Origin of the sequence: Polaribacter batillariae (assembly GCF_017498485.1) — a bacterium.
Taxonomy (GTDB): Bacteria; Bacteroidota; Bacteroidia; order Flavobacteriales; family Flavobacteriaceae; genus Polaribacter; species Polaribacter batillariae.
This window is the reverse complement of the sequence record NZ_CP071795.1, coordinates 3,082,501-3,197,843: the sequence shown is the minus strand read 5'-3', so window position 1 is coordinate 3,197,843 and position 115,343 is coordinate 3,082,501. Positions and strand designations below refer to the sequence as shown.

Annotated in this window: 101 protein-coding genes, 5 tRNA genes, 2 rRNA genes and 2 pseudogenes (1 of these 110 running past the window's edge); 60 read left to right on the top strand and 50 right to left on the bottom strand. The window is 31.5% G+C overall.

The window, feature by feature from the left end:
* Nucleotides 1-102: 102 nt before the first annotated feature.
* The 23 genes from JL193_RS17570 to JL193_RS14085 form a co-directional block, all read right to left on the bottom strand.
* Nucleotides 103-1,977, bottom strand: coding sequence for a DNA-directed RNA polymerase subunit beta' (locus tag JL193_RS17570; RefSeq protein ID WP_437440079.1), 1,875 nt, complete (start codon nucleotides 1,975-1,977; stop codon nucleotides 103-105).
* 97 nt (nucleotides 1,978-2,074) lie between these two features.
* Nucleotides 2,075-5,884, bottom strand: a complete 3,810-nt coding sequence (gene rpoB, locus JL193_RS14190; protein ID WP_207971415.1) for a DNA-directed RNA polymerase subunit beta — start codon at nucleotides 5,882-5,884, stop codon at nucleotides 2,075-2,077.
* A gap of 134 nt (nucleotides 5,885-6,018) precedes the next feature.
* The gene (gene rplL, locus JL193_RS14185) at nucleotides 6,019-6,396 is read right to left on the bottom strand and encodes a 50S ribosomal protein L7/L12 (protein ID WP_207971414.1); all 378 of its coding nucleotides are present in this window, start codon (nucleotides 6,394-6,396) and stop codon (nucleotides 6,019-6,021) included.
* Between the two features lie 48 nt (nucleotides 6,397-6,444).
* Nucleotides 6,445-6,960: a 50S ribosomal protein L10 gene (gene rplJ, locus JL193_RS14180; protein ID WP_207971413.1), complete on the bottom strand. Its 516-nt coding sequence runs from the start codon at nucleotides 6,958-6,960 to the stop codon at nucleotides 6,445-6,447.
* Nucleotides 6,961-6,979: 19 nt separating this feature from the next.
* Nucleotides 6,980-7,669 carry a 50S ribosomal protein L1 gene (gene rplA / locus JL193_RS14175; protein ID WP_207971412.1) on the bottom strand — a complete coding sequence of 230 codons (690 nt, stop codon included), beginning with the start codon at nucleotides 7,667-7,669 and terminating at the stop codon, nucleotides 6,980-6,982.
* Nucleotides 7,670-7,689: 20 nt separating this feature from the next.
* Nucleotides 7,690-8,127: a 50S ribosomal protein L11 gene (gene rplK, locus JL193_RS14170; protein WP_207971411.1), complete on the bottom strand. Its 438-nt coding sequence runs from the start codon at nucleotides 8,125-8,127 to the stop codon at nucleotides 7,690-7,692.
* A gap of 74 nt (nucleotides 8,128-8,201) precedes the next feature.
* Nucleotides 8,202-8,750, bottom strand: a complete 549-nt coding sequence (nusG, locus tag JL193_RS14165; RefSeq protein WP_207971410.1) for a transcription termination/antitermination protein NusG — start codon at nucleotides 8,748-8,750, stop codon at nucleotides 8,202-8,204.
* A gap of 11 nt (nucleotides 8,751-8,761) precedes the next feature.
* Nucleotides 8,762-8,950 carry a preprotein translocase subunit SecE gene (secE, locus tag JL193_RS14160; RefSeq protein ID WP_207971409.1) on the bottom strand — a complete coding sequence of 63 codons (189 nt, stop codon included), beginning with the start codon at nucleotides 8,948-8,950 and terminating at the stop codon, nucleotides 8,762-8,764.
* An 81-nt stretch (nucleotides 8,951-9,031) separates the two neighbouring features.
* Nucleotides 9,032-9,103 (bottom strand) — tRNA-Trp (locus JL193_RS14155).
* Nucleotides 9,104-9,181: 78 nt separating this feature from the next.
* The gene (gene tuf, locus JL193_RS14150; protein ID WP_207971408.1) at nucleotides 9,182-10,369 is read right to left on the bottom strand and encodes an elongation factor Tu; all 1,188 of its coding nucleotides are present in this window, start codon (nucleotides 10,367-10,369) and stop codon (nucleotides 9,182-9,184) included.
* Nucleotides 10,370-10,428: 59 nt separating this feature from the next.
* Nucleotides 10,429-10,501: transfer RNA gene (locus tag JL193_RS14145), tRNA-Thr, on the bottom strand.
* A 122-nt stretch (nucleotides 10,502-10,623) separates the two neighbouring features.
* A tRNA-Gly gene (locus JL193_RS14140) sits at nucleotides 10,624-10,696 on the bottom strand.
* A gap of 13 nt (nucleotides 10,697-10,709) precedes the next feature.
* A tRNA-Tyr gene (locus tag JL193_RS14135) sits at nucleotides 10,710-10,791 on the bottom strand.
* A 39-nt stretch (nucleotides 10,792-10,830) separates the two neighbouring features.
* Nucleotides 10,831-10,904: transfer RNA gene (locus JL193_RS14130), tRNA-Thr, on the bottom strand.
* A 108-nt stretch (nucleotides 10,905-11,012) separates the two neighbouring features.
* The gene (gene hpf, locus JL193_RS14125; protein ID WP_207971407.1) at nucleotides 11,013-11,321 is read right to left on the bottom strand and encodes a ribosome hibernation-promoting factor, HPF/YfiA family; all 309 of its coding nucleotides are present in this window, start codon (nucleotides 11,319-11,321) and stop codon (nucleotides 11,013-11,015) included.
* A gap of 3 nt (nucleotides 11,322-11,324) precedes the next feature.
* On the bottom strand, nucleotides 11,325-12,221 hold the full coding sequence (locus JL193_RS14120) for a tyrosine-type recombinase/integrase (RefSeq protein WP_207971406.1): 897 nt from the start codon (nucleotides 12,219-12,221) through the stop codon (nucleotides 11,325-11,327).
* Nucleotides 12,222-12,413: 192 nt separating this feature from the next.
* Nucleotides 12,414-12,611: a 30S ribosomal protein S21 gene (gene rpsU, locus JL193_RS14115; RefSeq protein ID WP_088323159.1), complete on the bottom strand. Its 198-nt coding sequence runs from the start codon at nucleotides 12,609-12,611 to the stop codon at nucleotides 12,414-12,416.
* A gap of 331 nt (nucleotides 12,612-12,942) precedes the next feature.
* A complete protein-coding gene (locus tag JL193_RS14110) occupies nucleotides 12,943-14,109 on the bottom strand; it encodes an acyl-CoA dehydrogenase family protein (protein WP_207971405.1) in 1,167 nt (388 codons plus the stop codon).
* A gap of 20 nt (nucleotides 14,110-14,129) precedes the next feature.
* Nucleotides 14,130-15,029 (bottom strand): ComEA family DNA-binding protein, encoded by a 900-nt coding sequence (locus tag JL193_RS14105; RefSeq protein ID WP_207971404.1) that lies wholly within the window; start codon nucleotides 15,027-15,029, stop codon nucleotides 14,130-14,132.
* Nucleotides 15,030-15,047: 18 nt separating this feature from the next.
* A complete protein-coding gene (locus tag JL193_RS14100; RefSeq protein ID WP_207971403.1) occupies nucleotides 15,048-16,640 on the bottom strand; it encodes an alanine/glycine:cation symporter family protein in 1,593 nt (530 codons plus the stop codon).
* A 94-nt stretch (nucleotides 16,641-16,734) separates the two neighbouring features.
* Nucleotides 16,735-17,634 carry an SDR family oxidoreductase gene (locus JL193_RS14095; RefSeq protein WP_207971402.1) on the bottom strand — a complete coding sequence of 300 codons (900 nt, stop codon included), beginning with the start codon at nucleotides 17,632-17,634 and terminating at the stop codon, nucleotides 16,735-16,737.
* A gap of 30 nt (nucleotides 17,635-17,664) precedes the next feature.
* Nucleotides 17,665-18,663, bottom strand: coding sequence for a potassium channel family protein (locus JL193_RS14090; RefSeq protein ID WP_207971401.1), 999 nt, complete (start codon nucleotides 18,661-18,663; stop codon nucleotides 17,665-17,667).
* Nucleotides 18,664-18,665: 2 nt separating this feature from the next.
* Nucleotides 18,666-18,884: a PspC domain-containing protein gene (locus tag JL193_RS14085; RefSeq protein ID WP_088354350.1), complete on the bottom strand. Its 219-nt coding sequence runs from the start codon at nucleotides 18,882-18,884 to the stop codon at nucleotides 18,666-18,668.
* Between the two features lie 195 nt (nucleotides 18,885-19,079).
* On the opposite strand from JL193_RS14085, the gene uvrA reads away from it, so the two are divergent.
* The 5 genes from uvrA (at nucleotide 19,080) to JL193_RS14060 (ending at nucleotide 28,453) form a co-directional block, all read left to right on the top strand.
* Nucleotides 19,080-21,902, top strand: coding sequence for an excinuclease ABC subunit UvrA (gene uvrA, locus JL193_RS14080; protein ID WP_207971400.1), 2,823 nt, complete (start codon nucleotides 19,080-19,082; stop codon nucleotides 21,900-21,902).
* A gap of 39 nt (nucleotides 21,903-21,941) precedes the next feature.
* Nucleotides 21,942-22,649, top strand: a complete 708-nt coding sequence (locus JL193_RS14075) for an LOG family protein (protein ID WP_207971399.1) — start codon at nucleotides 21,942-21,944, stop codon at nucleotides 22,647-22,649.
* Nucleotides 22,650-22,731: 82 nt separating this feature from the next.
* Nucleotides 22,732-23,034, top strand: a complete 303-nt coding sequence (locus JL193_RS14070) for a hypothetical protein (protein ID WP_207971398.1) — start codon at nucleotides 22,732-22,734, stop codon at nucleotides 23,032-23,034.
* A 108-nt stretch (nucleotides 23,035-23,142) separates the two neighbouring features.
* On the top strand, nucleotides 23,143-25,845 hold the full coding sequence (locus tag JL193_RS14065) for a gluzincin family metallopeptidase (protein WP_243456762.1): 2,703 nt from the start codon (nucleotides 23,143-23,145) through the stop codon (nucleotides 25,843-25,845).
* A 154-nt stretch (nucleotides 25,846-25,999) separates the two neighbouring features.
* Complete coding sequence (locus JL193_RS14060; protein ID WP_207971396.1) at nucleotides 26,000-28,453, top strand: alpha-ketoacid dehydrogenase subunit alpha/beta; 2,454 nt, start codon at nucleotides 26,000-26,002, stop codon at nucleotides 28,451-28,453.
* A gap of 62 nt (nucleotides 28,454-28,515) precedes the next feature.
* Here the strand turns inward: JL193_RS14060 and JL193_RS14055 are convergent, their stop codons facing one another.
* The 3 genes from JL193_RS14055 to JL193_RS14045 form a co-directional block, all read right to left on the bottom strand.
* Nucleotides 28,516-29,271: a phosphoribosyltransferase family protein gene (locus JL193_RS14055; RefSeq protein WP_207971395.1), complete on the bottom strand. Its 756-nt coding sequence runs from the start codon at nucleotides 29,269-29,271 to the stop codon at nucleotides 28,516-28,518.
* 1 nt (nucleotide 29,272) lies between these two features.
* Nucleotides 29,273-30,727, bottom strand: a complete 1,455-nt coding sequence (locus JL193_RS14050) for a nicotinate phosphoribosyltransferase (protein WP_207971394.1) — start codon at nucleotides 30,725-30,727, stop codon at nucleotides 29,273-29,275.
* A 111-nt stretch (nucleotides 30,728-30,838) separates the two neighbouring features.
* On the bottom strand, nucleotides 30,839-31,516 hold the full coding sequence (locus JL193_RS14045; RefSeq protein ID WP_207971393.1) for an NUDIX hydrolase: 678 nt from the start codon (nucleotides 31,514-31,516) through the stop codon (nucleotides 30,839-30,841).
* 108 nt (nucleotides 31,517-31,624) lie between these two features.
* On the opposite strand from JL193_RS14045, the gene JL193_RS14040 reads away from it, so the two are divergent.
* Nucleotides 31,625-34,045, top strand: coding sequence for a zinc-dependent metalloprotease (locus JL193_RS14040; RefSeq protein WP_207971392.1), 2,421 nt, complete (start codon nucleotides 31,625-31,627; stop codon nucleotides 34,043-34,045).
* 4 nt (nucleotides 34,046-34,049) lie between these two features.
* Here the strand turns inward: JL193_RS14040 and JL193_RS14035 are convergent, their stop codons facing one another.
* Nucleotides 34,050-35,324, bottom strand: a complete 1,275-nt coding sequence (locus tag JL193_RS14035) for a DUF2851 family protein (RefSeq protein ID WP_367890016.1) — start codon at nucleotides 35,322-35,324, stop codon at nucleotides 34,050-34,052.
* Nucleotides 35,325-35,436: 112 nt separating this feature from the next.
* Between JL193_RS14035 and JL193_RS14030 the strand changes: the two genes are divergently transcribed.
* From JL193_RS14030 to JL193_RS13985, 10 genes are all read left to right on the top strand, one after another.
* Complete coding sequence (locus JL193_RS14030) at nucleotides 35,437-36,069, top strand: NAD(P)H-dependent oxidoreductase (protein ID WP_207971391.1); 633 nt, start codon at nucleotides 35,437-35,439, stop codon at nucleotides 36,067-36,069.
* A 27-nt stretch (nucleotides 36,070-36,096) separates the two neighbouring features.
* Complete coding sequence (locus JL193_RS14025; RefSeq protein WP_207971390.1) at nucleotides 36,097-37,557, top strand: aminoacyl-histidine dipeptidase; 1,461 nt, start codon at nucleotides 36,097-36,099, stop codon at nucleotides 37,555-37,557.
* A 194-nt stretch (nucleotides 37,558-37,751) separates the two neighbouring features.
* A complete protein-coding gene (locus JL193_RS14020) occupies nucleotides 37,752-38,516 on the top strand; it encodes a ParA family protein (protein WP_207971389.1) in 765 nt (254 codons plus the stop codon).
* On the top strand, nucleotides 38,517-39,401 hold the full coding sequence (locus tag JL193_RS14015) for a ParB/RepB/Spo0J family partition protein (protein WP_207971388.1): 885 nt from the start codon (nucleotides 38,517-38,519) through the stop codon (nucleotides 39,399-39,401).
* Complete coding sequence (locus tag JL193_RS14010) at nucleotides 39,402-39,992, top strand: DUF5683 domain-containing protein (protein ID WP_207971387.1); 591 nt, start codon at nucleotides 39,402-39,404, stop codon at nucleotides 39,990-39,992. It abuts the gene before it with no gap.
* Nucleotide 39,993: 1 nt separating this feature from the next.
* Complete coding sequence (gene dapB, locus JL193_RS14005) at nucleotides 39,994-40,695, top strand: 4-hydroxy-tetrahydrodipicolinate reductase (protein ID WP_207971386.1); 702 nt, start codon at nucleotides 39,994-39,996, stop codon at nucleotides 40,693-40,695.
* Nucleotides 40,696-40,888: 193 nt separating this feature from the next.
* Entirely contained in the window at nucleotides 40,889-42,586 is a 1,698-nt protein-coding gene (gene lepB, locus JL193_RS14000) for a signal peptidase I (RefSeq protein ID WP_207971385.1), read from the top strand.
* A gap of 88 nt (nucleotides 42,587-42,674) precedes the next feature.
* The gene (locus JL193_RS13995; RefSeq protein WP_207971384.1) at nucleotides 42,675-43,271 is read left to right on the top strand and encodes a WbqC family protein; all 597 of its coding nucleotides are present in this window, start codon (nucleotides 42,675-42,677) and stop codon (nucleotides 43,269-43,271) included.
* A gap of 68 nt (nucleotides 43,272-43,339) precedes the next feature.
* Nucleotides 43,340-43,915 carry a Crp/Fnr family transcriptional regulator gene (locus tag JL193_RS13990; protein WP_207971383.1) on the top strand — a complete coding sequence of 192 codons (576 nt, stop codon included), beginning with the start codon at nucleotides 43,340-43,342 and terminating at the stop codon, nucleotides 43,913-43,915.
* Between the two features lie 319 nt (nucleotides 43,916-44,234).
* Entirely contained in the window at nucleotides 44,235-44,543 is a 309-nt protein-coding gene (locus tag JL193_RS13985) for a DUF6122 family protein (protein ID WP_207971382.1), read from the top strand.
* On the opposite strand, the gene JL193_RS13980 is transcribed toward JL193_RS13985, so the two are convergent.
* Genes JL193_RS13980 through JL193_RS13955 form a run of 6 tightly spaced genes read right to left on the bottom strand, consistent with a single transcriptional unit; the run spans nucleotide 44,522 to nucleotide 51,730 of the window.
* Complete coding sequence (locus tag JL193_RS13980; RefSeq protein WP_207971381.1) at nucleotides 44,522-46,021, bottom strand: lipopolysaccharide biosynthesis protein; 1,500 nt, start codon at nucleotides 46,019-46,021, stop codon at nucleotides 44,522-44,524. The genes JL193_RS13985 and JL193_RS13980 overlap by 22 nt on opposite strands.
* Nucleotides 46,022-47,287, bottom strand: a complete 1,266-nt coding sequence (locus tag JL193_RS13975) for a glycosyltransferase family 4 protein (protein WP_207971380.1) — start codon at nucleotides 47,285-47,287, stop codon at nucleotides 46,022-46,024.
* Nucleotides 47,284-48,474 (bottom strand): glycosyltransferase family 4 protein, encoded by a 1,191-nt coding sequence (locus JL193_RS13970; protein ID WP_207971379.1) that lies wholly within the window; start codon nucleotides 48,472-48,474, stop codon nucleotides 47,284-47,286. Before JL193_RS13970 ends, JL193_RS13975 begins: the two co-directional genes overlap by 4 nt.
* The gene (locus JL193_RS13965; RefSeq protein WP_207971378.1) at nucleotides 48,475-48,996 is read right to left on the bottom strand and encodes a class I SAM-dependent methyltransferase; all 522 of its coding nucleotides are present in this window, start codon (nucleotides 48,994-48,996) and stop codon (nucleotides 48,475-48,477) included.
* Between the two features lie 57 nt (nucleotides 48,997-49,053).
* A complete protein-coding gene (locus JL193_RS13960) occupies nucleotides 49,054-51,474 on the bottom strand; it encodes a YfhO family protein (RefSeq protein WP_207971377.1) in 2,421 nt (806 codons plus the stop codon).
* 1 nt (nucleotide 51,475) lies between these two features.
* A complete protein-coding gene (locus JL193_RS13955) occupies nucleotides 51,476-51,730 on the bottom strand; it encodes a DUF4834 family protein (protein WP_207971376.1) in 255 nt (84 codons plus the stop codon).
* Nucleotides 51,731-51,871: 141 nt separating this feature from the next.
* Between JL193_RS13955 and JL193_RS13950 the strand changes: the two genes are divergently transcribed.
* From JL193_RS13950 to JL193_RS13930, 5 genes are all read left to right on the top strand, one after another.
* Complete coding sequence (locus JL193_RS13950; RefSeq protein ID WP_207971375.1) at nucleotides 51,872-53,083, top strand: transporter; 1,212 nt, start codon at nucleotides 51,872-51,874, stop codon at nucleotides 53,081-53,083.
* 13 nt (nucleotides 53,084-53,096) lie between these two features.
* Nucleotides 53,097-54,215: a GTP cyclohydrolase gene (locus tag JL193_RS13945; RefSeq protein WP_207971374.1), complete on the top strand. Its 1,119-nt coding sequence runs from the start codon at nucleotides 53,097-53,099 to the stop codon at nucleotides 54,213-54,215.
* A 328-nt stretch (nucleotides 54,216-54,543) separates the two neighbouring features.
* Nucleotides 54,544-55,251, top strand: a complete 708-nt coding sequence (locus JL193_RS13940; protein ID WP_207971373.1) for a 16S rRNA (uracil(1498)-N(3))-methyltransferase — start codon at nucleotides 54,544-54,546, stop codon at nucleotides 55,249-55,251.
* A gap of 474 nt (nucleotides 55,252-55,725) precedes the next feature.
* Complete coding sequence (locus JL193_RS13935) at nucleotides 55,726-56,271, top strand: sigma-70 family RNA polymerase sigma factor (RefSeq protein WP_207971372.1); 546 nt, start codon at nucleotides 55,726-55,728, stop codon at nucleotides 56,269-56,271.
* An 81-nt stretch (nucleotides 56,272-56,352) separates the two neighbouring features.
* On the top strand, nucleotides 56,353-56,925 hold the full coding sequence (locus JL193_RS13930; RefSeq protein WP_207971371.1) for a PAS domain-containing protein: 573 nt from the start codon (nucleotides 56,353-56,355) through the stop codon (nucleotides 56,923-56,925).
* Nucleotides 56,926-56,993: 68 nt separating this feature from the next.
* On the opposite strand, the gene JL193_RS13925 is transcribed toward JL193_RS13930, so the two are convergent.
* Nucleotides 56,994-58,952 (bottom strand): YgiQ family radical SAM protein, encoded by a 1,959-nt coding sequence (locus JL193_RS13925; RefSeq protein ID WP_207971370.1) that lies wholly within the window; start codon nucleotides 58,950-58,952, stop codon nucleotides 56,994-56,996.
* 150 nt (nucleotides 58,953-59,102) lie between these two features.
* Nucleotides 59,103-59,594 (bottom strand): hypothetical protein, encoded by a 492-nt coding sequence (locus JL193_RS13920; protein WP_207971369.1) that lies wholly within the window; start codon nucleotides 59,592-59,594, stop codon nucleotides 59,103-59,105.
* A 587-nt stretch (nucleotides 59,595-60,181) separates the two neighbouring features.
* Here JL193_RS13920 and JL193_RS13915 point away from each other — a divergent pair.
* Genes JL193_RS13915 through JL193_RS13895 form a run of 5 tightly spaced genes read left to right on the top strand, consistent with a single transcriptional unit; the run spans nucleotide 60,182 to nucleotide 65,950 of the window.
* Nucleotides 60,182-62,104: a CocE/NonD family hydrolase gene (locus tag JL193_RS13915; protein ID WP_207971368.1), complete on the top strand. Its 1,923-nt coding sequence runs from the start codon at nucleotides 60,182-60,184 to the stop codon at nucleotides 62,102-62,104.
* A 14-nt stretch (nucleotides 62,105-62,118) separates the two neighbouring features.
* The gene (locus JL193_RS13910; RefSeq protein WP_207971367.1) at nucleotides 62,119-63,936 is read left to right on the top strand and encodes a Xaa-Pro dipeptidyl-peptidase; all 1,818 of its coding nucleotides are present in this window, start codon (nucleotides 62,119-62,121) and stop codon (nucleotides 63,934-63,936) included.
* Nucleotides 63,937-63,989: 53 nt separating this feature from the next.
* Complete coding sequence (locus JL193_RS13905; protein WP_207971366.1) at nucleotides 63,990-64,406, top strand: DUF4174 domain-containing protein; 417 nt, start codon at nucleotides 63,990-63,992, stop codon at nucleotides 64,404-64,406.
* 11 nt (nucleotides 64,407-64,417) lie between these two features.
* On the top strand, nucleotides 64,418-65,485 hold the full coding sequence (locus JL193_RS13900; protein ID WP_207971365.1) for a VOC family protein: 1,068 nt from the start codon (nucleotides 64,418-64,420) through the stop codon (nucleotides 65,483-65,485).
* 3 nt (nucleotides 65,486-65,488) lie between these two features.
* The gene (locus tag JL193_RS13895; RefSeq protein ID WP_207971364.1) at nucleotides 65,489-65,950 is read left to right on the top strand and encodes a DMP19 family protein; all 462 of its coding nucleotides are present in this window, start codon (nucleotides 65,489-65,491) and stop codon (nucleotides 65,948-65,950) included.
* Here the strand turns inward: JL193_RS13895 and JL193_RS13890 are convergent.
* Nucleotides 65,938-67,155: an MFS transporter gene (locus JL193_RS13890; RefSeq protein WP_207971363.1), complete on the bottom strand. Its 1,218-nt coding sequence runs from the start codon at nucleotides 67,153-67,155 to the stop codon at nucleotides 65,938-65,940. The genes JL193_RS13895 and JL193_RS13890 overlap by 13 nt on opposite strands.
* 307 nt (nucleotides 67,156-67,462) lie before the next feature.
* On the opposite strand from JL193_RS13890, the gene JL193_RS13885 reads away from it, so the two are divergent.
* Both JL193_RS13885 and JL193_RS13880 read left to right on the top strand, forming a co-directional pair.
* Nucleotides 67,463-67,984 carry a DUF4252 domain-containing protein gene (locus JL193_RS13885; protein WP_207971362.1) on the top strand — a complete coding sequence of 174 codons (522 nt, stop codon included), beginning with the start codon at nucleotides 67,463-67,465 and terminating at the stop codon, nucleotides 67,982-67,984.
* A 12-nt stretch (nucleotides 67,985-67,996) separates the two neighbouring features.
* Nucleotides 67,997-68,620 carry a DUF1684 domain-containing protein gene (locus tag JL193_RS13880; RefSeq protein WP_207971361.1) on the top strand — a complete coding sequence of 208 codons (624 nt, stop codon included), beginning with the start codon at nucleotides 67,997-67,999 and terminating at the stop codon, nucleotides 68,618-68,620.
* Between the two features lie 676 nt (nucleotides 68,621-69,296).
* Here the strand turns inward: JL193_RS13880 and JL193_RS13875 are convergent.
* From JL193_RS13875 to JL193_RS13860, 4 genes are read right to left on the bottom strand one after another with little or no spacing between them, the layout of a single operon-like run.
* The gene (locus JL193_RS13875; protein WP_207971360.1) at nucleotides 69,297-69,998 is read right to left on the bottom strand and encodes a crotonase/enoyl-CoA hydratase family protein; all 702 of its coding nucleotides are present in this window, start codon (nucleotides 69,996-69,998) and stop codon (nucleotides 69,297-69,299) included.
* 55 nt (nucleotides 69,999-70,053) lie between these two features.
* Nucleotides 70,054-70,425, bottom strand: a complete 372-nt coding sequence (gene crcB / locus JL193_RS13870; protein ID WP_207971359.1) for a fluoride efflux transporter CrcB — start codon at nucleotides 70,423-70,425, stop codon at nucleotides 70,054-70,056.
* Nucleotides 70,422-71,387 carry a BT_3928 family protein gene (locus JL193_RS13865; RefSeq protein WP_207971358.1) on the bottom strand — a complete coding sequence of 322 codons (966 nt, stop codon included), beginning with the start codon at nucleotides 71,385-71,387 and terminating at the stop codon, nucleotides 70,422-70,424. The genes crcB and JL193_RS13865 overlap by 4 nt, the downstream gene beginning before the upstream one ends.
* A gap of 24 nt (nucleotides 71,388-71,411) precedes the next feature.
* On the bottom strand, nucleotides 71,412-71,948 hold the full coding sequence (locus JL193_RS13860) for a DUF1599 domain-containing protein (protein WP_207971357.1): 537 nt from the start codon (nucleotides 71,946-71,948) through the stop codon (nucleotides 71,412-71,414).
* Nucleotides 71,949-72,035: 87 nt separating this feature from the next.
* On the opposite strand from JL193_RS13860, the gene JL193_RS13855 reads away from it, so the two are divergent.
* From JL193_RS13855 to arsB, 8 genes are all read left to right on the top strand, one after another.
* Nucleotides 72,036-72,617, top strand: coding sequence for an LOG family protein (locus tag JL193_RS13855; RefSeq protein WP_207971356.1), 582 nt, complete (start codon nucleotides 72,036-72,038; stop codon nucleotides 72,615-72,617).
* Entirely contained in the window at nucleotides 72,617-73,441 is an 825-nt protein-coding gene (folP, locus tag JL193_RS13850) for a dihydropteroate synthase (protein ID WP_207971355.1), read from the top strand. The genes JL193_RS13855 and folP overlap by 1 nt, the downstream gene beginning before the upstream one ends.
* 245 nt (nucleotides 73,442-73,686) lie before the next feature.
* Nucleotides 73,687-74,292 carry an ExbD/TolR family protein gene (locus JL193_RS13845; protein ID WP_207971354.1) on the top strand — a complete coding sequence of 202 codons (606 nt, stop codon included), beginning with the start codon at nucleotides 73,687-73,689 and terminating at the stop codon, nucleotides 74,290-74,292.
* 52 nt (nucleotides 74,293-74,344) lie between these two features.
* Complete coding sequence (gene cdaA / locus JL193_RS13840; protein WP_207971353.1) at nucleotides 74,345-75,121, top strand: diadenylate cyclase CdaA; 777 nt, start codon at nucleotides 74,345-74,347, stop codon at nucleotides 75,119-75,121.
* A gap of 102 nt (nucleotides 75,122-75,223) precedes the next feature.
* Nucleotides 75,224-75,556 (top strand): ArsR/SmtB family transcription factor, encoded by a 333-nt coding sequence (locus JL193_RS13835; RefSeq protein ID WP_207971352.1) that lies wholly within the window; start codon nucleotides 75,224-75,226, stop codon nucleotides 75,554-75,556.
* A 48-nt stretch (nucleotides 75,557-75,604) separates the two neighbouring features.
* The gene (locus JL193_RS13830; protein ID WP_207971351.1) at nucleotides 75,605-76,075 is read left to right on the top strand and encodes a DUF6428 family protein; all 471 of its coding nucleotides are present in this window, start codon (nucleotides 75,605-75,607) and stop codon (nucleotides 76,073-76,075) included.
* A 21-nt stretch (nucleotides 76,076-76,096) separates the two neighbouring features.
* Nucleotides 76,097-76,729 carry an arsenate-mycothiol transferase ArsC gene (locus tag JL193_RS13825; RefSeq protein ID WP_207971350.1) on the top strand — a complete coding sequence of 211 codons (633 nt, stop codon included), beginning with the start codon at nucleotides 76,097-76,099 and terminating at the stop codon, nucleotides 76,727-76,729.
* Nucleotides 76,730-76,732: 3 nt separating this feature from the next.
* Nucleotides 76,733-77,791 (top strand): ACR3 family arsenite efflux transporter, encoded by a 1,059-nt coding sequence (arsB, locus tag JL193_RS13820; RefSeq protein ID WP_207971349.1) that lies wholly within the window; start codon nucleotides 76,733-76,735, stop codon nucleotides 77,789-77,791.
* A gap of 80 nt (nucleotides 77,792-77,871) precedes the next feature.
* Here arsB and JL193_RS13815 read toward each other — a convergent pair whose 3' ends face one another.
* Nucleotides 77,872-78,909, bottom strand: coding sequence for an RluA family pseudouridine synthase (locus tag JL193_RS13815; RefSeq protein WP_207971348.1), 1,038 nt, complete (start codon nucleotides 78,907-78,909; stop codon nucleotides 77,872-77,874).
* A 55-nt stretch (nucleotides 78,910-78,964) separates the two neighbouring features.
* Nucleotides 78,965-79,522: a PASTA domain-containing protein gene (locus JL193_RS13810; protein WP_207971347.1), complete on the bottom strand. Its 558-nt coding sequence runs from the start codon at nucleotides 79,520-79,522 to the stop codon at nucleotides 78,965-78,967.
* 93 nt (nucleotides 79,523-79,615) lie between these two features.
* On the opposite strand from JL193_RS13810, the pseudogene JL193_RS13805 reads away from it, so the two are divergent.
* The 8 genes and pseudogenes from JL193_RS13805 (at nucleotide 79,616) to JL193_RS13770 (ending at nucleotide 88,448) form a co-directional block, all read left to right on the top strand.
* Nucleotides 79,616-80,592, top strand: a pseudogene (locus tag JL193_RS13805) (D-alanine--D-alanine ligase).
* A gap of 67 nt (nucleotides 80,593-80,659) precedes the next feature.
* A complete protein-coding gene (coaD, locus tag JL193_RS13800; protein ID WP_207971346.1) occupies nucleotides 80,660-81,115 on the top strand; it encodes a pantetheine-phosphate adenylyltransferase in 456 nt (151 codons plus the stop codon).
* Between the two features lie 6 nt (nucleotides 81,116-81,121).
* Nucleotides 81,122-82,866 (top strand): annotated as a pseudogene (locus JL193_RS13795) (M14 family metallopeptidase).
* Nucleotides 82,867-82,868: 2 nt separating this feature from the next.
* Complete coding sequence (locus tag JL193_RS13790) at nucleotides 82,869-83,987, top strand: lactonase family protein (RefSeq protein ID WP_207971345.1); 1,119 nt, start codon at nucleotides 82,869-82,871, stop codon at nucleotides 83,985-83,987.
* Nucleotides 83,988-84,133: 146 nt separating this feature from the next.
* Nucleotides 84,134-84,598, top strand: coding sequence for a (2Fe-2S)-binding protein (locus JL193_RS13785; protein WP_207971344.1), 465 nt, complete (start codon nucleotides 84,134-84,136; stop codon nucleotides 84,596-84,598).
* The gene (locus JL193_RS13780; RefSeq protein WP_207971343.1) at nucleotides 84,595-86,811 is read left to right on the top strand and encodes a xanthine dehydrogenase family protein molybdopterin-binding subunit; all 2,217 of its coding nucleotides are present in this window, start codon (nucleotides 84,595-84,597) and stop codon (nucleotides 86,809-86,811) included. The genes JL193_RS13785 and JL193_RS13780 overlap by 4 nt, the downstream gene beginning before the upstream one ends.
* A gap of 62 nt (nucleotides 86,812-86,873) precedes the next feature.
* Nucleotides 86,874-87,176, top strand: a complete 303-nt coding sequence (locus JL193_RS13775; protein WP_243456761.1) for an Eco47II family restriction endonuclease — start codon at nucleotides 86,874-86,876, stop codon at nucleotides 87,174-87,176.
* A gap of 147 nt (nucleotides 87,177-87,323) precedes the next feature.
* Entirely contained in the window at nucleotides 87,324-88,448 is a 1,125-nt protein-coding gene (locus JL193_RS13770; RefSeq protein ID WP_207971342.1) for a Fic family protein, read from the top strand.
* Nucleotides 88,449-88,515: 67 nt separating this feature from the next.
* Here JL193_RS13770 and JL193_RS13765 read toward each other — a convergent pair whose 3' ends face one another.
* Nucleotides 88,516-90,408 (bottom strand): SulP family inorganic anion transporter, encoded by a 1,893-nt coding sequence (locus tag JL193_RS13765; protein WP_207971341.1) that lies wholly within the window; start codon nucleotides 90,406-90,408, stop codon nucleotides 88,516-88,518.
* 55 nt (nucleotides 90,409-90,463) lie between these two features.
* Nucleotides 90,464-91,060 carry an NUDIX hydrolase gene (locus JL193_RS13760; protein WP_207971340.1) on the bottom strand — a complete coding sequence of 199 codons (597 nt, stop codon included), beginning with the start codon at nucleotides 91,058-91,060 and terminating at the stop codon, nucleotides 90,464-90,466.
* A 7-nt stretch (nucleotides 91,061-91,067) separates the two neighbouring features.
* Between JL193_RS13760 and pyrE the strand changes: the two genes are divergently transcribed.
* Together pyrE and JL193_RS13750 are read left to right on the top strand one after the other, a co-directional pair.
* The gene (gene pyrE, locus JL193_RS13755) at nucleotides 91,068-91,715 is read left to right on the top strand and encodes an orotate phosphoribosyltransferase (RefSeq protein ID WP_207971339.1); all 648 of its coding nucleotides are present in this window, start codon (nucleotides 91,068-91,070) and stop codon (nucleotides 91,713-91,715) included.
* 13 nt (nucleotides 91,716-91,728) lie between these two features.
* Entirely contained in the window at nucleotides 91,729-92,118 is a 390-nt protein-coding gene (locus JL193_RS13750) for an SRPBCC family protein (RefSeq protein WP_207971338.1), read from the top strand.
* On the opposite strand, the gene JL193_RS13745 is transcribed toward JL193_RS13750, so the two are convergent.
* The gene (locus JL193_RS13745) at nucleotides 92,115-92,846 is read right to left on the bottom strand and encodes a biotin--[acetyl-CoA-carboxylase] ligase (protein ID WP_207971337.1); all 732 of its coding nucleotides are present in this window, start codon (nucleotides 92,844-92,846) and stop codon (nucleotides 92,115-92,117) included. The genes JL193_RS13750 and JL193_RS13745 overlap by 4 nt on opposite strands.
* 87 nt (nucleotides 92,847-92,933) lie before the next feature.
* On the opposite strand from JL193_RS13745, the gene rsfS reads away from it, so the two are divergent.
* The 9 genes from rsfS to JL193_RS13700 all read left to right on the top strand — a co-directional run bounded on the left by rsfS (nucleotide 92,934) and on the right by JL193_RS13700 (nucleotide 102,307).
* The gene (gene rsfS, locus JL193_RS13740) at nucleotides 92,934-93,302 is read left to right on the top strand and encodes a ribosome silencing factor (protein ID WP_207971336.1); all 369 of its coding nucleotides are present in this window, start codon (nucleotides 92,934-92,936) and stop codon (nucleotides 93,300-93,302) included.
* A gap of 32 nt (nucleotides 93,303-93,334) precedes the next feature.
* Entirely contained in the window at nucleotides 93,335-95,275 is a 1,941-nt protein-coding gene (ftsH, locus tag JL193_RS13735; protein ID WP_207971335.1) for an ATP-dependent zinc metalloprotease FtsH, read from the top strand.
* Between the two features lie 64 nt (nucleotides 95,276-95,339).
* Nucleotides 95,340-95,924 carry an LUD domain-containing protein gene (locus tag JL193_RS13730; protein WP_207971334.1) on the top strand — a complete coding sequence of 195 codons (585 nt, stop codon included), beginning with the start codon at nucleotides 95,340-95,342 and terminating at the stop codon, nucleotides 95,922-95,924.
* Between the two features lies 1 nt (nucleotide 95,925).
* Nucleotides 95,926-96,720, top strand: a complete 795-nt coding sequence (locus JL193_RS13725) for a phosphatidate cytidylyltransferase (protein ID WP_207971333.1) — start codon at nucleotides 95,926-95,928, stop codon at nucleotides 96,718-96,720.
* Nucleotides 96,721-96,723: 3 nt separating this feature from the next.
* Nucleotides 96,724-97,380 carry a phosphatidylserine decarboxylase family protein gene (locus tag JL193_RS13720; protein WP_207971332.1) on the top strand — a complete coding sequence of 219 codons (657 nt, stop codon included), beginning with the start codon at nucleotides 96,724-96,726 and terminating at the stop codon, nucleotides 97,378-97,380.
* Nucleotides 97,381-97,647 (top strand): acyl-CoA-binding protein, encoded by a 267-nt coding sequence (locus JL193_RS13715; RefSeq protein ID WP_207971331.1) that lies wholly within the window; start codon nucleotides 97,381-97,383, stop codon nucleotides 97,645-97,647. It abuts the gene before it with no gap.
* A 5-nt stretch (nucleotides 97,648-97,652) separates the two neighbouring features.
* On the top strand, nucleotides 97,653-98,276 hold the full coding sequence (locus tag JL193_RS13710; RefSeq protein WP_207971330.1) for a YceI family protein: 624 nt from the start codon (nucleotides 97,653-97,655) through the stop codon (nucleotides 98,274-98,276).
* A 247-nt stretch (nucleotides 98,277-98,523) separates the two neighbouring features.
* A complete protein-coding gene (locus tag JL193_RS13705) occupies nucleotides 98,524-102,126 on the top strand; it encodes a DUF8693 domain-containing protein (RefSeq protein WP_207971329.1) in 3,603 nt (1,200 codons plus the stop codon).
* 16 nt (nucleotides 102,127-102,142) lie between these two features.
* Nucleotides 102,143-102,307, top strand: coding sequence for a hypothetical protein (locus JL193_RS13700; protein WP_207971328.1), 165 nt, complete (start codon nucleotides 102,143-102,145; stop codon nucleotides 102,305-102,307).
* Nucleotides 102,308-102,583: 276 nt separating this feature from the next.
* On the opposite strand, the gene JL193_RS13695 is transcribed toward JL193_RS13700, so the two are convergent.
* Complete coding sequence (locus tag JL193_RS13695) at nucleotides 102,584-103,459, bottom strand: TIGR01777 family oxidoreductase (protein ID WP_207971327.1); 876 nt, start codon at nucleotides 103,457-103,459, stop codon at nucleotides 102,584-102,586.
* 63 nt (nucleotides 103,460-103,522) lie between these two features.
* Entirely contained in the window at nucleotides 103,523-106,150 is a 2,628-nt protein-coding gene (locus JL193_RS13690; RefSeq protein ID WP_207971326.1) for a zinc-dependent metalloprotease, read from the bottom strand.
* A 222-nt stretch (nucleotides 106,151-106,372) separates the two neighbouring features.
* On the opposite strand from JL193_RS13690, the gene JL193_RS13685 reads away from it, so the two are divergent.
* Nucleotides 106,373-107,473 (top strand): vWA domain-containing protein, encoded by a 1,101-nt coding sequence (locus JL193_RS13685; protein WP_207971325.1) that lies wholly within the window; start codon nucleotides 106,373-106,375, stop codon nucleotides 107,471-107,473.
* Here JL193_RS13685 and JL193_RS13680 read toward each other — a convergent pair.
* Nucleotides 107,447-108,745 (bottom strand): IS1380 family transposase, encoded by a 1,299-nt coding sequence (locus JL193_RS13680; RefSeq protein WP_207971324.1) that lies wholly within the window; start codon nucleotides 108,743-108,745, stop codon nucleotides 107,447-107,449. The two genes, JL193_RS13685 and JL193_RS13680, sit on opposite strands and share 27 nt — an antisense overlap.
* Before the next feature lie 226 nt (nucleotides 108,746-108,971).
* Between JL193_RS13680 and JL193_RS13675 the strand changes: the two genes are divergently transcribed.
* From JL193_RS13675 to JL193_RS13660, 4 genes are all read left to right on the top strand, one after another.
* On the top strand, nucleotides 108,972-110,438 hold the full coding sequence (locus tag JL193_RS13675; protein ID WP_207971323.1) for a MoxR family ATPase: 1,467 nt from the start codon (nucleotides 108,972-108,974) through the stop codon (nucleotides 110,436-110,438).
* A gap of 227 nt (nucleotides 110,439-110,665) precedes the next feature.
* Nucleotides 110,666-111,862 (top strand): IS256 family transposase, encoded by a 1,197-nt coding sequence (locus JL193_RS13670; protein WP_207970621.1) that lies wholly within the window; start codon nucleotides 110,666-110,668, stop codon nucleotides 111,860-111,862.
* A gap of 94 nt (nucleotides 111,863-111,956) precedes the next feature.
* Nucleotides 111,957-113,069 carry a helix-turn-helix domain-containing protein gene (locus JL193_RS13665; protein ID WP_207971322.1) on the top strand — a complete coding sequence of 371 codons (1,113 nt, stop codon included), beginning with the start codon at nucleotides 111,957-111,959 and terminating at the stop codon, nucleotides 113,067-113,069.
* Nucleotides 113,070-113,172: 103 nt separating this feature from the next.
* Nucleotides 113,173-113,850, top strand: coding sequence for a CPBP family intramembrane glutamic endopeptidase (locus tag JL193_RS13660; protein WP_207971321.1), 678 nt, complete (start codon nucleotides 113,173-113,175; stop codon nucleotides 113,848-113,850).
* Nucleotides 113,851-114,559: 709 nt separating this feature from the next.
* Here the strand turns inward: JL193_RS13660 and rrf are convergent.
* A 5S ribosomal RNA gene (rrf, locus tag JL193_RS13655) occupies nucleotides 114,560-114,669 on the bottom strand.
* A gap of 108 nt (nucleotides 114,670-114,777) precedes the next feature.
* A 23S ribosomal RNA gene (locus JL193_RS13650) occupies nucleotides 114,778-115,343 on the bottom strand (it continues 2,303 nt past the right edge of the window).

Sequence of the window (115,343 nt, the reverse complement as noted above, 5' to 3'; positions counted from 1 at the left end):
TATCTCCTAATGAGAATGATAAACCACCTTGGAAAGCGAATTTATATCCCATATTTTTTATTTGGTCTAAGAATTCTCCTGTTGTAGGAATATCTGTAGCTTTTAAAATGCCCCGATAATACCACGTAAGTTTTTCTTAGTTAGTACTTCATTAATATATCCTGCTGCAGGAGGTACAACTTCATTAAATAAAACTCTACCTACAGTAGTTTTTATAATTTTAGTTACTTGTTCTCCGTTTTCGTTAATATCTTGAGTTCTTACTTTAATTCCAGCATTTAAGTCAACTTTTTCTTCGTTAAAAGCAATGGTTACTTCTTCTGGTGAGTAGAAAGTTAATCCTTCTCCTTTAATTGGAACTTCTGGAGTAGAAACTCTTTCTTTGGTCATGTAGTATAAACCAAGTACCATGTCTTGAGAAGGCACCGTTACTGGTGCACCATTTGCAGGGTTTAAGATATTGTGAGAAGCCAACATTAGTATTTGCGCTTCTAAAATAGCTTCTGGTCCTAGTGGTAAATGCACTGCCATTTGATCTCCATCAAAATCGGCATTAAAGGCTGTACAAACTAATGGGTGTAATTGAATTGCTTTTCCTTCGATTAATTTTGGTTGAAATGCTTGAATACCCAATCTATGTAAAGTAGGAGCTCTGTTTAATAAAACTGGATGCCCTTTAATTACATTTTCTAAAATATCCCAAACAACTGGTTCTTTTCTATCGATTATTTTCTTCGCAGATTTAACTGTTTTTACAATTCCTCTTTCAATTAATTTACGAATTACAAAAGGCTTGTAAAGCTCAGCTGCCATATCTTTTGGGATACCACATTCTGATAATTTTAATTCTGGTCCAACAACAATTACAGAACGTGCTGAATAATCTACACGTTTTCCTAATAAATTCTGACGGAAACGTCCTTGTTTACCTTTTAACGAATCTGATAAAGATTTTAAAGGTCTGTTAGATTCTGTTTTTACTGCTGATGATTTACGTGTGTTGTCGAATAACGAATCTACAGATTCTTGCAACATACGTTTTTCGTTACGTAAAATTACTTCAGGAGCTTTTATCTCTACCAATCTTTTTAAACGATTGTTTCTAATAATTACTCTACGATATAAATCATTTAAATCTGAAGTTGCAAAACGACCTCCATCTAAAGGCACTAATGGGCGTAATTCTGGTGGAATTACTGGTATTGCCTTCATAATCATCCATTCAGGGTTGTTTTCTCTATTTTTTTGAGAATCTCTGAATGCTTCAACAACATTTAAACGTTTTAATGCTTCTGTTTTACGTTGTTTAGATGTTTCTGTATTTGCTTTGTGTCTTAATTCAAAAGACAACGCATCTAAATCGATACGTGCTAATAAATCTATTAAACATTCTGCACCCATTTTAGCGATAAACTTATCTGGGTCTGCATCGTCTTTATATTGATTTTCTTGTGGCAACTCATCAACAATATCTAAATATTCTTCTTCTGTTAAGAAGTCCATTTTTTGTAATGGTTCGCCTTCAGGTCCTTTTGCGATACCTGGTTGAATTACTACGTAACGTTCGTAGTAAATAATCATGTCTAACTTTTTAGATGGCAATCCTAAAAGGTATCCCATTTTGTTAGGTAATGATCTAAAGTACCAAATATGAGCAACAGGAACCACTAGGTTAATGTGTCCTACTCGATCTCTACGTACTTTCTTTTCTGTTACTTCTACCCCACATCGATCACAAACGATTCCTTTGTAACGAATTCTTTTGTATTTTCCACAAGCACACTCATAATCCTTTACAGGACCAAAGATACGCTCACAAAATAAACCATCTCTTTCTGGTTTGTGTGTTCGGTAGTTTATAGTTTCTGGTTTTAACACCTCTCCTCTCGAAGCTTCTAAAATTGCTTCTGGAGATGATAAACCAATCGAGATTTTATTAAACTTTTTTACAGTGTACTTCTCTTGTTTTCTTGCCATGTTTTTATAGTCTTCAGTCTTCAGTTAGCAGTCTTCAGTTTACATCACTAAAAGTGGACTGCAAGCTGCAGACTGTTATACTGCTTACTATTAAAAATTATTCTTCTAATCTAACGTCTAAACCTAAACCTTTCAATTCGTGCATTAATACGTTAAATGATTCTGGTAAACCTGGTTCTGGCATAGCTTCGCCTTTTACAATACTTTCGTATGTTTTGGCTCTTCCCATAACATCATCCGATTTTACAGTTAAAATTTCTCTTAAGATACTTGATGCACCATAGGCTTCAAGTGCCCAAACTTCCATTTCTCCAAAACGTTGACCACCAAATTGTGCTTTACCTCCTAGTGGTTGTTGTGTAATTAATGAATAAGGTCCTATAGAACGCGCATGCATTTTATCTTCAATCATGTGCCCTAACTTAATCATATAAATAATACCAACAGTTGCTGGTTGATCGAAACGTTTTCCTGTGCCTCCATCGTATAAATAAGTGTGTCCGAATCTTGGTACACCAGCTTCGTCTGTATAAGCATTAATTTGATCTAAAGATGCTCCATCGAAAATTGGTGTTGCATACTTCTTATTTAATTTTTGACCTGCCCAACCAAGAACAGTTTCATAAATTTGACCAATATTCATACGAGAAGGTACCCCTAATGGATTTAATACAATATCTACTGGAGTTCCGTCTTCTAAGAAAGGCATATCTTCTGCTCTTACAATACGAGCTACAATACCTTTGTTTCCATGACGTCCTGCCATTTTATCACCTACTTTTAACTTACGTTTTTTAGCGATGTAAACTTTGGCTAGTTTTAAAATTCCTGCTGGTAATTCGTCTCCTACAGAGATTGTAAATTTTTGACGACGTAAAGAACCTTGTAAATCGTTTACTTTAATTTTGTAATTGTGAACTAGTTCACCTACTAAATCGTTTAATTCTTTATCTGTTGTCCAAGAACCTGTTAAGTGCACGTAATCGTCAACAGAGTTTAACATTTTAAGTGTATATTTTTTACCTTTTGGCAATACTTCTTCACCTAAATCATTAAATACTCCTTGCGATGTTTTTCCACTAACTAAATTGAATAATTTCTCTATTAATTGGTCTTTTAAGCCTTCGAATTTAGACACAAAAGAAGCTTCTAAAGCAGCAACTGCTTCTTTATCTCTTAATCTTTTGTTTTTATCTTTTACAGCTCTTTTAAATAATTTTTTATCAATTACTACCCCTCTTAATGATGGTGAAGCTTTTAATGATGCATCTTTTACATCACCTGCTTTGTCTCCAAAAATAGCGCGTAATAATTTTTCTTCTGGTGTTGGGTCAGATTCTCCTTTTGGTGTTATTTTACCTATTAAGATATCACCAGGATTTACTTCTGCTCCAATTCTTATCATTCCATTTTCATCTAAATTACTGGTAGCTTCTTCAGAAACGTTAGGAATATCGTTAGTTAACTCTTCGGTTCCTAATTTTGTATCTCTAACATCTAAAGAATACTCATCGATATGAATGGATGTAAAGATATCTTCACGAACTACTTTTTCGGAAATTACAATGGCATCCTCAAAATTATATCCTTTCCAAGGCATAAAGGCCACTTTCATATTTCTTCCTAAAGCTAATTCTCCTTGTTGTGTTGCATAACCTTCACAAAGAACTTGCCCTTCTTCTACTCGATCTCCTTTTTGAACAATAGGTTTTAGGTTGATGGAGGTGCCTTGGTTGGTTTTTCTAAATTTAATTAAATCGTAAGAGACTTCATCAGAATCGAAACTAACCATTCTTTCTTCTTCTGTTCTATCGTATTTAATTGTTATTTTGTTTGCATCTACATATTCTACAACTCCATTTCCTTCGGCATTAATTAAAATACGAGAGTCTTTTGCTACTCTACGTTCTAATCCTGTACCAACGATTGGAGCTTCTGGTCTTAATAATGGAACTGCTTGACGCATCATGTTCGAACCCATTAATGCACGGTTGGCATCATCATGCTCTAAGAAAGGAATTAAGGAGGCTGATATTGATGCAATTTGATTAGGAGCGACATCCATATATTGAACTTCTTGTGGGGTTACCACAGGGAAATCACCACCTTCTCTAGAAATAATTCGATCTTCTTTAAAAGCACCTTTTTCATCTAACTCGATGTTAGATTGTGCAAAACGCATTCCTTCTTCTTCTTCTGCACTTAAATAGGTTGGTTCTTCATTTGCAACAACACCTTCGCTTACTTTTCTATAAGGTGTTTCGATAAAACCTAAATTGTTCACTTTTGCAAATACTGCTAGTGAAGAAATTAAACCAATATTCGGTCCTTCTGGAGTTTCAATTGGACATAAACGACCATAATGCGTGTAGTGAACGTCACGAACCTCAAACCCTGCTCTTTCTCTAGATAAACCTCCAGGTCCTAATGCAGATAAACGACGTTTATGGGTAATTTCTGCTAATGGATTCGTTTGATCCATAAATTGAGATAATTGATTCGTTCCAAAGAAAGAATTAATTACCGATGATAATGTTTTTGCATTAATTAAATCGATTGGTGTAAATACTTCGTTGTCACGCACATTCATACGTTCGCGAATGGTTCTAGCCATACGTGCTAAACCAACACCAAACTGACCTGCTAATTGCTCTCCAACAGTTCTTACACGTCTGTTAGATAAGTGATCGATATCATCTACTTCTGCTTTAGAATTAATTAACTCAATTAAATATTTAATAATGGTTATAATATCTAATTTCGATAATACTTTTTGATCCATTGGCTCATTTAACTGAAGTTTTGTGTTCATTCTAAAACGACCAACTTCACCTAAATTATAACGTTGTTCAGAAAAGAACAACTTGTCTATAATACCTCTTGCAGTTTCTTCGTCTGGCGGTTCTGCATTACGTAATTGTCTATAAATATGTTCTACAGCTTCTTTTTCTGAATTTGTAGGGTCTTTTTGTAATGTATTATGAATAATCGCATAGTCTGCCATATGGTTATCTTCTTTATGAAGTAAAACCGTTTTAGCACCTGCTTCTATTATTTCGTCTATATGTTCTTTTTCTAAGATTGTGTCACGATCGAAAATTATTTCATTTCTTTCGATAGATACAACTTCTCCAGTATCTTCATCTACGAAATCTTCGTGCCAAGTTTTTAAAACTCTAGCTGCTAATTTTCTGCCTAATACTTTTTTTAATCCAGCTTTAGAAACTTTTACTTCTTCTGCAAGGTCAAAAATTTCTAATATATCTTTATCTCTTTCAAAACCAATGGCTCTGAATAATGTGGTTACTGGTAATTTTTTCTTTCTATCAATATAAGCATACATTACTTGATTGATATCGGTAGCAAACTCTATCCAAGATCCTTTAAAAGGAATTACTCTTGCAGAGTATAATTTTGTACCGTTTGCGTGGAATGATTGTCCGAAGAATACCCCCGGAGATCTATGTAATTGAGAAACCACCACACGTTCTGCACCATTGATTACAAAGGTACCAGAATTGGTCATGTAAGGTATGGTACCAAGATATACATCTTGTACGATTGTTTCAAAATCTTCGTGTTCTGGATCTGTACAATATAGTTTAAGACGTGCTTTTAAAGGTACACTATGTGTTAAACCTCTCTCGATACATTCTTGAATTGAGTATCTTGGAGGATCTACAAAGTAGTCTAAAAATTCTAATACAAATTGGTTTCTTGTATCTGTAATTGGAAAGTTATCCATAAAGGTTTTGTACAAACCTTCTTCACCTCTTTCTTCTGCTTTTGTTTGAAGTTGGAAAAAGTCTTGGAAAGACTTTACCTGAATATCCAAAAAGTCTGGATATTCTTTGATCATTTGAGAAGTAGCGAAGTTGATTCTTTCAGTAGTGTTTTTCGTTGCCAAAAGAGAATATTTTTTTGATTAAAATCTTGAATTAAAATAAAGAACGAATATATACACAAAATGGTTTAGGTCTAAAAACATTGTTTTTAGTACCTAAACCTAAATTTGTTTGCCCGAAACTTCGGGATAAAAGCTTATTTAAGCTCTACCTCTGCTCCTGCTTCTTCTAAAGACTTTTTAAGACCTTCTGCCTCGTCTTTAGATACTCCTTCTTTTACTGCTGCTGGAGCGCTATCTACGATACCTTTTGCTTCTTTTAATCCTAAACCAGTTAATTCTTTAACTAACTTTACTACTGCTAGTTTAGAACCACCTGCTGCTGTTAAGATTACATCGAATTCAGTTTGTTCGTCTGCGGCGTCATCTCCTCCACCTGCTGCTGGACCTGCTACTGCAACTGCTGCTGCAGCTGGCTCGATACCATACTCTTCTTTTAAAATAGTAGCTAATTCATTAACTTCTTTTACTGTTAAGTTAACTAATTGCTCTGCGAAATCTTTTAATTCTGCCATTTTAATTGTTTTAAAATTTGTTTATTTTAGTTTTATTTGTGCGCTTAATTATTTTTCAGATAATGTTTTAATAATACCTGAAAGTGTTTGACCACCAGATTGTAATGCCGAAATAACATTTTTGGCTGGCGATTGTAATAATCCAATGATTTCTCCAATTAATTCTTCTCTAGACTTAATATCTACTAAAGCATCTAATTGATCGTCTCCAATATATACAGATTCTTCTGCATAAGCTCCTTTTAATAAAGGTTTCTTAGATTTTTTTCTAAATTCTTTAATTAATTTAGCTGGAGCATTTGCTGCTTCAGAAACCATCATTGAAGTATTCCCTTTTAATGTTGCTGGAAGTTCACCAAAATCTTTATCTGATGCTTCCATTGCTTTTGCAAGTAATGTATTTTTAACAACGGATAACTGAACACCTGCTTTAAAACAAGCTCTACGTAAATTAGAGGTAGCTTGTGCGTTTAATCCAGAAATATCTGCTAAATAAATCGTGTTAGTGTCTGCTAATACTGCTGTTAAATCTTGTATTACTTGTGATTTTTCTTCTCTAGTCATAATTATAAGTTTTAACGTATTAAACAGTTTTTACTTCAACAGGAATACTAGGACTCATTGTACTAGACATAAAAACGCTTTTTACGTAGGTTCCTTTTGCTGTAGTAGGTTTCAATTTAATAATTGTTTGTATTAACTCGTTTGCATTCTCTGCAATCTTTTTAGCATCAAAAGATACTTTTCCGATTGCTGCATGTACAATTCCAGTTTTATCTACTTTAAAATCGATTTTACCCGCTTTTACATCTTGAACAGCTTTGGCAACGTCCATTGTTACTGTACCTGTTTTTGGGTTTGGCATTAAACCTCTAGGACCTAAAATTCTACCTAAAGGACCTAATTTACCCATTACACTAGGCATTGTAATAATAACATCTACATCTGTCCAACCTCCTTTAATTTTTTGAAGGTATTCGTCTAACCCTACATAATCTGCACCAGCTTCTTTAGCTTCTGCTTCTTTGTCTGGGGTTACCAATGCTAAAACTTTTACATCTTTACCTGTTCCGTGAGGTAATGTTACCACACCACGTACCATTTGATTTGCTTTACGAGGATCTACTCCTAAACGTATTGCTAAATCTACTGATGCATCAAACTTTACATTCGTAATGTCTTTGACTAACGCAGAAGCTGCTGCTAAATCGTAAGATATAGAGCTATCTACTTTTGCGTAAGCTACTTTTTGCTTTTTTGTTAATTTTGCCATTTTACTACTTTTTATAAAGTTTATGCTGGTGCATTACCTTTTACTGTTAATCCCATAGAACGTGCTGTACCTGCAATCATTCGCATTGCCGAAGAAATTTCAAAGGCATTTAAATCTACCATTTTGTCTTCTGCAATTACTTTAATTTGATCCCAAGTAATTGATGCTACTTTCTTTCTGTTTGGTTCTCCTGAACCTTTTTTAATTTTGGCCGCTTCTAGTAACTGGACTGCCGCAGGAGGAGTTTTTACGATAAAATCGAACGATTTATCTTTAAAAACAGTTATCACAACAGGTAACACTTTACCTTGTTTGTCTTGCGTTCTTGCATTAAACTGTTTACAAAACTCCATAATGTTAACACCAGCAGCACCTAAAGCGGGTCCAACCGGCGGCGATGGATTCGCTGCGCCTCCCCTTACTTGTAATTTAACTACTTTACTAACTTCTTTTGCCATTTTAAAATGTTTAATGATTTATTTTAATTTTGGAAGCATTAAAACAAACCGGTATTATATATACTGTGTAACAATTATATTTTTTCTACTTGCATATAACTTAGTTCTAATGGTGTTTTTCTTCCGAAAATTTTTACCATTACTTCTAGTTTACGCTTCTCTTCGTTTACTTTTTCAATAGTTCCATCAAATCCGTTGAAAGGACCATCTACAACTTTTACGGTTTCTCCAACATTGTAAGGAATTGCAACGTTTTCGTCTTGAACCGAAAGTTCATCAACTTTACCTAACATTCTATTTACTTCCGACTTACGCATTGGAACAGGCTCACCTCCTTTAGTTTCACCTAAAAAACCGATAACTCCTGTGATTGCTTTTATAACGTGAGGCACTTCTCCTGAGAGGTTTGCCTCAATCATAATATATCCTGGAAAATAAACTCTTTCTCTGTTTACTTTTTTACCATTTCTTATTTGAACAACTTTTTCTGTTGGTACGATAACTTGACTTACATAGTCAGATAAACCCACTCTAGAAATTTCTGTTTCTATATAAGCTTTTACTTTATTTTCTTGTCCTCCAATGGCTCTTACAACATACCATTTCATCACTGAATCAGCCATAATTTATTTTATTAAAATAATTTGAAATAATTGTCTAATCCTGTTTGAAAAACATAATCTATACCAGCAACTGCTAATGCAAACAAAATTGTAAACACAGCTACAGTTACAGTTGTTTTTTGAGCTTCTTCTTTAGAAATCCACGTCATGTGGTTATTTAATTCTTCAAAAGAATCTTTGATATATTGTATAAAGTTCATCTTACCTGTTTGTTTTTTACGAATGAAATAAGTTTGCTTTGACTTTGTTTAGTAAAACTTTTATTTTTCGTATTTTATTTGCACGGGCGGAGAGATTCGAACTCCCGACAGCTGGTTTTGGAGACCAGTGCTCTACCGCTGAACTACGCCCGTTTATTATTTCATTGATAAAGGTATTCCGTTAAAAACGGAATACCTTTTATATTTATCAATTAATAAACTAATAGAAAATTAGTCTAGTAATTCGGTTACTTGACCTGCACCAACTGTTCTACCACCTTCACGGATTGCAAAACGTAAACCTACGTTTAATGCGATTGGCTGAATCAAATCAACTGTAATTGTTAAGTTATCTCCTGGCATAACCATTTCAACTCCTGAAGGTAAGTTAATAGTACCTGTAACATCTGTAGTTCTTACATAGAACTGTGGACGATAGTTGTTATGGAATGGAGTGTGACGTCCACCTTCTTCTTTTTTAAGAACATATACCTCTGCTTTAAATTTAGCGTGTGGAGTTACAGAACCTGGTTTACAGATAACCATTCCTCTTTTGATATCTTCTTTTGCAATACCTCTTAATAAGATACCTGCGTTATCTCCTGCCTCACCTCTATCTAAGATTTGACGGAACATCTCGATACCTGTAATTGTAGAAGACATTTTTTCTGCCCCCATACCAATAATATCTACAGTATCTCCTGTGTTTGCGATACCAGTTTCGATACGTCCAGTTGCTACTGTACCACGACCTGTAATAGAAAATACATCTTCAACAGGCATTAAGAAATCTTTATCAACCTCTCTTAAAGGCTCTTCAATCCATGAGTCACAAGCTTCCATCAATTCTAAAACTGTGTCAACCCATTTTTGCTCACCATTTAAAGCTCCTAAAGCAGAACCTGAAACTACAGGACCATTATCTCCATCATATTCATAGAAAGACAATAATTCTCTAACTTCCATATCTACTAATTCTAAAAGCTCTTCATCATCAACCATATCAACTTTGTTTAAGAAAACAACGATACGTGGAATACCTACTTGACGACCTAATAAGATATGCTCTCTAGTTTGTGGCATAGGACCATCTGTAGCCGCAACCACTAAAATAGCTCCATCCATTTGCGCAGCACCAGTAACCATGTTTTTTACATAATCCGCGTGACCTGGACAGTCAACGTGTGCATAGTGACGATTAGCTGTCTGGTATTCTACGTGTGAAGTATTAATTGTAATACCTCTTTCTTTTTCTTCTGGAGCGTTATCAATCTGATCAAAAGATTTAGCCTCAGAGAAACCTGCATCAGCTAATACTTTAGTAATAGCCGCAGTTAAAGTTGTTTTACCGTGATCTACGTGTCCGATAGTACCAATGTTTAAGTGTGGTTTCGAACGGTCAAAAGTTCCTTTTGCCATAATTATTAATTTTAATTCTTAGTTTAAATATATTTAGTGTCTGATAATACGTATTAGTGAGCCAATGATGGGACTTGAACCCACGACCTCATCCCTACCAAGGATGCGCTCTACCAACTGAGCTACACCGGCTTGTTGATAATTTTGAGCAAAAGACCGGATTTACTTCGACTAGGCTCTGCACAAACTTCTTTTCCTACTTTTTTTGCTGTTTAAAAAAATCTATCTAAATTTCTTTACAACAAAAATCTTTGAGCGAAAGACCGGGTTCGAACCGGCGACATTCAGCTTGGAAGGCTGACGCTCTACCAACTGAGCTACTTTCGCAATATATAAATTGTGGGGAGAGCAGGATTCGAACCTGCGAAGACATAGTCAACGGAGTTACAGTCCGTCCTCGTTGGCCGCTTGAGTATCTCCCCGAAATTTACTATTTTAATGAACTTTATTTGTTTTCTTAGAGCCGATGGAGGGACTCGAACCCACGACCTGCTGATTACAAATCAGCTGCTCTAGCCAGCTGAGCTACATCGGCTTTTGTTGTAAAAAAACAACCCGCTATTTCTAACGGATTGCAAATGTATAAAGTTTTTTTATATTCTAAAACTTTTTATAATTATTTTTTTTACTTTTTTTAATCTTTTTATGAAATTAAAGAATCTCTATGTTTTTCTTTAGATCTTTTTAGCTGTCTTTTTAAGTTATCTACTGCCGAATTTACTCCTTCTTCGAAGGTTTTTGTTTCTCTTTTAACAATTAGCTCGCTTCCTGGGATGTTAATTTTTACTTCTGTGATTTTATTTTCTTTGTCACTTGTGTTCAGTACCTTTAAAAAAACCTCTGCATCTACTATTTTATCGTGAAACTTAACTAGAGACTCGACCTTTTTCTCTACAAATTTAATTAATTCGCTGTCTGCATTAAAATTAACGGATTGTGTGAATACTTTCATAAATCATTCTTTTTTTTTGCTCCTAGGGTGAGCTTGGTTATACACTTTTTTTATTGCATCAAGACTATTATGTATATAGACTTGTGTTGAAGCTAAGGATGAATGCCCTAGCAATTCCTTAACTGAGTTTAAATCTGCCCCTGCATTTAAAAGGTCTGTTGCAAAAGAATGCCTAAGTATATGAGGACTCTTTTTTACCTTTGAAGAGACTTGACTAAAATAAGTATTTATAATTCTGTAAACAAGTGTTTCATAAATTTTATTTCCTCTTTCAGTTATAAATAAAACGTTTTCTAAAGTAGGGTATTGTTTTTTTAGTTCTAAATATTTTCTTAAAGTTTCTAAAACCGAATCTAATATTGGTACGAAACGCTCTTTATTTCTTTTTCCTAAAATTTTAATGGTTTTGTTAGATAGGCTTATGTCGGATTCTTTTATACGAACTAGCTCTATTCTTCTTAATCCCATAGAGTAAAAAAACTCTACTATTAATTTATTTCTGATTGATATAAAATCGCTATCTAAATCGATTGCATCAATTACTTTATTAATTTCTTTTTTTGAAAATGGAACTTGTACTTTTTTCTCGACTTTTAAGGCTTTAAATTTTGCTAGTGGATTGGCTTCTATGTGACCTATTTTTTGAAGAAATTTATAAAAAGATTTTAGTGAAGTTGCTTTTCTATTAATACTTCTGTTTGAAATGTTTAAGTCAACTAAATAAACCACCCAACTTCTTACAATTGGATAATGTACTTCTAAAAGATTTTCTATGTCGTATTCTGTTTCGCAAAAGTCTTTAAAAGATAACAAATCTGTTTTATATGCCGTAACTGTATGCTTAGCGTATTGTTTTTCTAACGCAAGGTATTCCAAAAAAGAGGCTATTAAAACGTTCAAGGTTTTGAATTCTAGACTTATTTAAAGTCAAAGTTACTAAAATTAGACACAAAAAAACTCGTAACATACTTTAATATTACGAGTTTTTTATATTGATAACAGATATCTTAATAAGAAATCTTGCTTTTTACCGAGATTGGTTCAACTTACAATTTTGAGAAAATATTTTAGATTCATCAAAATTGAGTTGCACTACCCTACTTCTTCTTGTGTTCTTAATTTTTGAACGTAAGAAGCTTTTATTCTTTGAGCTCTTTTTGCTACTGAAGGTTTCGTGAAGTTCTTTCTATTACGCAAGTTCTTCATTGTTTTTGTACGGTCGAATTTTCGTTTGTAACGTTTTAAAGCTCTATCGATGTTTTCTCCTTCTTTAATAGGTATAATTAACATAAGTTGGCACCTCCCTTCATAAGTATCTTTTATATTTTTTAAATAGTATTTAAACTATTGGGTTTATTTTTTGGACTGCAAAGGTAATTACAAATTATGAATTGGCAATTCTAAAAACTAAATTATTTTTCTATACTTGAATTTACGTTAGAGATAAAACTTTTAAACTTCACTCAAAACAAGTGTTATTCTTTTTTTATAATGATAGAAAACCTGACTTTTTTCAACATGAATTCGACGTAATGCCATTGATCATTTGCAATTACCGTAAAATAAAATATCCTGTAAAATTTTGGGCTTTTACAGGATATTTATATTTTTTTAACCTTATTTAGGTCGCTGGTTTGTATTCTTTGTTATCAATTATCATTTTAGCGATGATTTCTTTTAAGATTTCTGAAGTACCTCCTCCAATGGGCCCTAACCTACTGTCGCGCAGTAAACGAGCCATTGGGTAATCTTCCATATACCCATAACCGCCTAACATTTGAAGTGCTTCGTAAACTACTTCGTCTGCCATTTTTGTTGATAATAATTTAGACATACTTGCCTCTTTAACAACATATTTACCATCGTTTAAACGTTTGGCAATCGAGTAATTGTATTCTCTACACATGTCGATTCTACTTGCCATTTCAGCAATTTTATGTCTTAATGCTTGAAACTTATCTAACGACTTACCAAAAGCAACTCTTTCTTTCATGTAGTTAATTGCATAATCTACAGCATATTCTGCTCTTGCGTGTGCATTTATTCCCATAACTAAGCGCTCTAGGGCAAAGTGTTGCATAATGTATGGAAAACCTTTTCCTTCTTCTCCCATTAAATTTTCTGCTGGAATTTCTACGTTATCGAACGCAATTTCTCCTGTATCTGAAGCTCTCCAACCTAATTTATCTAATTTAGTTGCAGAAACTCCTTTTGCATCTCTATCTACTACAAAAATACTAATTCCTTTGTATTTATCTGAAGGATCTGTTTTTGCGGCAACTATTAAATAATCGGAATAAATTCCGTTTGTGATAAATGTTTTAGAGCCATTTAAAATATATTTATCTCCTTTTTTTATCGCTGTAGAACGCATTCCTGCAACATCGGAACCTCCAAAAGGTTCTGTGATACACAAACAACCAATTTTATCTCCTGTTACACTTGGCACTAGGTATTTTTGTTTGGTTGCTTCGCTTGCTTCTTTGTTTAGGTGTGTCATCGCTAAATATTCGTGCGCCCACATTGCAGCAGCAAAACCTCCTGAGTTTATTTTTTGCAATTCTTCTAAAAAAATTACGGTATAAAAAAGATCCACATCCATACCTCCATATTCTTCTGGAGTAGATAAACCAAAATAGCCCATTTCGCCAAATTTTTTCCAAATAAAACGATCTATGGTTCCTGTTTTTTCCCATTTTTCGATATGAGGAACGACTTCTTTTTGCAAAAAATCTCTAAAACTTGTACGAAAAAATTCGTGTTCTTCAGTAAAATACATATTATTCATGCGGTACTAATTTGAGTTGTTTATTCAGCAACCAAATATAAGACTATTCTATCATATTTATCTAAAGGAAAGCCTTTGATATTTTTTAATTCTGATATATTTTGAATCTCTGCAACTTCGTCTCTATAATTAAATATTTTTTTGCACAATTCGTAATCGATATATGGATTTTTAAGTAACTGCTTGAAAGTAATTGTGTTTATATTTTGAGTTTTAATTTTTGGTTTGTCGAATATTTTAAATGTTTCTAATACGCTATCGGCGACTTGTTTTTCTAAGCCCCAAACTTCGTAGAGTTGGTTTTGAAATGAAAACCCTTGTAATTTAGAGCGGTACTTAATAATTCTTTTTGAAAATGCTGGTCCAATTCCGTTTATTGTTTGAAAATCTTGTGCGGTTGCTTTGTTAATATCGTTTGTAGTAAGTTTATATTTTGGTTTTCGAGATTCCTCGACTCCGCTCGAAATGACATTTTGATTGCTGTATTTATTTTGATTTTTTTGAACTACCCAGTCTGGAAACTTAAAATGCGGAGAAATTTTATCAAGTAAACTGTCTGAAACTTTTGTGATTTGTTGAAATTCTTTTTTTGAATTGATAAATTTACTCGTTTTTCTAAAAGCTAGTAACCTATCTATTTCTTCTAAAGACATTCCTAATTGCTCGCCCTTAAAATCTGTAATATAGTTTGGATTGAAAGGGGTTATTTTGGGTTTTCTGTTTTCAATTTCAACTTTTCGAAGACTGTCTATTTTATGTTGAAAAGCAAGAACTTTTGGAGTTTCTGTACTAACCATTACATCTGAAGAAAAGTCAACAAAAACAATAATACTTTGAAATACAATAATTAATAGTACTAAAAGAAAAATCCCATTTCTTTGGCTTTTATTATACCAGAAATGGGATTTGAATATACTCATGTTGTAACATTTTACATATTATGCTTTGGAAGCTTTTATTGCCCCCATATATCTTTTTAACTCTGCTTTTACTTTTGGTGCTAAGAAAATTAAACCAATCATATTGGGTACCATCATCGCAAAAACCATCGCATCTGAGAAACCAATTACAGAACCTAAACTCGCTGCTGCACCAATTACTACAAATACACAAAAGATTACTTTATATGTATATTCCATTTTTTTAGATCTTCCGAATAAATATGCCCAACCTTGAAAGCCGTAGTAAGACCAAGAAATCATAGAACTAAATGCAAATAAAACAACCGCAACTGTTAAAACATAAGGAAACCAAGAAATCGCAGATTCGAATGCTCCTGATGTTAATAAAATTGCTTGAGCATCATTTAGAGACGCATTTTCTGCTGTTACATTTCCTGTAATAATTAATACCAAAGCTGTCATTGTACAAACTACAACTGTGTCTATAAAAGGTTCTAATAAAGCAACCATACCTTCACTAGCTGCATATTTTGTTTTTACTGCTGAATGTGCAATAGATGCAGAACCAATACCTGCTTCGTTTGAAAAAGCAGCTCTTCTAAATCCTTGTACCAAAACACCTACTGCACCACCTGCGATTCCTTCTGGACTAAATGCTCCATGGAAAATTTGCAAAAATGCATCTCCAATCATATCATAATTAAAGAAAATTACATATAAAGATGCTAGAACATAAATTGCCACCATAAAAGGTACAATCTTGTCTGTTACTTTTGCTATCTTCTTAATACCTCCAATAATTACAATACCAACTAATATTGCCATTACTATACCAAAAGCCCAACCATATCCGTTTAAGAAAGATTGCTCTCCTCCAGTAATGTTTTCTACTAATTGAAATGCTTGATTTACTTGAAACATGTTTCCACCACCAAAAGATCCTCCAATTACAAAAATAGCAAATGCTCCAGCCAAAATTTTACCTAAAGTTTTATTTTTTAACCCTTTTGTTAAATAATACATTGGACCTCCATAAACAGTTCCGTCTGCTTCTATATCTCTATATTTAACACCCAATGTACACTCAACAAATTTAGAAGCCATTCCTAAAAAGCCAGCAACAATCATCCAAAAAGTAGCACCTGCACCACCAATAGAAACCGCGATTGCAACCCCTGCAATATTTCCTAGACCAACTGTTGCAGACAATGCTGCAGTAAGCGCCTGAAAGTGAGAAACCTCTCCATCATGACCTTCTACTCTGATCGTATCTGGATTATCTCCTTCACCTGTTGTTGAAACATTTTTAGCAACTTCAATTGCTTTATTTTCTCCTTTACCCTCTAAACCATCATATTTTCCTCTAACAATATTCACAGATGTAAAAAAACCTCTAAAGTTGATAAAATTGAAATAAAATGTAAAATATAAAGCTCCTAAAATTAACGGAAACAGCACCCAATAGATACTAACGTTTTCTGAAAATGGAATCTGATAAAAAATTATATCAACAAACCAACCTGTGGCATTTCCGAATGCTTCATCGATTTGTTCATCTAAACCTTTTTCTTGTGCAAACGCTAAAAACGGGGCTGCTAAGAATAACAGCGAAAGAAGTTTTTTCTTCATAATATTAAAATATGATTAGTGTATTTTTAATTAATAGCACGCAATATCATAAAAAATTGCCCTTTTAACAACTTTTATAAGTTAAATGTGATTTTTACATTAATTTTTCTTTAAACCTCTCTAAGTCTTCTTTAAAAGATTTTGGGTAAAAATCGAGCTCTTTATTTGTTTTTGACAAATCGAAACCTGTTTTGGCAGGTCTTGCTGCGGTTTGATTTAATGTTGATGTTGATGTTGGTTTGATAAAACTTTTATCTAATGCAAAAGCATCTGCTATTTGTTGGGCAATTTCATAAACGCTTAATAATTCGTTGGAAGCAATATGATAAATGCCTGTAGCTTTTTTATCTAAAGAAATTTTACAAGCCATTGCCAAATCTTCTACATATGTTGGGGTTCTAAATTGGTCGTTTACAATGGTAATTTCTTGTTTTTGTGCTAACATTTTCTTTACCCAAAGAACAATGTTATTTCTACTCATATCAAATACTTTTCCATAGACCAAAATGGTTCTTAAAATGGTGTAATTTATATTTGATTTTGTTAAAATTTCTTCTGATTTTAACTTAGATAATCCATAATAACTTAATGGATTTGGCGTATCTGTTTCTGTGTAGTTTCCTTTTTTTCCATCAAAAATAAAGTCTGTTGAAATATGAATTAGATGTGCGTTTATTACTTTAGAAATTTCTGTAAGCCATTTTACAACAGTTACATTTAACAAATCGCAAGCTTCTTTATTGTTCTCACAATCATCTACTTGCGTCATTGCAGCAGTGTTTATAATTACTGCTGGTTTTATTTCTTGTAGCTTTTCTTTCAGAATTAATTCTTCTGTAATATCTATAGAAATATATTTAAAATCGTCTCTTCCACTTCTATTTTTTCCTCTAGAAAAACCTATTACTTCGTATTTTTCTTTTTCTTGCAGTAATAAATTTAATAAAGACTGCCCTAACAACCCATTACTTCCTGTAATAACAATTTTCTTCATTTTTAAATTCTAATTATTAGCTTTCTTAGATTAAAATAATTCTCTTAGTTTTATAATTTGCTCTGGTCTTCCTAAAACAATTAAATGCGAATTTGGCACTAATTTAATGTTTGCTTCTGGGTTAATTATATAATCTCTATCTGGGTTTCTAAAACCAATAACTGTACAACCTGTTTGGCGTCTTAAATCTAAATCTAAAATTGTTTTATTTAAGTATTTTTTTGGCAAGTCGTTTACAGCAATTTCTTCTAAATTGGCTGTTGTTTCTCCTTCTATTGTTAGTCTATCTACAAATTCGATAACATCTGGCGTAGTTACTAAAGAAGCCATATGGTCTCCACCCAATTTATCTGGCATAATTACATTGTCTGCTCCTGCAATTTTTAATTTGTTATAAGAAGATTCGTTAGAGGCTCTACTAATTACTTTACAATTTGGGTTTAACTGACTGGCTGTTAATACTACAAATAAATTGTCTGCATCCGAAGGTAAAGCCGTTATTAAAAAAGAGGCTTGTTCGATGCCTGCTCTTATTAAAGTTTCATCTAAAGTTGCATCACCTTCGATATTTAACATTCCTTCGATATCTATGGCTTCAATCATTTCTTTATTTTTTTCGACAACTACAAATTTTTTATTGTAATTCCCCAATTTTAAGATGGCTTGTTTTCCATTTCTACCAAAACCACAAACAATTGTGTGTCCTTTTAATCGTGCTATTTCTTTTTCCACCTTTTTATGTTTAAAATGTTCGAATAATTTACCACTTACCAAATATTCCGAAAATGCAGAAACTGCATATCCAAAAACTGTTATACTCGTTAAAATTAAAAATATTGTAAAAATTTTTTCTTCGTGAGAAAAGGGTCGTAGTTCTCCAAAACCAACTGTAGTTACCGTAATTACAGTCATGTACAATGCATCTACTAAATTATAATTAGATAGCCCCATGTAACCAATGGTTCCTATTGCTAAAATGGAAACAACAAGTACTACAATTTTATTAATTTTAGATTGTAAAATAGGCATAATTATAAATCGAATACAGAGCTTCTTTTCGTGTAAATTTTATCTTTTAACTTTAACAAAAAAGCCATCGTTAAATACAAACCAAAAGATAGCCCAACTGTAAAAAACGTAACATAAATAAAAAACAATCGTACGTTTACAGCTCTCATTCCTAGCCTATCTGCCAATCTAGAGAAAACCCCAAAACCATTTCTTTCAAAATAATGCCGAATACTGTCCATTGTTTCTTTTTAAATCTATTGCAAGATACTATTTTATGATTTTATGGCAAGACTTTTGTTTGTTTTGTGCATAACACATTTATCATTTAAAATAGTATAACATTAAAAGTTAAACTTATAAAAGCGTTTTACATTTTCTTCTGCATTAAAATTGGTTTCTGTAACTTTGCTTTTTTTCTGAAAAAAACCACACATTTGAAAGACCAGGAATACATAGAAGTTTACGGAGCCAGAGTACATAATTTAAAGAATATTGATGTAAAAATTCCACGCGAAAAATTAGTGGTAATTACTGGTTTAAGCGGAAGCGGAAAATCTTCTTTAGCTTTTGATACCATTTATGCAGAAGGACAAAGACGTTATATTGAAACTTTTTCGGCATACGCAAGACAATTTTTGGGCGGCCTAGAAAGACCTGATGTAGATAAAATTGATGGGCTTTCGCCTGTAATTTCCATCGAACAAAAAACCACTAATAAAAGTCCACGTTCTACAGTTGGAACCATTACAGAAATTTACGATTTTTTACGATTGTTGTTTGCTAGAGCAGGTGACGCTTATTCTTACAACACGAACGAAAAAATGGTAAGTTATTCCGATGAGCAGATAAAAGAGCTTATTCTTACTGATTTTGCTGATAAAAAAATAGCTGTTTTAGCGCCATTAATTAAATCTAGAAAAGGGCATTATCGCGAGCTTTTCGAACAAATTTCGAAACAAGGTTTTTTACGTGTTCGTGTAGATGGAGAAATTCGAGAAATCGAAAAAGGTATGAAATTAGATCGTTACAAAACACATGATATTGAAGTTGTTATTGATAGGTTGATTGTAAACAAATCATCGGAAAAAAGATTAGACGAAACCATAAAAACAGCTTTGTATTCTGGAAATAATATTATGATGGTGATTGATATTAACGACAACAATCCTCGTTATTTTAGTCGAGAACTCATGTGCCCTACAACAGGAATTGCATACCCAAGTCCAGAACCAAATACGTTTTCTTTTAACTCGCCAAAAGGCGCTTGTAGCACTTGTAATGGCTTAGGAATTACCAATAAAATTAACCTAGATAAAGTAATACCAGACAACAATATTTCGATAAAAAATGGTGGAATTGTTCCTTTAGGAGAACAAAAAAATAGTTGGATTTTTAAACAAATTCAAAATATTGCAGAACGTTATCAATTTAAATTAACAGACCCTATAAAAAACATTCCTAAAGAAGCTTTAGAAATTATTTTACACGGAGGAAATGAAACTTTTAAAATTGAATCGAAAACGGTTGGAGTTACCAGAAATTATAAAATAGATTTCGAAGGAATTGTTGCCTTTATTACCAACCAATACAACAGTGCAGAAAGCACCTCAATTAAACGTTGGGCAAAAAACTTTATGGACGATGTTACTTGCACAACATGCAATGGCAATCGTCTAAAAAAAGAGGCGCTTCATTTTAAAATTACCGATAAAAACATTAGCGATTTGGCACAAATGGACGTGGCTGAATTGGCAAGATGGTTTAAAAATATCGAAAAGAAGTTATCAAACAAACAACTAACAATTGCATCAGAAATTTTAAAAGAAATACGCACTCGCATTCAGTTTTTGTTAGATGTTGGGTTAGATTATTTAACCTTAGACAGAACTTCAAAATCGCTTTCTGGTGGCGAAGCACAAAGAATTCGCTTGGCAACTCAAATTGGTTCGCAATTGGTGGGGGTTTTATATATTTTAGACGAACCTAGTATTGGTTTACATCAACGCGACAATCAAAAATTAATAGACTCTTTAATTAAATTACGCAACATTGGCAACTCTGTTTTGGTGGTTGAACACGACAAAGACATGATGGAACATGCCGATTTTGTGTTCGATATTGGACCTGGAGCAGGAAAACATGGAGGCGAAATTGTTTCTTCTGGAACTTTTAAAGAATTAAAAAAACAAAGAACGTTAACTTCGGATTATATTACAGGAAAAAGAGAAATTGCAGTTCCTAAAAAACGAAGAGAAGGAAATGGAAAAACCATCAAATTAAAGGGCGCAAGCGGAAATAATTTAAAAAATGTTTCTGTGGAGTTTCCTTTAGGAAAAATGATTTGTGTTACAGGTGTTTCTGGAAGCGGAAAATCGACCTTAATTAACGAAACTTTATATCCAATTTTAAACGCTCATATTTATAGAGGTGTTAAAGTTCCAATGCCTTATAAAAAAATTGAAGGCTTAGAACATGTAGATAAAGTGATTGATATCGACCAATCTCCAATTGGAAGAACCCCACGTTCTAACCCAGCAACCTACACGAAAACATTTGACGAAATTAGAAGTTTATTTGCCAAAACGCCTGAAGCTGCCATTCGTGGTTACAAACCAGGTCGTTTTTCTTTTAACGTAAAAGGCGGACGCTGTGAAACTTGCCAAGGTGGTGGAGTTCGTGTTATAGAAATGAACTTTTTACCAGACGTGCATGTAGAATGTGAAACTTGCCAAGGAAAACGTTTCAACAGAGAAACTTTAGAAATTCGTTATAAAGGGAAATCTATCTCCGATATTTTAAACATGACCATTGAAGATGCTACAGATTTCTTCGAAAACATTCCAAAAATTCATAGAAAACTAAAAACAATTAAAGATGTTGGTTTGGGTTATATTACTCTTGGGCAACAATCTACCACACTTTCTGGTGGTGAAGCACAACGTATTAAACTGGCTTCAGAACTGTCTAAAAGAGACACAGGTAATACATTTTATATTTTAGATGAACCCACAACTGGTTTACATTTTGAAGACATTCGAGTGCTTATGGAAGTTTTAAATAAATTAGCCAATAAAGGAAATACTGTACTAATTATTGAACATAATTTAGATGTTGTAAAGTTAGCAGATTATATAATTGATGTGGGTATGGAAGGTGGAAAAAAAGGTGGAAAAATTTTAGTCACTGGAACTCCAGAAGAAGTTGCCAAACATAAAACTAGTTATACTGCCAAATTCTTGAAAAAAGAGTTAATTTAGCAAGCTTTTCTTTTTAGAAAAAAAATAAAACAATATACAATGACGAACGACGATAGAAAAATACGTGAGAAATTAGAGCAAAAAACTTGGAATGAAATAAAAACCAACGACTCTTGGGCCATTTTTAAAATTATGGCAGAATTTGTAGATGGTTATGAAAAACTGAGTAAAATTGGCCCTTGTGTATCTATTTTTGGGTCTGCTAGAACAAAACCAGATCATCCTTATTATAAATTGGCAGAAGAAATTGCCTTTAAATTAACACAAAATGGTTACGGAGTTATTACTGGTGGTGGACCAGGAATTATGGAAGCTGGTAACAAAGGTGCCAATAGAGGAAAAGGAACTTCTGTTGGTTTAAATATAGAATTGCCTTTCGAACAACACGACAATCCGTGGATAGACCCAGGTAAAAGTTTAGATTTCGATTACTTTTTCGTTCGTAAAGTAATGTTTGTAAAATATTCTCAAGGTTTTATTTGTATGCCTGGGGGCTTTGGAACCATGGACGAGCTTTTTGAAGCAATTACCTTAATTCAAACCAAAAAAATTGGACGCTTTCCTATTATTTTAGTGGGTACAAAATTTTGGAGTGGCTTATTAGACTGGGTAAAAGACACTTTATTAACCGAGAAAAATATTGGTTTAGAAGATTTAAAATTATTTAGAGTGGTAGATACTGCAGACGAAGCAATTGAACATCTAAATAAATTCTATGCAAAATATCAATTAAAACCAAACTTCTAAAATAATGTTAAAGAGAATTTTAGTTCTTTTTATTGTACGGTTTTATCTCTGTTTTATAACTAGCCAAAACATTTTATAACCAATGTTTTACAATACATTCAACTACAATTCGAATATTAAAAGTAAAAATATACCTTCTATTGTAGAAGCAGAAATTCCAATTAGTTTTGTAACATCGAATATTCTTTCTAATTTTTTATCATTCAATATAAAAAAAATAGCATCTTTAAATAGAATTGTAATTTACAATCAATTAAAACAAATTATTATTGGAAAAAATATAGTGAATCATCTTAAAATTACAAGAAACATATTTTCCTTTTCTAAAGGAGCTTATTCTTTAAAAGCATACAATTACAAACCTTTAAAATTGTTAAAAATTTAATTGAAAAAGCACTTTTACATATCATTTTTATGCTGTTTTATTTCCTCTTTTTTGTTTTCGCAACAAAATGAAATAAAAATAAAAGCCAATTTAAATACTGCTAAAGACATGCTACAAATACAACAAGAAATTGTGTATTTTAACGATTCTAATACAGAACTAAACAGTATTTTTTTGCACAACTGGGCAAATAGTTTTAAAGGTAGAGAAACACCACTTTCTAAACGTTTTATAGAAGATTTTAGAAAAGATTTATACTTTTCTAAAGAAGAAGATTTAGGCTATTCTAAAATCAAAAATATTTCTATCGACTTTAATAACAGTATTTATAAAGAGCTAGAAAAACAACAAGATATTCTCGAAGTATATTTAGCACAACCTTTAAAACCTCAAAAAAGTGTTCGAATTAACATTACTTATATTGTAAAAATTCCGAATGCAAAATTTACAGGTTATGGAAAAAACGACAATGGATATCATTTAAGATACTGGTACATAACACCTGCAGTTTACAAAGAGGGTTGGCAAATAATGAGCAATCTTAACCTAGACGATTTATTTGAAAACAGTACCAGTTTCGATATATCTATAAAAACACCAAACGATCTTATTTTAGAAAGTAGTTTACAACAGCATAAAAGTAAAACGTCTAATACAACTGTTTACAACTTGTATGGTAAAAATAAAAAAGATGTTATTTTAAGTTTTCAGAAAACACCAACTTTTAAAAAGTTCTCTACAAATGCTCACAGCATTTATACAGATGTTTTAGTAGATGAATTAAATAGAAATTTAACAGAAGACGTTCTAAATAGAGAAATTCGATTTTTAAAGAGCTTCTTAGGTAAATTTCCTATTGAAAAAATCTTTATAGACAAAGCCACCCAAAGTAAAAACCCTGTTTACGGACTAACACAATTGCCCGATTTTATAAACCCATATTCCGATATTTTTAGATACGACATAAAAATGTTTAAAGCCATTTCTAAAAGATATTTAGAACAAACTCTCTTAATAAACGAAAGAAAAGAATATTGGCTATTAGATGGTTTGCAAAATTATTTAATGTTAGAATATGTAAACAAATTTTATCCAGACATTAAGTTATTAGGAAAAGCTTCAGACACCTGGTTTTTAAAGAGGTATAATATTTCTAAATTAAAATTTAACGAAAAATACCCATTTATTTACCAATTTACAGCAAGAAAATTTTTAGATCAATCTTTAACAACTTCTGCAGATTCTTTATCTAACTTTAACAGAAAAATAGTTAGTAAATATAAAGCTGGCTTAGGTTTTAGTTATTTAAAAGGCTATTTAGGAGGCAATGTTTTAGACAAAAGTATTTACAATTTTTACCAAGAGAATAAACTTAAAATAACTTGCGCAGCAGATTTTAAAGAGATGCTATCAAAAAACACCAACAAAGATATCAATTGGTTTTTTGAAGACTATTTGCGTACCAATAAAAAAATTGATTACACGATTGACGATGTAAAAGAAGAAAAAGACAGCTTAAAAGTTGTCATTAAAAATAAACGAAACATTACAACTCCTATTGCTTTTTATGGATTGAAAAATAAAAAAATAAAACTTAAAAAGTGGTTTACAAACATCGATTCTACAAAAACAATCACAGTTCCAAAAGGCGAATTTGATCAATTAGTGCTAAACTACGAAAACATTTACCCCGAATACAATACTTTAGACAATTGGTATAGTACAGAGAAAAAACTCTTTAACAAACCTTTTAAATTCACTTTAATAAAAGACGTTAAAGCACCAAATTACAATCAGTTATTTTATCAACCTAATGTAGGTTATAACTTTTACGACGGTCTAATTTTAGGGATGAAATTCCATAACAAACCACTTATAAAAAGAAATTTAGAGTTTAGAATAGCACCTGCTTATGCCTTAAAAAGTCAAATGATAAATGGCTCTTTTTCTATTTTATACAATCAGTTTTTCGAAGAAACCAGCATTTACAAAATAACCTACGGAATTGCAGGAAATACTTTGCAATATGCTCCAGATTTATCTTACAGTTCTTTAAATCCGTTTATAGACATTCAATTTAAAAGAAAATCGTTAAGAGATGCCAGTAGCGAATTTATTCGTGCGAAAGTGGTTCATATAGACAAGGAAGTTTCTCCATTAGAGGTAAAAACAGAACAAGATAATTACAGTGTTTTTAGTCTGAGCTACAACTACATTAACCCAGATATTATTAAAGAATTAAGATACAATTTTAGCACAGAGTTTTCAGAAAACTTTTCGAAAGCAGCTATAGACTTAAGATACCGCAAATTAACCTCAACAGATACCCAACTAGACTTTAGAGTTTTTGCAGGTGCTTTTTTACATAACAATTCTAAAGGAGATTATTTTAGTTTTGGTTTAGACAGAGCAAACGATTATTTATTTCAACTTAATTATTATGGTCGTTCTGAGGCATCAGGAATTTTTAGTCAGCAATTTATAATTACAGAAGGTGGTTTTAAATCGGTTTTACCCACCAGATTTGCCAACCAATACATGCTCTCTTTAAATTCTAGCATTGGCTTGTGGAGATGGGTAGAATTTTATAATGATGTTGCTTTCTTAAAAAACAGAAACGAACGTTTGTTTTTTGGTTACGAAAACGGAATTCGCCTAAATTTTATTCATAATATTTTCGAAATTTATTTTCCTCTTTATTCTAACAACGGTTGGGAAATTACCCAAGCAGCTTACCCTCAAAAAATACGCTTTACTTTTACTGGAGATTTAAAAAGGATTTACAACTTTTTTAGACGTGGTTTCTTCTAAAAAATTAGATAAACCAAAAATAAATATTCTTTATTATCATATTCGTAAATTATTTTGTTTAAAGCGAATATAATTACGATATTCTTAATATAAATTTATATTTTTAAATATCAACTAAAAAAACTACCTTTGCAAAAGACTAAATTCGATAAAAATGCTCCAGAAAACATTATCTAAAAATAAAACAGAACTCTCTTTTGAAGATTTTAAAGCAGAAGTTTTAAACGATTATAAGATTGCGAAAATTAGTAGAGAATGTAGTTTATTAGGTCGTAGAGAAGTTTTAACAGGAAAAGCAAAGTTTGGTATTTTTGGCGATGGCAAAGAAGTACCACAATTAGCAATGGCTAAAGCCTTTAAAAAAGGAGATTTTAGATCTGGATATTACAGAGATCAAACCTTTATGATGTCTCTTGGCGAGTTAACTGCACAAGAGTTTTTTGCCGGTTTGTATGCACATACAAATATCGATTTAGAACCAATGTCTGCAGGAAGACAAATGGGAGGGCATTTTGCAACACACAGTTTAAATGAAGATGGTAGCTGGAAAAACTTAACAGAACAGTACAATTCTAGTTCAGACATTTCTCCAACTGCAGGTCAAATGCCACGTCTGTTAGGTTTGGCACAAGCATCGAAAATATATAGAAACGAAAAAAGCGTACAACATAAAACCAACTTTTCGAAACAAGGAAATGAAGTTGCCTGGGGAACCATTGGAAACGCAAGTACGAGTGAAGGTTTGTTTTTCGAAACTATAAATGCAGCAGGGGTTTTACAAGTACCAATGGTAATGAGTGTTTGGGACGACGAATACGGAATTTCTGTGCACGCAAAACATCAAACCACTAAAGAAAGTATCTCCGAAATATTAAAAGGTTTTCAACGAGATCTCAAAAATAAAGGCTACGAAATTTTTGTAATTAATGGTTGGGATTATGTACAATTAGTAGATACTTACAATAAAGCGGCAAAAATTGCTCGCGAAGAACACGTACCTGTTTTAATTCACGTTAAAGAATTAACACAACCTCAAGGACATTCGACTTCTGGTTCTCACGAAAGATACAAAGGAAAAGAAAGATTGCAATGGGAAAAAGAGCACGATTGTATCGAAAAAATGCGAAAGTGGATTTTAGATTTCGAATTAGAAACTGAATCTGGAGAAACTTTGCGCTTTGTAGATTCGGAAGAAGAAATAATTATCTTAGAAAAAGAGGCTAAAAAAATAGTAACCACAGCCAAAAGAAACGCTTGGACAGCCTATACCAACGAAATTAAAGAAGAAGTAGCAATTGCTGCTAGGTTGTTAGAAAAAAATGCTGCCAAAAGTAAAAATGGTGCCTTTATTTTAAAATTAAAAAGCGATTTAGAGAAAATCGTAGAACCTATTCGTAAAGACATTTTAATTGCCACTAGAAAAACACTTCGTTATATAAGAGAAGAAGAGTTTGCCAAAAAAATAGAGCTTCAAGAATTTATAAAATCAAGTTTACAGAACGCTTCTTATAAATATTCTTCACACTTAATGAGTGAAACAAGTTTAAGCGCGCTACATATTAACGAGAAAAAACCAACGTTTCCCGAAAAGAAAAACATTGTAGATGCTCGAATTGTAATGAGAGATAATTTCGATGCCATCTTAAAAAAACATCCAGAGGTGGTTATTTTTGGAGAAGATGCTGGTTTTATTGGTGATGTAAATCAAGGTCTAGAAGGGCTTCAAGAAAAATATGGAAACATTCGTATTTCTGACACCGGAATTAGAGAGGCTACCATTGTTGGACAAGGAATTGGATTGGCAATGCGTGGTTTAAGACCCATTGCAGAAGTGCAATATTTAGATTATTTGTTATACGCACTTCAAATTATGAGTGACGATTTAGCAACACTTCATTACAGAAGTTTTGGTAAACAAAAAGCACCTTTAATTATTAGAACACGTGGTCATCGATTAGAAGGAATTTGGCACGCAGGTTCTCCAATGGGTGGAATTATAAATAATGTTCGTGGAATGCATGTTTTAGTGCCAAGAAACATGACAAAAGCCGCTGGTTTTTACAATACTTTATTAGAAGGTGATGAACCTGCATTGGTCATAGAGTGCTTAAATGGTTATCGTTTAAAAGAAGAATTACCTACTAATTTAGGCGAATTTAAAACGCCAATTGGCTTAGTAGAAACCATTAAAGAAGGAAAAGATATCACGATTGTTTCTTACGGTTCTACTTTAAGAATTGTCGAAGAAACCGCTAAAGAACTCCTGCAAGTTGGTATTGATGTAGAAGTAATTGATGCACAAAGTTTGTTGCCTTTCGATTTGAACCACGATGTTGTAAAAAGTTTGGCAAAAACAAATAAATTATTAATTGTAGATGAAGATGTTCCTGGAGGAGCTTCAGCATATATTTTACAAGAAGTTTTAGAAAAACAAAATGGTTACCAATTCTTAGATAGCAAACCAGCTACCTTAACCGCAAAAGCACACAGACCTGCTTATGGTACAGATGGAGATTATTTCTCGAAACCTTCTGCAGAAGATATTTTCGAAAAAGTATATGCAATTATGCACGAATTTAATCCGAATAAATTTAAAAGTTTGTATTAGCAACTTATTTTGAATAGATATTTAAAAAGCTTTAAAATTAATAATTTTAAGGCTTTTACTTTTTAAATAACTTTAAATTGAGTTACAAAATCATCAGATATATCTTTAAAACTATTGGTACAATAAATATGATTAATCGATTCCTTTAATTCATCAAAACCATAGTTAAATTGTGCGTGTGTAACATATAAGAAAACTTTAGTTGCTCCTTGCTTTTTTAATTCTTCTGCTAACAATTTAAAAGTTCTGCCTCCATCTGCTAAATCATCAACAATTAAACACTGTTTTCCTTTTACATCTCCTTGAATACTTATACTTGGAACCCCATTACCCCTTACTTTGTTAGATGGTATTAAATCTGCATTAAGCTTTTCAGAAATTTCGTGAGTGGTTTTATATGCACCTGCATCTGGACTTATTAAAATTGGATTCCCAATATCTTCGAAAGCTTTTTTTACATATTCAAAATGACTTAACTCAATAGATTTATCAATTAAAGCTAAAGAAATTGCACTATGAGGATGCAAAATTTCAACTTTATCAAAATTCAGACTATTGATGAAATTAGAAACTACTTTTAAATCAAAAGATTCTTTTTCATTAAATCTTCTATCCGAACGTTGACTAATTAAACAATAAATAGTAAGAATTGATACATTATTTTTATTCTCTAAAACTGAACTCCAAGCTTCTTTTATGGATGCAATTTTGAATAAATCTTCGTAGCAATTTGCTCTAATTTTAATATGTAAATTTCCTCCTTCAATAATTTTAGCAGAAACTTGTCCATCTTTAAATTTATTTATCTGATATAACATTTTAAAGTGTTTTATTTATTCTCTCTCTTATCTCTTCCAAAATAATTTGGTTAAAAAATTCTCCATTTTCATAAATCATTTTTAATTCTCCTTCATTTTCTTCTTTTTCAGAAACTTCATCAACTAAAGTGTATTCGTTATTAATAATTTCAACTTTTAAAAGACCTTTTGCAGACTTTTTTATTCCATCATCTGTAATTGGGTTTTTAAAAATTTTTCTTCTTTCTCCATTTACAACTACTGAGGTTGCTTTCATTGCAAAACCAAAAGTATCTCTGGTATTAAATTGATAGGTAAAAGAACCAATTCCTAAAACAATGTTTGTAGAAGCAAAACCTTTATCATGTAAGCGTTGGCAAATTTGTTCGGCTCTTTCTGTTGTTATACTATCTCCATAAATCGCTCCGATATGTGAATTTAAGACTTTAAACCCCTGCTCATTAATTGTTCCTCCAAAAATATTCCAAAGTAATTCTATAACTCCTTTATCTTCTGGCAGCATTCCTCCTATTTCTTTAGATTTACCACAAATTATATCTACAGGATCTCCACTATCTGGACGAATTACAAGTTTACCATCTCTTGATAAGATTTCTTTTTCTAATTTAGGCAAGTAATCTGTTAGAACTTTCCATAAATCCCAAGTATCACTTACAACAGATAAAATTCCTGTAGGGTATGTTTTCATTAACTCTCTAAAAGTTCCTATTTCATCATCTTTCGTTCCTGCACACATTACTGAATGTTCTGTTGCATTTACTGAACCAATTACAAAACCTTTGGCATCGTAATATTTTCTTAAACCACTTATTACTGGTAAAGTATCAGATCCTAAAAAAACACTTGCATGCCCCATTCCAGAAGATAATGCACTTTGCAAACCTCCCATTCCTCTCATCGAAAAATCGTGTCCTTGAAACTCAATAAAATCGATATTATTTTCATCCGTTAACAAAGCCCATTTCTTAAAAATTCGCTTGTAATTTAAAGCTATTGAAGCAGATGTCATCGGCAACCATAACATTGTAGAAAGTATCGTTTCTAAAAAATTAGTAACCCAATAGAACTCCTTTTTTGTATTTACAATAGTTAACATTGGTACTCTTACAGGCACTTCCACTCCTTCTTTTAACGATTTTACCTTTATTGGTAAATATTGTAGATCGTGTAATTTTTCATAATGAGATATATCATATTCTGTTCCTAAATATAAAGAAAGTTCCTCTTTTATTTCATTACAAACTTTTGTCTTCGGTTTTGAAAAGAAATTCTCTTCGAAATATTCATGCAACCATTTTATAACGTATTGCTGACCAAAAGAAATTACTTTATCACAACCTTTAGGTCCATATTTATTACTTCTTGGTGTCCAATTAGAATATACTTCTTCTGTTCCTTTTGGATATTGAAGATGATGCCCTGTTTTATATCCGTCTGTTAGTAATAATCCGTTCATAATTTTTATTTTGCGTAATTATGACACAAATATAAAATGAATAAGCAAATCTACCAAATTTATTTTGCTTTATTTTTACACAAATAAATTAAACCGCTAAAAATGAATCAATTAAATTTCAAAAATAATACCCGCATTTTTAAGTTCGAAGTATCTTTTTTTATTAAATTGGAATAAATTGGCTGGTCTTCCAGAACCTTTTGAAACTTTTTCGTCAAGTTCATCAAGAACATTAAGACCTAAAATTTTCTTTCTAAAATTACGTCTATCTACATCTCTTCCTAACAATGTAGTATATAATTTTTCTAAATCTGAAAAAGGGAATTTTTTATCCAATAACTCAAAACCAATAGGTTCATAGGTAATTTTATTTTTCAATCTTTCTATGGCAATCTCTAAAATATCAGAATGATCGAAAGACAATTCAGGAAGCTCATTAATATTAAACCAAGCAACCTCTTCTGCATCTGTAGAAGCAAATATTTTGAAAGCATTTGGTCTTATCAGCCCAAAATAGGCAACAGATACTATTCTTTCTCTTGGATCTCTATTTGGTTTTCCGAATGTGTAAAGTTGTTCTAAATAATTAATTTTAACACCAGTTTCTTCTTCTAACTCTCTTTCAACAGCTTGTTCTAAAGATTCTTCATTTAAGACAAATCCTCCAGGAATTGCCCATTTTCCTTTAAACGGGTTGTATTTTCTTTTGATTAATAAAACAGAGATAACTCCTTCTTCATAACCAAATACAACAGCATCTACTGTGAGTTTTATAGATTGATTTCCCATGATAGTGTGATTTACACACAAAAGTAAGATAGTTTTAACAAAAAAAATATTTTCAACACCAATTGTTTTTGATACTTTAGTAAACCTATTTACTAACGAAACCAAATAATGAAAAAACTACTATTACTTTCTCTAATTTTCTCTTTTACACTATCACTTTCAACACAGGCACAAAGAAAAAAATCGAAAGACAAAACAGGCCAAAACGCTTCTAAACCTCAAAAAAGTAAGACCCAAAAATATTCGGATTTTGTTACCCAACAAACCAAAACAGATGAAGGCCTTTTTAAAGTGCACGAAACAAAAAATACATTTATGTACGAAATTCCAAAATCTTATTTTGGAAAAGAAATGCTTTTGGTTACAAGAATTAAAGAATTACCAGCAGATTTAGGTGATGGCTATGTAAATGCAGGATCGAAAGTAAATACCCAAGTTATTGTTTGGGAAAAATTTAAAAATAAAATTTTACTAAAAGTAAAATCTTACAATGCCATTGCAAACGATTCTTTACCAATTTACAAATCTGTAAGAGCAAACAACTTAGAACCTATTATTTATGCGTTTGACATTAAAACGCAAAATCCAGATTCTACTGCAGTAATTGTAGATGTTACAAAATTCTTTTCTACAGATGTAAAAGCAATTTCTGGCTTACCACCGTCTTACAGAGGCAGGTATAAAGTAAGAAGGTTAGACGCTTCTAGAAGCTTTATCAATTCAATTAAAAGTTATCCAAAAAATATCGAAGTGGTACAAGACTTTTCTTTCGATTCAGATGCACCTCCAAGCAACAGAAGTACAAATACAATTACAATACGCGTCAATCAATCTATGATTTTGTTGCCAGAAAACCCAATGATGCCACGTATTTACGACAAAAGAGTGGGCTATTTTTCTATCGGAAATGTCGATTATGGTTCTGAAGCCTTAAAAGCAGACGATAAAAGGTATATTAGGCGTTGGCGTTTAGAACCAAAAGATCCTGTTGCATACGCAAGAGGAGAATTGGTAGCACCTATCAAACCAATTGTTTATTATTTAGACCCTGCAACTCCTAAAAAATTAAGAAAATACATAAAACAAGGAGTAGAAGATTGGCAAAAAGTTTTTGAAACTGCTGGGTTTAAAAATGCCATTATGGCAAAAATGCCACCAACAAAAGAAGAAGACCCAGAGTTTAGTATGGAAGATGTTCGTTACTCTTCTATTAGATATGTAGCTAGCACAACAAGAAATGCTGTAGGGCCAAGTGTTTCTGACCCAAGATCTGGAGAAATTTTAGAAAGCGATATTATTTGGTATCACAATCATTTACGTTCTTACAGAAATAGGTATTTGTTAGAAACTGGAGCCGCAAATCCTTCTGCCAGAACTTTAGATACGCCAGATAACGAAATTGGAGATATGATGCGAATGGTAATCGCTCACGAAGTTGGGCATGCTTTAGGTTTGCCACATAATATGGCTGCAAGTTTTGCTTACCCAACAGACTCTTTACGCTCTGGAAATTTCACTCAAAAAAACGGAATTGCTGCAACAATTATGGATTATGCTAGATATAATTATGTAGCTCAACCAGGAGATAAAAACATTCGTTTTATAAGACAATTAGGCCCTTACGACCATTATGCAATCAATTGGGGATATCGTAAAATACCAAATATTACAAATCCAGAACAAGAAATAAAAACGTTAGATAAGTGGATTGCAGAAAAAGCTGGAGACCCTGTTTACAGATTTGGCGCACAACGTTTTGACCCCTCTGCACAAACTGAAGGAATTGGAAACGACCAAGTAAAATCGAGCACTTATGGTATAAAAAACCTAAAAATTGTTGCAAAAAATTTACCAAATTGGACCTCCAATCAAACCAATAATTATGACGATTTAAGTGAATTGTATGGCGAATTATTAAGTGTTTGGAGCAGGTATGTTGGGCACGTTGCTGGAAATATTGGCGGAATTTACGAATACAATAAAAAACCATCGCAAGCTGGAGACGTTTACCAACCCGTTTCCAAAGCAAAGCAAAAAGAAGCTTTAAACTGGTTACAAAAAAATGCTTTCGAAACTCAAAATTGGTTATTAGATAAAAATATTTTAAACAAAATTAACGAGACTGGTTACACAGATAGAATGCTAAGTTATCAAAACAGAAGCTTAAGAACTCTATTAAATCGTAGCACTTTAAACAGAATGATTAATGCAACCATAATCGATGCGAATACCTACCCAGCTTCAGAGATGGTTAGAGATTTAAGAAGAGGCATCTTTTCTGAAACAAATACCACCAAAAATGTATCGGTTTTTAGAAGAAATTTACAGAAATCTTTTATTTCGATTTTAGGTTCTTTAATGAATGATAAATCTGTAAAAAACTCCGACATTTCGTCCATCGCTCGTGGAGAATTAGAAAGTTTAAAATACCCATTAAATATCGCTAGTAAAAGAGGGGTAAATAGAATTACAAAGTACCATTACAAAGATGCTTTGGCAATGATTCATAAAATTTTAGAACCCAAATAGCCTTTTATCGATTTAAAATAGCAACTCCAATTGCGCATTCTAAACAACGTTTGGGTGCGCAATAATTATTTTTAAGCTCTAATAAAGCCTGAGTTTCAAATGCATTTTTAGCAGAAACTCCAAATTCAGCAAATTTAGAAATAACACTATTTTTCTCTGGTTTTAACTTTTTTAGAATTTCTAAAAAAGATTCTTCATCTACTGCTCCTCTACTCTTTTGATATAAAAATTTTAACGGAATAATTGTATTGATAATTAATAAATCGACAAATGATTTTGTTAGTTTTTTAGAAGAAAATTTAGAAGTAGCTTCAAAATTATAGTGGGTTTTCCAAAATGGATGCATTTCAATAGAAAACAAGTCGTAAAAATCTTTTAAGTTTTTTAAATCTATCAATTTAGAAAACAAATGTTGATGTTGATGAAATAAAGAAACCAGCTGCGCAATTCTAATCGTAGGAAAATTATTGGGTCGCATCCTAAAAAAAGAAAAATGATTTTTAGAAACAGCTTCTAATTTAAATTTGTGTTTTAAATAATGGTATGCGGCTTTTAATTGCTGATAGTATGCATCTTCAACAGCCTCTTCTAAAAAACCAGCTTGTCCAAACAACAATGCCGAAAATTGATTTTCATCGGAACTTACTTTTTGAACAATCGAAAAATCTACAGACTGTGCCAAACGTAAAAAAGCATCTCCATTTACTTTCAACCCAAAATTCTTAACCAATAACTGAAACAAAACCGCTTCGAAATTATTATTTTCTTTTTCTAATAGAATTTTAATTTCTGTTGATTTTCTTTCTAACCTTTCAAAAAACAACCGTTCTTTCCAATGATCAATCGTAAAATCATTAACATTTGCAATAGAACTCTGGCAAGCAATCCAACTTGTTGGTGTTAAAAACAAGTTTCTATAATTATTTAACACCTGTTCTTCTACAAAATCTTTTAAAACTAAAGTGGGCAAAGACTGGTTATTTTCCATATAAATAACAGCATCATTTTCCCAAACTACATGCAAAATTACAGCATCGTAATTTGCATCTGTTTCGTGGTTGTGCAAATACCAATCAGATGCTTTTACATGAATTTCTACATTTCCAGCCCAAGTTTGATTTCCTATTTTTAATTGAGCATTTAAAAAGTCTGGCCCCGCGTTTTTATTGTGCAACCCCGATTTTAAAATCGTTAAAACTTCATTTTCCGAAGTTCTTAAACCTAGCTTCGAAAACAACTTGTATTTCCATAGGTAGTGCAAAAAATCTTCATTCATCATAAATTTTTCTTCAATTTAAAAAAAATATTGATATCAACATCAATTTTTACAATACTTCTCTTGATTTTTCTTCTACGAAAAAGTTTATTTTTGCAAGCAAATAGCAAAATACATGAACATTATAGATAAATTGCAGTGGCGATATGCTGTTAAAAAATTCGATTCACAAAAAATACTTTCACAACAAAAAATCAATATCTTAAAAGAAGCCTTTAATTTAACTGCAACTTCTTATGGTTTGCAGCCTTTAAAGCTTTTAATTATAAGCAATAAAGATATTCAAAAAGAATTAGTGGCACATTCTTGGAACCAACCACAAGTTTTAGAAGCTTCTCATTTATTAGTAATTTGTGTTCCAAAAACCTACACAACCAAAGAAGTTCAAAAATATTTTACTTTGGTAAAAGATGTTAGAAACACCTCAGATGCTATCTTAAATCCATTTAAAGAATTTTTAACTGCAGAAATTGATAAAAAAACACAAGAAGAGCTATTAATTTGGAACAAAAACCAAGCCTACTTAGCTTTAGGAAACTTACTAACAGTTTGTGCATTCGAAAACATAGACTCTTGCCCTATGGAAGGGTTTATTCCTGAAAAATACGATGAAGTTTTAAATTTAGAAGAACAAAATTTACACTCGGTTTTAGTACTTCCTGTCGGTTTTAGAGCAGATGATGATTATATGAAAGATTTAAAAAAAGTTAGGAAAAATATAACAGAAACAGTGATGGAAATCTCTTAACTTTACCCAATAAATAAGATGTAATTTATGAATTCGGAAATAAGAAATTTAGAACCAAAAGTAGTTTGGAATCACTTTACAGACTTAAATGCAGTACCTCGTCCATCAAAAAAAGAAGAACGTGTAATACAATTTATGGTCGATTTTGGTAAAAAACTAAATCTTGAAACTATCGTTGATAAAGTAGGAAACGTAATTATACGAAAGCCTGCTACTGCTGGCATGGAAGATAGAAAAACCGTGGTTTTACAAAGCCATTTAGACATGGTACACCAAAAAAATGCAGATACCAATTTCAATTTTGATACCCAAGGAATTAAAATGTTGGTGGATGGAGATTGGGTAACTGCAGATGGTACAACTTTAGGTGCAGACAATGGCTTAGGAGTTGCTGCAATTATGGCAATTTTATCTTCTACAGATCTAAAACACCCCAATTTAGAAGCACTTTTTACTATTGATGAAGAAACAGGAATGACGGGTGCCATGGGTTTAGAAGGTGGTATTTTAAAAGGTGACATTCTTTTAAATTTAGATACAGAAGAAGATGACGAAATTGGAATGGGCTGTGCTGGTGGAATTGATATTACTGCGACCAGAAATTATGTTGAAGAAAAAACACCAGAAAATTCAGAAGCCTTTTCGATTACTGTAAAAGGTTTACTGGGTGGGCATTCTGGCATGGACATTATTAAAGGCTTAGGAAATGCCAATAAAATAATGAATCGCTTGTTATTTAACGGTTTTACCAATTTCGGGTTACGAGTTTCAGAAATTAATGGAGGCAGTTTGCGCAATGCAATTCCTCGTGAAAGTTTTGCTATTGTTACTGTAAACGCTATTGCTAAAGAAACTTTTTTATTAGAAACCAAATTACTTGCAAATACAATAAAAGAAGAGTTTTCTTCAATTGAACCGAACTTAACTATTGAAGTTACAAAAACAGAAACTCCAGAAAATGTTTTAGAACTAGAGGTGCAAGAAGCTTTTATAAAAGCAATTTATGCAGCTTTAAATGGAGTTTATAGAATGAGCCCAGATATTGATGGTTTGGTAGAAACCTCTAACAACATCGCAAGAATCATCGTAAAAAATGGTAGTATAAAAGTGGGGTGCTTAACAAGATCATCATCAGAAAGTAACAAACTCGATTTGGCAAATTCTTTACGCTCTAGTTTCGAATTGGCTGGTTTTAATGTTGCTTTTTCAGGAGAATATCCTGGCTGGCAACCCAATGTAAACTCCCCAATTTTAAAAGTAGTCGATCATTTATACGAAAAACTACATGGAGAAAAAGCCATAGTTGCAGCCTGCCATGCTGGTTTAGAATGTGGAATTTTAGGGCAAAATTATCCTGAATTAGATATGGTTTCTTTTGGGCCAACTATTAGAGGAGCACATTCGCCAGACGAACGTGCAAGCATTTCTTCCACACAAAAGTTTTGGAAGTTTCTAGTGGAAATTCTAAAGAATATCCCTAAAAAATAAACGAAAAGTAAAAGCGCAAAACCGAAGAAAATCTTCGGTTTTTTTATAACATCTTTTGTGAAAAAAGAATTAAAATAAAGACGCAACACACTAATTAACAGGTTTTTAAAATTTTATCCTTTTGTTAACATCTTTCATTTCTAAAAGTCATAAAAAAACGTAATTTTACATTTGTAAAAAACAGCATTATTTTAATGGGCAAAATCATTGCAATAGCAAACCAAAAAGGTGGAGTTGGTAAAACAACAACCAGTATAAATTTAGCAGCTTCTTTAGGTGTTTTAGAAAAAAAAGTATTGTTAATTGATGCAGATCCGCAAGCAAATGCTTCTTCTGGTTTAGGTATCGATGTAGAAACTGTAGAGCATGGAACCTACCAAGTTTTAGAACATACAATTTCTGCAAAAGATGCTACTGTAGAAACAACATCGCCAAATGTAAATTTAATTCCTGCACATATCGATTTAGTTGCCATTGAAATTGAATTGGTAGATAAAGAAAATAGAGAGTACATGTTAAAAAAATCGTTAGATGCCATAAAAGACGCTTACGATTACATTATTATAGATTGTGCTCCTTCTTTAGGTTTAATTACTTTAAATTCTTTAGTAGCTGCAGACTCTGTAATCATTCCAATTCAGTGCGAATATTTTGCATTAGAAGGGCTTGGAAAACTACTAAACACCATTAAAAGTGTTCAAAATATACACAACTCTAGTTTAGATATAGAAGGGTTATTGTTAACCATGTTCGATTCTCGTTTACGACTATCGAACCAAGTAGTAGATGAAGTTCGCAAGCATTTTAGTGCCATGGTTTTCGATACCATTATTAGAAGAAATACACGTTTGGGTGAAGCTCCAAGTTATGGTGAAAGCATTATTGCATACGATGCAACCAGTAAAGGTGCTATAAATTACTTAAATTTGGCACAAGAACTTCTTAAAAAGAATTCATAAATGGCAAAAGCAACAAAAAAACAGGCTTTAGGTAGAGGGTTGTCTGCTCTTTTAAAAGAATCTCCAAACATTAATGCTGCAACCGATAAAAATGCAGAAAAATTAGTTGGTAATATCGTAGAACTGGAGTTAGATTTAATAGATGTAAACCCATACCAACCAAGAACATATTTCGACGAAGAAGCACTAAGAGAATTGGCGAGTTCTATTAAAGAACTTGGTGTTATTCAACCAATAACAGTTAGAAAGTTAGATGGTAATAAATTTCAATTAGTTTCTGGTGAACGACGTTTTAGAGCTTCAAAACTAATTGGAAACAAAACAATTCCTGCTTACATAAGACTTGCCAATGACCAAGAAATGCTAGAAATGGCTTTGGTCGAAAACATACAGCGAAAAAATTTAGATCCAATAGAGGTTGCACTTTCTTACCAACGTTTAATAGACGAAATTCAATTAACGCAAGAAGAATTAAGTACCAGAGTTGGTAAAAAAAGATCGACCGTAACCAATTATTTACGTTTGTTAAAATTAGACCCTATTTTACAAACAGGAATGAGAGATGGTTTTATTTCTATGGGACATGGCCGTGCTATGATTAATGTAGAAAATACCGAAGATCAATTAGCCATTTACGAAAAGATTTTAAGAGATAAATTATCGGTTAGACAAACCGAAGATTTGGTAAAAAATTTAAAATCTGGCACTGTTGCCAAAACAAAGAAAAAAACAGTTCCTAGTTTTGTTAAAAACAGCGTAAAAGAAATAAGCGAATACTTTGGGCATAAAGTAAGCGTTAGTGTGGGTAGCAATGGTAAAGGAAAAATATCGATTCCTTTTCATTCCGAAGAAGATTTTAACCGAATAAAAAACTTATTAAAATAAGTGTTTTTAAAGAAAAACATATTTATCTTATTCTTTGCAATTTTTTCTTTGCATTTGTATTCTCAACAAGATTCTACAAAAGTAAAAAATGTAAAAGTAGAAGAAAAACGATTTGTGCAAGAAGGCATTTACAAACCTTTGGCTCCTGCAAAAGCCGCGTTTTACTCAGCTGTTTTTCCAGGTTTAGGGCAAATTTATAATAAAAAGTACTGGAAAGCACCCATTGTTTGGGCAGCTTTGGCAGTTCCTATTTACTACTATCAAATAAACAATAGCGATTACAAAAGATTTAGAACTGCTTTTAGACAAAGAGAAGCTGGCTTAAAAGACGAATTTATTTTAGAAGATGGATCTATATTAGTTTCTGACGAAACTTTAGAAAGAGCACAAAAACAACTAAGAGAAAATAGAGATTTATCTTTACTCTCTGGAGTTATCATATATATACTACAAATCGTAGAAGCGAGTGTAAATGCGCATTTGCTTCAATTTAATACAGATGATAACCTGTCTTTAAAACCAACTTTTATCATGGACCCTATACAATTCGAGGCTCCAAAAATTGGTTTAACATTTAAATATAATTTTTAAAATGAAAATTGCATTATTAGGCTATGGACGAATGGGAAAAGAAATTGAACAAATTGCAATTTCTAGAGGGCATGAAATCGTTATTAAAAAAGACGCAAATGATGTTATAGACATTAATTTGGCAGATGTAGCAATTGATTTTAGTGTACCAACTTCTGCCTTCGACAATATTACCAACTGTATTAACAACAATGTTCCAGTAATTTCTGGTACTACTGGCTGGTTAGAAAAATATAACGAAGTAGTTGCATTATGCGAAGAGAAAAAAGGAGCTTTTATTTATGCTTCAAATTTTAGTTTGGGGGTAAATATCTTTTTTGAATTGAACAAACAATTGGCTAAAATGATGAGCCATTTAGAAGATTATAATATTTCTATGGAAGAAATTCATCATACAAAAAAATTAGACGCTCCAAGTGGAACTGCCATTACTTTGGCTGAAGGAATTATTAAAAATTCTTCGAAAACAATGTGGGAACTAGACCAAAAAACGGTAGAAAACAGCATTCCAATTGTTGCCAAAAGAATTCCAGATGTACCTGGCACACACACTGTTTGGTACAATTCGGAAGTAGATACAATCGAAATAAAACATACTGCACACAGTAGAAAAGGCTTTGCTTTAGGAGCTGTTATTGCAGCTGAATGGATTTTAGGAAAAACAGGCGTTTTTAACATGAAAGATGTGTTAAACATTGGTTAAAAACGGTAACAGAATTAGACTTAAACCTTCTAATTAAATATAAATATGTTTCCTCGAGCATTATTAAAAACTGAAATTATATTCAGTTTAAACATAAAAGCGCAGCTTGCGAGAGGTTGTCATTAAAACAATAAAGTTATTTTATTACAATTAGGGCTCGAATGCGCTCGACCAAACAAGAAACAGAACGATTATGACATTTACTGAGTGGTTTATCTTTTTTTTAGTGATTCAAGTAATACATTTTTTGGGTACTTGGAAACTATATGTTAAAGCTGGTAGAAAAGCATGGGAAGCAGCAATTCCTATTTATAATGGAATTGTTTTAATGCATATAATTAATCGCCCAAAATGGTGGATGATCTTATTGTTTATTCCCATCGTAAACCTATTAATGTTTCCTGTAATTTGGATCGAAACCATTCGAACTTTCGGTTTTTACAAAAAAACAGATTCACTTTTAGTAATTGTAACGCTTGGTTTGTATATTTTTTACATCAATTATGCAACAGATGCCACTTATAATGCAGAAAGAAGCCTAAAACCGCGTTCGGAATTAGGTGAATGGGTAAGTTCTATTACTTTTGCTATAATTGCGGCAACTTTGGTTCATACTTATTTTATGCAACCATTTACCATACCAACTTCTTCTTTAGAAAAATCGTTGTTAGTAGGAGATTATTTATTTGTAAGTAAATTTCATTACGGAGCAAGAGTACCATCTACAGTTATTGCAGCACCAATGGTACACGATTCTTTACCATTTACAGGAACTGCCTCTTATTTAAAAAAGCCACAGTTGCCTTATATGCGTTTACCAGGAATTCAAAAAATTAAAAACAACGATATTGTTTGTTTTAATTGGCCTGCAGATTCTTTAAAAACAATGTGGGGTGATAATTCTGGGGAATATACCTACAAACCTGTGGATAAAAGAACAAACTACGTAAAACGCTGTGTGGGAATTGCTGGAGACTCCTTAGAATTAAAAGACGGCTATGTATATATAAATGGAAAAAAAAATGAACTTCCTTACAGAGCGAAAATTCAGTTTTACTACAAGGTTTATTCTTCTAAAGGTTTGTCAACTAATAAATTATTAAGATACACTAATAAAGAATTTAATAGAAAATTTATAATAGATTTTAGAACTCAAAACGAACTAAAAGCGTATCAAAATTATGGTGCTTTTCAGAAAATAAAAGACAACAAGTTCTATGTTTCAACTGGAGCAAATGGAATTCCACAAGAACTAATAAAAGTCTATAGAAGTAATATTTCTGAAGTAAAACTTAAAGAAAGAGATGTTAATTTAACAGAAAGTCTAGCAGAAAAATTAAGAAAAGATTCTGATGTTGATAGTGTAATCAAAGTAATTCATACCCCAAACAATGCTATTTTCCCTCATGTTGAAGAATTAGGTTGGAGCCAAGATAATTTTGGTCCCATTTATATCCCTAAAAAAGGAGCCACTGTAAAGATCGATGCAAAATCTTTACCATTTTACGAGCAAATTATTAAAAACTACGAAGGCAATGACTTAGCTGCTGTTGGAGAAGATATTTATATCAATGGAGAAAAAGCAGATTCTTACACTTTTAAACAAGACTATTATTGGTTAATGGGAGATAACAGACACAACTCTTTAGATGCTCGTTATTGGGGGTATGTTCCTTTCGATCATGTTTTAGGAAAACCTGTTATGATTTGGTTTAGCTGGGATGCAAACGCAGCAACTTTTGGAGACAAATTAAAATCTATAAGGTGGAATAGAATGTTTACCACTGTGGGTGGAGATGGCGAACCAGTTTCTTACAGGTATGTTGTTTTTGGTTTAATTGCTTTATATATAGGCTACAGTTTTTATAAAGGAAACAAAAAAAAGGCTTAAATAGTTTACTGTAAGCAGTAACAGTGTGCTGTTTTAAAATACTAAAAAGAGAGACTGAATACTAACACCGAGACTGAAACCTAACAAGATGGCATTATTTATTCCAACTTACTTCTCTCCTATTTCTCAATATTCCGAAATTGTAAAAACAGATACTGTTACTTTCGAAGTGGAAGATAATTTTCAAAAACAAAGTTACAGAAATAGATGTTACATTTATAGTAGCAATGGAAAACAACTTTTAAGCATTCCTGTAAAACACAAAATTACAGATGGCCGAAAAAAAACAAAAGACACTTTAGTGGAAAACGATTTTCCTTGGCAAGACCAACACTTTAAATCTCTGCAAACTGCTTACAGGTCTTCTCCTTTTTTTGAATTTTTTGTAGATGATCTTGCCATTATTTTCGAAAAAAAATACACATTTTTACAAGACATAAATATCGATAGTTTTTTATTTATTGTAGAGGCTCTTCAATTAGATATTGGTTTTGCTAAAACCAAATCTTTTAAGACAAACCCGAACCAACAAGATTTTAGGCATTTGGCAGACGTAAAAAAACAACCCAAAAAATTAGTAGATATCTATATACAAATGTTCGACGACAAACATGGTTTTCTACCCAACCTCTCTATTTTAGATTTACTTTTTATGGAAGGCCCAAATTCTCTATCCTATTTATAATTTTTTTAGTAAATTGCAATCACTTATTTGTTTCTCTAAATCCCCCAAAAGACAAGTAAGCACATTTTATGAAAGCTCTATTTAAAACTATAGAATCGTTGGTTTCTTTACCAGATGCTTCTAAAGAAAATTTAGTATCTCTTATCTCAAAAAAAACTTTGAAGAAAAAAGATACTCTAGCCAAAGCAGGAGAAATTCCTGAAAATATTTACATTTTAAAATCTGGCATTGCTCGCTCGTTCTACTCAGACGAAAAAGGAAAAGAATACATTCGAAGCTTTTTTACTCCAATAAGAGCTGTAGGAGCGTTAGGAGCATTAATTTTAAACAAACCTTCTAAATTTAGTTACGACTGCTTGTCTGACTGTAAAATTTATAGCATTAATTTTAAGTCATTTAAAGAATTGGCAAAAAAAGACCCTGCAATCGCGAACTTGTATGCTAAAGTTTTAGAGGTGGTTTTTTTAGAATTAGAATCTAAAGTTTACAATCTTTCTGTTTTAAATGCTACACAAAGGTATAAAAAACTAAAAAAGAGAATTCCAGAAATCGAAAATTTAGTACCACTCTATCATATAGCTGCCTATTTAAACATTACTGCTGTACAATTAAGTAGAATTCGCAAAGAGATGTATTCGAAATAAAGAAGTTCTTAAAACTAACTATTCTATGGACAAAACCAATGAGGTATTTTTACTGGTTTCATTTTAACCTAAAAAAAGTTAAAAACCAAAATGCTGTATTTCGATTTCCGTTTTCACGGGAATAACAATTGCAACGAAAACCTAAAAGTAATGTTTTGAGGGCTTTTTTTTGATTAAATCGTTAAACATAAGTTAATTTTAATTAGAGAAATTTATGATAACTTTGTAGCATACGTTGTATTCCCCAAAATCTATTATTATTTACTATTAATACGAAAAGACTTATTTTTTTAAATAAGTCTTTTTTTTCGAATAAAAAATGACGCTCAAACTCCTAATACACTACAGTTTACACTTTATTGTACCCTTATTTATTGCGCTGTTCTTTTATCGCAAAAAATGGAGAGTAGTATATCTCATTTTTATTGCAAGTATGCTGGTAGATTTAGATCACCTATTAGCCACGCCTATTTTTGCAGAATTTAGATGTAGCATTAATTTTCATCCACTACATTCTTATATTGCCATTGCTTTTTATGTTGTAGGTGTTTTTTTTAAGAAAACAAGAATATTGGCTTTTGCTTTGCTTCTGCATATGTTTGCAGATTATTTAGATTGTCTTTTATAGAAACGTTGCAACAAAATATCAAACTCGTTAGAAATGTTTAGTTTAAAAATTAGGTATAAGTAAATAACGATTATTAAAAAACTTTTTAGAATAATATTTATGATTGGGTGTATTGGAAACTTCCATACATAAATATTAGAAACTGGAAAATCCCAAAAAATAAAACCAAAATACATCCCTGTAATTATAAGTATCATTTTAAAAGTTTTATTCGTAAAAGGTGTTATAGAAAACTTCTTTTTTACAAAATATAGCTTAAAAGTATTTGCTAATAAAATAACAATTAAAGTTGCCAAAGCCAAACCGTTTGTACCCATATTTAACTTATAATAAAATAATTTATTTAAAAGATATACCGAAATTGCCATGATTAAACTTGTAGGCAATGTTATCTTATAAAATTTCGAATTATTTATAATTGCCCCATTATTTCCTAAAAAACCATTGTACATTTTCAAAAAAGAAATCATTAAAACTACTAGTGCACCACCTGCATATTCTTTTGGTAATAAATTAAATAATTGACCCACATTTGCATTTACCAAAACAAAAAACAAACCACTTATTAATAGTAAATTTATCGAGCTTTTTTTATACAATGAAGCAACTTCTTTATGGTTTTCTTCATTTAAAGTTTTAGATGTTAACGGTTGTAAAATATTTAACATCGCTCTACTTGGAGCTTCAATAAAAGAACCTATAAAAACTGCCACAGAATAATAAGCCGCTTTTTCTATTGCTTCTTTTCCAGGAATCATAAACTTATCGATATCTAAAATTATAGCACCTGCACTACCTGCCATGATTATGTATAAAGAAAAACGTAAAACTTCCTTGAAATTTTGGGGTTTAGATAAACTGAATTTAGGAAAATATAATGAAAAGGCATAAAACATCATTACAAACATTCTTAAAAAATAGGCGCCTGTTAAATAGTATATAAATTCTGCTTTTGTGATCCATTGAAAATAAACTGCAAACAATAAAATCATAACCACAACTCTATTCCACAATTCTTTTAAAATATTGCCAAAAACAGATTGAAATTGCACTTTCGCCCAAGCATAAAAAACTTCAAAATAAGCACAAGCAAACGCAATTAAGTAAATAATATAAGTATAATTTTTAATGATTGGGTTTTCTACTGAAAGGTAGTTGCTAATTTGTTCGTAAAAATAGTTTCCTAAAAAACCAATAGGCAAAGCGATTAATAATGGCAAGAATAATACCGAAGATAAAAACCGGTCTTTTTCTAGCTTTGTAAAATAACTCGAATAAAACTTTACAATTGTATGATGAATTCCGAAAGCAATAAAAGGCATTAGTAGGTTAGAGGTTGATAACAGAAATGTTACCAAACCATAATACTCATCTTCTAAAAAACGAGTGTATAAAAAAAGTGTATTTAGTCCACCAAAGGCAAATCCTAAATATATAAAAAGTGTATTTTTAAAAGATTGTTTTAAAACAATGCCCATTTATGTATTTATTTTTTTGATGATTTCTGCTAATTTCTTCGTCAATTCTTTACGATGATATTGCTTAATATTCTTCGTATTTACGTCTAAACTCCCGTTTTTATATTGGTTGTATAATCTTAAAATTTCTGAAGATAATTTTTCTTCATTATTATAATTTACAACCACTCCAGCATTCGTTTCTTTTAATATTTCTGCTAAATCTCCTTTTTCGGAAGCCATTGCTAAGATAGGACGTTTTGCAGTTAAATACTCAAATAATTTTCCTGTTAAAATGCCTTCACTTTTCGCTACATTCGGAATTAACAATAATAAAACCTGAGATTTTTTTTGATAAGAAATCGCCTCTTCATGAGGTACATATCCTTCGAAATTCGAATATTTTAATAAATTATTACTTGCGATATCTTGTTTTACTTCATCTGCAATATCTCCGATAAAATTTAATTGCAAATCGTTTTTTAAATTCTCATTCTCTTGCAATAGCTTTCGCAATACCTTAAATAACAATGTAGGCTTGCTCTGTTTTGGCAACAAACCAATATAAGAAATCGTAAACTTTTTATCTAAAACTACAGCTTTATTTCTTAAAACTTCATCATCGAAACCATTGGTAATTACTTTTACATTCGAAGCAATTTTCGCAAATTCTTTTTTTAAAGATTTGCTTACGGTTAAAACACAATCTGCGTTTTTTAAAACTAATTCTTCGAGCTTTCTATTTTTATTTTTCGCAAATGTACTTTGATTAAAATCTTTGGCATAATACAAATCTGTCCAAGGGTCTCTAAAATCGGCAATCCATTTTATGTTATTCTTTTGTTGCAATTTCTGGGCAATTAAATGCATGCTATGTGGTGGTCCTGTAGAAATCATAGCATCAATTTTATTTTTTAAAAGAAATTTTTGAAGAAATTTTACAGAAGGTTTTACCCAAAATATTTTTGGATCTGGAATAAAAATATTTCCTCTTAAAAAAGACAAGATTTTATTATTCCCTAAATTCGAAACACCTGTATTCCCTTTATTTTTCTTTTCCCAAAAAAACACATGTTGCGGATTCCAAATTGGTTGTTGTAAAACCGTAATTTCTTTTGGAACGTCTTTAATAAGAGAAACATCTTCTTTTGGGTAATTTTCGTCTTTTACAGTATATACAATAGGTTCAATACCAAAATCTTGCAAATATTTTACGAATTTTAGCCAACGCTGTACGCCAGAACCACCTGCTGGAGGCCAATAATATGTAATTATTAAGACTTTCAAACCTCGAAAGTATTGTATAAATTTAGCAAGTTTTTTGAAGTTTTTTCCCAATAAAACTCTTTTCGTACAAAGTTTTTTCCGTTTTCTGCAAGCCGATTTCTTAAATCTTTATTTCTATAAAGTTTTAGCACTTTCTCGGTAAAATCTAGTACATTTTTTTCTTCATGTACCAAACCAGATTGCACTTTTTCTACAACCTCTTTTTGTGCAGTTGAATTGCTTACTAAAATGGGTTTTTCTAAACTCATGTACTGAAAAAGTTTATTTGCATACGTTGTATCGTGATGCAAATTTCTATACAAAGGCGAAATACAAATGTCGCTACAAGAAATATAAGAGTTAAATAATTTCGCGTCTTGCCAACCTAAAAAATCTACAAATTTTTCAATTTTTAAATCTTTTACCAATTGTTTTAAAATGTTATCTGTAGAATTTTTTCCCACAATAACTAATTTTAAATTTCGAATGGTTTCTTTTAGCATTGCTACAGATTGTATCGAGGTAATTAAACCTCTTCTAATTCCTGTATCTCCAATATATAATAAAACAAAATTATTAGAATACTTAATTGTTATTTCTGGTAAAATGGTCGATTTTTCAAAAAAACTTTTTCTAACTGTGTTTGGTAAAACCGTAATTTTATTCGTCTGTAAAGATATTCTATTTAAAATTTCTTTTTTAGCCTCGTGGGTTACTACAATAACTTTGTTTGATTTTTTTATAAATTTTTCTTCTGCTTTTTTCCACTTTTGTGGCGATATTAAGATTTTTCCAGGAAATTTTGCTAAATGAGGATAAAATTTCATGATCTCTGGCCTATTTTCATGCAAGTCTAGTACAACAGGAAGTTTTGTTTTTCTGTTGGCTCTAAAAACAGCACTGGCAATTCTTATATCGTGAATGTGAAGAATATCTATCGAATTTTTAGCAATAAATTTTTCGATTTTGTGAGCCATCACAAATTTATAAATGGGTATTGTATATGCCAATGCAGACAGTTTATAGAGAAATGTATTTGACAAAAATCTTTTTACTTGAATTCCGTTAATTATTTCAGCGGTCTCTTCGTTTCCATACGTTAAACAAAAAAGAAAAACTTCGTGACCATTGTTTACTAGTGAAATCGCCTCATTTTCGACTCTCGGGTCAGGAGGAAACACTTCATCTAAAATCATTCCTATTTTCATTTACGGAGTTTTTGTCGCATAAACTGCATAATATCTGGGCGTAAATTTTCTTAAAATAGGTCTAAAGCCTATTTTATTAATTGGGCTTGTCCATTTTTCTTTTTCTTGAATTTGCCACCCTGTTTTTTCTAACAACCAATCGAATTGCCAATCTTCAAATTCGTGATAATGCCTGTCCCACATATCTGTTTTACTACGATATGCAGTGGCAAACCATAATTTTAAAGGAATGGTCGTTACTAACTTTGTTGTTTTAATTTCTCTTAAAACATTAAAAGGAGCCAATAAATGTTCAAAAATTTCGAAAGCTGTAACTGCATCTACTTGGTGTTTTTGTACAATTTCTGGTAATAAATCTAGGTCTTCTCCTTCTGTATTAATAACGGTGTAACCATGTTGCTCCATAATTTCAGAAAACGGATTACGAACGCCCAAATCTAAAATTGTTGCAGGACTTGGAATCGATTTTTGTAAAAAATCTAATGTTTTTTGATACCTTTTTACTGGAATTTTTGCGTACATAGTTTTAGAAGTGGGTAATAAGCTAAGAAATTTTTCAATTCTTAAATGTGGTTAAAGTTATTTTTTTCGTTTCTTTTTTTCATCATAAAAAAACCACCCAATGGTTATTAAAAATAACAACGCGTAAGAAGAAAGTGATCGTATTTTTCCTTGCTGAATTACTTTCGGCTCAAATTTAAATTCAATTGTATGTTTACCTGCAGGAATTCTCATTCCTCTTAGCACATAATTTACGCGATAATGTGGTGTTAAAACACCATCGAGATAAGCATTCCAACCATTTTTGTAATAAATTTCAGAAAACACAGCAAACTGCTCTTTGGCTGTTTTAGATTCGTAAGTTAATGAATTAAGCTTGTATTTCGTTAATTTTATAACTGCGGTAGTGTCTCTTTCTAAAGAATTGGTAAATTTAATTTTTTCGAAATCTTCTTTTCGAATCACAGCTTCTTCTTTTGTTTTTAAACTATCTAACGCTTTTATTTCTGCATTGGCAGTTTCTACAGGAATAATAGAATGTACAAACCAAGCGTTTCCATTTGCCTGCTCATTTTGTTGTGCTTGTACATTTCCTTTATCGTCTGGAACGATAAAATATTTTGTATTTAACATGTTCAAAACCTCCATATTATTTTTCGCAATTTGGTAATCGAACAATTCTTGATAACGCATCATTTTTGCAGCGTGGTAACCTCCAATAGATTGATGGAAATAAGACGTGCTTCCATCATTCATAGGGTCTGTTGCAAAATTTGCAACTCTATAATGGCTTTTATCTTGGTTAATTAATTGATCTGCTTCCGAGGCTACAAAGGGTTTTTCGATTTTTCTTGCTTGCTTAAAATCGTCTTTATTCACATACTTTTTATCTACAGAAATTAAATCGAAAACAATAAAAACCAACAAACCTAAAATGGCAAAATTTTGCTTTAATTTTCCTTTTAAGTGCATCCAAAGTATGCCTGCGGAAAGTAAGACTAAGAGTAAAGAACGTAAAGTATCCATTAAAAGCATCGATTTTCTATCGGCAATTACAGCATCTCTTAAGCCTTCTAAACTATCGTAATTGCTATCTCTTAAACCTTCGAACGTCGAAAATACATGAGCCAATAAAAAACCAGCTACAATTAATCCTCCAAAGACATAAGTTGCTTTTTTAAGTGCATTTAATTTTTCTTCTGATGTAATTTTTGTTGAGAAAAATGCTTTTAAAGCTAAAATACCTAATAAAGGTACACACAATTCTGCAATTACTTGTATAGACGAAACCGCTCTAAATTTGTTGTATAATGGTACATAATCGATAAAGAAATTGGTAACCATATCGAAATTTCTTCCCCAACTTAAAATTATGGAAAATATAGTTGCTGCCACTAACCATTGTTTTAACTTTCCTTTTACCAAGAAAAAGCCTAAGAAAAAGAGAAAGAAAATAATGGCTCCAATATAGGCTGGTGCTTCTAAAATGGGTTGATCTCCCCAATAGGTTAAAACTTGCTTAGCATAATCGTCTGCAACTTTTTTGCCTGCTTTATTTTCTATAAGTTGATAAAAATTAGAACTTTCTCCTAATTTTTCTACAGTTCCTCCACCCATAAAACGTGGAATAAACAAACTAAACGTTTCTAACTTAGAATAACTATATTGTGTTATATAAGCTTTATCTAACCCTTTTGTCGCTTCTTTCTTAGTTCCATCTGGCGCAATTGTTAATTCTGATTTTCCTCTGGTACTTACTTCAGAATATTCTTTTATCGCCATTAAACGTGGTGCATTTGCTCCAATGCCTAAAACAATTGCTACAATAATTACAGTTGCTTGTTTTATAAATGTGGGCAATCTTTTTTCTTTAAATGCATGTACAAGTTCTACAATTCCAAGAATTAGAATCGAGAACCCTAAATAATACGTCATTTGTATATGGTTTGCGTAAATTTCTAACGCCATTGCCAAACCTGTAACAATAAAACCAAGTACGTACCTTTTTTGAAACACCCATAAAATACCGGCTAAAACTAAGGGCATATAACCAATTGCATGTGCTTTTGCATTATGGCCAGCTCCAAAAATAATAATCAAATAAGTCGAAAAACCAAAAGCAAGCGAGCCTAAAATAGCCAATCTCCAATCGACTTTTAAGGCCATCATTAGTACAAAAAAACTTAAAAAATAAAGAAAAGTATAATCTGCAGGTCTTGGTAAAAAACGGAGTGCTTTGTCTAAACTTCTTACAAAATCATTCGGATAATAAGCACTTATAGAATAAGAAGGCATTCCACTAAAAGAAGAGCCTGTCCAATAAGGTTCTGTATTATTTTCTGCACGAAAATCGTTAATATCTTTTACCATTCCTCGAAATTGAGTAATGTCTGATTGATTTAACTTCTCGCCTTTTAAAACTGGGTAAAAGTAAATAATAGATGCCAATATAAAAATGACAATTGCTATTATATATGGCAAAAATTTGTTGAATTTCATATTATTCTATTTCTTCAAAATCTACATACTCACCAACAGAATCTTTACTTTGTTGGTTCTTTGTTGGTTTTTTGTCTATTACAGTTTCCCCTTCTCTAACCACTTCCTTTTGTTGTTTGGTTCGAAACTGCTCTTCTGCCTTTTTCTGCATGGTTTCTGCAGCTTTTTTAATAAGTACAGGTGCAAAAAGTCTTGCTAAGAATTTAAATCCATAGTAGAAAGCAAGTATAATAAGGATTGTTTTAAGTAAACCCATTTAAAAATATTATTTAAAAAATCTATCAAAAATAACAATTTGAGTACAATTGGCACGTTAACAACTTATAAAACTTTCACAAACCTAAAAAAGTAAGCAAAGCTTTTTAAAAATAGCATTTTTGTTCTATGTTTGTGTTGCATGCTAAAAATAATTTTTAACCCTTTTTTACCTTATATGAACACTCGCCAAAAAACACTTTTCCTTCTATTTTTTCTGGTTGGTTTTCGTTCGCTTTATGCACAATATACAGATGTTATCAACTCTAACAAACCCGGATTTTCAGAGAGTCCTTACAGTGTTGGCTCTGGTGTTTATCAATTCGAAAGTAATTTGTTTTTTCGAAACACAAGTATAGAACGTACTTTTACTAGACCCCAATCTTTTGGAATTGATGTGCTCTTTAGAACAAGTTTTTTTCTCGAAAGATTAGAATTAAATACCCAGTTTTCATATCAAAAAGATAAAGTTGCGTTTAAAAATATTTTTACCTCTCATTATTTTACTTCAGGTTTTGGAAAAATGACAATTGGAGCAAAATATTTGGTTTTTCAGCAAGAATATGAAGACAAATCGAAAGAAGTTCGAAGTTGGAAAAGAAGGCATGCTTTCGACATGAAAAGGCTTGTGCCATCTGTTTCTATTTATTTAGGGATGAATACCGATTTTGTAAACGATATTTATAAAACTGGGGGCATTACACCAAAAGTTGGTCTCTTACTTCAAAATAACTTAACAAGAGATTTTAACGTTATTACCAATGTGTATTACGATAAAATTGGAAGCGATTTTGCCGAATTTTCTTATATAATTACTGCAACTCAGAATTTTAGCGACCAATGGTCTGCTTTTTTTGAAAATCAAACTATTTATCAAAAATACCAAACAAACACAAATTTAGGAGCTGGTTTGGCATATCTTTACAACAGAGATTTACAAATAAATGCCTCTGGAAGACTGTTGTTAGAAGGCAAAGCACAAGGTTTTTACGCAGGTTTAGGGGTTTCTTATAGAATTAATAATCACGAAGATTCGTATATAGAATTGGATGAAAACGGGCAAGAACTAAAAGACACACCAATTACAAGATATAACAAAAAACAAAATAGCTTCTTTAACAGACTTTTTAGTATTTTTAAGAAGAAAGATAAAAATACAAGAACCAGGCCCAAAAGAAGCCGACGTTCTAAAACGAAGAATAAAAAAAGTGGTTTTTTCTCCCGTTTATTTGGTAAAAAAGAAACAAAAGCAAAAAAAGAAGAAACCGAAATCGAAAAATTAGAAAGAGAAATTAAAGAGTTAGAAGAAGAAATGAAAAAGGAAGAAAAGAAGAAGAAAAAAGGCAATAATTAGAAGCTGTTTTTAAATGATTACATTAAAAAAAATAACCAATAAAAAGGAAATGAAGCAATTTGTTACATTTCCTTTTTCACTTTATAAAAATAATAAATATTGGGTTCCTCCAATAATTAAAGACGAAATAGACAATTTCGACCCTCAAAAAAATCCTGTTTTCGAAAATGCAGAAGCACATTTTTTTATAGCATTGCAAAATGGTAAAATTGTGGGTAGAATTGTAGCCATTATCAATTGGTTTGAAGTTGAAAAACAACAAATAAAAAAAATGCGTTTTGGTTGGTTTGATGTAATTAACAATATTGCAGTAACCAAAGCTTTATTAGAAAAAGTAAAAGAAATTGGTTTAAAAAATAACTTAGAATATATAGAAGGCCCAATAGGATTTAATAATTTAGATAAAACAGGTGTTTTAATTGATGGTTTCGACCATATAGGCACCATGATTACTTGGTACAATCACCCCTATTATAAAGACCATTTAGAGCAATTGGGTTTTGTAAAAGAAAAAGAATATTTAGAAAACAAGTTTAAATTTAAAGAGGTAGATTCGACATATTATAATAGAATTGCCAAAATTTTAAAGAAAAGATTCAAGCTAAAAGCCCTAAATTTTTCGAAAACAAAAGATATTTTGCCTTATGTAGATGAAATGTTCGAAGTATTTAACAAATCGTATTCGAAATTATCTTCTTTTGTTCCTATTTCTGATGCTCAGATTGCTTTTTTTAAAAAAAAATACATTGGTTTTATCAATCCAGAGTATATAAAATTTGTTACTAACGAGCACCATAAACTAGTGGCTTTTGCCATTGTAATGCCTTCTTTTTCTGAAGCTTTGCAAAAAGCAAAAGGAAAATTATTTCCTTTTGGGCTGTTTTATTTATTAAATGCTAGAAAAAATGCCAAAGACGTTACTTTTTATTTAATTGGTGTAGATCCAGAATATCAAAACAAAGGAGTTCACGCAGTTATTTTTGATGAATATACCAAAATTTTTGAAAAAAAAGGAATTGAAAATTGCATTCGAACTCCAGAATTAGAAGACAACGAAGCCATTAAAAAAATATGGGAAAATTTTAACCCTGTAACACATAAAAGAAGAAGAACTTATAGGATTAGTATTTAAGTTGGAAGATGGGAGTTGGGAGTTAGAAGTTAGAAGTTAGAAAACAAAATCTCCCAACAACTGTCATTTCGACTTTACGGAGAAATCTTAACTTTTAAACCCAGAAACCCTGAAACTTTAAACTCCGAAAACAAAATCTCCCAACAACTGTCATTTCGACTTTACGGAGAAATCTTAACTTTTAAACCCAGAAACCCTGAAACTTTAAACTCCGAAAACAAAATCTCCCAACAACTGTCATTTCGACTTTACGGAGAAATCTTAACTTTTAAACCCAGAAAAAAAATAACTTCCCTAATTTTGAACTTTAAACAAAGAACCTGTAACCATGCAATTATTTTATAATTCAGAAATTTCCACAAAAACACAACAAATTACTTTCGATAAAATCGAGAGTAAACATATTGTACGTGTTTTACGTAAAAAAGAAAATGATGTTTTAAAAATTACAAACGGAAAAGGTTTTCTGTTTGATGCAAAAATTATAATTGCAAGCGACAAGAAATGTTTGGCAACAGTTATTTCGTTTCAAGAAAAACCAAAACCATGGTCTTATTACCTACATATTGCAATTGCACCTACCAAATTAAACGATAGAACAGAATGGTTTTTAGAAAAAGCGACAGAAATTGGTATCGATGAAATTACGCCAATAATTTGTAGCAACTCCGAAAGACGTGTGGTAAAATTAGAACGTTTCGAGAAAATTATCCAGTCTGCAATAAAACAATCTTTAAAATTTACCTTACCAAAACTAAATGCTCCAATGAAATTTAACGAGTTTATCAATCAAGATTTTAATGGTAAAGTTTGCATTGCACATTGTGAGGAGTATGAAAAAAAGTATTTAAAATCAGTCGTAAAACCTTCAGAAGAAACAACAATTCTTATTGGTCCTGAAGGCGATTTTTCTACTGAAGAAATTAAAAAAGCGTTGGATAAAAAATGGACTCCAATTTCTTTAGGAGAAAGCAGGTTACGAACAGAAACAGCTGCCTTGGTTGCTGTAAGTATGGTTTCTTTTATTAACGAATAAACTGTCTTTTTAGCATTCCTACAAAAACGTTCGGACTCAATAATTAATATCATTTATTTTTTCAGAATCAAATAATTTATACCTTTTCTTTTTTCTGTAAAATCTTCTAATTTTAGATGATTTTCTAATTATGAAGCAAATTCTATGTGAAAATCGTTTAAGTTTACATAAAATTCTGTAATTTTATTCAATACCATTTCTTAGGAAAAGAAAAATTGTACCGAAAACTTGCATCTTTTTTAAAAATTGTTTGTCTATTGTATGAACTTTAAAAATAAATATTATGAAAAATAATAATTGTACTTGCAATTGCGAAGGTTGCAAAAATGGAGATTGTAAAAACTGTACTTGTACAAACTGCACGTGTAACAATTGTAATTGTTAGCATTTCTGTCTTTTTGAGCGCAGTCGAGAAATCTTTACATTAAAAAGACCTTTCGACTGCACTTAAATTGATAAAAGTAAACCTTAGACATGACCACAAACCAAGTTTGGACAAAATACCATTTAGATTTGCAAAAATTCATCATCAGCAAAGTGAAAAACAACACCATTGCTGATGATCTTTTGCAAGACACTTTTTTAAAAATCCATACAAAACTGCATACTTTAAAAGATGCTAGTAAATTAAAATCTTGGTGTTTCTCTATTGCTCGAAATTCGGTTTTAAATTATTGGAAGGAAAATAACAAAACTGTAAAAATTGCCAATTTCGAAACAGAAACAGCTTCAGAAATCAATAAAAACACACATACAGAAGAAGATTGCTTACGCAAAATTTTAAGCAACCTTCCTAAAAAATATCGAACTCCTTTATTTTTATCAGACATAAAAGGTTTACAACAACAAGAAGTTGCAGACCAATTAAATCAAAATTTATCTACGACAAAGTCTCAAATTCAGCGTGCGCGAAAATTAATTGCACAAGGTTTTATGGATTGTTGTGGCTTTGTAATGAATGAAGATGGAAACTTGGTTGGCGAAATTCAAGACAAAGAAGATTGCAAAGTCTGTAATTAACAGATATTTAATTTCTAATTTTACAAACATTGCCTTAATTTTAGTAGTTTCGTGCTATAAATTAGAAAAAAATAGAGTTCCATGAAAAATAAACTAGCAAACATGGCGTGTTTAGATTTGTTTTTAAACTCCCAAGAAACCAAAGATTACACCGCTATTAAAGAGTTAATTACACCTACAGATTCTAAAAAACTACCTTTAATTAGCTTCGATTTATACAGGAATCATTTTTTTTCGGAAATGGAACTTTTAGACATTAAAAACGATGTTAATCAAGTAAAAGAATTGGCTTTTAAATTCAACTGGAAAAATAATTTTGATTACTTATTTAAAGATCAAAAGTTTGAAGCCATTGTAATTACAGATCTCCATAAAAATATTGTTTGGGTAAATGAAGGTTTTACAAAAATGAGTGGTTTTAGTAAGAATTTTGCCTTAAAAAAAACGCCTTCTTTTCTACAAGGTGAAGAAACTTCTATAGAAACCAAAAAAAGAATTAGAGAAAAAATTGCCAAAAACAGGCCTTTTACTGAGGTTATTATCAACTATAAAAAAGACAAAACACCTTATAAATGTGAGTTAAAAATCTTTCCATTATATAGCGAAGAAACTACTCATTTTATTGCTTTAGAGAGATCTGTTGCTTCGTTTTAGTTATTTTATAATAACAAAAATATTACTCTTTTAAAACAAGTTCAACGTAAAAATTAGAAAAATAATATTTACTTCCTTTTTTTAGAACCACGTTTTACTTTCCTTTTTCTTTTATTAAAAGGTACAGCATCATCAAAAGTGTTCTTCGTTTCTTTTGCGTTTTTATTCTTTTTCCAAGAATTATTTTCTGGTAATAATTTTTGCAATAAATCTTGTCTTCCAACTTTGTTTAAGGTGTTGCGAATCCAATCTTTGTTTTCTTTTTTGTACCAGAAGAAAAATTTGTGTTGGTCTTCACGCTCTTTCTTAGTTTTTGGAGTTTTAGTAGGTTTTAAAGTATAAGGATGATAACCTGAATAATAAATAACAGTGGCAACTGTCATTGGTGTTGGTGTAAAACCCTGAACCTGTTCTAATTGAAAACCCATATCTTTGGTTTCTGCCGCCAAATTTGCCATGTCTTCTACTTCGCTTGCAGGATGACTCGAGATAAAATAAGGAATTAGCTGAAGGTTTAATTTCTTCTTGATATTAATTTTATCGAAACGTTCTTTAAATTTATGAAAATAAGTAAAAGAAGGTTTGCGCATTAACTTCAAAACAGGGTCAGAAGTATGTTCTGGCGCTACTTTTAAACGTCCAGAAACGTGTTTTGTCATGACCTCTTCTGTATAAGCGTCCAACTCTTTTGGATCTGCATTTTTATTGAATTCTGGCACCAACATATCATGTCTTATACCACTTCCAATAAACGATTTTTTAATTTTTGGGTGCTTGTCAACAGCTTGATATAATTCCGTTAAAGGTTTGTGAGAAGTATCTAAATTAGAACATATTACAGGCGAAATACAACTTGGTGCGACACATTTATCGCAAATAGATTGTATTTTACCTTTCATTTGATACATATTTGCAGAAGGCCCACCAATATCAGATAAATAACCTTTAAAATCTGGCATATTTGCCACTTTATCAACTTCTCTTAAAACAGATGCTTTACTTCTACTTGCAATAAATTTTCCTTGATGTGCAGAAATAGTACAAAAACTACATCCACCAAAACAGCCTCTATGAATATTGATAGAAAATTTTATCATTTCAAACGCAGGAATTGGACCTCTCTTATCATATTTTGGATGAGGAAGCCTTGTGTAAGGCAAATCGAAAGAACCATCAATTTCTTTTTCTGTCATGGTTGGAAAAGGTGGGTTAATTATCAACTTTTTTCCAGCAACATCTTGTAAAATTCTTCTCGCTTTTAATTTATTTGATTCTTGTTCGATTGTTTTAAAGTTAGAAGCAAACGCTTTTTTGTCTTTTAAACACGCTTCATGGGAATTGATGGTAACATCTTCCCAATCATTCACAACAGGCATTTTTTCTGTTTTCGTATCAATTAAAACAGCGGTTTGTTTTATGTTTTTTAAACTCGAAAACGGAACCCCTTTTTGCAATAACTGAACGATTTCACGCAAAGGTTGTTCGCCCATTCCATAAACTAATAAATCTGCCTTCGAAGTTTCTAAAATGGTTGGCAACAATCTATCTGACCAATAATCGTAATGCGTTACACGTCTTAACGAAGCTTCAATTCCGCCAATCAACACAGGAACATCAGGAAACTTTTCTTTCAAGATTTTAGAATACACCGAAGTTGCATAATCTGGGCGAAAACCCTTATCTCCATTAGGTGTGTAGGCATCTTTATCACGCCTTTTTTTACTGGCTGTGTAGTTAGAAACCATGGGATCCATACAACCCCCTGTACAGCCAAAAAACAATCTTGGTTTACCTAACTTTTCAAAATCTTGTAAATTATCATTAACATTAGGTTGTGGTACAATTGCTACACGTAATCCGTAACTTTCTAAAATTCGTCCTATTACTGCAGGTCCAAAAGACGGATGATCTACATATGCATCTCCGCTAAATAAAATCACGTCTAAGTAATCCCAACCGCGAATTTTAACTTCTCTGTTTGTCGTTGGCAACCAATCTGTTAACTGATGTTTTTTAGTTTCTTGCATAGTTTGCAAAAATACGAGAATTTTATTTGAAAAAAATGTTTAATGCTAAAAAGTGAATTTACCTCTCGACTGCGCTCGAGGAGACATTTTTAATTGATAATAATTTTTTCATCCTCTCGACTGCGCTCAAAGAAAGGTAAGCAACACTATTTAATCATCAAAAGGATTTTTAAAGGGCAAATCGTCATCAATATCATAATCGTCGTAATTTACTCCTGGAGGATTAAAAAGCCCCCACCTATCGATAATATAATTCCACTGGTCAAACGTTTTTACCCATTCTGCAAAAAGAATTCTAAATTCTTCTATTTCACTACGAATCAATTCTAAATAATCTAATTCTTTGAATTTTGCCATTTTTAACCCAGAAGTTGTAGCTAAAATAGTACGTGCCTCTTTTCTAATAATAGTTGCATTTTCCATTCTAATATCATAGGGCATATCTTCATTAAAAGCACCTGCTATTTTTGCAGGAATCGTCAATGCACTATTATTGAGCTGATTTTTATATTCATTTAACAAATGGTTGTTAAAATCATCTTCATTTCCATTATCTTCTATAAGCAACGAAACTTTACGAACCAATTCATAAATTTCTTGTGATTTTATAAAAAGTGGTGATTTTTTTAGTCTTTCATCCATTTTTTTTTGTTTTAACCTAAATTAAAGAAAGTATATAAACCCTGCAAGTTTTTTTTAAACTTGCAGTTGTTAAAGAGCAAGGCACAACCTTCGTTACGCCTTCTTTTCACAATAAAATAAAAAGGAAAAAAAGGTGTTTTATTACGGTTATTTCAAACAAGAAATAATGTTCGTTTTTAAATAGTTCTCGATACAATTATTCGTTCCTCAAAATCACTCGGACTGACATTTTTGGGTATTTTAATTCTGAATTTAGACCTGCAAGGGTTTTGAAAACCTTGCAGGAAAAAGCCATCGTTATTAAAAAAACAGAAAAGCTTGCAAACTGGTTTAACTCAAATTGAAACGACATCCTTTTTTACTGTCAGTTCGAGTGGTTTTTCTGACATAGGAAGAAAAATTGTATCGAGAACAGAAGTAAAAAAGAGATCGTTTTTCGACTTCACTCAAGATAAATTCCAAGCTAGAAATAGCGCTAACTTTGTGTGTTTGCGGCTTTGCAAGAAAACTTTCATTTTAACAAAAGATTTTTCAACAACCATTTTTAGTTTTGTAAATTTAAGCACTCAAAATAAACCGAGCTTACCATGAAAAAACATCTTATTCTTTTCGTTTTTAGTTTTTTGCTATTTACCAATTGCGATAAAGCTAAAAAAGAAGAAACACCGAAAAAAATTACGTATGTCGCAGATAATTATACCAAAAAAGAGGTGGACATAGAAATGCGTGATGGAACCAAACTTCACACAACCATTTATTCTCCAAAAGATACTTCTAAAAAATATCCTATTTTAATGCAAAGAACACCTTACAGTTCTGCGCCTTATGGAGAAGGAAATATGAAAACTAAAATTGGACCAAATGTGCATTTAATGAAAGAAGGCAACATTATTGTGTACCAAGATGTGCGTGGACGCTGGATGAGTGAAGGTATTTACGACAACATGCGTGCGTACATTCCCAACAAAAAAGAAAATGAATCTGATGAAGTTTCAGATACATACGACACCATTGATTGGCTGATAAAAAACGTAGAAAACAACAACGGAAATGTCGGAACTTGGGGAATTTCTTATCCTGGACATTATGCAACCGTTTCTACCATAGATGCGCACCCTGCTTTAAAAGCCGCTTCTCCTCAGGCATGTATTGGCGATTTTTTCTTTGATGATTTTCATCATAATGGCGCATTTTTATTGAGTTATTTTAGAGCGATTTCACTTTTTGGAACTTACAAAGACACGCCTACAGATAGCGCTTGGTATTCTTTTCCAAAAATGAATTCGCAAGATCAATATCAATTTTTCTTGGACAAAGGTCCTTTAAAAAACTTAAACGAATATTTTAAATATGACAAATTAGATGTTGCAAATACTTCTAAAAAAGAAATAATAGACGACTTTTTCTGGAAAGAAATTACAGAACACCCCAATTACGATTCTGTTTGGCAAAGCAAAGGAATTATACAGCATTTAAATAAAGTACCTTCTTCTGTAGCAACTATGATTGTTGGGGGTTGGTTTGATGCTGAAGATTTATACGGACCTTTAGAAACTTATAAAGGAATCGAAAAACACGGAAAAGACAATTACAACACGTTGGTTTTTGGTCCTTGGGATCATGGAAAATGGGCAAGTTCTGGCGTAAAAAATTATGTAGGCAATTATTATTTTGGCGATTCTATCTCTTTAAAATTTCAAAAAGAAATCGAAACGAAGTTTTTTAATCATTTCTTAAAAGAAAATGGCGATAAAAATTCTGGTTTGCCTGAAGCTTATGTTTTCGATTCTGGTAAAAAAGAATGGCAATCTTATGATGCGTGGCCTCCTAAAAATGTGGTAAGGGAAGATTGGTTCTTGTCTGAAAATCAAAAATTGACTTCAACAAAAAAATCAACAGAAAAAATTAATTTTATTAGTGATATTAAACGTCCTGTACCCTATTCCGAAGATATAAAAACGGTTTTTACACCAAGAAAATACATGACAGACGACCAACGTTTTGCCGCAAGAAGACCCGATGTTTTGGTTTTTGAAACTGATGTTTTAACGGAAGATTACACTTTAGCGGGCGATATTTTAGCAAAATTAAAAGTAGCGACTACAGGAACTGCTGCAGATTGGATTGTAAAGATTGTTGATGTACATCCAACAGATTTAAAAGATGATGCAAAAAACAACAAACTACAAGATCATTTAAAAATGAGCAATTATCATTTAATGGTTAGAAGCGAAGTTTTACGCGGTCGTTTTAGAAATAGTTTTGAAAACCCAGAACCTTTTGTTCCTAATAAAAAGACAGACGTAAATATCAAATTACAAGACGTTTTTCATACCTTTAAAAAAGGTCATAAACTACAAGTTCAAGTACAAAGTACTTGGTTTCCGTTAATAGATTTAAATCCGCAAACATATGTAGATAATATTTACAAAGCCAACGAAAAAGATTTTAAAACCCAAACACACACCGTTTTTACAGATTCATCTATTGAGTTTTCTGTATTAAAATAAAAAAACAAGAAGAAATGAAAAAAACAATTCTAATTTTATTCATTGCTTTTATTTCCCAAATTCAAGCACAAGAAAAAGCTGTTCCTGTTTTTAAAGATGGAGAAGCACAAATAGTAGAGGCATTTAACGACCCAAGCAAATGGATTCGCCATGATTTATGGGTAGAAACTACTTTCGATTCTGATGGAGATGGAAAATTAGACAGAATGCATGTAGATGTAACAAGACCTGCACAAACTGAAACAGAAGGGTTAAAACTACCTGTAATTTATGAATCAAGTCCTTATTATTCTGGAGTTGCTTCTGGTGGAAGAGAATTGTTTTGGAATGTAAAACATGAATTGGGAGAAAAAGTGCCAAATCCTGTTCATCCAAATGTTATCAGAAGGGGAAAAAGACCCATTATTTCGAATTCTCAAATTAAAACTTGGGTGCCTAGAGGCTACATTGTAGTACACTCTTCTTCTCCTGGAACTGGTTTGTCTGATGGAACACCAACTGTTGGTGGAGACAACGAATCTTTAGCGCCAAAAGCTGTAATCGATTGGTTAAATGGACGCGCAAAAGGTTTTAAAGAAAGAGAAGGAAATGAAGAAGTAAAAGCTTATTGGACTACAGGAAAAGTGGGTATGACTGGAACTTCTTACAATGGGACAATTCCCTTAGCAGCAGCTACCACAGGTGTTGATGGTTTGGAAGCAATAATTCCTGTTGCGCCTAATACCTCTTATTATCATTATTATCGCTCAAATGGTTTGGTGCGTTCTCCTGGAGGATATCTAGGAGAAGATATCGATGTTTTGTATGATTTTATTCACAGTGGAAAAGAAGAAAACAGAGCCAGAAATAACAAAATTGTTCGAGATACAGAAATGGCGAATGGAATGGATAGAGAAACTGGTGATTATAACGATTTTTGGGCAGAAAGAGATTACATCAACGATATGAAACCAATGAAAGCTGCATTGTTAATGTCTCATGGTTTTAACGATTGGAATGTAATGCCAGAACATAGTTATAGAATCTATAAAAAAGCATCTGAAATGGGTTTGCCAACTCAAATTTACTATCATCAAAATGGCCATGGAGGGCCACCACCAATAAAAATGATGAATCGTTGGTTTACACATTATTTACATGGTATAGACAATGGTGTAGAAAATGATGCAAAAGCATGGATTGTTCGAGAAAACGATAACCAAAACGAACCAACTGCTTACCCTGAATATCCAAACCCAAAAGCAGAAAATGTTACTTTTTATTTAAATGCAGGCGCTCCAAAAGCTGGAAGTTTATCATTAACAAAATCTTCAAAAAAAGAAAAAGAAACTTTGGTAGATAACTATTCTTTTTCAGCAGAATCTTTAGCAAAAGCAGACTATACAAACCATCGTTTATTATATGTAACTCCAATTTTAAAAGAAGATGTGCATATTTCTGGTTTGCCATCCATAACTATTAAAGCTGCAAGTTCTAAAGAAGCTGTAAACTTATCTGTTTACTTAGTTTCTTTGCCTTGGAATTCAGGAAGAAGAACCAAAATTACAGATAACATTATTACACGTGGTTGGGCAGATTTACAAAACTATAAGTCTCTAACAAGCAGTAAGCCATTAAAACCTGCTAAATTTTACGAAATGACTTTCGACTTACAACCAGATGATCAAATTATTAAAAAAGGACAACAAATAGGTTTGATGATTTTCTCTAGCGATGCTGAATATACGATATTGCCAAAACCCGGAACCGAGTTAACTGTAGATTTATCTGGCACTAAAATTACCATTCCTATTGTTGGAGGAAAAGATGTTTTTAAAAAATCTGTTGAATAACAGGAAAACCCTATAAAAGTCTCGTTAATTCGCTAACGAGGCTTTTCTTTATTATGAAAATTATCACTATTCTTTTTTTATCAATCTCTTCGATTTCTTTTAGTCAAAGTATAAAAAAACACCAATGGAAAAACAGACTTCTTTTGGTTTATGCTGATGATATTAATAGTTCCGATTTTAAAAACCAAACTTTAATATTAAAAAAACACCCAAAAGAACTTTTAGAAAGAAAACTACTTATTTATCGTTTTACTAAAGATACTTACAATTTTAATTTTGAAAAAAACTGGAAAAAATCAAACTCTTTGTATAAAAAATACGTACATAATGTAAGGCGTTTTAAAGTGCTTTTGATTGGTTTGGATGGAGGTATTAAATTGCAACAAAATTCAGTTTTAAAACCTGATAAATTATTTGCCATCATAGACGGAATGCCCATGAGAAAAAGAGAACTAAAAAATAAAAATTAGCGTATTTATAAATGACAGAAAAATTAATTTACGGGATTCAGCAAATAGGAATTGGTGTAAAAAATGCAGACCAAGCTTTTAAATGGTATGCTACAAGATTAGGTGCAGACGCACTTATTTTTGATGATTATAACGAAGCCACCTATATGGCAAAATATATGGGCGGAAAACCGAGAAACAAAAGAGCTTTATTAGGCTTAAATATGCAAGGTGGTGGTGGTTACGAAATTTGGCAATATTTAGACAGAGAACCTTCTGCACCCAAAAAAGAATTTCAACTTGGCGATTTAGGGATTCATTTTCCTTGTATTAAGACAAAAAATATTACGGCTACTTTTAATCGCTTACAAACATTAAACGAAAATATCATTTCAGAAATTTGTACAGAGCCAAATGGTTCTAAAAGTTTTTACGTTAAAGATCCTTATCAGAATATTTTAAAAATTAAAGAATTTAATTCTTGGTATGCAAATAACAAGTTTGATGTTGGCGGAATTTTTGGTGCTGTAATTGGCGTTTCTAACATTGCAAATGCATTGTCTTTGTATTCTGGCATTTTAGGATACGACAAAGTTGTGTATGATAAAACTGGTGTTTTTGAAGATTTGGCATCTTTTAAAAATGGAAATAAAAAATTTAGACGCATATTATTAACACACTCAAAAAAACGAGTGGGTGGTTTTTGTAATCTTTTCGGAGAAAGCGAAATTGAATTGATTGAAGCAATTGACACCAAACCAAATGTGATTTTCGAAGATAGATATTGGGGAGATTTAGGCTATATTCATTTGTGTTTCGACATTCGAAATATGAAAAAATTATGCGAAGAATGTAAAGAAATGGGCTTTCCTTTTCAAGTAATTAGTTCGGAATCTTTTGATATGGGGGATGCAAATGGACATTGGGGGTATATAGAAGATTGTGATGGAACCTTAATCGAATTTATAGAAACCCACAAAGTTCCGTTGATTAAAAAATTAGGAATTAATATTAATTTGAAGAATAGAAATCCTAAAAAACCATTGCCAAATTGGATGATAAAAGCAATGAATTTAAAACGAGTAAAGAAATTTAAGTAAAAAATGACATCTACAGAAATTGCTTTATTACTTAATGACGATGCTGAAAAAATTACCAGAATTGGAGAAATTATTGGTAAAAAAATTCCTAAAAAAGATCATTTCGAAAATTTAAACGAATTCGAAAAAAACTTTATTTATATCGATATTTTAGAGCAAAATGTTACTGAAGGTGGTTTTATCCAGTTCTTTTTTAATTCTTCTGGACAATTTACACACGAAATTTTTCATGCTTATTTAGCTATAAAAGCAGAAAAAACTGTGGATATTCTAACCAAAGCCATTTTTTTATTTCCTGAAGTTCCTGTTCCAAAAAATTTAAAAGTCCGTCAAACATTATTAATGCAAAAAGAATCGAATATCGATTTGTGGGACGAATTAGACCTTCAATTCGAAAAATATGAAGATGATATCATGCAACTTACACTTAATTATGTTCGAAAAAACATTGCTTATTTCGATTGAGTTTCTTTTTCTTTTCTTAAAATTTTTATCAAAACCCACAAAATAAAAACACCTACCAAAGCAAAAATTGTAAACACATTTAAAGTTGTTTCAAAACCAAATTTATCTACCATTTGCATGCCTGAATTATGACTAAAAATATGCGATAACGAAAATGCAATCGCATACAAAGCCATGTACTCTCCTTGGTTTCCTTTCTTTGCTCTTTCTACTGCAAAAGCGTTTGAAAACGGAAAAGCAATCATTTCTCCTATGGTCATTAGCAACATACCTACCATTAAAATTCCAAACCAAGATGTTGCATTTAAAATGGCAAAACTAGTGGCAACTAAAAACAAACCAATTGCCACCAATTTAATTTTCGAGTTTTTAGGGTTTTCTAGCCATTTAATCAGTGGCATTTCGAAAACAAATATAAAAAACCCATTGAAGCCCATTAGCAAACCAATGTCTAATTCCGATAACATTCTTACGTCTTTGTAATACAAAGGCATTGTAGAGAAGTATTGTAAAAAAGTAAACCCGAATATAAACATCGCTATAAAAAATACCCAAAAAGCCTTGTCTTTATATGCTGAAACTGGATTTTTTACTTTCACTTCATCGAGAACTCTTGCTTTTTTTGGATGCAAAACATTTAACAATAAAAAAGCCGCCAATACACACGTAATACCATCTACCCAAAACAAACCTTGGTATCCAATATTTACAATTATAATTCCGCCAATTGCTGGCCCTGCAGAAAAACCTAAATTAATTGCCAATCGAATTAAAGTTACAGAACGTGTTTTATTTTCTGGTTTGCTGTATGCATTTAAAGCGACAAACAAGGCAGGTCTAAAAGCATCTGCAACCAACATTACTGTAAAAATACCAACGCAAAATTCATTAAAAGTAGTTGCATATTGCAATAAAACAAAGAAAACCCCTGTAAAAAACAAGCTAAATAGCATTACTTTATAGTACCCTATTTTGTCTGTTAATTTTCCTCCTAACCATGTTCCCACCAAAGAACCAATGCCAAAAAAAGACATAATCCAACCCACATCTGAAAGTGAAAAATGAAGGTTTTTTGTAAGATATAAAGACAAAAACGGAATCACCATTGTACCTGCTCTATTGATTAGCGTTATGAGCGATAACCACCAAACTTCTGCAGAGAGACCTTTAAAAGTGTTGATATAATTTTTGAATAAAGTATGCATGTTGATTGATTTTAATACCATTTATCATTTTCTTACGTTAATTTCAAACAAGAAATGGTACAATACTGAATCAAAATTCAGAATTGTGTAAAAATAAAAAGCCCGACTGTAAAGTCGGACTTTTTATAACTGTTAGATTTTATATGGATATCATCAAAACATATATACAGACCGATTTTTTCGTAATAAATACGACTGATTGGTAATATATGTAATAACAATCTTCATTTTTTAACTTCTTATTTAGTTGCCAAATTTACATAAAATAATTGAAAGTTGTATTTTTGAATTTTAATAATCGTCGTTTATGAAAAAAAATATCGTTATAATTTGTCTTTTTATTTTTTTAGTTTCTTGTGGAAGTGGAAAATCTTTCAAAAGTTTTTTTAATAATCATAAAAACGACTTAGGAGCAACCGCTTTTCAAGTTCCAAATTTTATGATGTCTTTGGTAAAAAACATTTCACCAGAAATAAACGATGTTTTTGGGAATGTTCAAGATTTTAAATTCATCACCTTTGATAAAATTTCTGCTACAAAAAAAGCACAATTAATTAATGATATAAATTTAGTGACTGGCAATAATTTTACAGATATTTTACGAAGCAATACTGTAGAAAAAACAAAAATTGTTTCTGTAAAAGAAGTTGGAGACGTAGTTACACAGGCGATTATTTTTAATTCTACAATAAAAAACACTTCTGTTTTTTATTTAAAAGGTCGTTTCGACCCAAACAAAATTAAAGAATTATCGGAAACCAACCAGTTCGAAAACTTGTCTTCAAAACTAATTAAAAATTACAATACCCCTAAATTTAATCAAAATTAATACACAATTTCAATGCAAAAATACATCATTCTTTTTTCTTTACTTTTTATTATTTCTTGCAACTCACAAGATAAAAGACCAATTCCTGGAGAAACAGCATACCAAAAAAAACTGAACGCAAATTATAAAGATGCATCCAAATCTCCTTTAAAAAAGAACGATTTAAAGAAGTTTAAAGGTTTAGAGTTTTTTCCTGTCGATTCTACCTACATTGTAACTGCAAAATTAACTCGCACAGAAAATGCACCCGTTTTCGAGATGGCAACCACTACAGATAGAAAACCTTTGTACAAAGAATATGGGAAACTAAACTTTACTTTAAAAGGTAAAGATTTAGAGTTAACCATTTATCAAAGTCAAGAAGATACTCTTGATGAAAAATACAAAAATTACTTATTTTTACCTTTTACAGACAATACTTCTGGCGACGAATCTTATGGAGGTGGACGTTATATGGATGTTATGACTACAGATATTTCAGCAGAAAATACGGTTGTATTAAATTTTAATAACACTTACAACCCTTATTGTGCTTATAACGATAAATATTCTTGCCCTCTAACACCAAGAAAAAATCATTTAGATATTAAAATAAAAGCAGGAATTAAAATTTTTAAGAAGCATTCGCTTTTTTGAAGCTATTTCTAGTTTGGAAATTATCTTAAGGGAAGTCGAAAAACTATCTTTTTTTACTTTTGTTCTCGATACAATTTTTCTTCCTACGTCAGAAAAATCACTCGAACTGACAGTAAAAAAGCATGTCGTTTTAATAAGAGCTAGGCTTTTTGGGTGGCTTTTTTATTTATCCTAAAGTTAAATTCTAAATGTCATTTCGACTTTATGGAGAAATCTCAAAAAAGGTTAGGTAAAAAGATTTATCACCTTTATTACATTGCGTTCGAAAAACCACTCGAACTGACAGTAAAAAAGGATGTCGTTTTAATAAGAGCTAGGCTTTTTGGGTGGTTTTTTTATTTATCCTAAAGTTAAATTCTAAATGTCATTTCGACTTTATGGAGAAATCTCAAAGGTTAGGTAAAAAGATTTATCAACTTTATTACATTGCGTTCGAAAAACCACTCGAACTGACAGTAAAAAAGGATGTCGTTTTAATAAGAGCTAAACTTGTTGGGTGGCTTTTTTATTTATCCTAAAGTTAAATTCTAAATGTCATTTCGACTTTATGGAGAAATCTCAAACAAGGTTAGGTAAAAAGATTTCTCAACTTTATTACATTGCGTTCGAAATGACAAGCAATTAAAAGACCATAACTTAATTTGATATCTTTCGTTTAGTAATTAAACTCTATATATTAAGAATTTATAGAAATATCTCCTGCCAAATCCTGTTCGATGGCTTTTTCTAAATTCGCTAAATGTTGCTTTCTAACTTTTAGTTTGGTTTCGGCATGCGCTTTTTTATTGAGTTTAGAAAACATACCAGCAACTTTAACTGCAGTTGGCAATAAATGATTTTCTGGAACCAACAAATCTAAAAAGCCAGCATCAATGGCTTGTTTTGGGTTGTAAATTTCTGCGTTGTTTACACTTCTATTCAAATATACTTTAGACAAACGTGCTTTTGCAATGGCAATTCCTGCATTGTGCATGGTCATACCAATCATTACTTCGTTTAAACCAATTTTAAAATCGCCTTCTACCCCAATTCTATAATCGCAAGAAAGCAATAAAAACGCACCTTTGGCAATGGCATGGCCAGAACAAGCTACTATTATAGGCTGTGGAAAAGACAACATTTTTAGCGATAATTTAGAACCTTTTGTAACCAATTCTTTGGCAGATTCAGGCGATTTTGTCATCACTTTTAAATCGAAACCCGCAGAAAATATTCCATTTTTACCTGTTAAAATTACTACTTTGTTTTCTTTTTCAGCTTTGTTTAAACTTTCGTTTAAACCCTCTACCACTTCATGGGAAATTGCATTTGCTTTTCCATTGTTAATGGTTATTATTGCGTAATTTTCTTCTGATTTGTAGGTTACAAATTCGTTCATAAGTAAGATTGTTATTGATTGATTTTCGACTGCGCTCGAACAAACATTTGTGAAATTAAATAAACTTTACCAAATACATTCCTGCAAAAACAGCTAAAAAGCCAACTACAAAACTTGCAATGGTATAAAATGCAAAACTGGTAAAATCTCCAGATTTTAAAAATACATGGTTTTCGTAAGCAAATGTAGAAAACGTTGTAAAACCGCCACAAAAACCAGTTGCTAATAATAAAGTATGGTTTTGAGAAAGTGCTTCGTTTTTTACTGCATAGCCTAAAATAAACCCAATTAATAAACTTCCTAAAATATTGGCTATAAAAGTTCCATAAGGAATTCCTGTTTCTGCATCATTTAAAAATTTACCAATTAAATAACGCAAAACACTGCCAAAACCTCCACCAACAAAAACAAGAATTAATTGTTTCATTTAAGTTCTATTTCATCTGCATCTACCCAATTTTTCTTTTGGGTAACCGTTCCTTTGTTTAAAATTACAACTCCAGGATTTGCACGAATCATTGTTTTTAAAGTAGTTTCGTCACAAAACAAAAATTCAAAAGGCAAATCGTATTCTTTTTGTACCAATAGTAAATCGTCTGTAAAAGAAGCAGATGCTCCGTACACAGTATATCCTTTTTTAATTGCTTTATCTGCCAATTCTTTAATTGCTGGAAATCCGTTTTTATCTGCTTTGTCTAAATTATAAACAGCGATTAACATTACTTTTTCTTTTTCTAATAAAGCAGGTGCTAAATCTTGTTGTTCGTCTTCTAGCATAAAATCGTGTACTGGAGGAATGCTTCCATCTTCTGGATATTTCATTCCTTCCTGTAAGTTTTTACCAATAGCATAGGCTCTAAAATCGATAATTGGCAAATGTGTTAATACATGCTGCACAATAAATAAGAAAATTCCTAAAGATAAAAATGTAATTATTTTTGGAATTTTACCTTTAAAAATGGGTTTGATGTACTCAACTCTTATCAACAATAAAAGAATTAAAACGATTAAAATTACGTTCTTATAAAAGGTTTCCCAAGGTGTTAATTTTATAGCGTCTCCAAAACAGCCACAATCGGTTACCTTATTATAAAAAGCCGAATACCAGGTTAAAAACAAGAAAATTAAAGTCAAAATTAGCAAACTCCACACTGTAAATTTGGGTTTGTAGCCAATTAAAACCATCACTCCTAAAAGAATTTCTGCAACAATTAGCAACACTGCAAATGGCAACGCATAAGGAATTAAAAATTCCATATTTAAAACACTGGCAGAAAAGTACTCTTGAAACTTGTATTGCGAACCAATAGGATCTACCAATTTTACAAAGCCTGAAAATATAAATAAGGCGCCTACTATTATTCTTGAAATTTGAACTACTACTTTCATAATCAAAATTTTATTATACTTAATTTAAGCACCCAAATGAATCATCGCAAAAACAGCATAGTTAATCATGTCTTGATAATTCGCATCAATGCCTTCAGAAACTAAGGTTTTTCCTTTGTTATCTTCAATTTGTTTTACTCTTAATAATTTCTGCAAAATTAAATCCGTTAAACTCGAAACACGCATTTCTCGCCAAGCTTCGCCATAATCATGGTTTTTATTCAGCATTAAATCTTTGGTGATTTTGCTATGTTTATCATACAGAACAGTGGCTTCTTCTGTATTTAAATCCGGATTTTCCACAACACCATTCTCTAACTGAATTAATGCCATTATCGAATAATTAATAATTCCAATAAATTCAGCTCTCTCACCTTCATCTACTTTACGCACCTCATTTTCTTGTAATTGACGAATTCTTTGTGCCTTAATAAAAATTTGATCTGTTAAAGAAGGCAAACGTAAAATTCGCCATGCAGCTCCATAATCGACCATTTTTTTAATAAACAAACTTCTACATTCCTCTATAACTGCATCGTATTGTTTTGAAGTATCTTGCATTTTCTCTTGTTAAAAAGTATTTGTTCAAAAATACTAAATCCTATAGGCTTTTCATTTATTTTTACAAAAGAATTTTAAAATTATAAATTGAATAAAATTGTTGTTTTTTGTGGATCTAGTTTAGGTTTTAATCCTATTTATAAAAAAAGTGCTATTGAATTAGGAAACTATTTTGCCGACAATAATATCAGTATGGTTTTTGGAGGAGGAAAAGTAGGAATGATGGGCGTTTTAGCAGATACAATTTTAGCAAAAAAAGGAGAAGTAATTGGTGTAATACCTAATTTATTATACAAAGAAGAAGTAATTCATGTGGGTGTAAAAAACATGACCGTTTGCAAAACCATGAGCGAACGCAAAGTAATTATGAGCAAATTGGTAGATGGTTATATTACACTTCCTGGAGGTTTTGGAACCTTAGACGAACTTTTCGAAGCCTTAACTTTAAACCAATTGCAAATTGAACAAAAACCAGTTGGATTGCTAAATGTTAATGGTTTTTTTGATGCTATTTTGTTGCAATTAGACAAAATGGTAGAAGAAGGCTATTTAAAACAAGCCAATAGAAATATGCTAATAGTTGGTAACTCTGTGATTGAATTAATGGAAAAAATGGACAATTACAAAGCACCAGAAATTACACCTATAATTAATAAAGTTGTAAAGTAATGACCATAAATTGTAAGGGAACTTTAATAGATGTATCATCACCAAAAGTGATGGGAATTTTAAATATTACACCAGATTCTTTTTTTGATGGTGGAAAATATAAAAACAAAGCAGAAATTTTAAAGCAGACAGAAAAAATGCTTTTAGAAGGTGCCACTTTTATAGATGTTGGCGCGTATTCTTCTAGACCTGGAGCCACGCATATTTCTGAAGAAGAAGAACTGCGAAGAATTTTACCTGTTATTAATTTATTGGTAAAAAATTTTCCTGAAATTGTTATTTCTGTAGATACTTTTAGGAGCAACATTGCCAAAGAATGTGTAGAAAATGGCGCAGCAATTATCAACGATATTTCTGGTGGAAAGATGGATGCCAATATGTTTAAAACCGTTGCCAAATTGCAAGTTCCTTATATTTTAATGCACATGTTGGGCACGCCTCAAAACATGCAACAAAACCCAGTTTATAAAGATGTAATCCAAGAAATCATTTCTTTTTTTGCAGAGCAAATCTATAAGTTACACCAATTAAAACTAAACGATATTATAATAGATGTTGGTTTTGGTTTTGGAAAAACTGTGGCTCATAATTTCGAAATTTTAAAGAATTTACAGCTTTTTAAAAGTTTAGATGCACCAATTTTAGCCGGAATTTCACGTAAATCGATGTTGTATAAAACATTAGATATTTCTGCACAAGAAGCCCTAAATGCAACTACTTCTGCAAACACAATTGCACTTTTAAACGGCGCAAATATTTTACGTGTACACGATGTAAAAGAAGCTGTTGAGGCTGTAAAAATTGCGGAACAGATTTCATCTTGAGCTTGACGAAAGAGTTACTTCTGCCAATTTCTCTCTATTTTTTAAAACAATTTATAGCTTTGGAAACCCTTCAGGTTTTTAAAAACCTGAAGGATCTTTCAATTATATTTTTTTTGGCATCTTTTTTGTTAAATAAATGTTAACGCCAAAAATCTACTTAGTTAAACTTTAATAATAAATGACTTCTCGACTGCGCTCGAAGAGACATTTAAAATCTAAATTATTAACTTTTAAAAACAAATCGTATGAGTAGAAAACAATCTCCAGAAATTAATGCGGGTTCTATGGCAGACATCGCATTTTTATTATTAATCTTTTTCTTGGTTACCACAACCATGAACATAGATGCAGGAATTGCAAGAAAAATTCCTCCAAAAGAAGAAATTCCTTCAGACATTCTTGTAAATGAAAGAAATATTTTAGAAGTAAACATTAACAAAAAAAACGAAATTTTTGCAGATGGAAGAACAATTCCATTGAGTGAATTGAAACAAATTGCCATTGATTTTATAGATAATGGTGGTGGCTTAGACAGTAACCAAAAAGCTTGCGATTGGTGTGAAGGTGATCAATTAAAAACCTCTTCAGATCATCCAACAAAAGCAATTATTTCTATAAAAACAGACAGAATAGCAAACTACGCAACTTACATTGCTGCCCTAGATATTTTAAATTCGGCTTACACACATTTAAGAAATAAATTGTCTGTAAAACTCTACAATCGAAATTACGAGAGCTTGTTAGAAGATTTTCAAAAATCGAATAATAGCGATAAAAACATTCAAGATAAAATAAAATTGATTCGAAAAAAATACCCTTTATTATTATCTGATGCAGAAATAAATAATTGATATTGTTCTCCAAATATTTATTAGTATTTTAGCCTAAAATCAGTTTGTTTTTATGTTCGATTTTATTGAATTTTCTTTGTTAGATGTATTAGACATTTTGTTGGTAGCAACACTACTCTATTATATTTACAAACTTTTAAAAGGAACTGTCGCTATAAACATTGTTATTGGAATTGCGTTTATTTTCTTAATCTGGAAAATTACACAGGCGCTAAAAATGGAAATGTTAAGTGGTATTTTAGGCTATTTACTTTCTGGTGGAGTTATTGCACTAATTATTGTTTTTCAGCAAGAAATACGAAAATTCTTATTAATGATTGGCACTACCAATTTTACCAATAAGCGAAGTTTTTTAAAACAATTAAAATTTTTACAAACAGAAATTAGTTCGGAAATCGATACCGATGTTATTTTAGAAGCGTGCAAAAAAATGTCGAAAACAAAAACGGGGGCTTTAATAGTTATCGAAAGAACAAATGCTTTAGACTTTTTAATTAATACTGGCGATACCATGAATGCTCAGGTTAACGAAGCTATTTTGCAAAGTGTTTTTTATAAAAACAGTCCTTTACACGATGGTGCTTTAATTATTAGAGACAATTATATTGTGGCCACAAGAGTTGTTTTACCAATTTCTGATAGTACAAAAATTCCTGCAAGATTTGGTTTAAGACACAGAGCAGCTATTGGAGTTTCAGAAAAAACAGATGCTGTTTGTGTATTAGTTTCCGAAGAAACTGGCGAAATCTCGTATATAAAAGATGGCGAATTTGTACTTTATAAAGACTTTGATGAGTTAAATGAAAAAATGAAAAAAGATTTCATCTAGTAAAAAAGTTATTTTTTTTCAGCTCCTTTTCTTTAAAAAATCAACAAAAAAGAATCCTTTTTAAAATATTAATCGTAATATTGCAATAAATATATATTTAAAATGGGATTAGCAAAAACCGAAATGTTTACCGACCAACAAAACGAAATTTCTCTTTTTGCGAAAGTATTTGGGCATCCTGCAAGAGTGGCTATTTTACAGCATTTATTTAAAATTAATTCTTGTGTTTGTGGCGATTTGGTAAATGAAATAGGCTTGGCACAACCCACCATATCACAACACTTAAAAGAATTAAAACATTTAGGTTTAATAAAAGGAAACGTAGAAGGTACTCGTGTTTGCTACTGTATCCATAAAGAAAATTGGACCGCAATGAAAACTGTTATGACCCAATTTTTAAATCAAGATGTAACTGAAAACCCTAGTTGTTGTTAAAAAAATTTGAAACAATTAATCGTAAAATCGCAATAAACAAATATAGTTATGAAATTATCACAAGTAAAATCAGTATTAAAAGAATTGGAAACGATAGCTTTTCAATTGCCAAATGGCAGCTTCGTACCCAGTCATTTTCACGTTACAGAAATAGGTAAAATTACCAAACATTTTATCGATTGTGGCGGAACAGAACGTAAAGAAGAAGTCGTAAACTTTCAACTTTGGAGTGCGAATGACTACAACCATCGATTGCACCCGGAAAAATTAATAAGTATTATCGAACTTTCTGAAAAAACATTACAAATAGATGATTTAGAAATTGAAGTGGAATATCAAGGAAAAGAAACCATTGGAAAATATGGATTGGATTTTGATGGAAGAAATTTCTTATTAACATCTAAAATTACGGCTTGTTTGGCTTTAGACGCTTGTGGAATTCCCGCAGAAAAACCAAAAGTTAAATTATCTACTTTGCAAGAAGAATCTTGTTGCACACCAGATGGAAACTGTTGTTAAAAAAAATAATTTTATAAAAAAATGACATCAACTAAAACTAACTTATTTTTAGAAATAGAACAAGTTATTAAGAAATTAAATACGCAAACTATTTCTAGCGAGCGTAAAGAAACTTTACAGCCTTTAATAGATTTTATACAATCTAAAGTTTTAAGTAACAAAGAAATTCGTATCAATTTTATTTGTACACACAATTCGCGAAGAAGTCATTTATCACAAATTTGGGCACAAACAATGGCCAACTATTTTAATATAAAAAATGTGTTTTGTTATTCGGGCGGTACTGAAGAAACAGCACTTTTTCCAATGGTTGCAGAAACTTTGCAAAATTCAGGTTTTCAAATAAACACAATTTCGAAAAACGAGAATCCTGTTTATAGCATTAAGTACGCAGAAAACGAGCATCCAATTATCGGTTTTTCAAAAAAATTAGATGACGCTTTTAATCCTAGATCTAAATTTGTTGCTATTATGACTTGTGATTCTGCAAACGAGGCATGCCCATTTGTACCAGGTGCAGAAAAACGTATTCCTATAACTTTCGAAGACCCAAAAGCATTTGACAATACACCACAACAAGCAGAAAAATACTACGAAAGAAGTGTACAAATAGCGACTGAAATGTTTCATATTTTTTCTCAAATTAAATCATAAAATATGGCTTCAAAAAAATTAAGTTTTCTCGATAGAAATTTAACACTTTGGATATTTATAGCAATGGCTCTAGGTGTTAGTCTTGGGTATTTTATTCCCACATTTCCTAATATAATAAACTCTTTTAGCAGTGGAACTACTAATATTCCTATTGCTATGGGTTTAATTTTAATGATGTATCCGCCTTTGGCAAAAGTTAATTATGCCTTATTACCTAAAGTTTTTAAAAACACAAAAATACTTTCTATTTCACTTATTCTCAATTGGATTATTGGTCCTGTACTCATGTTTTTTTTGGCAATTACATTTTTACGCGACTACCCAGAATATATGGTGGGTCTTATATTAATTGGGTTGGCTCGTTGCATCGCAATGGTTTTGGTTTGGAACGACCTTGCAGAAGGTAGTAGCGAATATGGTGCTGGTTTAGTTGCATTAAACAGTATTTTTCAAGTTTTTGCATATAGTTTTTATGCATGGATTTTTATAACCGTGCTTCCACCTTATTTTGGATTTGGAGGAGCAATTGTTGACATTTCAATTGGTACAATTGCAGAAAGTGTCGCTATTTATTTAGGCATTCCGTTTGTATTGGGAATTTTAAGCCGATTGATTTTAGTAAAATTGAAAGGAGAAGAATGGTACACAAAGAAGTTCATTCCAACGATTTCTCCAATAACTTTAATTGCACTTTTATTTACCATTGTAGTTATGTTCTCGTTAAAAGGAGAATTAATTGTAGCAATTCCAATGGATGTTTTAATAATTGCAGTTCCTCTACTAATTTACTTTACACTAATGTTTATCATAGGTTTTTTCTTCACCAAAGCTACAGGAGCCACTTACGACAAAACAGCTTCAGTAGCATTTACAGCCGCTGGAAATAATTTTGAATTGGCCATTGCAGTTGCTATTGCCGTTTTTGGGCTAAATTCTGGACAAGCTTTTGCAGGTGTTATGGGACCTTTGGTCGAAGTTCCTGCATTAATTTTATTGGTTCGTGTTTCTTTTTGGTTGCGAAAAAAATATTATGGAAAAGAAAAACAAAAGTTAAAAACCTAAAATTTGCAATAAAAACAGAAAAATAGCCATTTTTAGATTTGTAAAAGTATATTTGTTTATCATTATAAACTTACTTACTTCTACTCAAACTCTTCTTTAGAATTCTCGGAATAGGTTCTCCATTTCTCTAGGCAGTCTATCATATCTTTAGGAATTTCGGAATTAAACTGCATAAATTCTCCCGTTTTTGGATGTGTAAAACCTAAGGTTTTTGCATGCAAAGCTTGCCTTGGCAATACTTTAAAACAATTATGTACAAATTGTTTGTATTTTGTAAATGTAGTTCCTTTTAAAATGGCATCTCCACCATAACGTTCGTCGTTAAATAATGTATGCCCAATATGTTTAAAATGTGCTCTAATTTGGTGTGTTCGTCCCGTTTCTAATTTGCATTGCACCAAAGTAACGTACGTTAATCTCTCTAAAACTTTAAAATGAGTAACTGCATGTTTACCAAAATCGCCATTTGGAAAAACATCCATTTGTAAACGATTTTTTAAACTCCGCCCAATATTTCCTTCAATGCGACCTTCATCTTCTGCAATATTGCCCCAAACTAAAGCGTAATACAAGCGCTCTGTAGTTCTGTCGAAAAACTGTTTCGATAAATGTGCCATAGCAAACTCTGTTTTTGCAACCACCAATAAACCACTGGTATCTTTATCGATTCTATGCACCAAACCTGGCCTTTCATTAGAATTCGTAGGTAAGTTTTCTATATGATAAATTAACGCATTTACCAAAGTTCCAGAATAGTTTCCATGACCTGGATGTACCACCATTCCTGCAGGTTTATTTACAACAATTACAGTATCATCTTCATAAACAATATCTAAAGAAATGTCTTCTGCAACCAATAAATTTTCTGCTGGTGGATACGCCAAAACAACTCTAACAACATCTTTAGGCTTAACTTTATGGTTCGATTTTACAGCAACATTGTTCACTAAAACGTTTCCAGCTTTTGCAGCTTGTTGTACCTTATTTCTGGTAGCGTTTTCAATAAAATTCATTAAAAACTTATCTACTCGTAAAGGTTCTTGCCCTTCACTGGCAACAAATTTATAATGTTCGTATAATTCTTCTTTCTCTAAATAGAGACTTTGTTCTTCCTGCAAAATAATTTTCTTAAACTATTACTATTAACGAGTCAACAGAACACTGCAAACTTTTTTATCTCCCATTTCCATCACCCAAAACCAAATCTACAATAGAGTTTAGTGGTAATTTATCGCCTTCATTTAATATTTTTCCATTGTGTCGTAAACCACGAACCACATCTTTACCAATATCATTTACATAAGTAAAGTTCGTTCCAACGTTTAAACCCATTGCTCTTAACTGAGAAGAGGCTTGTCTTTTAGTGCGTCCGTTTAAATCTGGAATAGTAACATCTCTATATTTAGAAGGGTTTAAGGTTAAATAAATTTTACGTTTTTCTTTTACAAAATCTCCCGCTTTTGGCGTTTGCTCGATGACCGATTTTTTAGGATAATCTGGATTGTAACTCGCACTATCGATAATCTTAAAATCTAAATTTAATTCCTTTAATTTTCTATCTACATCTTCTAAAGACAATTTTTGCAAATCTGGAACTTGTATTTTTTGATCGTGATTTGTGGTAACACCCAACCAAAATTTTAATATAAAAACAAACAGTAACAAACCAACAACTGCAATTACAATTTGAATGAAAAAAGATTTACTTTTTAAAAACTGAAAAACACTCATTTTTAGATTTTTTTAATCTTACAAAGATATAAAAAGTAAACGTTGCTGTTTCTATTTATATTTTGATAAATTTGTTTTATTATTTTAACGTAAATGAAGAAAAATATTGCCATTGTAATGGGGGGCTATTCCTCCGAAGTTAACATTTCGCTAAAAAGTGGAAATGTTGTTTACAAGCACCTAAATAAAGAAAAATACAATTCTTTTAGAGTACATATTTTAAAAGAAAAATGGGTTGCTTTAGATGAAAACGAAAAGGAGTTTCCGATCGATAAAAACGATTTTTCTTTTATTTTACAAGAAAATAAAATAAAGTTCGATTGTGTTTTTAACGCCATACATGGTGCTCCAGGAGAAAATGGGCAATTATTAGCCTATTTTAGTTTGCTAAATTTAAAACACACTTCTGCCCCATTTTACCAAATGGCATTAACCTTTAATAAACGAGATACTTTAAGTGTTTTAAAGGCATATGGCATTAAAACGGCTACTTCTATTTTCTTAAATAAAGGCGATAAAATTGATGAAAACGCCATCACAGAAAAAGTAGGTTTTCCCTGTTTTATAAAACCAAATAATGCAGGTTCTAGTTACGGAATTTCGAAAGTTTACAAAAAAGAAGAAATTTTACCAGCCATAGAAAAAGCGTATGCCGAAGATTCTGAGATTTTAATCGAATCTTTTTTAAACGGAACAGAAGTTTCGGTTGGTGTTATTCAATACCAAAAAAAACAAAAGTTTTACCAATTACAGAAATTGTTTCTGAAAACGATTTTTTCGATTATCAAGCAAAATACGAAGGAAAATCTAAGGAAATAACGCCTGCAAGAATTTCTTCTAAAGAAAAAGCCAACGTAGAAAAAGTTGCCAAAAAAGTTTATGAGGTTTTAAATATGTCGGGGTTTTCGAGGGCAGAATATATTTTTGTAAATAACGAACCTTATTTCTTAGAAATAAATACAGTACCGGGTTTAACAGAAGAAAGTATTTTACCTCAGCAAGCACAAGCAGCAGGCATTTCTTTAGAACAATTGTTCGACAATGCCATTGAATTGGCTTTGGAAAATTAGTATTAAAAAATAGTTGTTAAAAAAAATACGTGATTTTTTCTGGCAATATGGTTTAAAATATAAAAAAATGAAAAGAGCAATTTTTCCAGGGTCATTTGACCCCATCACATTAGGTCATTTTGATATTATTTCAAGAGGCGTTAAGCTTTTCGACGAATTAATTATTGCCATTGGTGTAAATGCCGATAAAAAATACATGTTCACTTTAGAAGAGCGTAAAAAATTTATCGAAGAATGTTTTAAAAACAATCCAAAAATTAAAGTAGTTACTTACAAAGGTTTAACGGTAGATTTCTGTCTAAAAAATAATGTCGATTTTATTTTAAGAGGACTTAGAAACCCAGCAGATTTCGAATTCGAAAAAGCTATCGCACACACAAACAGAGACTTAGCCCCTATAGAAACTGTATTTTTATTAACAGCTGCAAGCACTTCTTACATTTCGTCTTCTATTGTTAGAGACGTTATTCGAAACCATGGAGACTATACAAAATTAGTTCCAAAACCAGTTCGTATAAAATAATGTCTTATGAGAAAACTGTTCTTTTTAACCATTTTAATGCTTGCTTTTTCTTGTAAAAATGCTTCAAAAAGCGAAATTGATTTTACAACACTTTTCGAAAAATCAGAAGGAAAAGAAACGCCAGAATACAAAGATGTAATTTCTTTTTATGAAGATTTGGCAAACGAATATTCCGAAATTTCTCTCTTTTCATTTGGGCAAACAGATGCTGGCGAGCCACTACATTTGGTGGTTTACAATCAAGAAAGCATTTATAATGTCGAAGAAATTACAAATTCTAAAAAAACCAGCGTTTTAATCAATAACGGAATTCATCCAGGAGAATCAGATGGCATAGATGCTTCCATGATGCTTTTACGTGACATTGTTCAGAATGATTCTTTAAAGAAAAAATATAAAAATACTTTACTTGCTGTAATTCCTGTGTACAATATTGGTGGTGCTTTGAATAGAAATTCGCACACGAGAGCAAATCAAAACGGCCCCGTTGAATATGGTTTTCGAGGAAATGCAAGAAATTTCGATTTGAATAGAGATTTCATCAAACAAGACACTAAAAATGCAGCTGCTTTTGCTGAAATTTTTCACGCGGTAAATCCTGATATTTTTATAGACAATCACGTAAGTAATGGTGCCAATTATCAATACGCAATTACACATTTATTTACGCAACACAATAAATTGGGTGGCAATTTAGGTGCATTTTTAGAGAACGAAATGCGCCCTCAGATAGAAGCATCTTTACAAGAAAAAAACATTATAATTACGCCTTACGTAAATGTTTGGGGCAACACACCAGAAGCTGGTTTTTCTCAATTTTTCGATTCGCCAAGATATTCTACTGGCTACACAACTTTGTTTCACACATTGGGTTTCATGGTAGAAACACACATGTTAAAACCCTATAAAATTAGAGTAGAACAAACCTATGAATTGTTGTTTTCTGCACTAGATTTTGGCGAAGCAAATTCACAAAAAATTAAAGAACTACGCACCAAGGCTTTAGAAGAAATCCTTAGCAAAAAAACATATCCAATTACCTATAAAGTAGATCAAGAAAACCCAACCACTTTACAATTTAAAGGTTATGAAGCAACTATAATTGAAAGTAAAGTAACCAATGGAAAACGGCTATTTTACGACACCAACAAACCATTTACAAAAGAAATAAAATACTACAATAATTTTCTTTCAGATAAAGAAATTACTATCCCAAAAGCCTATATTTTACCCCAAGGTTGGCACGAAGTAATTGAAAGATTAGAAATAAATAATATTGAATATACACAGTTTAAAAAAGATACTACAATTTCTGTGGAAGTACATCATGTTGTAGATTATAAAACAAGAAACTCTGCTTACGAAGGTCATTATTTACACTACAATACAATTGTAAAAAAATCTACAAAAGAAATACAGTTTAGAAAAGGAGATTTGTACATTCCAACCAACCAAAATGGCGTACGTTATTTGTTAGAAACGTTAGAAGCCGAAGCTACAGATTCGTTTTTTAATTGGAACTTTTTCGATACTATCCTACAACAAAAAGAAGGTTATTCTGCCTATGTTTTTGAAGATATTGCTGAAAAAATAGTAGCAGAAAATACTGATATAAAAAATGCGTTTGATGAGAAAATGAAAAATGATGAAGCTTTCGCAAAAAACCAAGAATGCAATTAGATTTTGTGTATAAAAATTCACCTTATTACGAACCTGCGCATTTAGTTTTGCCTGTTTTTAAAATTTATTAATTATGAAGAAAATACTACTACTTCTTACCTTATGTATCTCTTTTGGATGTAAAACTTCTAAAAAAGAAACCGAACCCAAAAACGAACCCAAAAACATGACTTTCTACGTTGGAACTTACACAAAAAAAGACAGCAAAGGAATTTACAAATATGCACTTTCTTCTGTAGGAAAATTATCGAAAATTGGTTTGATGGCAGAAACTGTAAACCCATCTTTTTTAGCAAAATCGAAAAACAACAAAACACTTTTTGCAGTTGGAGAAACAGATATTAACGGAACTGGTTTTATTAGTTCTTTTAAAATAGAAAAAGATACTTTAGAATTTATAAGTAAAGCCGAAACTGGTGGTGCAAACCCTTGTTTTGTTGCCGTAAATACTAATAATTATATGGTTACTGCGAACTATTCTGGTGGAAATGTTGGTTTGTTAAAAGCAGATAATTCTGGGAAATTAATGCCTTTGTTATTTGTACAACAACATTCTGGAAAAGGAACAACAAAAAGACAGCAAAGTCCACATGCACATTCGGCTTGGTTTCATCCGAATAAAAAAGAAATAATTTCTGTAGATTTAGGCACCAACGAATTGTGGTTTTCTAAAATTAATACCACTAAAAACAAATTGGTTTTTACAAAACAAAAAAAATTAAAAATGGCAGATGGAGCTGGACCAAGACACTTAACGTTTCATCCAAATAAAAAATGGATATATGTTTTAAACGAATTAAACAACACCATTTCGTTGGTAAAAGAAAAAGACAGTACTTACTTTATCGAGAATACAGTTTCTACATTGCCAAAAAATTTTACAGATAATAGCAAAGCTGCAGACATTCATATTTCAGATGATGGAAAATTTGTTTATGCTTCCAATCGCGGACATAATTCAATCGCAATTTTTGAGGTAAATCCAGAGAATGGAAATTTAAAAACGGTTGGTTATAAAGATGTTTTGGGAGACAATCCTCGAAACTTTTCTTTATCACCAGACAATAAGTTTTTGGTAGTTGCAAATCAAGATACCAACAACATCATCTCTTTTAAAAGAGATACTGCCACAGGAAAACTAACTTTTATAAACGAAGTTTTTGCCCCAACACCTGTTTGTATTTTGTTTTAGAAATGAGCTGTTTCTCAAAAAATCATAGTTCTTAGCGAGCTGAAATTAAAATTTTAATGTGGTAATAAAATCAATATTTAAAAAAAGTTAAAAGATTTCTTCTAGTTCATTTTATTCGTAACTTGTAGTTTTTAAAATTTCTACAAGTGAATGTAAACTTATCAATCAACGGAAAATCGTATATTATTCAGGCACAAGAAGATATGCCTTTGCTTTGGGCAATTAGAGATCTTATTGGTTTAACAGGAACAAAATTTGGCTGTGGTGTAAGTCAATGTGGTGCGTGTTCGGTTTTAATCGATGGAAATCTCACAAAATCTTGTGGAACTCTAGTTTCTGCTGCCATTGGAAAAGAAATTTTTACGATTGAAGGAACTTCCGAAAACTTAGAGTTTTTAAGACAAGCTTGGAACGATGGAAATGTGCCCCAATGTGGTTATTGCCAATCAGGCCAATTAATTGCAGCCACTTCTTTGTTAGATAAAATTAAAAATCCTTCTGATGAAGATATTGACAATGCCATGAGCTCTAACATTTGTAGATGCGGAACGTATTCGCGAATTAGAAAAGCAATTCACAAAGCTGTTGCACTTAAAAACGAAAAAATATGAGCAAAATTCAGCAAATAAACAGACGAGATTTTGTAAAATTATTCGGTTTAACAACTGGTGGAATTATTTTAGGTTGCAATACTCCTACAGTTGAAAAAAAGTTTAAACCCACAATAAATAAAGATTTTTTTGAACCAAATTTATTCATTCATTTAGAGAAAAATGGAAACGTAACTTTAATTGCTTCGCGATCAGAAATGGGCCAAGGAATTAGAACTTCTTTGGCTTCTGCAATTGCAGATGAAATGGAAGCAGATTGGAAATACATTTCTGTAAAACAGGCCATTGGTCACGAAAAATATGGAAATCAAAATACAGATGGTTCTAGAAGTGTGCGCACAAAATTAGAACCCATGCGTAAAATGGGAGCAACAGCAAAATTAATGTTGATTTCTGCTGCTGCAAAAAAATGGAATATTGTAGCAAGCGCTTGTAAAGCCGAAAATCACTATATAATAAACACCAATACTCACGAGAAAATTTTCTTTGGCGATTTGGTGGAAGAAGCGTCAAAAATTGAAATACCTGCTGAAGAAAACATACAACTTAAAAAAGTTGAAGATTTTAAATTCATTGGAAAAACCTTAAAAAGTGTCGATTTAAAAGATTTTACGCATGGAACCGCCACTTATGGGATTGATGTTCGCATTCCGAATCTAAAATTTGCTGCAGTTGCAAGATGTCCTGTAACGTTTGGAACCGTAAAAAGTTTTAATAAATCCAAGGCTGAAAAAGTTGCGGGTGTAGAAAAAATAATTCCGTTAGATAGATTGGTTCCTCCAACAGGCAAATTCTTTGGAATGTTGGGTGGTGTTGCTGTAATTGCAAACAATACATGGTCTGCTTTTCAAGGAAAATTAGATTTAGACATCGAATGGAATTATGGTGAAAATAAAACTTTTAATTCTGAAGAATTTACAAATACACTAAAAAAACGTATAAAAAAAACAGGAAAATTAGTTCCTGGAAGTAGAGGAAATGTAAATTCCGCTTTTAAAGATTCAGAACAAACTGTGGAAGCTACATATCATGTTCCGTTTTTAGTGCACGCTCCAATGGAAGTGCCAAATGCGACTGCTTGGTTTCAAAAAGATACAATTAAAGTTTGGGCGCCAGTGCAAGATCCGCAAACGGCCAGAAGCGAACTTGCTCACTTTTTTAATATTCCTGTTGAAAATATAACTGTGAATGTTACTTTTTTAGGTGGCGGATTTGGGAGAAAATCAAAGTCGGACTTTGTAGTGGAAGCTGTTGCTTTGTCCAAAGAAATAAATGCGCCAGTTCAAGTCGTTTGGACTCGTGAAGACGATATAAAACATAGTTTTTACCACGCAACAAGTGTGCAATATTTAAAAGGTGGTTTAGATAAAAACGGAAACATAACTGGTTGGTTGCAAAGAGTTGGCTTCCCTTCTATTGTGTCTTCTTTTAAACCTTTGTCTGATTATGCATCTGGTTTTGAACTCGGGCAGGGTTTTACCAACAATCCTTATGCTTTAGAAAATTTTCGACTAGAAAACGTAAAAGCCGAAGCAAATTTAAGAATTGGTTGGTTGCGTTCTGTGGTTCATATTCATAGTGGGTTTGGAATTAATTCTTTTGTAGATGAATTGGCTTTTGCAGCCAAAAAAGATCCTGTTCAGTTTCATTTAGATTTATTAGGAAAAGATAGAATAATCAAAGGAAAATCGAATTATCCTTTCAATTCCAAACGTTTAAAAGATGTTTTAAAAAAGACTGCTACAATGGCAAATTGGGGAAAAGAATTGCCAAAAAACCACGGTTTGGGAGTTGCGATTCATTATAGTTTTTACAGTTATGTAGCCACTATTGTAGAAGTTTCTGTAAATGATGAAAAAGTAAAATTAGAAAATGTTTGGACCACTATAGATTGTGGATTGGCTTTAAATAAAGACAATATTAAAAACCAATTAGAAGGTGCAACCATTTTTGGAATGTCCATTGCTTTGTTCGGGAAAATTTCTACAAAAAACGGAGCAGTTGAGCAAAATAATTTCTTCGATTACCAAATGACACGAATGAAAGATGCTCCAAAAATTCACATCGAAATTATGGACAAAATGCACGAACCACCCACTGGAGTTGGCGAACCTGGAGTTCCTGTAATGGCACCAGCCATTTGTAATGCCATTTTTAATGCGACTGGAAAACGCGTTCGAAGTTTGCCTTTGGTAGATTTGGGGATGGTTTAGAGTTAAAACTTTTCAAAACAAAAATTATTATTTAAATTCGTTCTCTTCAAGAAAAAGAAAAAATGACAAACACATATTTAAGTTATATTTCAGATGAACATCTTTTATCTTGCATAGAAAATCTTCATAATTCTTATTTAAAAACGAAAGCCAATGTAAGCAAAAAGAAATTTTATAAAAATAAAATTGACACCATAAAGCTAACGTTTGATGCTAAATTCAATGATTTAGATGAAGAAACATTGATTAAAACTGAAATTAATCGTCCAATTGATAAATCGATTAATAACTCGATTGGAACTTTTCACAAACAAATTTTAGGTGGAATTGATAATTTTGAAATCGACAAAATTAAGTGGTTTTGATATAAAAGCAGTTGGGTAACATTAAATAGCACCTTTCAATAATTAAGAATTTAAGCATATATTTAATTTACAACCTTTCTTATTTAATATTTTTGCGATATTCTTAATTAAGGGGTATCTTTGTTTAAGTATATACTTAAATAAAAAATGAAAACATTCAAATCTGGTAATTATATAAACCAAGGAACTCATAAAAGCTTTCAGCCTACTAAAATAAATCAACAATGGACTATTGACGATATGGAGGTATTAACTCTTTTAAGTCAAGCAGACAGACAACTTGGAAGACTTGATATGTATTCTGAATACATTCCAAATATCGATTTATTTATCAGTATGCACGTTTTAAAAGAAGCAACTCAATCAAGTAAAATTGAAGGGACAAAAACGAATATAGAAGATGCTTTATTAGATAAAGAAGATGTAAATGATGAAAAAAGAGATGATTGGGAAGAAGTACAAAATTATATAGAAGCATTAAATTCTGCTATCAAAAATTTAGAAAAGCTACCTTTTTCTTCTCGATTGATAAGGGAAACCCACAAAATACTACTACAAGGAGTAAGAGGAAAACATAAACTTCCTGGAGAGTTTAGGAGTAGTCAAAATTGGATAGGAGGAGCAAGTATCAATGATGCTACATTTGTTCCACCAACTCACACAAGTGTTAATGAGTATATGGGTGATTTAGAAAATTTCGCCCATAATATTGAATCATTTTTCCCTGATTTACTTAAAATAGCATTGATACATTATCAATTTGAAACTATTCACCCCTTTCTGGATGGTAATGGTAGAGTAGGTAGATTAATGATTACGTTGTATTTAGTTGAGAAAGGAATATTAAAAAAACCTATTCTCTATCTCTCTGATTTTTTTGAAAGAAACAGAATGTTATATTATGATAATCTAACAAAAGTTAGAGAGAAAAATGATTTGAGTCAATGGTTCAAATTCTTTTTAGTTGGAGTAATAGAAACAGCAAAAAACGGAATAGATACATTTGATAGTATTTTAAAACTACAAAAAGAAGTTGAAATTAAACTACAAACATTAGGAAGTCGATCGCATAATGCACAATTGATTTTAAACCATCTTTACCAACGACCAATTATAAATGCCCAAAAAGTTAAAGAATTGACAGGTTTATCGTTACCTTCCGTTTACAAGTTGATTGAAGAACTCGAAAAACTAGAAATATTAAATGAAATAACTGGAGCCAAAAGAGGGAAAATTTATCTATTCAAAGAATATACGAAACTATTTAAATAAAAACAAAAATGGTTTGGAGAAATTAACGGAAAAGAATACAAAAAATTATTTTTTATTATAACAAGCCCTAAAACTTATAATCTCCTAAAGGTTTCGGAAATTTCTCTGGATTTGCTGCTAAATGATATCTTGGGTCATCGATATCTTCAATAATTATGTCTGCAAAAATTGGCGAAGCTTTGTATAATAAAACTTTACAATCTTCACTTAAATGTTTTAGGGTTACTTTTTTTCCTGCAGCTTGGTATTTTTCTACCAAACCAAAAATGGCTTCTATGGCAGAATGATCAGAAACACGTGCTTCCACAAAGTCGATTTCTATCGTATCTGGATCGTTTTTAACATCGAATTTTGCATTAAAATCGGTAATACTCCCAAAGAATAATGGCCCCCAAATTTCATAAATTTTTGTTCCATCTTCTTTAAAACGCTTTCTAGCTCTAATTTTCTTAGCACTTGTCCATGCAAAAGATAATGCGGAAATGATAACTCCTACAAAAACTGCGATTGCCAAATCAAAGAAAACAGTAACTGCAGAAACAGTAATTAGTACAAATGCATCTGAAACTGGTATTTTTTTTAAGATTCTAAAACTCGACCATGCAAAAGTTTCTATTACCATCATAAACATAACCCCCACAAGTGCTGCAATGGGTACTTGTTCTATATATTTATCTGCAAATAATATAAAAGTTAGTAAGGTTATCGCCATCATAACACCAGATAAACGTCCACGACCACCAGCGTTAATATTGATAACGGTTTGCCCAATCATTCCACAACCACCAGTTCCGCCAAAAAGCCCACTAAAAATATTTCCAGCTCCTTGTGCAAGACATTCTTTATTTCCATTTCCACGAGATTCTGTTAACTCATCTACGAGGTTCATGGTCATTAAGGTTTCTATTAAACCAACAGATGCCGCTAAAAATGCATAAGGTGCAATAAATTTTAAGGTATCTAAATTAAAAGGAAGGTGGCTCCAAAGTTCTAAAATATTTAATTTACTAGAAATTTCGTCAATACCATTCAACCCAGCACCTCCACCATCTCTAATAAAATCACCTACGTTTATGGAGTTTAATCCACTAAAAATAGAAATTAAGGTTACAATTAAAATGGCTGTTAATGCGGCTGGTACTTTGGTCGTTAATTTAGGTAAACCCCAAACGATAAGCATGGTTAATAATATCAAACCAATCATTACATACAAAGTTTTTCCTTGCATCGTCGTTTTTACAACCCCTTTATCTTTTACAGAGTAAAAAGCATCTTTAGTGGCATTAAAAACAACTTTTTTAGTTTTTACATCAAAAACTTGACCATCTGAAAGTAAAAATACTTCTTCGCCTGTACTATTATTTTTTACTGAATTCCCTTCAATGGTAAACAAAACTGTATTCGAGGCAATGTCTTTTACTGTATTATCCGAAACATTATATACTAACTCTTTAGATTTTGTTTTACGCATATTTTGTCCGAAAAAATCTTTTTTATTTTCTTTAAACATGCCCAATTGTGCCATAAAAATAACAATGGCCAAACCGTTTACAAAGCCCATCATTACTGGATGTGGAATTAAACGCACAAATTTTCCTAGTTTAAAAATACCCGCAAATACCTGTATAATTCCCATTAAAACTACGGCTGCTAATAAATAAAAATACCCCATATTTTCTACAGGAGTATCAAAAAGCAATCCTTTTGCGTGCCCTTCTTGAATCATGGTTACAAAAATTACAGCCACAGCACCAGCAGCACCAGAAATTAACCCTGGTCTTCCTCCAAAAAGTGCAGAAATAATTCCTACTACAAAAGCGCCAAATAAAGCTACAATTGGGCTAATTTGAGCAACAAAAGCAAATGCTACCACTTCTGGAATCATCGCTAAAGAAACAGTAATACCTGCTAAAACATCGTCTTTAGCATTCGGAATTATTTTTTTAATAAATTCAGTCATAATATTTTGGCGCCTATTTTTGAAGTCGGCAAAGATAGTAGGTTTTTTTAGAAAACTATCTTTCTTTATAAGTATCGTACACCAAAATTATATTTTTGTAGGTGTTTTTAAAGGCTTTACGAATTTCTTCTTCATTTTTAAAGACAACTTTGGTAATGCCTTCCTCTAATTGCGGAACCAATTCTTTACGATAATTAGAAGTCATTAAAAACCAAAAAGTTTCTTTTAATTTTATTCCTTCTTGAAAATAAACATGGTAAGTTGTTAATAAAGGTTTTACAATTTTTAAACCGAAAATACCACACTCTTCCTCTACTTCTCTAATAGCAGCTTCTTTAATTTGTTCGCCTTTTTCGATTCTACCTTTTGGTAGGTCCCAAATACCATTTCTAAAGATAAATAGTACTTCTTTTTTATCATTCAAAACCAAACCACCTGCAGCAGAAACAATGGTAAAGCTATTTAAAAATTCTTGCCAGCCTTTTTCTACATCTGGCGTATATAAATTTATCCCTTTTGTTGTTCCATTTATTAGTTTATGAACAATCTCTTCAGAAACGGTATTCTTAAGAATATGAACCGGAAAATTATTTTCTTTTTTTTGAGAAGATGTAATAATTATTGGTTTATCATTTACAAAAACTTTATACATTTGCGCTATGATTTTAAACAAAGATACAGCAAAAAAAACAGCCGAACTTTTATTGCAAGTAAAAGCAATAAAATTGAGCCCAAAAACGCCATTTCATTGGGCATCTGGGTGGAAATCGCCAATTTATTGCGACAATAGAGTAACACTTTCTTACCCTCCAGTTCGTATTTTCTTAAAAGAAGAAATTGCTAAGATTGTAGAGCAAGACTATGGTAAACCAGATGTTATTGCAGGTGTTGCTACAGGCGCAATTGCCATTGGAATATTGGTGGCACAAGAATTGGGTGTACCGTTTATTTATGTGAGACCAGAGCCTAAAAAACACGGTCGTAAAAACCAAATTGAAGGGCATTTAGAAAGCGGACAAAACGTAGTTGTTATCGAAGATTTAATTAGCACCGGAAACAGTAGTTTAAATGCAGTTGCGGCTTTAAAACAAGCAGGTGCAGTGGTAAAAGGAATGGTTGCTATTTTTTCTTACGGTTTTGAAATTGCCGATAAAAATTTTAAAGAGAAAAACGTGCGTTTATCTACTTTAAGCAATTACGAAAATTTATTAGAACAAGCACTAGATAGTAATTATATTTCTGATAAAGAACTAATTACACTACACGAATGGAGAAAGAACCCAAGCGAATGGAATCCGCAAAATTAAAATTAAGAGCAAGATGAAAATAGATGGAAATACAGTAATTGTAGAAAAATCGGCAGAAGAAGTTTTTACTTTTTTTAGTAAATTAGAAAACTTTAAAGAAATTATGCCCGAAAACATTAATAAATTTGAAGTCGATGGTCAATCTTTTATTTTTGGATTGCCAGGAATGCCAGAGATTCGATTGGTTTTAAAAGAAAAAACTCCGTATTCTAATATTACTTTAGGCGCTGCAAGTAGTAAATTGCCTTTTACTTTATCTGCAGATATAAAAGAAATTACTAAAAACAAAACCGAAGTAAAGCTTACATTTGAAGGAGATTTTAATCCAATGATGGCTATGATGATTAAAAAACCATTAACAAAGTTTGTAGATACTTTATCAGAAAACATCGAAAAACTTTAAACGAAAGACACTTCTTTAATTCCGAATTCTTTAATGGTTTCGTCTTCCAGTTCAATTTGAAGCAAACCTTCCTTAGAAATTCCAGAAATTAACCCCATAAATAAAACACCTTTACGATCTTTAAACATTGTTGGGGTGTTTTTTTTATATAGCACTTTTAAATAATCTTCTTCGAGTTTTTCGAACTCTTTGCACGCTAATTGGTCGATTCTTATTTTTAATTTAGAAACAATCGTTTTTAATAAAACATCTAAATCGTAATTTTGTCGAGTTAATAACTTTAAAGAACTTACGTTACTGGTTATTTTAGAAAATTCTGTTTGATTTACATTCAAACCAATTCCAACTACAGCATGTTTAATTTTATCTTTTTGAATGCTATTTTCGATTAAAATTCCGCATATTTTTTTGTTTCCTGACAGAATGTCGTTAGGCCATTTTATAGAAATACTTAATTCTGTTTCTTCTTTTATAGCTTCATAAACAGCTAAAGAAACCGCAAAAAGCAAGTTTTTTTTATGTTTAATTTGAAACTTTCTAAAAGAAAGATAAACGCTAAAAGTTAGGTTTTTAAAGGGTTCAGACAACCAAACACAATCTTGTTGCCCTCTACCATTAGTTTGGCTTTCTGCAACAACTATTGTAAAATTTTCGGCGCTGGTGTTGGTTGCCATTTCCTTTAAAAAAGAATTGGTAGAATCAATGGCATTAAGTTTGATTATTTTCAAGTGTTAAATAATGTGTAAACTAGTTCAATATTACACAAAATACTCGCAAAAAAATAATAACTTTGCGATAAATTTAGAAAAAAATTAATGACAAAAAAAAATGTAAGCACAGACGATTTAATCGCTGTAATTATTCAAGGAATTGAAGACGTTAAAGGAGAAAATATTCAATTACTAGACTTACGAGAAATAGAAAATACTGTTTGCGATTATTTTATAATCTGCTCAGGAAATTCTAACACACAAGTAAATGCAATTTCTGGTTCCGTACAAAAAGTAGTTAGCAAACAACTTAAAGACAAACCTTGGCATATAGAAGGTCAAGGAAACTCTGAATGGATTTTAATGGATTATGTAAATATTGTTGTGCACGTTTTTCAAAAACATGTACGAGAATTTTACGACATAGAAAGTCTTTGGGGTGATGCTAAAATTACCGAAATTAAACCAGCCTAAACAATATTCAAAAAAAATATTATTGATTAAAAATGAACGATTCTAATAAAAATAACAATACTAACAATACGCCTAAATTTAAATTTAACATGTATTGGATTTACGGCGGAATATTTTTGCTTTTAATTGGTTTTCAGTTTTTTAGCAGTGGAGATTTAGCCACTAAAAACATTTCTAAAAACGAATTTAACGAAATTTTAAAAGACAACGACATCTCTAAAATTCTTATTGTAAATAAAAACATAGCCCATATTTTCATTAAAGAAGAAGCGTTAAAAAAACAGAAATATCAAAAACTGGTAAATTCTGCTTTTTATAGAGATGGAGCTTCTTTATACGAGTACAATTTTGGTGATTTACAAAACTTCGAAAATCATTTAGAAGAAATAAAAAAAGAAAAAGATTTAGACTACGATTTAAAAAACGAGAGTAGAACCAGTATGTTCGACACTCTTATTGGCTTTTTACCATTTATTATTCTTATTGCTATTTGGTTATTTTTTATGAGAAGAATGTCTGGTGGAGCAGCAGGTTCTGGTGGTGGGCAAATTTTTAACATCGGAAAATCGAAAGCAAAACTATTTGATAAAGACACCAAAGTTAAAACAACGTTCGAAAATGTTGCTGGTTTAGAAGGCGCTAAAGAAGAAGTGCAAGAAATCGTAGATTTTTTAAAAAACCCAGAAAAATATACTTCTTTAGGAGGTAAAATTCCAAAAGGAGCTTTGTTAGTAGGCCCTCCTGGAACAGGAAAAACATTATTAGCAAAAGCAGTTGCAGGCGAAGCTGGTGTTCCGTTTTTCTCTTTATCTGGATCCGATTTTGTAGAAATGTTTGTAGGTGTAGGAGCTTCTAGAGTAAGAGATTTATTTAAACAAGCAGCTCAAAAATCACCTTCCATTATTTTTATTGATGAAATTGATGCCATTGGACGTGCTCGTGGAAAAAATAGTATGACTGGGGGTAATGACGAACGTGAAAACACATTAAACCAATTACTAACAGAAATGGATGGTTTTGGAACCGATACCAATGTAATTGTAATTGCAGCTACCAACAGAGCAGATGTTTTAGACAGTGCCTTAATGCGTGCAGGACGTTTTGATAGACAAATTTATGTAGATCTTCCAAACATAAACGAACGTAAAGAAATTTTTGAAGTACATATTAAGCCATTAAAATTGGCAGACGATGTAAATGTAGAATTTTTAGCACAGCAAACTCCAGGTTTTTCTGGTGCAGATATCGCAAACATGTGTAACGAATCGGCTTTAATTGCAGCAAGACAAGGAAAAAAAGCAATTCATCATCAAGATTTTTTAGATGCTGTAGATAGAATTGTAGGTGGTTTAGAAAAGAAAAATAAAGTAATTACACCCAAAGAGAAAAAAGTAATTGCATATCACGAAGCGGGTCATGCAACCGTTAGTTGGATGTTAGAACACGCAGCACCATTGGTAAAAGTTACCATTGTACCAAGAGGGCAATCTTTAGGCGCTGCATGGTATTTACCTGCAGAAAGAATGATTGTTCAAACAGAACAAATGTTAGACGAAATGTGTGCCACTTTAGGAGGTAGAGCTGCCGAAAAAATTATTTTTAATAAAATTTCTACAGGCGCTTTAAGTGATTTAGAAAAAGTAACCAAACAAGCAAGAGCAATGGTTACTGTATATGGTTTAAATGACGAAGTTGGTAACATTACTTATTACGATTCTTCTGGAAACGATGCTTTTGTAAAACCTTATAGCGACGATACTGCAAAGAAAATTGATGCAGAAATATCTAAAATGATTGAGGCTCAATATGTAAGAGCCATCGAATTATTAACAGAAAACAAAGAAAAATTAACCACATTAGCAGAACTACTTTTAGAAAAAGAAGTAATTTTTAAAGACGATTTATTAAAAATCTTCGGAAAAAGACCTTTTGAAACACTAGATGTAGAAGAAAAAGCTGAAGAAAAAGTGTAGAGAAGAAACAACTATTGCTTCAGTAAAAAAACGGAAGAATAATTAAAAACTCTTTAATTGAAGAATGAATTTTTTAAAGAAACTATTAAACATTCCCATAAAAGAGGATAAAGAGATTCAAAAACAAGAGGTCGATTTATCTATAGACGATTTTTTTGTGCATAATTTTATAGAAAAAGGCGGTAAATTTCTTTACTGCCTAAAAGAAGAAGAAATTTCTGAAAGCTTAGATAAAATCTTAACAGAAAATAATTGGAATGAATTATTACTTTTAGACAGCAGTATTGGTTCTCTTATTAAAAATAAAAGCATAAAAACAACCTCTAAATTCGATAATAATACACCCGTTTTTACAACTTGCGAGCATTTAATTGCAGATCATGGAGATATTCTTTTTTCTTCCAATCAATTAAAAAGTACAAAGCTATCTGAACTATCAGAAAACTTTATTGTGTATGCAAAAACCAGTCAGCTTGTTAAAAATACCGGCCAAGGATTAACAGGAATAAAAACAAACAGTAAAAAATCATTACCAACCAACATATCTTCTATAAAGAATTATAATATCAATAATAATGATGATAATTTTTTAAACTATGGTAACAGTAACTCAAAAAACTTATATTTGCTCCTATTAGAAGATTTATAATATGCGCAACCTTTTAAGAAGGAGTTTTTCTGGAATTATTTACGTTTTAATATTTGTAGTTGCAATTCTTTTTTCAAAGGAATCTTACATTACACTTATCTCTATATTTGGTGTTTTGTGCATTTGGGAATTTTCTAAAATGATTCAAAATAAAAATATAGTTCCCTATCTTTTTTTTGGGCTTACCCTTTTTTTAATGCTTAAAAGACCCTTTAGTTATGCTATTAATATTATTTTAATCATCACTATTTTATCTTCTGTATATTTAATATATCAACTATTTGCAAAAAAAGAAATTGCGTTTACCAACGAAAGAGCTAAATTAGGTTTTACAATTAGATACCCTATTTTCTCTATCTGTTTTTTGGTTTTACTTCCATTTTATAACCAAAGTTACTCTCCTTATTTAATGATTTCTATACTTGTGCTTATCTGGGTAAATGATAGTTTTGCTTTTTTAGTAGGAAAAAACTTAGGGCGTAGAAAACTTTTTGTATCGGTTTCACCAAAAAAAACACAGGAAGGTTTTATAGGAGGACTTGTATTTTCTATGATTACAGCCTACGTTATTAGCCGAATAAATACCGAATTTAGTTTTTTAAATTGGCTAATAATAGCAGTAATTGTATCTGTTATTGGTACAATTGGCGATTTGGTAGAGTCGAAATTAAAAAGACAAGCCAATATAAAAGACAGTGGAAACATTATGCCTGGCCATGGAGGTATTTTAGACAGGCTAGATAGTTTGCTGTTTGCTGCTCCGTTTGTATATTTGTACATTAATTATATAATTTAACTTATGATTCGTTTCCATAAAGAGGGATACAAAATAATTGTTATTGCTTTCATTTTAGCCATTGCCGGTATTTTAATGGCAGAAAAATTATTAGAAACCAATTGGATTATAAAATCTATTCAAGTTTTTATCGTTTTCTTTTTAGTCGTAATACTTCAATTTTTTAGAAACCCGAAAAGACTTACAAATTTAGATGAAACCACTATTGTAGCTCCAGTAGATGGTAAAGTTGTGGTTATTGAAGAAGTAGAAGAACCAGAATATTTTAAAGATAAAAGATTGCAAGTCTCTATTTTTATGTCTCCTATTAATGTACATGTTACAAGATATGCCATGAGCGGAATTGTAAAATACAGTAAATATCATCCAGGTAAATATTTGGTGGCTTGGCATCCAAAAGCATCTACAGAAAACGAAAGAACTACAATTGTATTAGAAAACGCTACTTTTGGAGAGGTTTTATACAGGCAAATTGCTGGTGCATTGGCTAAAAGAATTGTAAATTATGCCAAAGAAGGCGAAGAAATTGTACAGGGTACAGACGCTGGTTTTATAAAATTTGGTTCTAGAGTCGATTTGTTTTTGCCATTAGGCACCCAACTAAATGTAAAACTTGGCGATAAAGTAAAAGGAGGAACACAAGTGATTGCACAAAAATAAATGAACACCAATTTAGACATAGAATTTTCTGAAGCATTTGAAAAAATGTCTCAATTGAAAGAAACACTTGCACCAGACATTATGTTAAAATTTTATGCTTATTACAAACAAGCAAATTACGGAAGTACTTTTACTTTTAATAACGAACTTGATGTTAGAAATGCCTTTAAAGCAAATGCTTGGATGCAATTAAAAGGCATGTCTCCAAACGAAGCAAAACAAGAATATATAAATTTAGCAAACTTAATACTTAACAGAAAAAAATAACTCTTATGAAAAATGTAACTTATATTATTTTAACACTTGTACTTTCTTTAAATTTTACAGCCTGTAAATCAGAAAAGAAAAATAATACAGAAAACACCTCAACAGTTAAAAAAAGCACTGCTGCTTACTCTTTAAAAGAAGCAACAAACAAAATTAATTTTACAGCTTATAAAACGACAGAAAAAGTACCAGTTGGTGGGCAATTTAAAACTGTAAATATTACTTCTGGAGGCGAAGGAAACACGATAAAAGAAGCGATAAATAATACAGAATTCTCAATTCCTGTTAGCAGTATTTTTACCAAAGATTCTAGTAGAGATTTTAAGATTAAAAAGTTCTTTTTTGGTGTAATGGAACAAACAAAACTATTGTCTGGTAAATTAATCATAGAAAATGATTCTATTGGATATGCAAACATAAAAATGAACGGAGTTACAGAAAAAGTGCCTTTTACATATACAATTACCAACAAAACTTTCGCAATGAAAGCGAGTATGGATGTTACAAATTGGAATGCTACAAAAGCACTAGCTTCTTTAAATAAAGTTTGCGAAGCTTTGCATACTGGTGCAGATGGAGTTTCTAAAACTTGGAGCGATGTTGCTTTAAACATTACATCAGAATTTTAAACTTTTTATTTTTTTATTAAAAAAAAAACCTATATTTGGCTATTGACAATTTTGTTTATAGCCTTTTTTTGGCTTCAATAATTTGTTAACTAAACTTATTAACCCCTAACAAATGACTAAAAAAATTACCCCTAATTTTTTAAGACATGCCTTTGTCTTAATATTTTTTTTAAAATCGTTCCTTTTCTTTTCGCAAAACAATGTTTATCTTAATGTAAACTGGCCAAACTATTCTGGTGAAAATAAGATGGAAATACTAAACTCGGCAAATACAGTTGTTCTATCTATAGACCACAATTACGGAAATGGCTCGAACACCTCTTTCTTAAACCAAAACTCTGCTACAGTAAGTCTTCCTAAAGGTACATATAAAGTTAAAGTTTACGATACTTATGGAGATGGCTGGAATGGAACTGGTGCTTACGGCAAAGTATTTGCCAATGGAACAGAAATATTCAACTTTAATGGTGTATTTCCGAATGTTACAAATCCAAGAACTACTAATTTAGAACTAGAATTTTCGATATCAATTGGTTTAGATGATGCCTCTTTTAATTATTCCAAAAACAGTTATTGTAGTGCCGATTCAAACCCAACACCCACCATTACTGGAGAAACAGGTGGTACATTTTCTTCTACATCTGGTTTAAGCATAAATAGTACCACAGGACAAATAAACATTGCTGCATCTACAGTTGGTAATTATGTAGTTACTTACACAACTACAAATCCAGACCAAAACAGTTCTACTCAAAACATAGTAATTACAAATTCAGACGTTGCTACATTCTCTTACCCAACTTCTAGAGTAAATAAAAACGATGTAGATTTATTACCAGCCATAACTGGGCAAAATGGATCTTTTAGCTCGACATCTGGTTTAGATTTAAATACTTCTACAGGAGTTATAGACGTTTCTAATTCAACTGTAGGAATTTATACAGTAACATACACTACAAATGGAAGTTGCCCTATTGCAATTACAGATACAGTAACCATTATTAACGATACTTTTCCTGGAGTTTCTCAATATTACAATAACAGTAAAAAATACATAGAGTATATTCCTGGTACAATGCCAGTAATTATTTCTGCACCTCATGGAGGAAGATTAGAGCCAGGTGAAATAAGCACTAGAAGCTGTGGAACCAATGAAATGGACGATAATACAGACGTGTTAATAAAAGAAATTCAGAAAAAATGTTTCGATCAGTTTGGTACATATCCTTATATAATTATAAATAATTTACATCGTAAAAAATTAGACCCCAACAGAAATAAAAGTGTGGCCACTTGTAATAACGCTACTGCAGGTATTTATTTTGATGCGTTTCATAGTTTTATAGACCAAGCAAGTGCAGATATTAATGCCAAATTCGGCAAAGGTTTATACATCGATTTACATGGGCAAAGTCATTCTATTCCAAGAATTGAAGCAGGTTACAATTTACCTAGTAATTCTTTTGATGAAGACTTAAACAATACTGCTACAAATGCTACAGAATTGGCAAGAGTAACCATAAAAAACCTAATCGAAAATAATATTAGCAACTCGACTTTCGAAGATTTAATTAGAGGAGCAAATAGTTTTGGAGGAATTATGCAAGTTACTGGAGGCCAAAGATATGCAGAGTTAAATTATGCAGGTTGTTCTAGAACACAAGGCTATAGAATTGTACCAAGTAATGTTGGTGATGGTAGCCAAGGTTCTTGCGACGATACCAATCCAGGTACCAACTCTTATTTTGCAGGAGATTTTTACAACAATATTAGGCATGGTTCTGGAGACCCTTCTACAGACAATACTGTAGTGCAAGGTGGTGGAACTGTAAAAGGTGGTGGCGGAACTATCGATGGAATTATGACAGAGGTAAACAGAAGAGTTCGAGATTTAGGAACTGTTTACACTTCAACCTATGGCGTTTCTGATAGCAGAAGTCCAACAATACCTTATTTTTCTAGAGATTACGCAAAAGTAATTGAGAAATTTATAGACATCCATTACAACGATTTTTCTAAATTTACTTTTACAGAAAATTCTTATTCTATATATGGTTTAGATCCTACTCCAACAATAAATGGAATTTCTGGAGGAAACTTTTCAAGCACTGCTGGTTTGGTTATAGATAGTTCTACTGGAAAAATAGATGTTTCTGCATCTTCACAAGGAACATATGTAGTAACTTATCAAGCCCCAAATGTGGGTAACCACTATAAAAAAGAAGTTTCTATTACCATAAATAACGTTGCAGTTACAAACGAATTTATTGCAACCTCTGGCAATTGGTCTGTTGATACCAATTGGAGTTTAAATAGAGTACCTATTGCAGTAGATAATGTACTAATTCCAACAGGAAAAACGGCTTTTTTAAATATAAACGAAATCACAATTAATAATTTTACTGTAGAAGGAACTTTTACAATTAATACAAATCAATCTCTAACTGTTAATGGTAATATTAGCAATACTGGAACATTTACTATAAATTCTGGTGGTACTATTATTGCCAATGGAACATCTACAGGAAACTTAACTTACAAAAGAAGTTTAGACGCTAACAAATGGTATTTAATTGGAGCTCCTTTATCGGGGCAATCTGTTGTAAATTTCGCCAATTTACATTCCAACATCACTAGAGGCTCTGGCTCTGGAAATGACCAAAATATTGCATTGGCTACTTACGACAATACAAAAACCTCTAATAGATGGAATTATTATAAAGTTGGGGCTATAAATGGCCTTGATGGAGATGACACTACAGACATGATGTCTTCTGGAAAAGGATTTACAACTCGTCTTACAGCTGCCGGTGATATTTCTTTTACAGGAACATTAAATACAGGAAACGTAAACAAATCGGTTGTGCATACCTCTTCTAATTCGTTTAATTTAATTTCAAATCCGTATGCGTCTTATGTAAATATCGGAAATTTACTACCCAATAACATTGGTGTTGGAAAACCTTTAAAAACACAAACTATTTGGATTTGGGATCAAACCGAAAACGCTGGTAATGGAGACTACATTCCAAAAGTAACTGTACAAAGTTTTAAAATTGCACCAGGACAAGGTTTTTTTATTGAAGTTGAAAATGAAAATGAGGTTGTTTTTACAACTTCGATGTTAAGTCATCAAAATACAGATACCTTTTCTAAATCTAGCAGACCAGAAATAAAATTATCCGTTACAGATGGAAAAAGCGAAAAATATACCGAAATCTATTATATAAAAGGAACCACCACTGGTTTCGATGATGGTTATGATGGAGAAGTTTTTAGCGGAATTGCAAACAACTTTCAAATTTATTCGCATTTGGTAACTAATGATGTAGGACAAAAATTAGGCATACAATCTCTGCCAAATAGTAATTACGAAAGTATGGTTATTCCTATTGGATTAAAAGCTGCTATTGGCGATAAAGTTACATTTACTCCAGAAAGTAGCAATATGCCACAAGACCTATACATCTTCTTAGAAGACAAAGAAAACAACACTTTTACAAAATTCGATTCTTCTACCACTTCATATACAACAACATTAACTGAAAAATCTGTAGGTATTGGAAATTTCTATCTGCATACAAAATCCAAAGTACTATCTACAAAACCCACTGTTTTAGATGAAGTAAATATTTTTAAGAAAAACAATCGTACAATATCTATAAACGGTTTGGTAGATTCTAAAATCTTGTTTTTGTTATATTCAATAGATGGTAAAAAAATAACCTCTAAAATATTTTCTTCAAACGGAAAATCAGAAATAACAATTCCTAAGTTGTCTTCTGGAGTGTATTTATTAAAAGTAAAAAGTGCTTCCAAAGAAATTTTTCAAAAAATTATTTTAGAATAACCCCTAATTACAACACATGAAACCCAAAAGCAAAACTAACAATATCAACAGAAAAGAAGCGCTTAAAAAAATTGGAAATTATGGTAAGTATGCTGCATTAACAGCTATAGGTACTTATTTCATTTTAACCCCTCAACAAGCTCAAGCATCTTCTCCAGAACCACCTGGGGCCGATTTTTAAGTATTTTTTTGAATGTAAGCTCTCAAGTATTTTTTACGACTAAATTTACATTCAAAAAACAAATTACAAATGCATGATGCATTAAAAGGTACTTTTTTCTATACATCTACTTTAGGAAGAAGAACTTTTGGCAAAAAAAATAAAAGAAGTTGAAACAATAGAAAAAGTTATTTCGCTTCAAATTAATTTCTTACAATTTTAAAGTTAAAAAAAATCCCCAGATGCTTTAAAATAAGAGAAATAAGAAAGACGAACGGTTTGTTCGTCTTTCTTACTTTATAAGTTTTCTAAAGCTTTTTCAAGTGAATCGTAGGTAAAGGTAAAACCCTCTTCTTTTATCTTTTTAGAAGACAATCTACTACCCTCTAAAAGAATTACAGCCAATTCTCCAAAAAATAATTTTAATAAAAAACTAGGAACTGAAATTGGCAAGTAAGGTCTTTTAATAACTTTTGCCAAGGTTTTAGAAAATGTTTTGCTTGTGTGAAATTCTGGTGCAACTACGTTAAAAACTCCTACAAAATCTTCTTCAATTGCCTTTATATATAAATTGCACAAATCTTTTACATGAATCCAAGACATGTATTGGTTTCCAGAACCTAATGGAGAAATAATTGGGGTTTTCATTCTTTCTAATGCTCCCCCCTTTTTAGAAAGTACAACTCCTGTTCTAAGAATTGTTACAGGAATGTTTAATTTTTTAAATTGATGAGCTGCATTTTCCCACTTCTTACACACTTCTCCTAAAAAATCGTCTCCAACACTGTCTGTTTCTTTAAAAATTTTATCGGTAGTTTTGGCTCCATAATAATTGCTTCCAGAAGCAGAAATAAAACCTTTTAAAGGAATCTTTAATTCTTTTACTTTATTAAAAAGTAAGTTTGCAGTATCTACTCTGCTACTAATAATTATTTTTTTTCTTTCGTCTGTCCAACGTTTATCTGCAATTCCTGCACCAGCCAAGTGTATTATATAATCGATGTTTTCTAGAGCTTTTTCATCAATATAACTACTAGAAACATTCCATTTAAACTCGTTTTTGTTTTCTGGACTTCTACTTAAAATTCGAACTGTATGTTTTTTTGCGATTAGTAATTCTGTGAGTTTAGAACCCACCAAACCTGTACCTCCTGTAATTAAAATTTTTGCCATATGTAAAGATAAAAAAACCGCAATCGAAAAGATTGCGGTTTCTAATAAAAAATACTTATAAAGTTATTTTATTTCTTTAAGTGCATTTGTAATTAACGTTTTTAAATGTGCTTTGTGTGCTTTGGTAGCTGTATCTCCTTTATTGCTGCTAACCCAAGATTTAATTGTATTTAAATTGTAAATAGCCATAGATTTGGCTGCTACAGTATATCTACTACTGGTTTTTCCAGAAATCATACTAATTAAACCTTTAGTGTAAGCTGCTTGTAAATTTTGGCGAAAAGAATTAACACTTCCATAAATATCTGGTTTAAACATTGTATTGTTTAAGTCTGTCATAAAAGTTGACAGTTTATATTTATTTCCATACAATTCTGAATTTGAGATTCTTTGCAATGTGTTTGGATGCATAATATGTGATAGAACGCTTGTTTGATAGCTTAATATTTGCTCATGAATTTTAGGGTCTTCTGGTCCACTAAAGAAATTATACCCCCTTCTTTGGCTTGCCAAATAATTATATAAATCTTTAGGAGCTGTAAATGCATCTGGTGCAAAAACATATTTTTTTAAAGCATCCATTGCTCTTTTTTGGTCTTCTAAGCTTACAGGTGTGTAAGGTTGCGTACCACCAGCTTGACCAGGAGCGGCTCTATCTACATAAACACCACCAATGTATCTTGAAATGACTCCTGCTGCCATTGCAGATTGTGTACTTAAAATATAATATGCTTGTCTTAATTGCATGTAAGATTTGCCTTCATTTCCAAAACGAGTTTTAACATCTTTCATCATTTTGTTTACCAATTTTATTCTATCTATAGAATATCTTATTGGGTCGTTTGATAAATCTCCAATCATTACCCTTGGGTCGATTGCTTTTCCTGGAGCACGCATGTCATCTGCATCGTTTCCAAAAATTAATTCTGGTTTTGTAGATGTTTCTAATAATTTATTTCTTTCTTCTTCTGTTTTAAAAGGTGTATAACCAAATTGAATTGCCCAAATATCGTAAGGACCAACAGCCATATCGTAATATTGCCCTTGTTTAGACCTATCTATGGTTAGATTAATACCCGCGTAATCCATTACAGAACCTGTTAAAGCTTTTCCTTTTATAAAATTTGCATCTGCTAATTCTTCTGGCGAGAATAAATGACTCGCTTTCATATTGTGGTTCAATCCTAAAGTATGCCCAATTTCGTGCATAATTAAAGATTTCATTCCTTCTTTTTTCATCCCTTCCATTTCTAACTCAGAAGCGCCAGCTGCAGAAAGTACAGTTTGCCCAAACAAGGTATTTTCGTGCATTAAATGCCCCATAGAACAGTAAAGACGATTTTCTTTATTTTGAAAAAATTTTGCTTTTTCTTCTTCCTCTGTTAAAATACCTAAACTTAACGCAGTTGCATTATTAAAAATTCTATCGTAATAAACTCTATTTGTAAAATGTACAAACTCTAACATAATGTCTGCCCCTAAAATTTCTCCAGTTCTTGGGTTTACAAAACTTGGTCCATAACCACCAAAAGGAGGAATTGGAGAAGAGGTCCAACGTAAAACATTGTATCTTACATCTCCTGCGTCCCATTTTGCATCATCTGGTTGCACTTTTACAACCATTGCATTTATAAAACCAGCTTTTTCAAATGCTTTATTCCATGCCAAAACTCCCTCTTTAATGGTTTCTCTAAATTCTAATGGAGTTGTATTTTCTATCCACCAAGTAATTGGAGTTACTGGTTCAGATAAAGCCGCATTCGGATTTTTCTTTACCAATCTCCATCTGTGAATAAAATCTCTATAATTTACAACATCTGTAGATGTCATATCGTTTGTCTGCGTTAAGAAATAGCCAACTCTAGGATCGTCTAACCTTGTTTCGTAATCATCTTTTGGCATATTCATAAACGTATGAAAAACCTTTATAGAAACATTTCTACCATCTGTAACTGCAGCTCCTCCTCCATTTATAGCAGTAGGATTGCTGTAAACATACTCTGTTTTAATATTTGTATTTTCTGGATAATTTTTAATTTCTTCAATTTTAGATTTTGATTTATCAAACCTACCCAAACTAAAAGAAAAAGGAGATTGACCAGGTCTTGGGTTTTTAATTCTTGTAAAGGTTTCCGATAAAAATAACCCATCTGCTTCTATTAAATACTCGCCCGTTTTTTCATCTTCTGCAAGAATTTTACCTGAAGCAACAACTGCATCACTAATATTTGCTTTAGAAGACTTAGATATTGCATTCTTCTTATCAAAATAAAAAGCAGTATTCGGCACTACAAACTCTAAACGATTAAAGTATTTTTTTAAATTAAATACGTTTGAAGCTTGGTATGCCCCTCGAAACTGACCAGCTTCTATAACACCGTCTGCTATTTGAGAAAAGTAAATAAAGTCTTTATCTAATTGGTCTTTTTTAACTAATAATTTGGTAGCACCAGTAATTGTATCCTGGAAAATGGTAAATAAACCTTCTATTTTTTTACTACTCTTAGTAAGGTCTTTAATTGTTTTTCCTTTCTTTTTTGCTGTTTTCTTCTTAGCAGTCATTTCTGCTTTTGTAGGCTCTTTTTTCTTCTTTTTCCAAAACTGGGCATTTGTATCTTGTACACCTGCAACAGCTAGAGTTAAAAACAAAGAAAAAATAATTTTAAATGATTTTAATTTGGTTGTTTTCATATGATTATTACATTAATTAAAAAAGCGTTAAATTAAATTTATTATAATAATTGAATGTTAATTTTATGATAAAATGAATTTCACAATTAAAAAAACGATATATTTTAAATGAATTACATTTTATTTCAATTTTTATTAGTCATAAAAGAATTCGATAATAAGATATGCTAAACAAATAATAATTTGCATAAATAACTAATAGAAAATCGTATTTTTATAGTAATGAAAAATAGAAAAAACAGAAAAGGATTTATCTTTAAAACTTATGAAGCCGAGAATCAATCTCCATTTGAAATGCTTTTTGAAATTTTTAAAGAATTAATAACTCATACCTCTGGCGATTTCGATGAAGCCATAGATTGGTTGCGCTCTTTAGATAAAGAATACAAACTAACAGACGAAAACTACACCATTGACGATTTTATTGAAGATTTAAAAAAGAAAGGCTATATAAAAGAAGAAATAAAAAACGATGGAACTAGAGGTACAAAAATTACACCAAAAACAGAACGTGCCATTAGACAACAAGCGTTAAACCATATCTTCGGAAAGATAAAAAGAAGTGGCGCAGGAAACCATAAAAGCAAATCTCCAGGAATTGGAGACGAACATACTGGTGATTTTAGAGCCTACCAATTTGGTGATGCTTTAGACAAAGTTTCTATCACAGAAAGTATTAAGAATGCTCAGATTAATAACGGAATTAGCAATTTCAATTTAACAGAAAACGATTTGGTCGTCGAAGAAACACTTCACAAAAGCCAAATGAGTACTGTTTTAATGATAGACATTAGCCATTCTATGATTTTATATGGTGAAGATAGAATTACACCAGCCAAAAAAGTGGCGATGGCTTTGGCCGAATTAATTACAACGCGTTACCCAAAAGACACCTTAGATATTATTGTTTTTGGAAACGATGCTTGGTCTATTAAAATTAAAGATTTACCGTATTTACAAGTTGGTCCATATCATACAAATACAGTCGCCGGTTTAAATTTAGCAATGGATTTATTGCGCAGAAAACGAAATACCAACAAACAAATTTTTATGATTACAGACGGAAAACCTAGTTGTTTGCGTTTGCCAGATGGACAATATTATAAAAACAGTAATGGTTTAGATATGTACATTGTAAATAAATGTTATGCAATGGCGCAACAAGCTAGAAAACTACACATACCCATAACCACTTTTATGATTGCAAAAGACCCATATTTAATGCAATTTGTAAGAGCTTTTACACAAGCAAATCAAGGAAAAGCATTTTATACTGGATTAAACCCGCATTATGCATTAGGAATACACAAAAGGAGGACTTAAATCATTAATTTGGGAGAATAAGCCATCCATCCAAGGTCTTTTTTTAGTGTTTAAAGCAATCTTTAAGACCTTTCTGTTAGCATGATTTACTGTCCAAGCTCCTAATGCAAAGCAATAGACTTTTAGGGTTTTTAAAGTTGCTCGATTATGATGATTTAAGGCAAAATGTCTAAACAAACTCATTAGGTTATAAGCCACCATAATGAATCTAAAGGAAGCCTCAGTTGCCCAAAAATCCTTTAAACAAAAGTTATCTAATCCAAAGTCTTCTTTGAGTTCTTTGATTCTGTTTTCACAATCAGCTCTGGTGTTGTAGATATTCCAAACTTGGTCTAGCGGTAAATCTAGATTGGTTACATAGCAACTAAAACGATAACCAGGCAGATCATCAAAAAGTAATTTTCCAGCTGCTTTTGGACGATCTTCTACTTTCTTTTTTATGACAATATAGCGCCTTGACTTACCATCTGTATGGTTAAAAATCATCTCATTAAGCTCAATTCCTTTTGTGAGTTCTATCCAATTATCCAAACCCCAAACTGCATTTTTTATATTTGGGTACATACGTGCTGCCATAATGTAATTGAGTTGTTTGCCTTCTAGATAATCTAATAAATCTTGTGTGTAAAAACCACTATCTGCACGAACTAAACCAACTCTTTTGTCCTTTAAAGCTTCATTGAAGGTTTCTTCCATAAACTCTTTACAGCTACTACTATCTGCTGTATTGCCTGGTCTTAACCAAGCATTGGCAACCATTCTGGTTTGGCTTACAAAGGCCATTAATGGGTGATGTGAGTTCCTGCCTTTTTTATTGGGATTATAACCTTTTGCGCTACCTTGTTGCTCTCCATATCTTGTAATAACTGTGCTATCAAAATCTATAGTTAAGTTGTCAACATCTAATTGCTTGAAAAACCAATGTTGCAACTTTGGAAATACTTCTGTATTGCGCTTTTGAGAAAACTTGCCAAAAAAACGACTATAGGTACTTTGTGATGGCATACGATTCCATCCAAAAATATCTTGCAATGTGCTATCATAACGTAACCAATCACAATGGATATAACGAGAAGCTCCTGTCCAAATACTCAACCAAAAAGCTTCAGTTATATGTGCAGGATTATAACCTGCATTAGAGCTTGGTTGAGGTAAATCTAATTGTGCTAGTTGTTCTCTAATTTCTGTTTGATCAATAAAACGCTTCATTAAGCTCATCCCTCCAAAAGGGGTGACTTTCTTACTTGAATACTCAATAGGGAGATTAACCATTTGGGTTATGTGTTAAATTCGCTATAAAGCTAATAATCATAAGCGTTTATACAAAATTTTAAATCATCTATTGCATAATTCAGGTTAAAAGGTTTGGGAGAAATGATTTTTGAAGATTATGAAACGAATAGAAAAAAGAGAATTAAAGGATAAATAAGAAAAAAGAAATTAGAATAAAGATAAAAGAATGTGAATAAATCTCTTTTCTTACGTCTAAAACAAAAAAATGAATTTAAAAAACATAAAAACATTAGGGGAATTAAAGAAATCTGGATACAAATCGAAATCTATTAAAGACGAATTACGAGAAAATCTCATTAGTAAAATAATGAATAAAGAAACCGTTTTTAAAGGTGTTCATGGTTATGAAAATACGGTAATTCCAGAATTAGAACGTGCTATTTTAAGCAAGCACAACATTAATTTATTGGGTTTAAGAGGTCAAGCAAAAACACGTTTGGCGAGATTAATGGTCGATTTATTAGATGAATATATTCCAGTGCTAGAAGGTTCGGAAATTAATGACGATCCATTAAAACCAATTTCGAGATTTGCCATAGAAACCATCAAAGAAAAAAGAGATGAAACACCTATTTTTTGGTTGCACAGAAACGAACGTTTTGCAGAAAAATTAGCAACACCAGATGTTACTGTAGCAGACATTATTGGCGATGTAGATCCTATAAAAGCTGCAAATTTAAAATTAAGTTATGCAGACGATAGAGTGATACATTATGGAATGATTCCTCGTGCAAACAGATGTATTTTTGTAATTAACGAATTGCCAGATTTACAAGCCAGAATTCAGGTTGCACTCTTTAATATTTTACAGGAAGGTGATATTCAAATTCGTGGTTTTAAACTGCGTTTGCCTTTAGATATGCAGTTTGTATTTACGGCAAACCCAGAAGATTATACCAACAGAGGAAGCATTGTAACACCTTTAAAAGACAGAATTGGTTCACAAATTTTAACACATTATCCAAAAAATATTAAAATTGCCAAAATAATTACGCAGCAAGAATCTAATAAAGCAAGTGCTCAAAAAAAATCTATAAAAGTGCCTGAATTGGCAAAAGAGCTGTTAGAGCAAATTGCTTTTGAAGCTAGAGAAAGCGAATATATAGATGCCAAAAGTGGTGTAAGTGCACGATTAAGCATTTCTGCTTTCGAAAATTTATTAAGTACAGCAGAAAGACGTGCATTAATATCTGGTAATGAGCAAACTATAATTCGTTTGAGTGACTTCGATGGAATTATTCCTGCAATTACTGGAAAAGTAGAATTGGTGTATGAAGGTGAACAAGAAGGTGCACATATTGTTGCAGAAAATTTAATTAAAAACGCCATAAAAACCTTGTTCCCATCTTATTTTCCTGAAATTAAAAAGTTAGAAAAGCAAGGTACAGAAACACCTTACGACAACATTATATCTTGGTTTTTTAATGCTGAAGAAGATTTCGAACTGTTAGATGAATACACAGAACAACAATACAAAATTGAGTTAGATAAAATAAAACCTTTAGACGATTTTATCAAAGAACAGCACCCCACCCTAAATGAAGCAGACATCTATTTTATGAAAGAATTTGTACTTTGGGCTTTGGTTGAGTTTAAGAAATTAAGTAAACACAGGTTTACAGAAGGCACACAGTTTAAAGACCCTTATGGAAGTTTTATTAGTGGGTTATAATCAATCATTGATGTGAAAAAAAAATATTTAATTATTTAATCAGTCAACTGGGTTATTTAGAAAATTTACTTATTATTATTAATCGTAAAAGGTACTAAACCAAAAAGTGTGTAAGTAAAGTTATTCTGAAATTTTTCTAGAGCAATATTTAAATTGCTCCATGAGGAAAAATTTCGGAAATAACTTTACGATTAAATAATCACTAAATTTATAAACACACTTTTATTATGAAACCAGAAGATTTATTAAACGAAGAATTTTTAAAACAATTTAAAACAGGTTCAGAACTAACCAGTTTTATAGAACAACTGCACAAACGTGGTGTAGAAAAGATTTTAGAAGGCGAATTAGATGCACATTTAGATTACGATAAGCATCAAAAAAGCAACAATCCTAATTCACGAAATGGCTATGGCACCAAGACCATAAAGACGCATTTAGGAGAAACTAAAATAAAAGTTCCAAGAGATCGCGATGCTACTTTCAATCCAATGCTTATTAAAAAGCGAGAAAGTACTGCAGATGGAGTTGAAAACCTGATTATTTCTTTGTATGCCAAAGGAATGAGTACTACAGATATCGAAGAACAAATACGAGAATTGTATGATTATAACATCTCTAGTTCAGCCATTTCTAGAATCACAGATAAAATTACAGCTGACATTATTGCTTGGAAAAATAGACCTTTAGAAGCTACTTATCTGATTGTATGGATGGATGGCATCGTTTTTAAGGTTCGTGAAAACTCCAAAGTCATCAATAAAACAATTTACATTGCTGTTGGTCTTAGAGTAGATGGTAAAAAAGAAGTTTTAGGACTTTGGTTAGGAAAAAACGAATCTTCCTCTTTTTGGATGAGCGTTTTAACCGACATAAAAGCCAGAGGAACACAAGACATTTTAATTACAGCAACTGATAATTTAAACGGATTTACAGACACCATTAAAACTATTTTTCCCAATTCAGTAACACAAATATGTGTGGTTCATCAAATCAGAAACTCTTGTAAATATGTAGTCTGGAAAGATAAAAAAGCCTTTACAAGAGATATGAAGCAAATCTATACAGCTCCTACAAAAGAAGCAGCAAAAGCAGCCTTAGAAGACTTTAAAAATAAATGGAACTCTAAATATTCTTATGCCATTAAATCATGGGAAAACAATTGGGATGAACTCACTGTTTTCTTCGATTTCCCATTAGAAATCAGAACCATTATTTATACCACAAATTTAATTGAAAACTTAAATGGGAAAATTAGAAAATACACTAAAAACAAACTCTCATATCCAACAGATGATGCTGTAATTAAATCCGTATTTTTAGCTTTGAGAGAATCAACAAAAAAATGGACATTGCCTATTAGAAATTGGGGTATCATTCTTAACCAATTTTTGGCTATATTTGAAAACAGGATTAAACTATGAAAAATTTAATCCTGTAATTTTTAACTTACACACTTTGTGGGAAAGTGTCTATTTATAATAAAAGAAACCTAGTATGTTTTTATGCTAATTTTGTATGGAAATCTTTTTTTTTATTGGCATCATTATTTGTTCGTTTTTAGCTTCACTTATTTTTACCAAAAACAAGAACAATAAAAGCGATATTGTATTTGGTATATGGCAGATCGTATTAGTGGTTCATTTTTCATTACTATATATTAGGCATTCTGGATTAATTGAAGATTTCCCTCATTTTTTAGGGCTAGATACACCTTTTGTTCTTATCCATATGCCTTTCATTTATTTTTATACAGAATGTATTGTTTATGAAAAGATTAGAAAAAAATATTTGACTTTAAGCCTTTTGCCATTTATAGGAATGATTTTTATTCTTTCCCTTAAGTTTTTTATACTATCAGGTAATGAAAAACTAATGATCTATAAATCTCAATTAAGTGGAGAGAAGCTATATTCAATTACTGATATAATTTTGTTCATTCAATGCTTTCTCTATTTGCCTATATGTTATAAGTTAGTAAAAATTCATTCTAATAACATAGAATCAAAATTTTCAAATATTGATAGGATAAGTCTGAAATGGTTAGAAACTATAATACTAGGCGCAACAATAGTGTTTGGGTTAATTTTTTTATTTTACCTTTTTTATTTCTTCTCAAAAGATTTAAATTATGAAACCATAGGTAAGATAAGTGTTGTAGGTATTTGTGTGTTTCAGGCTGTATTAGGGTACTATGGGATAAGACGTACATCATTGTTTCATAACTCTAATGATTTTGTTTTAGATGTTAAAACCAAATATAAAAAAACTGGCTTATCCAAATCAATGGCAGAAAAGTATTATAATGATTTATGCATCTATATGGAAAAAGAGAAGCCTTTTTTAGATTCTGAATTAACATTAACAGATCTTTCAAAGCAGATTGATGTCAAGCCTAATCAACTGTCTCAGGTTATAAATCAATTTTCAGATAAAAACTTCTATTCGTATGTTAATGGCTATAGGATTAATACAGTAGCTAAAATGTTAAAAGATAAATCTAAAGATCATATTAGTATATTAGGATTAGCTTACGACGCTGGGTTTAAATCAAAATCTGTATTTAACTCTCTTTTTAAAAGTATATATGGAATCACACCCTCTCAATATAAAAAAAGAATTAATAATTAAAAAGTGTATTGCCATCCGCGCTAGTACTTTAATTATGTCCTTTCCAATCCGCTCGGACGATTTACATATTACTCATGTTTATTTTTGCTAAAAAATATATCACATGAGTACACAAAAATCTACTAAGGAAAAAATTAAATTTCTTCTAAGAACTAACAAGTTTCTAATAGTTTTAATTATAACTGTATTAATCGGATTAGGTATAATTGGCCAGCTTGGTTTTTTTATTGCCATTGCATTAATGCTAACAGTACACTTACTGAGGAAGACTAATTTATCAGAATTAGGGTTATGCAAACCAAAATCATGGACTAAGATACTTTTTTTAAGTCTTACGTTGACTATAATTATTTTAGGAATTTTCAATTATTTACTTAATCCTTTGCTGTTTGAATTATTTCCTCCGGAAAGCAAAGATTTAAGTAGGTATGATGCATTAAGAGGAAACATACCTATGCTTTTAATTGCTTTAATGATCTCTTGGATTACAGCAGCATTTGCAGAAGAAATAATTTGGCGTGGCTACATCTTAAAAAATATTGCAAAGCTATTGGGAGATAAAAATTACTCTTGGATAATTAGCCTTATAATTACTTCTTCATTATTTGGTCTTTTACATTTTGTACAAGGCCCAATAGGTATTATTCAAACGGGAATAGTCGGATTGATTTTTGGATTAATCTTTATAGTCAATGGAAAGAATAATTTATGGATGAATATATTAATACACGGTATAATAGACACTATTAGTATGATTGCTATTTATTTTGGGATGGTATAATTAAACTTATATAAAAAAATAAGTCAGCAATATTTGCTAAATGTTATTTATAAATTTGTAATGAATAAGATTTAATCTAACAGACAATTTTTATTTACTGTCGTTAAAATTATGTTTAAAAGGATTAAAATTCTGAAATTCATCTACTAAAGTAGTCAAACCTAATCCTTTTTGTTTCTGTTTACTAAGTACCATTTTATAACATTCAAGATTTGAATTTACTGTAAAAGAAAATGATGATTTTTTCTTCATATTAGAAAAATAAATAATTCCTATTAATTTTTGATTCCTTAAGTTAGCTGAATAATTACACTATACCTGTAATTAATATATTTCGAATATTCATTTTATTTTAAATCGATCTCAAAAAAATTAATATATTTCGAATATTCATTTTATTTTAAATCGATCTCAAAAACATCTATTTTATGAAATAATTTGTGTTTTGGGCTTTGGTTGAGTTTAAGAAATTAAGTAAACACAGGTTTACAGAAGGCACACAGTTTAAAGACCCTTATGGAAGTTTTATTAGTGGGTTATAAATAAAGAATTTCTTAAGATCAACTATCCTCGGGGCAAAGTCTTGAGGAATTTTTTTCCATTAAAAAAAATAGGGTATCAAATTACTTTAGGCTAATGTATTTCATAAAAAAAGCCTCACATCTTATGATATGAGGCTTATAAATACTGAATTTAGTTCAGTATTAAAGAAAGGCAGCGACCTACTCTCCCACATAAATGCAGTACCATCGGCGCTATTAGGCTTAACTTCTCTGTTCGGTATGGGAAGAGGTGAGCCCTAATGCTATAACCACCCTAAATTCTTCAGATGAATTAAATTCAACTGTATAAAATTAACATATGGTAAAATAATATTGTAAGTTTCAAAATAAAAAAAGAGTTGTCTCCCGCCTTTCGGCGGGAAGCGTACATAAGTCTATGGGTTATTAGTACTACTCGGCTATGACATTACTGCCTTTACACCTATAGCCTATCAACGTGGTCATCTCCCACGACCCTTTAAAGAAATCTCATCTTGTGGTGGGTTTCGCGCTTATATGCTTTCAGCGCTTATCCCTTCCCGACGTAGCTACTCTGCCATGCCACTGGCGTGACAACAGATACACTAGAGGTCAGTCCAACTCGGTCCTCTCGTACTAGAGTCAGATCCACGCAAATTTCTAACGCCCACAGCAGATAGAGACCGAACTGTCTCACGACGTTCTGAACCCAGCTCGCGTGCCACTTTAATGGGCGAACAGCCCAACCCTTGGGACCTTCTCCAGCCCCAGGATGTGACGAGCCGACATCGAGGTGCCAAACCCCCCCGTCGATATGAGCTCTTGGGGGAGATCAGCCTGTTATCCCCGGAGTACCTTTTATCCTTTGAGCGATGGCCCTTCCATGCGGAACCACCGGATCACTATGCTCTTGTTTCCAACCTGATCGACCTGTATGTCTCTCAGTCAAGCACCCTTATGCCATTGCACTCT

Coding starts and splice junctions, on each gene's coding strand:
- JL193_RS13990 (WP_207971383.1), top strand. CDS start 43,340: ATGAAAGCTCTATTTAAAACTATAGAATCGTTGGTTTCTTTACCAGAT.
- JL193_RS13670 (WP_207970621.1), top strand. CDS start 110,666: ATGAAACCAGAAGATTTATTAAACGAAGAATTTTTAAAACAATTTAAA.
- JL193_RS13770 (WP_207971342.1), top strand. CDS start 87,324: ATGAAAACATTCAAATCTGGTAATTATATAAACCAAGGAACTCATAAA.
- coaD (WP_207971346.1), top strand. CDS start 80,660: ATGAAAAGAGCAATTTTTCCAGGGTCATTTGACCCCATCACATTAGGT.
- JL193_RS14015 (WP_207971388.1), top strand. CDS start 38,517: ATGGCAAAAGCAACAAAAAAACAGGCTTTAGGTAGAGGGTTGTCTGCT.
- rpsU (WP_088323159.1), bottom strand. CDS start 12,611: ATGTTAATTATACCTATTAAAGAAGGAGAAAACATCGATAGAGCTTTA.
- JL193_RS13695 (WP_207971327.1), bottom strand. CDS start 103,459: ATGGCAAAAATTTTAATTACAGGAGGTACAGGTTTGGTGGGTTCTAAA.
- rplL (WP_207971414.1), bottom strand. CDS start 6,396: ATGGCAGAATTAAAAGATTTCGCAGAGCAATTAGTTAACTTAACAGTA.
- JL193_RS13910 (WP_207971367.1), top strand. CDS start 62,119: ATGAAAAAAACAATTCTAATTTTATTCATTGCTTTTATTTCCCAAATT.
- JL193_RS13940 (WP_207971373.1), top strand. CDS start 54,544: ATGCAATTATTTTATAATTCAGAAATTTCCACAAAAACACAACAAATT.
- JL193_RS13715 (WP_207971331.1), top strand. CDS start 97,381: ATGAACACCAATTTAGACATAGAATTTTCTGAAGCATTTGAAAAAATG.
- JL193_RS14070 (WP_207971398.1), top strand. CDS start 22,732: ATGTTTTACAATACATTCAACTACAATTCGAATATTAAAAGTAAAAAT.
- crcB (WP_207971359.1), bottom strand. CDS start 70,425: ATGAAACAATTAATTCTTGTTTTTGTTGGTGGAGGTTTTGGCAGTGTT.
- JL193_RS13660 (WP_207971321.1), top strand. CDS start 113,173: ATGAGTACACAAAAATCTACTAAGGAAAAAATTAAATTTCTTCTAAGA.
- JL193_RS13705 (WP_207971329.1), top strand. CDS start 98,524: ATGGAAATACTAAACTCGGCAAATACAGTTGTTCTATCTATAGACCAC.
- JL193_RS14040 (WP_207971392.1), top strand. CDS start 31,625: ATGAAAAAACTACTATTACTTTCTCTAATTTTCTCTTTTACACTATCA.
- rplA (WP_207971412.1), bottom strand. CDS start 7,669: ATGGCAAAATTAACAAAAAAGCAAAAAGTAGCTTACGCAAAAGTAGAT.
- JL193_RS13875 (WP_207971360.1), bottom strand. CDS start 69,998: ATGAACGAATTTGTAACCTACAAATCAGAAGAAAATTACGCAATAATA.
- JL193_RS13930 (WP_207971371.1), top strand. CDS start 56,353: ATGAAAAATAAACTAGCAAACATGGCGTGTTTAGATTTGTTTTTAAAC.
- JL193_RS13780 (WP_207971343.1), top strand. CDS start 84,595: ATGAGCAAAATTCAGCAAATAAACAGACGAGATTTTGTAAAATTATTC.
- JL193_RS17570 (WP_437440079.1), bottom strand. CDS start 1,977: ATGGCAAGAAAACAAGAGAAGTACACTGTAAAAAAGTTTAATAAAATC.
- ftsH (WP_207971335.1), top strand. CDS start 93,335: ATGAACGATTCTAATAAAAATAACAATACTAACAATACGCCTAAATTT.
- JL193_RS14095 (WP_207971402.1), bottom strand. CDS start 17,634: ATGAAGAAAATTGTTATTACAGGAAGTAATGGGTTGTTAGGGCAGTCT.
- JL193_RS13810 (WP_207971347.1), bottom strand. CDS start 79,522: ATGAGTGTTTTTCAGTTTTTAAAAAGTAAATCTTTTTTCATTCAAATT.
- JL193_RS13880 (WP_207971361.1), top strand. CDS start 67,997: ATGCAAAAATACATCATTCTTTTTTCTTTACTTTTTATTATTTCTTGC.
- JL193_RS13915 (WP_207971368.1), top strand. CDS start 60,182: ATGAAAAAACATCTTATTCTTTTCGTTTTTAGTTTTTTGCTATTTACC.
- JL193_RS13710 (WP_207971330.1), top strand. CDS start 97,653: ATGAAAAATGTAACTTATATTATTTTAACACTTGTACTTTCTTTAAAT.
- folP (WP_207971355.1), top strand. CDS start 72,617: ATGACCATAAATTGTAAGGGAACTTTAATAGATGTATCATCACCAAAA.
- JL193_RS13845 (WP_207971354.1), top strand. CDS start 73,687: ATGAGTAGAAAACAATCTCCAGAAATTAATGCGGGTTCTATGGCAGAC.
- JL193_RS13890 (WP_207971363.1), bottom strand. CDS start 67,155: ATGCATACTTTATTCAAAAATTATATCAACACTTTTAAAGGTCTCTCT.
- JL193_RS13860 (WP_207971357.1), bottom strand. CDS start 71,948: ATGCAAGATACTTCAAAACAATACGATGCAGTTATAGAGGAATGTAGA.
- JL193_RS13760 (WP_207971340.1), bottom strand. CDS start 91,060: ATGTATAAAGTTTTTGTAAATGATAAACCAATAATTATTACATCTTCT.
- JL193_RS14045 (WP_207971393.1), bottom strand. CDS start 31,516: ATGGGAAATCAATCTATAAAACTCACAGTAGATGCTGTTGTATTTGGT.
- JL193_RS13675 (WP_207971323.1), top strand. CDS start 108,972: ATGAATTTAAAAAACATAAAAACATTAGGGGAATTAAAGAAATCTGGA.
- JL193_RS13685 (WP_207971325.1), top strand. CDS start 106,373: ATGAAAAATAGAAAAAACAGAAAAGGATTTATCTTTAAAACTTATGAA.
- pyrE (WP_207971339.1), top strand. CDS start 91,068: ATGATTTTAAACAAAGATACAGCAAAAAAAACAGCCGAACTTTTATTG.
- JL193_RS13680 (WP_207971324.1), bottom strand. CDS start 108,745: ATGGTTAATCTCCCTATTGAGTATTCAAGTAAGAAAGTCACCCCTTTT.
- nusG (WP_207971410.1), bottom strand. CDS start 8,750: ATGGCTGATTCAGTGATGAAATGGTATGTTGTAAGAGCCATTGGAGGA.
- JL193_RS13960 (WP_207971377.1), bottom strand. CDS start 51,474: ATGAAATTCAACAAATTTTTGCCATATATAATAGCAATTGTCATTTTT.
- JL193_RS13895 (WP_207971364.1), top strand. CDS start 65,489: ATGACATCTACAGAAATTGCTTTATTACTTAATGACGATGCTGAAAAA.
- JL193_RS14055 (WP_207971395.1), bottom strand. CDS start 29,271: ATGTTATATCAGATAAATAAATTTAAAGATGGACAAGTTTCTGCTAAA.
- JL193_RS13955 (WP_207971376.1), bottom strand. CDS start 51,730: ATGGGTTTACTTAAAACAATCCTTATTATACTTGCTTTCTACTATGGA.
- JL193_RS14075 (WP_207971399.1), top strand. CDS start 21,942: ATGACGAACGACGATAGAAAAATACGTGAGAAATTAGAGCAAAAAACT.
- JL193_RS13985 (WP_207971382.1), top strand. CDS start 44,235: ATGACGCTCAAACTCCTAATACACTACAGTTTACACTTTATTGTACCC.
- JL193_RS13970 (WP_207971379.1), bottom strand. CDS start 48,474: ATGAAAATAGGAATGATTTTAGATGAAGTGTTTCCTCCTGACCCGAGA.
- JL193_RS13905 (WP_207971366.1), top strand. CDS start 63,990: ATGAAAATTATCACTATTCTTTTTTTATCAATCTCTTCGATTTCTTTT.
- lepB (WP_207971385.1), top strand. CDS start 40,889: ATGACATTTACTGAGTGGTTTATCTTTTTTTTAGTGATTCAAGTAATA.
- rplK (WP_207971411.1), bottom strand. CDS start 8,127: ATGGCAAAAGAAGTTAGTAAAGTAGTTAAATTACAAGTAAGGGGAGGC.
- JL193_RS13950 (WP_207971375.1), top strand. CDS start 51,872: ATGCTAAAAATAATTTTTAACCCTTTTTTACCTTATATGAACACTCGC.
- cdaA (WP_207971353.1), top strand. CDS start 74,345: ATGTTCGATTTTATTGAATTTTCTTTGTTAGATGTATTAGACATTTTG.
- JL193_RS13690 (WP_207971326.1), bottom strand. CDS start 106,150: ATGAAAACAACCAAATTAAAATCATTTAAAATTATTTTTTCTTTGTTT.
- JL193_RS13935 (WP_207971372.1), top strand. CDS start 55,726: ATGACCACAAACCAAGTTTGGACAAAATACCATTTAGATTTGCAAAAA.
- JL193_RS13700 (WP_207971328.1), top strand. CDS start 102,143: ATGAAACCCAAAAGCAAAACTAACAATATCAACAGAAAAGAAGCGCTT.
- JL193_RS13835 (WP_207971352.1), top strand. CDS start 75,224: ATGGGATTAGCAAAAACCGAAATGTTTACCGACCAACAAAACGAAATT.
- JL193_RS14085 (WP_088354350.1), bottom strand. CDS start 18,884: ATGGACAGTATTCGGCATTATTTTGAAAGAAATGGTTTTGGGGTTTTC.
- JL193_RS14105 (WP_207971404.1), bottom strand. CDS start 15,029: ATGAGTATATTCAAATCCCATTTCTGGTATAATAAAAGCCAAAGAAAT.
- JL193_RS13925 (WP_207971370.1), bottom strand. CDS start 58,952: ATGCAAGAAACTAAAAAACATCAGTTAACAGATTGGTTGCCAACGACA.
- JL193_RS14030 (WP_207971391.1), top strand. CDS start 35,437: ATGAACATTATAGATAAATTGCAGTGGCGATATGCTGTTAAAAAATTC.
- JL193_RS14060 (WP_207971396.1), top strand. CDS start 26,000: ATGCTCCAGAAAACATTATCTAAAAATAAAACAGAACTCTCTTTTGAA.
- JL193_RS13825 (WP_207971350.1), top strand. CDS start 76,097: ATGACATCAACTAAAACTAACTTATTTTTAGAAATAGAACAAGTTATT.
- JL193_RS13730 (WP_207971334.1), top strand. CDS start 95,340: ATGAATTTTTTAAAGAAACTATTAAACATTCCCATAAAAGAGGATAAA.
- JL193_RS13920 (WP_207971369.1), bottom strand. CDS start 59,594: ATGGATGAAAGACTAAAAAAATCACCACTTTTTATAAAATCACAAGAA.
- JL193_RS13885 (WP_207971362.1), top strand. CDS start 67,463: ATGAAAAAAAATATCGTTATAATTTGTCTTTTTATTTTTTTAGTTTCT.
- JL193_RS14100 (WP_207971403.1), bottom strand. CDS start 16,640: ATGAAGAAAAAACTTCTTTCGCTGTTATTCTTAGCAGCCCCGTTTTTA.
- JL193_RS13980 (WP_207971381.1), bottom strand. CDS start 46,021: ATGGGCATTGTTTTAAAACAATCTTTTAAAAATACACTTTTTATATAT.
- tuf (WP_207971408.1), bottom strand. CDS start 10,369: ATGGCAAAAGGAACTTTTGACCGTTCGAAACCACACTTAAACATTGGT.
- rplJ (WP_207971413.1), bottom strand. CDS start 6,960: ATGACTAGAGAAGAAAAATCACAAGTAATACAAGATTTAACAGCAGTA.
- JL193_RS14065 (WP_243456762.1), top strand. CDS start 23,143: ATGCTACAAATACAACAAGAAATTGTGTATTTTAACGATTCTAATACA.
- dapB (WP_207971386.1), top strand. CDS start 39,994: ATGAAAATTGCATTATTAGGCTATGGACGAATGGGAAAAGAAATTGAA.
- JL193_RS13830 (WP_207971351.1), top strand. CDS start 75,605: ATGAAATTATCACAAGTAAAATCAGTATTAAAAGAATTGGAAACGATA.
- arsB (WP_207971349.1), top strand. CDS start 76,733: ATGGCTTCAAAAAAATTAAGTTTTCTCGATAGAAATTTAACACTTTGG.
- rsfS (WP_207971336.1), top strand. CDS start 92,934: ATGACAAAAAAAAATGTAAGCACAGACGATTTAATCGCTGTAATTATT.
- secE (WP_207971409.1), bottom strand. CDS start 8,950: ATGAACTTTATACAATATATCAAAGATTCTTTTGAAGAATTAAATAAC.
- JL193_RS13995 (WP_207971384.1), top strand. CDS start 42,675: ATGGCATTATTTATTCCAACTTACTTCTCTCCTATTTCTCAATATTCC.
- JL193_RS14090 (WP_207971401.1), bottom strand. CDS start 18,663: ATGCCTATTTTACAATCTAAAATTAATAAAATTGTAGTACTTGTTGTT.
- JL193_RS13965 (WP_207971378.1), bottom strand. CDS start 48,996: ATGTACGCAAAAATTCCAGTAAAAAGGTATCAAAAAACATTAGATTTT.
- JL193_RS13725 (WP_207971333.1), top strand. CDS start 95,926: ATGCGCAACCTTTTAAGAAGGAGTTTTTCTGGAATTATTTACGTTTTA.
- JL193_RS14025 (WP_207971390.1), top strand. CDS start 36,097: ATGAATTCGGAAATAAGAAATTTAGAACCAAAAGTAGTTTGGAATCAC.
- JL193_RS13790 (WP_207971345.1), top strand. CDS start 82,869: ATGAAGAAAATACTACTACTTCTTACCTTATGTATCTCTTTTGGATGT.
- hpf (WP_207971407.1), bottom strand. CDS start 11,321: ATGAAAGTATTCACACAATCCGTTAATTTTAATGCAGACAGCGAATTA.
- JL193_RS13720 (WP_207971332.1), top strand. CDS start 96,724: ATGATTCGTTTCCATAAAGAGGGATACAAAATAATTGTTATTGCTTTC.
- JL193_RS13665 (WP_207971322.1), top strand. CDS start 111,957: ATGGAAATCTTTTTTTTTATTGGCATCATTATTTGTTCGTTTTTAGCT.
- JL193_RS14110 (WP_207971405.1), bottom strand. CDS start 14,109: ATGAATAATATGTATTTTACTGAAGAACACGAATTTTTTCGTACAAGT.
- JL193_RS13775 (WP_243456761.1), top strand. CDS start 86,874: ATGACAAACACATATTTAAGTTATATTTCAGATGAACATCTTTTATCT.
- JL193_RS13865 (WP_207971358.1), bottom strand. CDS start 71,387: ATGAAAGTAGTAGTTCAAATTTCAAGAATAATAGTAGGCGCCTTATTT.
- JL193_RS14035 (WP_367890016.1), bottom strand. CDS start 35,324: ATGATGAATGAAGATTTTTTGCACTACCTATGGAAATACAAGTTGTTT.
- JL193_RS13750 (WP_207971338.1), top strand. CDS start 91,729: ATGAAAATAGATGGAAATACAGTAATTGTAGAAAAATCGGCAGAAGAA.
- JL193_RS14050 (WP_207971394.1), bottom strand. CDS start 30,727: ATGAACGGATTATTACTAACAGACGGATATAAAACAGGGCATCATCTT.
- JL193_RS14020 (WP_207971389.1), top strand. CDS start 37,752: ATGGGCAAAATCATTGCAATAGCAAACCAAAAAGGTGGAGTTGGTAAA.
- JL193_RS13900 (WP_207971365.1), top strand. CDS start 64,418: ATGACAGAAAAATTAATTTACGGGATTCAGCAAATAGGAATTGGTGTA.
- JL193_RS13945 (WP_207971374.1), top strand. CDS start 53,097: ATGATTACATTAAAAAAAATAACCAATAAAAAGGAAATGAAGCAATTT.
- JL193_RS13765 (WP_207971341.1), bottom strand. CDS start 90,408: ATGACTGAATTTATTAAAAAAATAATTCCGAATGCTAAAGACGATGTT.